The sequence below is a fragment of the Paramylibacter kogurei genome (assembly GCF_002742285.1).
Lineage (GTDB): Bacteria > Pseudomonadota > Alphaproteobacteria > Rhodobacterales > Rhodobacteraceae > Amylibacter > Amylibacter kogurei.
In genome coordinates this window covers 115,343-229,077 of the sequence record NZ_MDGM01000007.1, presented here as the reverse complement: position 1 = coordinate 229,077, position 113,735 = coordinate 115,343, and the positions used below count along the sequence as shown (strand labels likewise).

Annotated in this window: 117 protein-coding genes and 2 tRNA genes (2 of these 119 running past the window's edge); 57 read left to right on the top strand and 62 right to left on the bottom strand. The window is 49.3% G+C overall.

Annotated features, from left to right (window positions below):
* The 4 genes in view from BFP76_RS03230 to BFP76_RS03215 are tightly spaced (at most 9 nt apart) and all read left to right on the top strand, a layout consistent with a single transcriptional unit that may run on beyond the window.
* On the top strand, window positions 1-717 hold the 3' end of the coding sequence (locus BFP76_RS03230; protein WP_099591736.1) for a monovalent cation/H+ antiporter subunit D family protein. The gene continues 813 nt to the left of window position 1, outside the view; only the last 717 of its 1,530 coding nucleotides appear in the window; the start codon falls outside the window, past its left edge; its stop codon occupies window positions 715-717.
* A 4-nt stretch (window positions 718-721) separates the two neighbouring features.
* On the top strand, window positions 722-2,188 hold the full coding sequence (locus tag BFP76_RS03225; RefSeq protein ID WP_099591735.1) for a monovalent cation/H+ antiporter subunit D family protein: 1,467 nt from the start codon (window positions 722-724) through the stop codon (window positions 2,186-2,188).
* A 9-nt stretch (window positions 2,189-2,197) separates the two neighbouring features.
* Window positions 2,198-2,542 (top strand): hypothetical protein, encoded by a 345-nt coding sequence (locus BFP76_RS03220; RefSeq protein ID WP_205661363.1) that lies wholly within the window; start codon window positions 2,198-2,200, stop codon window positions 2,540-2,542.
* Complete coding sequence (locus tag BFP76_RS03215; RefSeq protein ID WP_099591734.1) at window positions 2,535-4,253, top strand: Na(+)/H(+) antiporter subunit D; 1,719 nt, start codon at window positions 2,535-2,537, stop codon at window positions 4,251-4,253. The genes BFP76_RS03220 and BFP76_RS03215 overlap by 8 nt, the downstream gene beginning before the upstream one ends.
* Here the strand turns inward: BFP76_RS03215 and BFP76_RS03210 are convergent.
* Together BFP76_RS03210 and BFP76_RS03205 are read right to left on the bottom strand one after the other, a co-directional pair.
* The gene (locus tag BFP76_RS03210) at window positions 4,246-5,289 is read right to left on the bottom strand and encodes a permease (protein ID WP_099591733.1); all 1,044 of its coding nucleotides are present in this window, start codon (window positions 5,287-5,289) and stop codon (window positions 4,246-4,248) included. The two genes, BFP76_RS03215 and BFP76_RS03210, sit on opposite strands and share 8 nt — an antisense overlap.
* A complete protein-coding gene (locus BFP76_RS03205; RefSeq protein WP_099591732.1) occupies window positions 5,282-5,632 on the bottom strand; it encodes an ArsR/SmtB family transcription factor in 351 nt (116 codons plus the stop codon). The genes BFP76_RS03210 and BFP76_RS03205 overlap by 8 nt, the downstream gene beginning before the upstream one ends.
* A gap of 76 nt (window positions 5,633-5,708) precedes the next feature.
* Between BFP76_RS03205 and BFP76_RS03200 the strand changes: the two genes are divergently transcribed.
* Window positions 5,709-6,290: a uracil-DNA glycosylase family protein gene (locus tag BFP76_RS03200; protein WP_099591731.1), complete on the top strand. Its 582-nt coding sequence runs from the start codon at window positions 5,709-5,711 to the stop codon at window positions 6,288-6,290.
* Window positions 6,287-7,069, top strand: coding sequence for an SseB family protein (locus BFP76_RS03195; RefSeq protein WP_099591730.1), 783 nt, complete (start codon window positions 6,287-6,289; stop codon window positions 7,067-7,069). Before BFP76_RS03200 ends, BFP76_RS03195 begins: the two co-directional genes overlap by 4 nt.
* On the opposite strand, the gene BFP76_RS03190 is transcribed toward BFP76_RS03195, so the two are convergent.
* The 7 genes from BFP76_RS03190 to BFP76_RS03160 form a co-directional block, all read right to left on the bottom strand.
* Window positions 7,066-7,998 (bottom strand): 2-hydroxyacid dehydrogenase, encoded by a 933-nt coding sequence (locus tag BFP76_RS03190; RefSeq protein WP_099591729.1) that lies wholly within the window; start codon window positions 7,996-7,998, stop codon window positions 7,066-7,068. The two genes, BFP76_RS03195 and BFP76_RS03190, sit on opposite strands and share 4 nt — an antisense overlap.
* A complete protein-coding gene (gene rodA / locus BFP76_RS03185; protein ID WP_099591728.1) occupies window positions 7,998-9,137 on the bottom strand; it encodes a rod shape-determining protein RodA in 1,140 nt (379 codons plus the stop codon). Before rodA ends, BFP76_RS03190 begins: the two co-directional genes overlap by 1 nt.
* A complete protein-coding gene (gene mrdA, locus BFP76_RS03180) occupies window positions 9,134-11,017 on the bottom strand; it encodes a penicillin-binding protein 2 (RefSeq protein ID WP_240513968.1) in 1,884 nt (627 codons plus the stop codon). Before mrdA ends, rodA begins: the two co-directional genes overlap by 4 nt.
* Window positions 11,014-11,553 carry a hypothetical protein gene (locus BFP76_RS03175; protein WP_099591727.1) on the bottom strand — a complete coding sequence of 180 codons (540 nt, stop codon included), beginning with the start codon at window positions 11,551-11,553 and terminating at the stop codon, window positions 11,014-11,016. The genes mrdA and BFP76_RS03175 overlap by 4 nt, the downstream gene beginning before the upstream one ends.
* A complete protein-coding gene (mreC, locus tag BFP76_RS03170) occupies window positions 11,540-12,460 on the bottom strand; it encodes a rod shape-determining protein MreC (RefSeq protein ID WP_099591726.1) in 921 nt (306 codons plus the stop codon). The genes BFP76_RS03175 and mreC overlap by 14 nt, the downstream gene beginning before the upstream one ends.
* A 74-nt stretch (window positions 12,461-12,534) precedes the next feature.
* A complete protein-coding gene (locus BFP76_RS03165) occupies window positions 12,535-13,575 on the bottom strand; it encodes a rod shape-determining protein (RefSeq protein WP_165775649.1) in 1,041 nt (346 codons plus the stop codon).
* Between the two features lie 211 nt (window positions 13,576-13,786).
* On the bottom strand, window positions 13,787-15,337 hold the full coding sequence (locus BFP76_RS03160) for a 2-isopropylmalate synthase (RefSeq protein ID WP_099591724.1): 1,551 nt from the start codon (window positions 15,335-15,337) through the stop codon (window positions 13,787-13,789).
* 319 nt (window positions 15,338-15,656) lie between these two features.
* Here BFP76_RS03160 and BFP76_RS14615 point away from each other — a divergent pair, with 319 nt between their 5' ends.
* Both BFP76_RS14615 and BFP76_RS03155 read left to right on the top strand, forming a co-directional pair.
* Window positions 15,657-15,815, top strand: coding sequence for a hypothetical protein (locus tag BFP76_RS14615; RefSeq protein WP_165775648.1), 159 nt, complete (start codon window positions 15,657-15,659; stop codon window positions 15,813-15,815).
* 77 nt (window positions 15,816-15,892) lie between these two features.
* Window positions 15,893-16,552 carry an RraA family protein gene (locus BFP76_RS03155; protein ID WP_205661361.1) on the top strand — a complete coding sequence of 220 codons (660 nt, stop codon included), beginning with the start codon at window positions 15,893-15,895 and terminating at the stop codon, window positions 16,550-16,552.
* 16 nt (window positions 16,553-16,568) lie between these two features.
* On the opposite strand, the gene BFP76_RS03150 is transcribed toward BFP76_RS03155, so the two are convergent.
* Window positions 16,569-18,170, bottom strand: coding sequence for an MORN repeat-containing protein (locus tag BFP76_RS03150; protein WP_165775647.1), 1,602 nt, complete (start codon window positions 18,168-18,170; stop codon window positions 16,569-16,571).
* Window positions 18,171-18,324: 154 nt separating this feature from the next.
* Here BFP76_RS03150 and BFP76_RS03145 point away from each other — a divergent pair, with 154 nt between their 5' ends.
* The 4 genes from BFP76_RS03145 (at window position 18,325) to BFP76_RS03130 (ending at window position 23,458) form a co-directional block, all read left to right on the top strand.
* Window positions 18,325-19,986, top strand: a complete 1,662-nt coding sequence (locus tag BFP76_RS03145) for an NAD+ synthase (RefSeq protein WP_099591721.1) — start codon at window positions 18,325-18,327, stop codon at window positions 19,984-19,986.
* A 246-nt stretch (window positions 19,987-20,232) separates the two neighbouring features.
* Complete coding sequence (locus BFP76_RS03140; protein WP_099591720.1) at window positions 20,233-20,577, top strand: GIY-YIG nuclease family protein; 345 nt, start codon at window positions 20,233-20,235, stop codon at window positions 20,575-20,577.
* A 151-nt stretch (window positions 20,578-20,728) separates the two neighbouring features.
* Window positions 20,729-22,048: a glutamate--tRNA ligase gene (gene gltX, locus BFP76_RS03135; RefSeq protein WP_099591719.1), complete on the top strand. Its 1,320-nt coding sequence runs from the start codon at window positions 20,729-20,731 to the stop codon at window positions 22,046-22,048.
* Window positions 22,049-22,054: 6 nt separating this feature from the next.
* On the top strand, window positions 22,055-23,458 hold the full coding sequence (locus tag BFP76_RS03130; protein ID WP_099591718.1) for an MATE family efflux transporter: 1,404 nt from the start codon (window positions 22,055-22,057) through the stop codon (window positions 23,456-23,458).
* Between the two features lie 12 nt (window positions 23,459-23,470).
* On the opposite strand, the gene BFP76_RS03125 is transcribed toward BFP76_RS03130, so the two are convergent.
* The 5 genes from BFP76_RS03125 to BFP76_RS03105 form a co-directional block, all read right to left on the bottom strand.
* A complete protein-coding gene (locus BFP76_RS03125) occupies window positions 23,471-24,241 on the bottom strand; it encodes a M48 family metalloprotease (RefSeq protein WP_133117380.1) in 771 nt (256 codons plus the stop codon).
* 83 nt (window positions 24,242-24,324) lie between these two features.
* Complete coding sequence (locus tag BFP76_RS03120) at window positions 24,325-25,656, bottom strand: ABC transporter permease (protein WP_099591716.1); 1,332 nt, start codon at window positions 25,654-25,656, stop codon at window positions 24,325-24,327.
* Window positions 25,656-26,459 carry a taurine ABC transporter ATP-binding protein gene (locus tag BFP76_RS03115; protein ID WP_099591715.1) on the bottom strand — a complete coding sequence of 268 codons (804 nt, stop codon included), beginning with the start codon at window positions 26,457-26,459 and terminating at the stop codon, window positions 25,656-25,658. Before BFP76_RS03115 ends, BFP76_RS03120 begins: the two co-directional genes overlap by 1 nt.
* A 75-nt stretch (window positions 26,460-26,534) precedes the next feature.
* Window positions 26,535-27,527 (bottom strand): taurine ABC transporter substrate-binding protein, encoded by a 993-nt coding sequence (locus tag BFP76_RS03110; RefSeq protein WP_099591714.1) that lies wholly within the window; start codon window positions 27,525-27,527, stop codon window positions 26,535-26,537.
* A 198-nt stretch (window positions 27,528-27,725) separates the two neighbouring features.
* Window positions 27,726-28,508 carry a 3-hydroxybutyrate dehydrogenase gene (locus BFP76_RS03105; RefSeq protein ID WP_099591919.1) on the bottom strand — a complete coding sequence of 261 codons (783 nt, stop codon included), beginning with the start codon at window positions 28,506-28,508 and terminating at the stop codon, window positions 27,726-27,728.
* Between the two features lie 94 nt (window positions 28,509-28,602).
* On the opposite strand from BFP76_RS03105, the gene BFP76_RS03100 reads away from it, so the two are divergent.
* On the top strand, window positions 28,603-29,661 hold the full coding sequence (locus tag BFP76_RS03100) for a PQQ-dependent sugar dehydrogenase (protein WP_099591713.1): 1,059 nt from the start codon (window positions 28,603-28,605) through the stop codon (window positions 29,659-29,661).
* A gap of 13 nt (window positions 29,662-29,674) precedes the next feature.
* Here BFP76_RS03100 and BFP76_RS03095 read toward each other — a convergent pair whose 3' ends face one another.
* The gene (locus tag BFP76_RS03095; protein ID WP_099591918.1) at window positions 29,675-30,646 is read right to left on the bottom strand and encodes a GlxA family transcriptional regulator; all 972 of its coding nucleotides are present in this window, start codon (window positions 30,644-30,646) and stop codon (window positions 29,675-29,677) included.
* 158 nt (window positions 30,647-30,804) lie between these two features.
* Between BFP76_RS03095 and BFP76_RS03090 the strand changes: the two genes are divergently transcribed.
* Window positions 30,805-32,175, top strand: coding sequence for a class II 3-deoxy-7-phosphoheptulonate synthase (locus BFP76_RS03090; RefSeq protein WP_099591712.1), 1,371 nt, complete (start codon window positions 30,805-30,807; stop codon window positions 32,173-32,175).
* On the opposite strand, the gene BFP76_RS03085 is transcribed toward BFP76_RS03090, so the two are convergent.
* Window positions 32,176-32,874, bottom strand: a complete 699-nt coding sequence (locus BFP76_RS03085; RefSeq protein WP_099591711.1) for a PAS domain-containing protein — start codon at window positions 32,872-32,874, stop codon at window positions 32,176-32,178.
* Between the two features lie 149 nt (window positions 32,875-33,023).
* Between BFP76_RS03085 and BFP76_RS03080 the strand changes: the two genes are divergently transcribed.
* The 3 genes from BFP76_RS03080 to BFP76_RS03070 are packed head-to-tail and all read left to right on the top strand — an operon-like array spanning window position 33,024 to window position 35,084.
* A complete protein-coding gene (locus tag BFP76_RS03080) occupies window positions 33,024-33,905 on the top strand; it encodes a YicC/YloC family endoribonuclease (RefSeq protein WP_240513967.1) in 882 nt (293 codons plus the stop codon).
* A gap of 4 nt (window positions 33,906-33,909) precedes the next feature.
* A complete protein-coding gene (gmk, locus tag BFP76_RS03075) occupies window positions 33,910-34,557 on the top strand; it encodes a guanylate kinase (protein WP_099591709.1) in 648 nt (215 codons plus the stop codon).
* The gene (locus BFP76_RS03070) at window positions 34,554-35,084 is read left to right on the top strand and encodes a gamma carbonic anhydrase family protein (protein WP_099591708.1); all 531 of its coding nucleotides are present in this window, start codon (window positions 34,554-34,556) and stop codon (window positions 35,082-35,084) included. Before gmk ends, BFP76_RS03070 begins: the two co-directional genes overlap by 4 nt.
* Window positions 35,085-35,086: 2 nt before the next feature.
* Here the strand turns inward: BFP76_RS03070 and BFP76_RS03065 are convergent, their stop codons facing one another.
* The gene (locus tag BFP76_RS03065) at window positions 35,087-35,698 is read right to left on the bottom strand and encodes a histidine phosphotransferase family protein (RefSeq protein WP_099591707.1); all 612 of its coding nucleotides are present in this window, start codon (window positions 35,696-35,698) and stop codon (window positions 35,087-35,089) included.
* Between BFP76_RS03065 and BFP76_RS03060 the strand changes: the two genes are divergently transcribed.
* From BFP76_RS03060 to olsA, 3 genes are all read left to right on the top strand, one after another.
* Entirely contained in the window at window positions 35,671-35,910 is a 240-nt protein-coding gene (locus BFP76_RS03060) for a DUF3553 domain-containing protein (RefSeq protein WP_338064494.1), read from the top strand. The genes BFP76_RS03065 and BFP76_RS03060 overlap by 28 nt on opposite strands.
* A gap of 92 nt (window positions 35,911-36,002) precedes the next feature.
* Complete coding sequence (locus BFP76_RS03055) at window positions 36,003-36,773, top strand: GNAT family N-acetyltransferase (RefSeq protein WP_099591706.1); 771 nt, start codon at window positions 36,003-36,005, stop codon at window positions 36,771-36,773.
* Window position 36,774: 1 nt separating this feature from the next.
* A complete protein-coding gene (gene olsA, locus BFP76_RS03050) occupies window positions 36,775-37,584 on the top strand; it encodes a lyso-ornithine lipid O-acyltransferase (RefSeq protein WP_099591705.1) in 810 nt (269 codons plus the stop codon).
* Here the strand turns inward: olsA and BFP76_RS03045 are convergent.
* The 9 genes from BFP76_RS03045 to mazG form a co-directional block, all read right to left on the bottom strand.
* The gene (locus tag BFP76_RS03045) at window positions 37,568-38,191 is read right to left on the bottom strand and encodes a thiamine phosphate synthase (protein ID WP_099591916.1); all 624 of its coding nucleotides are present in this window, start codon (window positions 38,189-38,191) and stop codon (window positions 37,568-37,570) included. The two genes, olsA and BFP76_RS03045, sit on opposite strands and share 17 nt — an antisense overlap.
* Window positions 38,192-38,305: 114 nt before the next feature.
* A complete protein-coding gene (eno, locus tag BFP76_RS03040) occupies window positions 38,306-39,583 on the bottom strand; it encodes a phosphopyruvate hydratase (protein ID WP_099591704.1) in 1,278 nt (425 codons plus the stop codon).
* Window positions 39,584-39,650: 67 nt separating this feature from the next.
* Window positions 39,651-40,511 (bottom strand): DMT family transporter, encoded by an 861-nt coding sequence (locus BFP76_RS03035; RefSeq protein ID WP_099591703.1) that lies wholly within the window; start codon window positions 40,509-40,511, stop codon window positions 39,651-39,653.
* Window positions 40,508-40,930: a Fur family transcriptional regulator gene (locus BFP76_RS03030; protein ID WP_099591702.1), complete on the bottom strand. Its 423-nt coding sequence runs from the start codon at window positions 40,928-40,930 to the stop codon at window positions 40,508-40,510. The genes BFP76_RS03035 and BFP76_RS03030 overlap by 4 nt, the downstream gene beginning before the upstream one ends.
* 75 nt (window positions 40,931-41,005) lie before the next feature.
* A complete protein-coding gene (locus BFP76_RS03025) occupies window positions 41,006-42,253 on the bottom strand; it encodes a cation:proton antiporter (protein WP_099591701.1) in 1,248 nt (415 codons plus the stop codon).
* 153 nt (window positions 42,254-42,406) lie between these two features.
* Window positions 42,407-43,420, bottom strand: a complete 1,014-nt coding sequence (locus tag BFP76_RS03020) for a Fe(3+) ABC transporter substrate-binding protein (protein WP_099591700.1) — start codon at window positions 43,418-43,420, stop codon at window positions 42,407-42,409.
* An 84-nt stretch (window positions 43,421-43,504) separates the two neighbouring features.
* Entirely contained in the window at window positions 43,505-43,996 is a 492-nt protein-coding gene (locus tag BFP76_RS03015) for an anthrone oxygenase family protein (RefSeq protein ID WP_165775646.1), read from the bottom strand.
* A 4-nt stretch (window positions 43,997-44,000) separates the two neighbouring features.
* Window positions 44,001-44,519 (bottom strand): hypothetical protein, encoded by a 519-nt coding sequence (locus BFP76_RS03010; protein WP_099591698.1) that lies wholly within the window; start codon window positions 44,517-44,519, stop codon window positions 44,001-44,003.
* Window positions 44,512-45,351: a nucleoside triphosphate pyrophosphohydrolase gene (mazG, locus tag BFP76_RS03005; RefSeq protein WP_099591697.1), complete on the bottom strand. Its 840-nt coding sequence runs from the start codon at window positions 45,349-45,351 to the stop codon at window positions 44,512-44,514. The genes BFP76_RS03010 and mazG overlap by 8 nt, the downstream gene beginning before the upstream one ends.
* A gap of 70 nt (window positions 45,352-45,421) precedes the next feature.
* Between mazG and BFP76_RS03000 the strand changes: the two genes are divergently transcribed.
* Window positions 45,422-46,582, top strand: a complete 1,161-nt coding sequence (locus BFP76_RS03000) for a M20 aminoacylase family protein (protein ID WP_099591696.1) — start codon at window positions 45,422-45,424, stop codon at window positions 46,580-46,582.
* On the opposite strand, the gene BFP76_RS02995 is transcribed toward BFP76_RS03000, so the two are convergent.
* From BFP76_RS02995 to fabI, 4 genes are read right to left on the bottom strand one after another with little or no spacing between them, the layout of a single operon-like run.
* Window positions 46,579-46,917, bottom strand: coding sequence for an antibiotic biosynthesis monooxygenase family protein (locus BFP76_RS02995; protein WP_099591695.1), 339 nt, complete (start codon window positions 46,915-46,917; stop codon window positions 46,579-46,581). The two genes, BFP76_RS03000 and BFP76_RS02995, sit on opposite strands and share 4 nt — an antisense overlap.
* Before the next feature lie 2 nt (window positions 46,918-46,919).
* Complete coding sequence (locus tag BFP76_RS02990; RefSeq protein WP_099591694.1) at window positions 46,920-48,071, bottom strand: trans-sulfuration enzyme family protein; 1,152 nt, start codon at window positions 48,069-48,071, stop codon at window positions 46,920-46,922.
* 6 nt (window positions 48,072-48,077) lie between these two features.
* The gene (gpt, locus tag BFP76_RS02985) at window positions 48,078-48,581 is read right to left on the bottom strand and encodes a xanthine phosphoribosyltransferase (RefSeq protein ID WP_099591693.1); all 504 of its coding nucleotides are present in this window, start codon (window positions 48,579-48,581) and stop codon (window positions 48,078-48,080) included.
* Window positions 48,578-49,399 (bottom strand): enoyl-ACP reductase FabI, encoded by an 822-nt coding sequence (gene fabI / locus BFP76_RS02980; protein WP_099591692.1) that lies wholly within the window; start codon window positions 49,397-49,399, stop codon window positions 48,578-48,580. Before fabI ends, gpt begins: the two co-directional genes overlap by 4 nt.
* Window positions 49,400-49,537: 138 nt before the next feature.
* Here fabI and pdxH point away from each other — a divergent pair, with 138 nt between their 5' ends.
* The 5 genes from pdxH (at window position 49,538) to BFP76_RS02950 (ending at window position 55,461) form a co-directional block, all read left to right on the top strand.
* A complete protein-coding gene (gene pdxH / locus BFP76_RS02975; protein ID WP_099591691.1) occupies window positions 49,538-50,143 on the top strand; it encodes a pyridoxamine 5'-phosphate oxidase in 606 nt (201 codons plus the stop codon).
* A 104-nt stretch (window positions 50,144-50,247) separates the two neighbouring features.
* Window positions 50,248-50,745, top strand: coding sequence for a cold-shock protein (locus BFP76_RS02970; protein WP_099591690.1), 498 nt, complete (start codon window positions 50,248-50,250; stop codon window positions 50,743-50,745).
* Window positions 50,705-51,205, top strand: coding sequence for a DUF192 domain-containing protein (locus BFP76_RS02965; RefSeq protein WP_240513966.1), 501 nt, complete (start codon window positions 50,705-50,707; stop codon window positions 51,203-51,205). Before BFP76_RS02970 ends, BFP76_RS02965 begins: the two co-directional genes overlap by 41 nt.
* 54 nt (window positions 51,206-51,259) lie before the next feature.
* Window positions 51,260-51,336 (top strand) — tRNA-Pro (locus tag BFP76_RS02960).
* A 474-nt stretch (window positions 51,337-51,810) separates the two neighbouring features.
* The gene (locus BFP76_RS02950) at window positions 51,811-55,461 is read left to right on the top strand and encodes a vitamin B12-dependent ribonucleotide reductase (protein ID WP_099591687.1); all 3,651 of its coding nucleotides are present in this window, start codon (window positions 51,811-51,813) and stop codon (window positions 55,459-55,461) included.
* 203 nt (window positions 55,462-55,664) lie between these two features.
* Here the strand turns inward: BFP76_RS02950 and blaOXA are convergent, their stop codons facing one another.
* The 3 genes from blaOXA to BFP76_RS02935 all read right to left on the bottom strand — a co-directional run bounded on the left by blaOXA (window position 55,665) and on the right by BFP76_RS02935 (window position 58,088).
* Window positions 55,665-56,459, bottom strand: coding sequence for a class D beta-lactamase (gene blaOXA / locus BFP76_RS02945; RefSeq protein WP_099591686.1), 795 nt, complete (start codon window positions 56,457-56,459; stop codon window positions 55,665-55,667).
* Window positions 56,456-57,670 carry an MFS transporter gene (locus BFP76_RS02940; RefSeq protein ID WP_099591685.1) on the bottom strand — a complete coding sequence of 405 codons (1,215 nt, stop codon included), beginning with the start codon at window positions 57,668-57,670 and terminating at the stop codon, window positions 56,456-56,458. The genes blaOXA and BFP76_RS02940 overlap by 4 nt, the downstream gene beginning before the upstream one ends.
* A gap of 172 nt (window positions 57,671-57,842) precedes the next feature.
* Window positions 57,843-58,088, bottom strand: a complete 246-nt coding sequence (locus BFP76_RS02935; RefSeq protein WP_099591684.1) for a hypothetical protein — start codon at window positions 58,086-58,088, stop codon at window positions 57,843-57,845.
* 254 nt (window positions 58,089-58,342) lie between these two features.
* Between BFP76_RS02935 and BFP76_RS02930 the strand changes: the two genes are divergently transcribed.
* The 3 genes from BFP76_RS02930 to BFP76_RS02920 are packed head-to-tail and all read left to right on the top strand — an operon-like array spanning window position 58,343 to window position 60,209.
* The gene (locus BFP76_RS02930) at window positions 58,343-59,053 is read left to right on the top strand and encodes an energy-coupling factor ABC transporter ATP-binding protein (protein WP_099591915.1); all 711 of its coding nucleotides are present in this window, start codon (window positions 58,343-58,345) and stop codon (window positions 59,051-59,053) included.
* A complete protein-coding gene (locus BFP76_RS02925; protein ID WP_099591683.1) occupies window positions 59,046-59,654 on the top strand; it encodes an energy-coupling factor transporter transmembrane component T family protein in 609 nt (202 codons plus the stop codon). The genes BFP76_RS02930 and BFP76_RS02925 overlap by 8 nt, the downstream gene beginning before the upstream one ends.
* A gap of 9 nt (window positions 59,655-59,663) precedes the next feature.
* Window positions 59,664-60,209: a biotin transporter BioY gene (locus BFP76_RS02920; RefSeq protein WP_099591682.1), complete on the top strand. Its 546-nt coding sequence runs from the start codon at window positions 59,664-59,666 to the stop codon at window positions 60,207-60,209.
* Here BFP76_RS02920 and BFP76_RS02915 read toward each other — a convergent pair.
* Together BFP76_RS02915 and BFP76_RS02910 are read right to left on the bottom strand one after the other, a co-directional pair.
* A complete protein-coding gene (locus tag BFP76_RS02915) occupies window positions 60,198-61,307 on the bottom strand; it encodes a thiolase family protein (protein WP_099591681.1) in 1,110 nt (369 codons plus the stop codon). The genes BFP76_RS02920 and BFP76_RS02915 overlap by 12 nt on opposite strands.
* Window positions 61,304-62,500 carry an AMP-binding protein gene (locus BFP76_RS02910; protein WP_099591680.1) on the bottom strand — a complete coding sequence of 399 codons (1,197 nt, stop codon included), beginning with the start codon at window positions 62,498-62,500 and terminating at the stop codon, window positions 61,304-61,306. The genes BFP76_RS02915 and BFP76_RS02910 overlap by 4 nt, the downstream gene beginning before the upstream one ends.
* Window positions 62,501-62,604: 104 nt before the next feature.
* Here BFP76_RS02910 and BFP76_RS02905 point away from each other — a divergent pair, with 104 nt between their 5' ends.
* A complete protein-coding gene (locus BFP76_RS02905; RefSeq protein WP_099591914.1) occupies window positions 62,605-63,309 on the top strand; it encodes an orotate phosphoribosyltransferase in 705 nt (234 codons plus the stop codon).
* 13 nt (window positions 63,310-63,322) lie between these two features.
* Here the strand turns inward: BFP76_RS02905 and BFP76_RS02900 are convergent, their stop codons facing one another.
* Window positions 63,323-63,715 (bottom strand): helix-turn-helix domain-containing protein, encoded by a 393-nt coding sequence (locus BFP76_RS02900; RefSeq protein ID WP_099591679.1) that lies wholly within the window; start codon window positions 63,713-63,715, stop codon window positions 63,323-63,325.
* 167 nt (window positions 63,716-63,882) lie between these two features.
* On the opposite strand from BFP76_RS02900, the gene BFP76_RS02895 reads away from it, so the two are divergent.
* The gene (locus BFP76_RS02895) at window positions 63,883-64,482 is read left to right on the top strand and encodes a GNAT family N-acetyltransferase (protein ID WP_099591678.1); all 600 of its coding nucleotides are present in this window, start codon (window positions 63,883-63,885) and stop codon (window positions 64,480-64,482) included.
* Window positions 64,483-64,536: 54 nt separating this feature from the next.
* Here BFP76_RS02895 and hpaD read toward each other — a convergent pair whose 3' ends face one another.
* Genes hpaD through BFP76_RS02880 form a run of 3 tightly spaced genes read right to left on the bottom strand, consistent with a single transcriptional unit; the run spans window position 64,537 to window position 67,442 of the window.
* Entirely contained in the window at window positions 64,537-65,517 is a 981-nt protein-coding gene (gene hpaD / locus BFP76_RS02890) for a 3,4-dihydroxyphenylacetate 2,3-dioxygenase (RefSeq protein ID WP_099591677.1), read from the bottom strand.
* A gap of 9 nt (window positions 65,518-65,526) precedes the next feature.
* Entirely contained in the window at window positions 65,527-67,044 is a 1,518-nt protein-coding gene (gene hpaE / locus BFP76_RS02885) for a 5-carboxymethyl-2-hydroxymuconate semialdehyde dehydrogenase (protein ID WP_099591676.1), read from the bottom strand.
* A gap of 11 nt (window positions 67,045-67,055) precedes the next feature.
* On the bottom strand, window positions 67,056-67,442 hold the full coding sequence (locus BFP76_RS02880) for a 5-carboxymethyl-2-hydroxymuconate Delta-isomerase (protein WP_099591913.1): 387 nt from the start codon (window positions 67,440-67,442) through the stop codon (window positions 67,056-67,058).
* Window positions 67,443-67,535: 93 nt separating this feature from the next.
* Between BFP76_RS02880 and BFP76_RS02875 the strand changes: the two genes are divergently transcribed.
* Both BFP76_RS02875 and hpaR read left to right on the top strand, forming a co-directional pair.
* Window positions 67,536-68,393, top strand: a complete 858-nt coding sequence (locus tag BFP76_RS02875; protein ID WP_099591675.1) for a fumarylacetoacetate hydrolase family protein — start codon at window positions 67,536-67,538, stop codon at window positions 68,391-68,393.
* 2 nt (window positions 68,394-68,395) lie between these two features.
* Window positions 68,396-68,839 (top strand): homoprotocatechuate degradation operon regulator HpaR, encoded by a 444-nt coding sequence (hpaR, locus tag BFP76_RS02870; RefSeq protein WP_099591674.1) that lies wholly within the window; start codon window positions 68,396-68,398, stop codon window positions 68,837-68,839.
* On the opposite strand, the gene BFP76_RS02865 is transcribed toward hpaR, so the two are convergent.
* Window positions 68,840-69,628 carry a hypothetical protein gene (locus BFP76_RS02865; protein WP_133117379.1) on the bottom strand — a complete coding sequence of 263 codons (789 nt, stop codon included), beginning with the start codon at window positions 69,626-69,628 and terminating at the stop codon, window positions 68,840-68,842. It abuts the gene before it with no gap.
* Window positions 69,629-69,920: 292 nt separating this feature from the next.
* Between BFP76_RS02865 and BFP76_RS02860 the strand changes: the two genes are divergently transcribed.
* From BFP76_RS02860 to BFP76_RS02845, 4 genes are read left to right on the top strand one after another with little or no spacing between them, the layout of a single operon-like run.
* A complete protein-coding gene (locus BFP76_RS02860) occupies window positions 69,921-72,014 on the top strand; it encodes a hydantoinase/oxoprolinase family protein (protein WP_099591912.1) in 2,094 nt (697 codons plus the stop codon).
* A complete protein-coding gene (locus BFP76_RS02855; RefSeq protein WP_099591672.1) occupies window positions 72,011-73,711 on the top strand; it encodes a hydantoinase B/oxoprolinase family protein in 1,701 nt (566 codons plus the stop codon). Before BFP76_RS02860 ends, BFP76_RS02855 begins: the two co-directional genes overlap by 4 nt.
* Complete coding sequence (locus tag BFP76_RS02850) at window positions 73,711-74,928, top strand: NAD(P)/FAD-dependent oxidoreductase (RefSeq protein ID WP_099591671.1); 1,218 nt, start codon at window positions 73,711-73,713, stop codon at window positions 74,926-74,928. Before BFP76_RS02855 ends, BFP76_RS02850 begins: the two co-directional genes overlap by 1 nt.
* Before the next feature lie 28 nt (window positions 74,929-74,956).
* The gene (locus BFP76_RS02845) at window positions 74,957-76,129 is read left to right on the top strand and encodes a pyridoxal phosphate-dependent aminotransferase (RefSeq protein WP_099591670.1); all 1,173 of its coding nucleotides are present in this window, start codon (window positions 74,957-74,959) and stop codon (window positions 76,127-76,129) included.
* A 5-nt stretch (window positions 76,130-76,134) separates the two neighbouring features.
* On the opposite strand, the gene BFP76_RS02840 is transcribed toward BFP76_RS02845, so the two are convergent.
* Window positions 76,135-77,106, bottom strand: a complete 972-nt coding sequence (locus BFP76_RS02840; protein ID WP_099591669.1) for a DMT family transporter — start codon at window positions 77,104-77,106, stop codon at window positions 76,135-76,137.
* Between the two features lie 94 nt (window positions 77,107-77,200).
* Here BFP76_RS02840 and BFP76_RS02835 point away from each other — a divergent pair, with 94 nt between their 5' ends.
* On the top strand, window positions 77,201-79,201 hold the full coding sequence (locus tag BFP76_RS02835) for a CocE/NonD family hydrolase (RefSeq protein WP_099591668.1): 2,001 nt from the start codon (window positions 77,201-77,203) through the stop codon (window positions 79,199-79,201).
* Here BFP76_RS02835 and BFP76_RS02830 read toward each other — a convergent pair.
* From BFP76_RS02830 to recJ, 3 genes are all read right to left on the bottom strand, one after another.
* On the bottom strand, window positions 79,198-80,130 hold the full coding sequence (locus BFP76_RS02830; protein ID WP_099591911.1) for an alpha/beta hydrolase: 933 nt from the start codon (window positions 80,128-80,130) through the stop codon (window positions 79,198-79,200). The genes BFP76_RS02835 and BFP76_RS02830 overlap by 4 nt on opposite strands.
* Window positions 80,131-80,216: 86 nt before the next feature.
* Window positions 80,217-80,291: transfer RNA gene (locus tag BFP76_RS02825), tRNA-Glu, on the bottom strand.
* A 73-nt stretch (window positions 80,292-80,364) separates the two neighbouring features.
* The gene (gene recJ, locus BFP76_RS02820) at window positions 80,365-82,128 is read right to left on the bottom strand and encodes a single-stranded-DNA-specific exonuclease RecJ (protein ID WP_099591667.1); all 1,764 of its coding nucleotides are present in this window, start codon (window positions 82,126-82,128) and stop codon (window positions 80,365-80,367) included.
* A gap of 107 nt (window positions 82,129-82,235) precedes the next feature.
* Here recJ and BFP76_RS02815 point away from each other — a divergent pair, with 107 nt between their 5' ends.
* A complete protein-coding gene (locus tag BFP76_RS02815) occupies window positions 82,236-82,919 on the top strand; it encodes a cyclic nucleotide-binding domain-containing protein (RefSeq protein WP_165775645.1) in 684 nt (227 codons plus the stop codon).
* Between the two features lie 340 nt (window positions 82,920-83,259).
* On the opposite strand, the gene glpX is transcribed toward BFP76_RS02815, so the two are convergent.
* The 4 genes from glpX to glyA all read right to left on the bottom strand — a co-directional run bounded on the left by glpX (window position 83,260) and on the right by glyA (window position 87,360).
* On the bottom strand, window positions 83,260-84,225 hold the full coding sequence (gene glpX, locus BFP76_RS02805) for a class II fructose-bisphosphatase (RefSeq protein ID WP_099591665.1): 966 nt from the start codon (window positions 84,223-84,225) through the stop codon (window positions 83,260-83,262).
* Between the two features lie 70 nt (window positions 84,226-84,295).
* Window positions 84,296-85,582: a homoserine dehydrogenase gene (locus BFP76_RS02800; RefSeq protein ID WP_099591664.1), complete on the bottom strand. Its 1,287-nt coding sequence runs from the start codon at window positions 85,580-85,582 to the stop codon at window positions 84,296-84,298.
* Between the two features lie 72 nt (window positions 85,583-85,654).
* A complete protein-coding gene (locus BFP76_RS02795; protein WP_099591663.1) occupies window positions 85,655-85,954 on the bottom strand; it encodes a hypothetical protein in 300 nt (99 codons plus the stop codon).
* A gap of 119 nt (window positions 85,955-86,073) precedes the next feature.
* Entirely contained in the window at window positions 86,074-87,360 is a 1,287-nt protein-coding gene (gene glyA, locus BFP76_RS02790) for a serine hydroxymethyltransferase (RefSeq protein ID WP_099591662.1), read from the bottom strand.
* Between the two features lie 244 nt (window positions 87,361-87,604).
* Here glyA and BFP76_RS02785 point away from each other — a divergent pair, with 244 nt between their 5' ends.
* Both BFP76_RS02785 and BFP76_RS02780 read left to right on the top strand, forming a co-directional pair.
* Window positions 87,605-88,366 carry an NAD kinase gene (locus tag BFP76_RS02785; RefSeq protein ID WP_099591661.1) on the top strand — a complete coding sequence of 254 codons (762 nt, stop codon included), beginning with the start codon at window positions 87,605-87,607 and terminating at the stop codon, window positions 88,364-88,366.
* 186 nt (window positions 88,367-88,552) lie between these two features.
* On the top strand, window positions 88,553-88,759 hold the full coding sequence (locus tag BFP76_RS02780; protein WP_099591660.1) for a cold-shock protein: 207 nt from the start codon (window positions 88,553-88,555) through the stop codon (window positions 88,757-88,759).
* 134 nt (window positions 88,760-88,893) lie between these two features.
* Here BFP76_RS02780 and BFP76_RS02775 read toward each other — a convergent pair whose 3' ends face one another.
* The 3 genes from BFP76_RS02775 to BFP76_RS02765 form a co-directional block, all read right to left on the bottom strand.
* On the bottom strand, window positions 88,894-89,145 hold the full coding sequence (locus tag BFP76_RS02775) for a hypothetical protein (RefSeq protein WP_099591659.1): 252 nt from the start codon (window positions 89,143-89,145) through the stop codon (window positions 88,894-88,896).
* 284 nt (window positions 89,146-89,429) lie between these two features.
* On the bottom strand, window positions 89,430-89,801 hold the full coding sequence (locus BFP76_RS02770; RefSeq protein WP_099591658.1) for a Lin0512 family protein: 372 nt from the start codon (window positions 89,799-89,801) through the stop codon (window positions 89,430-89,432).
* On the bottom strand, window positions 89,798-90,145 hold the full coding sequence (locus BFP76_RS02765) for a Lin0512 family protein (RefSeq protein ID WP_099591909.1): 348 nt from the start codon (window positions 90,143-90,145) through the stop codon (window positions 89,798-89,800). The genes BFP76_RS02770 and BFP76_RS02765 overlap by 4 nt, the downstream gene beginning before the upstream one ends.
* 103 nt (window positions 90,146-90,248) lie before the next feature.
* Between BFP76_RS02765 and BFP76_RS02760 the strand changes: the two genes are divergently transcribed.
* The 4 genes from BFP76_RS02760 to BFP76_RS02745 are packed head-to-tail and all read left to right on the top strand — an operon-like array spanning window position 90,249 to window position 95,737.
* Entirely contained in the window at window positions 90,249-91,364 is a 1,116-nt protein-coding gene (locus BFP76_RS02760) for an AI-2E family transporter (protein WP_099591657.1), read from the top strand.
* Window positions 91,357-92,028 carry a P-loop NTPase family protein gene (locus tag BFP76_RS02755; RefSeq protein WP_099591656.1) on the top strand — a complete coding sequence of 224 codons (672 nt, stop codon included), beginning with the start codon at window positions 91,357-91,359 and terminating at the stop codon, window positions 92,026-92,028. The genes BFP76_RS02760 and BFP76_RS02755 overlap by 8 nt, the downstream gene beginning before the upstream one ends.
* An 18-nt stretch (window positions 92,029-92,046) precedes the next feature.
* Window positions 92,047-94,260 (top strand): RNA degradosome polyphosphate kinase, encoded by a 2,214-nt coding sequence (locus BFP76_RS02750; RefSeq protein WP_099591655.1) that lies wholly within the window; start codon window positions 92,047-92,049, stop codon window positions 94,258-94,260.
* Window positions 94,253-95,737 (top strand): Ppx/GppA phosphatase family protein, encoded by a 1,485-nt coding sequence (locus BFP76_RS02745; RefSeq protein ID WP_099591908.1) that lies wholly within the window; start codon window positions 94,253-94,255, stop codon window positions 95,735-95,737. Before BFP76_RS02750 ends, BFP76_RS02745 begins: the two co-directional genes overlap by 8 nt.
* Here BFP76_RS02745 and soxR read toward each other — a convergent pair.
* Complete coding sequence (soxR, locus tag BFP76_RS02740; protein ID WP_099591654.1) at window positions 95,728-96,195, bottom strand: redox-sensitive transcriptional activator SoxR; 468 nt, start codon at window positions 96,193-96,195, stop codon at window positions 95,728-95,730. The genes BFP76_RS02745 and soxR overlap by 10 nt on opposite strands.
* Window positions 96,196-96,283: 88 nt before the next feature.
* On the opposite strand from soxR, the gene BFP76_RS02735 reads away from it, so the two are divergent.
* From BFP76_RS02735 to BFP76_RS02715, 5 genes are all read left to right on the top strand, one after another.
* Window positions 96,284-96,667, top strand: coding sequence for a VOC family protein (locus tag BFP76_RS02735; RefSeq protein WP_205661356.1), 384 nt, complete (start codon window positions 96,284-96,286; stop codon window positions 96,665-96,667).
* A gap of 75 nt (window positions 96,668-96,742) precedes the next feature.
* Window positions 96,743-98,080 (top strand): proline--tRNA ligase, encoded by a 1,338-nt coding sequence (proS, locus tag BFP76_RS02730; protein ID WP_099591652.1) that lies wholly within the window; start codon window positions 96,743-96,745, stop codon window positions 98,078-98,080.
* 1 nt (window position 98,081) lies between these two features.
* The gene (locus BFP76_RS02725) at window positions 98,082-98,579 is read left to right on the top strand and encodes a DUF2937 family protein (RefSeq protein ID WP_099591651.1); all 498 of its coding nucleotides are present in this window, start codon (window positions 98,082-98,084) and stop codon (window positions 98,577-98,579) included.
* A complete protein-coding gene (locus BFP76_RS02720) occupies window positions 98,576-99,868 on the top strand; it encodes a lipoprotein-releasing ABC transporter permease subunit (RefSeq protein WP_099591650.1) in 1,293 nt (430 codons plus the stop codon). The genes BFP76_RS02725 and BFP76_RS02720 overlap by 4 nt, the downstream gene beginning before the upstream one ends.
* Window positions 99,861-100,535: an ABC transporter ATP-binding protein gene (locus BFP76_RS02715; protein WP_099591649.1), complete on the top strand. Its 675-nt coding sequence runs from the start codon at window positions 99,861-99,863 to the stop codon at window positions 100,533-100,535. Before BFP76_RS02720 ends, BFP76_RS02715 begins: the two co-directional genes overlap by 8 nt.
* Here the strand turns inward: BFP76_RS02715 and BFP76_RS02710 are convergent.
* Window positions 100,532-101,530, bottom strand: coding sequence for a hypothetical protein (locus BFP76_RS02710; protein WP_099591648.1), 999 nt, complete (start codon window positions 101,528-101,530; stop codon window positions 100,532-100,534). The two genes, BFP76_RS02715 and BFP76_RS02710, sit on opposite strands and share 4 nt — an antisense overlap.
* A gap of 156 nt (window positions 101,531-101,686) precedes the next feature.
* Here BFP76_RS02710 and BFP76_RS02705 point away from each other — a divergent pair, with 156 nt between their 5' ends.
* On the top strand, window positions 101,687-102,589 hold the full coding sequence (locus tag BFP76_RS02705; protein ID WP_099591647.1) for a DMT family transporter: 903 nt from the start codon (window positions 101,687-101,689) through the stop codon (window positions 102,587-102,589).
* Here the strand turns inward: BFP76_RS02705 and BFP76_RS02700 are convergent, their stop codons facing one another.
* From BFP76_RS02700 to BFP76_RS02690, 3 genes are all read right to left on the bottom strand, one after another.
* On the bottom strand, window positions 102,590-103,231 hold the full coding sequence (locus BFP76_RS02700) for a glutathione S-transferase family protein (protein WP_099591646.1): 642 nt from the start codon (window positions 103,229-103,231) through the stop codon (window positions 102,590-102,592). It lies immediately after the preceding gene.
* A gap of 117 nt (window positions 103,232-103,348) precedes the next feature.
* Window positions 103,349-103,747 carry a MerR family transcriptional regulator gene (locus tag BFP76_RS02695; protein ID WP_205661355.1) on the bottom strand — a complete coding sequence of 133 codons (399 nt, stop codon included), beginning with the start codon at window positions 103,745-103,747 and terminating at the stop codon, window positions 103,349-103,351.
* Window positions 103,748-103,877: 130 nt separating this feature from the next.
* Window positions 103,878-104,255 (bottom strand): MerR family transcriptional regulator, encoded by a 378-nt coding sequence (locus BFP76_RS02690; RefSeq protein WP_099591644.1) that lies wholly within the window; start codon window positions 104,253-104,255, stop codon window positions 103,878-103,880.
* A 112-nt stretch (window positions 104,256-104,367) separates the two neighbouring features.
* On the opposite strand from BFP76_RS02690, the gene BFP76_RS02685 reads away from it, so the two are divergent.
* Window positions 104,368-105,693 carry an MATE family efflux transporter gene (locus tag BFP76_RS02685; protein ID WP_099591643.1) on the top strand — a complete coding sequence of 442 codons (1,326 nt, stop codon included), beginning with the start codon at window positions 104,368-104,370 and terminating at the stop codon, window positions 105,691-105,693.
* On the opposite strand, the gene arsC is transcribed toward BFP76_RS02685, so the two are convergent.
* The 4 genes from arsC to BFP76_RS02665 are packed head-to-tail and all read right to left on the bottom strand — an operon-like array spanning window position 105,694 to window position 107,880.
* Entirely contained in the window at window positions 105,694-106,038 is a 345-nt protein-coding gene (gene arsC / locus BFP76_RS02680) for an arsenate reductase (glutaredoxin) (protein ID WP_099591642.1), read from the bottom strand.
* Window positions 106,035-107,093, bottom strand: coding sequence for a quinone-dependent dihydroorotate dehydrogenase (locus BFP76_RS02675; RefSeq protein ID WP_099591641.1), 1,059 nt, complete (start codon window positions 107,091-107,093; stop codon window positions 106,035-106,037). The genes arsC and BFP76_RS02675 overlap by 4 nt, the downstream gene beginning before the upstream one ends.
* Window positions 107,090-107,428, bottom strand: a complete 339-nt coding sequence (locus BFP76_RS02670; RefSeq protein ID WP_099591640.1) for a DUF952 domain-containing protein — start codon at window positions 107,426-107,428, stop codon at window positions 107,090-107,092. Before BFP76_RS02670 ends, BFP76_RS02675 begins: the two co-directional genes overlap by 4 nt.
* A 38-nt stretch (window positions 107,429-107,466) precedes the next feature.
* The gene (locus BFP76_RS02665) at window positions 107,467-107,880 is read right to left on the bottom strand and encodes a VOC family protein (protein ID WP_099591639.1); all 414 of its coding nucleotides are present in this window, start codon (window positions 107,878-107,880) and stop codon (window positions 107,467-107,469) included.
* Window positions 107,881-108,002: 122 nt separating this feature from the next.
* On the opposite strand from BFP76_RS02665, the gene BFP76_RS02660 reads away from it, so the two are divergent.
* From BFP76_RS02660 to BFP76_RS02645, 4 genes are all read left to right on the top strand, one after another.
* Window positions 108,003-108,887: a LysR family transcriptional regulator gene (locus BFP76_RS02660; RefSeq protein WP_099591638.1), complete on the top strand. Its 885-nt coding sequence runs from the start codon at window positions 108,003-108,005 to the stop codon at window positions 108,885-108,887.
* 95 nt (window positions 108,888-108,982) lie between these two features.
* Window positions 108,983-110,140 (top strand): aromatic ring-hydroxylating oxygenase subunit alpha, encoded by a 1,158-nt coding sequence (locus tag BFP76_RS02655; RefSeq protein WP_099591637.1) that lies wholly within the window; start codon window positions 108,983-108,985, stop codon window positions 110,138-110,140.
* A gap of 2 nt (window positions 110,141-110,142) precedes the next feature.
* Window positions 110,143-110,373, top strand: coding sequence for a hypothetical protein (locus BFP76_RS02650; protein WP_099591636.1), 231 nt, complete (start codon window positions 110,143-110,145; stop codon window positions 110,371-110,373).
* Window positions 110,373-112,793, top strand: coding sequence for a GcvT family protein (locus BFP76_RS02645; protein ID WP_099591635.1), 2,421 nt, complete (start codon window positions 110,373-110,375; stop codon window positions 112,791-112,793). The genes BFP76_RS02650 and BFP76_RS02645 overlap by 1 nt, the downstream gene beginning before the upstream one ends.
* A 63-nt stretch (window positions 112,794-112,856) precedes the next feature.
* Here BFP76_RS02645 and BFP76_RS02640 read toward each other — a convergent pair whose 3' ends face one another.
* Window positions 112,857-113,090 carry a DUF1127 domain-containing protein gene (locus BFP76_RS02640; protein WP_099591634.1) on the bottom strand — a complete coding sequence of 78 codons (234 nt, stop codon included), beginning with the start codon at window positions 113,088-113,090 and terminating at the stop codon, window positions 112,857-112,859.
* A gap of 93 nt (window positions 113,091-113,183) precedes the next feature.
* Here BFP76_RS02640 and BFP76_RS02635 point away from each other — a divergent pair, with 93 nt between their 5' ends.
* On the top strand, window positions 113,184-113,735 hold the beginning of the coding sequence (locus BFP76_RS02635; RefSeq protein WP_099591633.1) for an aminotransferase-like domain-containing protein. Its footprint extends 855 nt past the window's final position; only the first 552 of its 1,407 coding nucleotides appear in the window; the start codon lies at window positions 113,184-113,186; the stop codon falls past the right edge of the window.

The window sequence follows — 113,735 nt, the reverse complement described above, 5'->3', positions numbered from 1 at the left end:
GTATTACTGCGCTTTTTGTTCTCGGTTTATAATCCTGAATTTATTTTCGAGTTGAACGTGATGTTCCTTGTGTTCATGCCGCTGGCGTTGATTGCGATGTTCTCGGCGTCATTTGTTGCGGTGTTTCAGGTGAATTTCAAACGGATGTTGGCCTACAGCTCGATCGCGCAAATCGGATATATGTTGCTGGGTATCGCCATGTTTAACCTGTCTGGTTTGACGGGAACAATGGTGCATATGTTTAACCACGGCATCACCAAGGCGGTTTTGTTCATGGGTGTGGGTGCGTTGGTTTTGCGCACCGGTTCATCATTTTACAATAACCTCAACGGGTTGGGGCGTGTCATGCCATTGACGGTTGCACCGATTGTTATTGGTGGCTTGTCATTGATCGGTGTGCCTGGAACCGCGGGTTTCGTGTCGAAATGGATGTTGGTGCAAGCCGCATTTGAAAACGGCTGGTGGTTTATCGCTATATTGATCGTGCTCTCGTCACTGCTTGCGGTGGTGTACGTTTGGCGCGCGATAGAGGTGTTATACCTGTCTGAACCCGCACAAGGTACCAAAATGGCAGAGGCCCCGATGTCGATGCTTATCCCAATGTGGATTTTGGCGATTGCCTGTATCTGGTTTGGCGTGGCAACCGATTTGCCCCTTGGTGCGGCCAGCACCGCAGCCGAGGTTTTGTTAAGCGGCTCTTTTGGGATGGTGGAATAACGCAATGATTTTTGACACAACAACCGCAATCATCTTGGCGATGTTGATCCCATTGGCCGCAATGGCGGGGAACATGGCATTTAAAAATATGCCAAACCTGCGTGACGGGTTTACGTTTTTATGCGCCGTTTTGACATTCGGCGCGGTGCTGGTGGTTTTGGCTAATGAGGGCAACAGCGTCACATCCGAATTTTCTTTGATCGAGGTTTTCCCAGGTATTGATATTGCGTTTAACGTGGAACCATTGGGTTTGATGTTTGCAATCATCGCATCGGGTCTGTGGATCATCACCCATATTTATGGCGTTGGTTATATGCGTGGGAATGATGAAAAACATCACGCGCGTTTCTTTGCCTGTTTTGCGATTGCGATTTCATCGGTGATGGGAATCGCATTTTCATCCAACATGTTCACGCTATTCCTGTTTTATGAAATCCTCACCGTATCCACATACCCATTGGTCGCCCACAAAGGCACGCCCGATGCGGTCAAGGGTGCGCGCACATATCTTGCAATCCTAATCGGTACATCCATTGCGCTGCAATTGACCGCCGTGATCTGGACATATGCATTGGCTGGCACACTTGATTTCACCCAAGGTGGTATTCTGGTGGGCAAAGTTGCAGGCTGGGTCGTTCCCGTATTGCTCGGCCTTTATGCCTTTGGCATTGGTAAGGCGGCCTTGATGCCGTTTCACAAATGGTTGCCCGCCGCCATGGTTGCCCCCACGCCCGTATCTGCATTGTTGCATGCGGTTGCGGTGGTGAAAGCGGGTGTTTTCACCATGCTCAAGGTTGGCATCTATATTTTTGGGATTGATTTTCTGGCCGAAACGGGTGCGTCTGAATGGTTGATGTGGTTGGCGGCCTATTCGATTATTGCCGCGTCTGTCGTTGCGATGACGCAGGATAATTTGAAAAAGCGTCTGGCCTATTCCACCGTTTCACAATTGTCATACATCACCCTTGGCATGGCGCTTGCCACATCCATGGGTGCACTGGGTGGTGGGATGCATATCGCGATGCACGCAATGGGCAAGATTACATTGTTCATGTGCGCAGGTGCGATTTACGTCGCCTATCACAAAACCGAAATTTCCCAGATGCAAGGTTTGGGCCGTGTGATGCCCATCACATTTGGTGCGTTTCTGATCGGGTCTTTGTCCATTATTGGCCTGCCTCCATTGGGTGGGTCATGGCCAAAATTCTTGTTGATGCTGGGTGCTGCGGACACGGGGCATTTGATCATCATCGGGGTTTTGATGGCCTCCAGCCTGTTAAACGTGGCCTATCTTTTGCCCATTGTCGGGCGCGGATTTTTCCGCCCGCTTGATGATGGCGCCCCGACAAAACGATACGAGGGTCCTGTGCTGGTCTGGTTGCCACCGGCGTTGACGGCGTTGGGCTGTTTTGTGCTGTTCTTTTATGGCGGGGCTTTGCAATCCTTCCTTCTCCCAATTATTGGCCAATAGGAGTCCATCATGGCTAATCACAAAGACGATCCACAATCATACCCCGCATTGGGCCGTTGGTTGATGTTCGTGGATAATCCGCGCAACGTCGATCGCATTTGCTATGCGTTGTATGGGCTGTGCGCCTTTTTGGTGGTGCTGGACTTTTTCTATTACAAAAAGGTCTATACCACCGTGGAAAAAATCCCGGGCTTTTATGCGATCTATGGCTTTGTGATGTGCGCGCTTTTGGTGATCTGTGCCAAGGCAATGCGCAAGGTTTTGATGCGCGATGAAACCTATTATGCACCTTACGATGTGGAATCAGAAGAATTTCCCGAACATGATCTAGATCGGGAGTCTCACGATGTTTGATGTCTTGCCACCCTTTGTTATCTATCTGATTGGTGCGCTGATCCTGCCGTTTATCAAGGCGGGGAATTTGCGCTCGGCATATTCATTGTTGATCCCGTTGATCGGGGCGTGGATCATCTGGAATGCGCCCATCGGCGAACATGCACAGATGGCATTTTTCGGCTTTGATCTGGAATTGATGCGGGTTGATAAATTGTCCCGCATTTTCGGACTGGTGTTTTCATTGGCGGCCTTTATCGGGCTGATCTATGCTTGGCATCTGCGCGACTGGGTGCAGCAAACATCTGCATTGCTTTATGCAGGTTCCGCCATTGGGGCGGTGTTTGTGGGCGATATGATTTCGCTGTTCTTTTTCTGGGAAGGCACAGCAATCGCATCCGTATTCCTGATTTGGGCGCGTGGCACAGAGGGTGCGTATCACACCGGCATGCGCTATTTGATTATCCAAATTGGTTCAGGCGTTATTTTGATTGCAGGCGTTGCGATGCATTATCACGCCAGTGGTTCAATCGCCTTTGATAAAATGACCTTGCCGATGAGCATTTCATCCATTGGTGACATCGCACTTTGGTTGATATTCCTTAGCTTCGGCATCAAATGTGCGTTTCCGTTGCTGCATAACTGGCTCCAAGATGCCTATCCTGCGGCGACCGTTACGGGCACGGTTTTCTTGTCTGCCTTTACCACCAAATTGGCGGTTTATGCCTTGGCGCGGACGTTCCCGGGCACCGAGCTTTTGATTTATATCGGCGCGATTATGACGCTGTTCCCGATTTTTTATGCGGTGATCGAAAATGATCTACGACGCGTATTGGCCTATAGCTTGAACAACCAATTGGGGTTCATGGTTGTGGGGATTGGTGTTGGCACCGAATTGGCGCTAAACGGCACAGCCGCGCATGCATTTGCGCATATCCTTTATAAGGCATTGTTGTTCATGTCTGTCGGCGCGGTGTTGTTCCGCACTGGCACGGCGAAAGGTTCCGAATTGGGTGGCCTGTATAAAACGATGCCATTGACGATGATTTTCTGTGTCATCGGCGCGGCCAGCATTTCCGCATTCCCACTGTTTTCAGGGTTTGTTGCGAAATCGCTGATCCTGTCGGCGGCATCCCATGAACATTACTATGTTGTGTGGGGTATTTTGTTATTTGCCTCTGCGGGTGTGTTTCACCATTCCGGCATCAAAATCCCGTATTTCGCATTCTTTGCTCATGACAGCGGCAAGCGCCCGAAAGAGGCACCAATGCATATGTTGATCGCGATGGGTCTGGCATCATTTGTTTGTATCTATGTCGGTGTGTTTCCAAAACCGCTTTATGATCTGTTGCCATATCCCGTTGATTACGAGGCTTACACAACCACCCACGTGATTACACAATTGCAATTGTTGTTTGCATCCGCATTGGCGTTCACTGTGTTGATGCGCACCAAAATCTATCCGCCAGAGCTAAAATCTGTGAATTTGGATTTTGATGTGACCTATCGCAAATGGTTGCCAAGTTTGATTGGGTATCTGGCGATTGTGGTTTCTGCGATTTTCCATGGGGTGACTGGTTTTATCAATTCATCCGCCGTGAAAATTATCAAGGCGCTGCATCATTCTCACGGCCCAGACGGAAGCCGCGCCGCCAGTTGGCCAACAGGCGCGATGGTTTTAAACATCGCGCTCTTGCTTGGCTTTGCGCTTTTGGTGATTTACGTCAGCTAATCGTATTCAGCGCAGACCAAATCATGCCTGCGCTGAATGCCCCGATGAAACCAAACGTGACATATGCAACGAACACCTTGGGTTTGACCAAGGCCCAAACCGCAATCGCGGCGGGGATACAGGATACCGAACCTGCGATCATAAATGACATCGCCGCACCTTGGCTCATGCCCTGTTCCAACAACCCGCTGATCAATGGCACGGCGGCATATCCGTTTAAATAGGCCGGCGCACCCAGCAATGTGCCCAACAGGATGGGTTGCAAACCTTCGCCGCCCAACACCCCCGCAATCCAATCGGCAGGGACAAAGCGGATCATCACCGCCTCTACCAGATATGCCAATGCCAGCCATTTGAACAGGAATGCTGCGTTTTCAATCGCGGTGTCGCGGAATGTTTTCAGGCGCGCGCCATCGCGCCAAAATGCCCAAGTCACCTCGCCATTGAACGGATCACTGCCGCCACAGCCGCAACTGGATTTATAACTGTTGCGCAACGGATCGGCGAATAGGGTGGATTTCGACAATGCCATCACAACGAACCCGCCAAACATGCCCATGCCAACCCCTGCAATGGTTTTGGCGATGGCAAAATCAATGCCAAGCGCGCTGGATGTAATCACAAACATCGGTGGGTCCATGATGGGGGATGCCAGCCAAAACGCCATCACAGCGGCCAATGGTGTGCCCATGGCCAATAATGCCGCAATAAACGGGATGACTTCACAGCTACAAAACGGGGCAAGCCCGCCAACCATTGCGGCCAATATAACCATGCGAACAGGGTTGCCTTGGAATGCTTTGCCAACAATCGCCTCGGCCCCTGTGGCACGCAGAAATGCGATTAAGAATACGGCAAAGAATATGAATGGCGCGGTGCTGCTCAGGTTCCCCAGCATTGATTTAATGGACGGGATCAAATCCACTGGCGCAAAAATCGCCAATGCGCCAAGGATGGCAAAAAACGCAACCCATGCACCATCAATCCGATTGAAAATCCCGCTTTTTGGCGCGTGTGAATGAATATGTTCAGCCATGTCTGTGCTCGCTATCTGTGTGGTGGCAATCCGCATCGGCGCAACAATTGCGCAGCAAATATTCCGATAATTCGTTGATCATGTCATAGGCAACAGCGGCGCAAACAATGCTGCGCCCGCGCTTGGCCTGTTCCACAAGCCCCGCCGCCGTCAGAAATTTCAGATGATGCGTCAGGGTGGACCCCGTTACATCGGTACGTTCCCCCAATGCACCCATCGACAACCCATCAGGCCCCGCACGCACCAGCGTTTGCAGGATCATCAGACGTTGTTCAGAACCAAGGGCCGCAAATGCGCTGGCGGCTTGGGTCAGGGTGAGCGTTGTATCATCAAAATGTTTCATATTTCGATATTTATAGAAATATAGAAATGAATCAAGTTTTATTTCGACAATTATGAAAATATGTTAAACGACGCTTATGAAACAGCTGTTATCCGAAATCCGCGCTTGCACCATTTGCGCCGATCGTTTTGCCAAAACCAAAACGGCCCATACACCGCGCCCTGTGGTGGTGATGTCCAAAACCGCACGTATCTTGATCGCAGGTCAGGCACCAGGGGCACGGGTGCATGAATCGGGTCGTCCGTTCACCGATCCATCGGGGGATCGGCTACGTGATTGGCTGGGCGTGAATGAAACCACGTTTTATGACGATACCAAATTTGCTATCCTGCCAATGGGGTTTTGTTTTCCAGGCTATAGCGCAGCAGGGTCGGATTTACCGCCCCCCGCGATCTGTGCCAAAACGTGGCGCGCGCGTGCGATGGATGAAATGGCGCAGGTGAATTTAACCCTGCTGATTGGGGGCTATGCCCAAAAATATCATCTGAAATCCACCAATGTAACGGATACGGTGATGGCATGGCGCGACCATGCGCCATCCATTATTCCCTTGCCCCATCCGTCGTGGCGCAATACCTCGTGGATCAAGAAAAACCCTTGGTTTGAAACCGACCTGTTGCCATATCTGCGCCAACGGGTTGCACAGGAATTGACATGACGCCACTTGATACCGCCCACGCCGCAATGGAAGCCTCCCCAGATGACAGCACGGCGCGGCTGCAATTTTACGAACGCTTGGCCGATAGCGAAATGTTTCTGGTGCTGGAACGCGAACCAGAGGGCGATAAAATTTCCCCAGTGATTTTCGATGTCGATGGTGGGCGTTTTGCGCTGGTCTTTGATCGCGAGGAACGCATGGTCGAATTTAGCGAAGGCATCACACCCTATGTCGCCATTTCAGGGCGGATCGTGGCGCAAATGCTGCGCGGTCAGGGGATTGGGCTGGGCGTCAATTTGATGGTTGCACCATCATCAATGTTATTACCTGCGGATGCGGTTGATTGGCTCTGTGATACGGTGTCCAAGGAATTGCAAACGGGCGAGGGTAAACCCACCGCCGCCAATGCCCCTGTCAATGTGCCTGAAATTTTGATCACATCCATTGATACGAAATTGGCCACGATGCAGGGTTTGGCCACATCGGCCTATCTGGCGGAATTTGAATATGAAAGCGGCGAACGCGCCCATGCATTGGCAATTATTGATGCCTTGCCCGACGCCCAAGATTCCATCGCACGCGCCGTATCAGAGGCATTAACATTTAGCGGGATCGAGGCGGGATCACTTGATGTGATTTTCTTGAAAAAATCAGATCCGATATGTGCGGCATTGGCCAAGGTTGCGCTGCGTTTTGACCTGCCCGAACCAATCATGGCCGAACCGTTTCAACCCAGTGCACCGGGGCGTAACCCCGACAAACCGCCCAAGCTGCGTTAATACCCAGCGCTGCGATCAACCAGATGCAAAAACGCTTCGCCATGTTCGCCGCGACGAATGTTTTCAACCACGATTTTTGATGCGCTATCAATACGTGTGCTGGATGCCACATGTGGTGTGACCAGAACATTGGGATGTGTCCAATACCGATGATCCACGGGCAAGGGTTCGGTGCGAAATACATCCAACGTAGCACCTGAAACCTTGCCGCTGTCCAAGGCCGCGAGCAAAGCATCATCATCAATCAGTGGGCCGCGACCCGGGTTGATAATGGCAACGCCGTCTTTCATACGTGCGATCAAATCGGCATTGATAATATTTGTGGTGTGGGGCGTATTTGGCAATAACAGCACGATAATATCGGCCTGTTCCAACACGGTTTGCAACCCATCATCACCTGAAAAACTGGCAATGGTATCGATGGATTTTAATGAACGGCTCCACCCGATGGTGCGAAAACCGTAATCGGCAACCTTTTGTGCGCAATAAGTGCCCAATGCGCCCAACCCCAAAAACGCAACCGTGCGATCAATGGATAGGGGCGGTGGCGACATATCCCAATCGCCAATCTCTGCATGGCTAAATTTGTCGGTGCGCAAATGATGGCGTAACACTTGCCCCATTACATAATCAGACATGCCAATAGACATGCCAATATCAACCATCCGGGCCAAAGGCTGTGTTATGGTTTCATTGGCCAGCGGCACCTCGACCCCCGCCCAAAGGGATTGCACCAATTTCAAATTGGTGAACGGGGTTAAATCCTGTACCGGCCCATTGGGCGCATAGAGCATATATTCCACATTTTTGGGATCTTCATATTGATTGCTAATCAACATATTTAGCCCCGCATTGCGCAATGCTGTTTGCATTTGAATGCGATATTCATCCCATTCGTCTGGATTACCTGCATAAAGAATTTTGGTCATTATCTTGGCCTGTGAATATGTGCACTTTGAATCAACCCGAACGCCCCGAGCAACACCATCATGGCAGACCCACCATAAGACACAAGCGGCAATGGCACACCAACCACAGGGGCAAAGCCCATGACCATCAACATATTGACCGAAAAGTAGAAAAAGAATGTCGCGGCAATGCCAATGGTTAACAATGACGCAAATCGGTTTTTATTGCGCATGGCGGAAATCATGCAAAAGGCAATGATCAACATATACATGCCCAACAACGTAATCCCCCCCAGAAAACCAAATTCTTCGCCCAATGTGGCAAAGATAAAATCGGTGTGTTTTTCAGGCAGGAAATTACCACGGCTTTGCGTGCCTTCCATAAATCCACGCCCTGCATAGCCACCAGAGCCGAGCGAAATTTTGGATTGCGTGATGTGATACCCATCGGCATAGGGTGAAATGGATGGATCAAGGAATGTTTCAATGCGCCGATATTGATAATCATTCAGCAATTCAAATTCGGTGCCGCGTGTATAAAACACCGCCGCCACCAGCCCCACCAATGATGCAAGCAATGCGGCAAAATACCAAAGGCTTACGCCCGCTGCGAAAATCACTACGCCACCACCCGCAACCAACAACATCGCCGTGCCCAAATCGGGTTGTTTCAAAACCAACGCGGTTGGGATCACGATAAGTGCAAGGGGTAACAATAACCATTGCGGCTTGGACACTTGTGATTCATCTAACCAATCGTAATAGCTGGCCAAAACCATCACGAGCGCGATTTTCATCAATTCAGAGGGTTGTAATCGAATAAAGCCCAGATCAATCCAGCGCTGTGCACCCCCGCCAACATCGCCGAAAAATTCCACAACCAACAACAGCGCGATTGCAAATAGATAGGCAAATATTGCCATGCGTTGCCAAAACACAATCGGGATCATCGCAATGATAAACATCATCACAAACCCCACCACAAAGCGATACATCTGTGGCTGTGCCCACGCGAGGATATTCCCCCCCGCCACGGAATAAAGCATCAAAAAACCAACGCCTGAAATCGTTGCGATCAATATCGCCAGCGGCCAGTGGAAATATAAAACCTTGCCCAATCCACGCGGTGTGGATTTTAGGTTGCGTTCAAGATAGCTCATGTTTGTTCGCGCGTGCGGTTGTTTGGCAAATTGCCGTAACCCTTGTCGCCCAGCTTGATCGTGCGCGCCATGATATCGCGTGCAATCGGTGCGGCCACCGCCGACCCGCCGCCGCCATGTTCAACCACAACCGATATCGCATAACGCGGATTTTGGACGGGGGCAAAGGCGACGAACAATGCGTGATCGCGCCGGTTCCATGGTAAATCTTCGTTGCGCACCACACCTTTGCGCCGTTCGGCGGCGGTGATTTGGCGTACTTGGCTGGTTCCGGTTTTGCCAGCCATTGGCCCGCCTTGTTCCGGTTTTAATCGCGCACCATATGCCGTGCCACGGCGGTGGTTTGAAACCTCTGACATGCCGCTGCGAATAATGGCCAGATGATTTGGGTTGATATCCAGCGGTTCCAGACCACGGGTTGGATACACCTCGTTATTATAAAGATTGATCAGACGCGGTTCGATTTTCATCCCCGATGCAATGCGCGCCGTCATTACCGCCAATTGCAAGGGTGATGCCAAAACAAAACCCTGACCAATGCCCGCATTGATGGAATCGCCCAGAACCCAGTCTTTTTTCTTAACCTTGCGTTTCCAATCTTTGGTCGGCATTAAACCTTCTTTGATGGATGGCAATTGAATATTGGGGCGTTCGCCCAATCCCAGTTTATGCGCCATTTGGGTGATTTTTTCGATGCCCACGCGCAGTGCGAGATCGTAAAAATACACATCACAAGAATAACGCAATGCTTCGCGCAAATGCACATGACCATGCCCACCGCGTTTCCAGCAATGAAACTTGCGATTGGCCACTTCCATATGGCCGGGGCAATATACCTCTTCGCTTGAATCGATTAATCCCGCTTCTAACCCTGCAAGGGCGACGACCATTTTGAATGTTGATCCGGGTGGATATGTCCCCGCCACGGCCTTGTTCACCAAGGGGCGGTAATGGGGATCGTTCATTTCTTTCCAATCGGCCTGTGAAATGGGTTTGAGGAATTTATTGGAATCAAACGTGGGGCCCGATGCCAGCGCCAAAATATCACCGTTGGTTACATCCATCACCACGGCGGATGCGCTGTGACCCTTTAATCGGTTCAGGGTATAGGTCTGTAATTCCTGCCCAACGGTCAGTTGAATATCAACGCCCGATGCGCCCTCTTTGCGATCTAGCTCGCGGATCACGCGGCCCAAAGAATTGACCTCGATCCGTTTAATCCCCGCTTCACCGCGCAGGGGTTTTTCCAATGTGGCCTCGATCCCCGTTTTGCCAATTTTAAAACGTGGGATACGCAACAGCGGATCATGGTCATCTGTTTCGTTCAAATCGTAATCGCTAACCGATCCAACGTAACCCACGATATGGCTAAACTCTGGGCCTTTAGGGTATTGGCGGTTCAAACCCAACACTGGTGTCACACCGGGCAGGGCGGGTGCATTGGCGGATACGGCGGCGATATGTTCCCATTCCAAACCGGTGGCAACGGTCACGGGCACAAATGCACGCCGCTTTTTCATATCGGCCAAGGCCTTGTCGATATCTTCTTGTGTTAGAGGCAAAAGCTGCGCCAAACGATTAAGGATCAATTCAGGGTCGCGCGATTGTTCGCGCACCATTTCAATGGCATAAACACGATCATTGATGGTCAACAAATCGCCATCACGATCATAAATCAACCCTCGCGCAGGCGGGAGCAGTTGGATATTAATACGATTTTCTTCGGCCAAAAGGCGATATTGATCGCCTTCTTTCACACCCAACTGATGCATCCGCCACCCGATCACAGCCGCAACAGATGCCTGAATGCCACCCAGCATTAATGCGCGGCGCGACAGACGGCTGCGTTTAACGTCACCTTTGTGGTCAAATTCCATCATAATTTATGCCCAAATGCGTTAAATTCACCGGGTGCGGGTTTGCTGATGCGTAACATCTGCGAGATTACGAAAACCACGATCGGGTAACAAGCAATTGTTGTCGCCAGTTGGATCAAAACACTGTGCACCGGCAAGCGATCCGCCAAGACCAAGGATAATGCCACCTGTTGAGCAAATGCCATAAACGCGAATAATATCGCCATCAAAAACCATTCTGACAGGAAAAACATTTCGCGAAAGCTGAACCGATTGTTGCGCACAATTTCAATGCCAATCACCGCGATTAATGCACCCAGCCCCAATGGGCGGCTTAACATGATATCAGCGATCAAAAACACCACCCCTACCAATACATAAGGGGCGATTGTTGCCTTGCGAATGACAATCGCAGTGGTGATGCATAACATAAAATCGGGCATGCCAATTTTATTGGGTTCTAAATCCAGCGGGATCAGACGCAAAAATATTAAGGCCATGCAAACGCCAAAATAAATCGCGCGATTACGCAGTGATTTATATGGGTTAACCTCGTCCATCGGCGGTTTCCTCAGGGGGGATCACTTCGGTGGGTTTGGGTACGGGCAAGACAGGGCCGATCAAACGGTCGGGTTCTGCAATCGGTGTTGCGGGTGTGTGGCGGATGATGCGCAAGAATTTCAAACGGCGGTAATCGGCGGATAATTTGGTGCGCAAAATCCCATCCGCACCCAGCGCCACTTGTCCTACCAACAATCCCGATGGGAACACGCCGCCATCGCCCGATGTGAATACACGATCCCCCGGTTTCACCTGATTGATGCTTTCGATGAATTGCAATTGGGGCAACAATGTATTGTCGCCAGTCAAAATCGCCTTTTGATCGGATGGCTTGATGATGACGGGAATATTGCTGGCCGTATCGGTCACAAAAATAACCCGCGCGGTATTTTCACCCAAACCCGCGATATGCCCAACAAGCCCCAGCCCATCCATCGCCGCCCAGCCTTCTTTTACGCCATCACGCCGCCCAATATTGATGATGGATGATTGGCGAAAGGGGCTGCCTGAATCGGTGATCAATTCACCCGACAAATAGGTGCGGCGTGGGTTCAATTTCACATTGTTCAAATCCAACAGGCGCGCGTTTTCCTGTTCCAATTGCAATGCCGCCTCGCGCCACGCTTTCATTTGTTGCAACTGGCGGCGCAATTCTTGGTTTTGTTGGTAAATACGTTCATAAGATTGGAAATCTTCGGCCATTTGCGTGGCCTTGGTAATCGGGGTCATCGCCCAATCCATATTGGGCACGACCTTGTCGATCACGGCGCTGCGAAACCGTTCGGCGCGTGAATTATCAATGCGCCACACCAAAAATACCGCCAAGAGCAGAACCAAAAACAAGCCAAATCCGATCCGCCCCAGCGTGCGGCCAAAATTTACCGATTGGTCATTCCTATGCGCCAAGTGTGATCCTCTTGCGCTGATGATTTGATTGTGCTGCTCAGCTTAGCCAATGTATCGCAAGGATGCAAAACAACTTAACTGTCAAAATCAATGACATGCGCCAGTTGTTTTTCAAATTCCAATGCTTTGCCAGTTCCCAGCGCCACACAGTTGAGGCTTTCTTCGGCCACGGAAATGGACAGACCCGTTTGTTCGCGCAATGCCAAATCCAATTCACCCAGCAATGCACCACCACCGGTTAGCATCACACCGCGATCAACGATATCGGCGGCCAAATCTGGCGGGGTTGATTCCAACGCGGTCATCACCGCCTCGCAAATTTGTTGCACAGGCTCGGCCAATGCATCGGCGACATGGGCTTGATTGATTTCGATTTCTTTGGGAACGCCATTTAACAAATCGCGCCCGCGAATGGTGATTGAACGCCCTTTGCCATCGTCAGGCATCCGTGCGGTGCCGATTTCGGTTTTTATGCGTTCTGCCGTGGCAACACCCACCAACAGGTTTTGTTGACGGCGCAGATATGAAATCAACGCTTCATCCATGCGATCACCGCCGACGCGCACAGATGATGCATAAACAATGTCACCCAATGACAAAACGGCCACCTCGGTCGTACCACCACCAATATCGACAACCATGTTGCCCGTGGGATCGGTGATCGGCATGCCTGCACCAATTGCGGCGGCAATCGGTTCGGCGATCAAACCCGCCTTGCGCGCACCCGCAGACAGCACAGATTGGCGAATGGCGCGTTTTTCCACAGGTGTCGCACCGTGGGGCACACAGACAATTACACGTGGTTTTGACAGGCGCGAGCGTTTGTGCACCTTGCGAATGAAATGTTTGATCATTTCTTCGGCCACGTCAAAATCGGCAATCACACCATCGCGCATCGGGCGAATGGCCTCGATGGAACCAGGTGTGCGGCCCAGCATCAATTTGGCATCTTCGCCAACGGCCAAAACCTGTTTGCGCCCGTCTTTGATACTATACGCAACAACCGAGGGTTCGTTTAAAACAATCCCTTTACCTTTGACGTAAACCAATGTGTTGGCTGTACCCAAATCAATCGCCATATCCGCCGAAAATAAACTTGTCAGTTGCCCAAGCATCCGCATTTCCTTTTGTGCGCGTTCAATATACGCGCCTATTGAATCTTCGTGATGTTATAGGGCGTTGATCTGGCTGACGTAAAGGGCATGTAAATGGATTTTATTGGCCTTTTGATTGTTTTTAGCGCAAATTCGCCGATCAATCGGAATATTGACCAAAAAAAGAGCGCCAATTCGCATGGCACCCTTTTAAATTGTATCACTGGCGGGATCAGGCCGCCGACTCTGGTGCGGATTTTTCGCGCCGTACCAACAGTTTATTCAACGCATTCACATAGGCCTTCGCGCTGGCGACAACGGTATCGGTATCCGCCGATTGGCCTGTCACGATTTTTCCGTTTTCTTCCATGCGCACGGTCACGGTTGCTTGGGCATCTGTGCCCTCGGTCACCGCGTGTACTTGGTACAATTGCAGATGTGCGCCATGTGGGAACAGATGTTTCACTGCATTGAACGTGGCATCCACAGGGCCATCACCCGTGGCCTTGTATTGATGTTCGCTCTCGCCAATTTTTAACGTCAGATCGGCGGTTTGCGGCTCAGATGTGCCACAGATCACTTGCAACGATTTCACCTGAATATGATCGTTCGCGGCATTTGTGCCCTCATCATTGACCAAGGCCAACAAATCTTCGTCGTAGACCTCTTTTTTGCGATCCGCCAATTCTTTGAACCGCACAAAGACGTCTTTCAACTGATTGTCTGCCAATTCATAACCCAGATCAGCCAATTTTGAACGCAACGCTGCACGGCCCGAATGTTTGCCCATGACGATATTGGTTTCAGACAGGCCAACGTCTTCGGGGCGCATGATTTCGAATGTATCAGCGGATTTCAACATGCCATCCTGATGGATGCCGCTTTCATGTGCGAATGCGTTTTTGCCCACAATCGCCTTGTTATATTGCACCTGAAAACCAGAAACCGTGGCGACGCGGCGCGACAGGTTCATGATTTTGGTGGTATCAATGCGGGTTTGATAGGGCATGATATCGTTGCGCACGCGCAATGCCATCACCACCTCTTCCAATGCGGTGTTGCCCGCACGTTCGCCCAAACCATTGATTGTGCATTCAATTTGGCGCGCGCCACCCTCGACGGCGGCCAATGCATTTGCTGTCGCCATGCCCAGATCATTGTGACAATGCGTGGCAAAGATGATTTCATCTGCCCCTGGCACACGTTCCAACAACATGCGGATAATATCGGCAGATTCGCGTGGTGCGGTATATCCAACCGTGTCGGGGATATTGATCGTGGTCGCACCCGCTTTGATCGCGGTTTCCACGGTTTGGCACAGATAATCATCTTCTGTGCGGGTGGCATCCATGGGCGACCATTGGATGTTATCGCACAGGTTTCGCGCATGTGTGACCGTTTCGTGGATGCGCTCGATCATCTGTTCTTTGGTCAAATCAGGGATGGCGCGGTGTTGTGGCGATGTGCCGATAAATGTGTGAATGCGCGGTTGGGCTGCGTGTTTCACGGCCTCCCAACAGCGATCAATGTCTTTGAAAACAGCGCGCGACAATCCGCAGATTACGGAATTTTTCGAACGCTGTGCGATTTCGCTGACGGCCTTGAAATCGCCCTCTGATGCGATGGGAAAGCCTGCTTCGATGATATCGACACCCATGTCGTCCAACAGCGTGGCGATTTCCAGCTTTTCGTTATGGCTCATGGTGGCGCCCGGGCTTTGTTCGCCATCGCGCAACGTTGTGTCAAAAATCAAGACGCGGTCTTGTTTGGAAATATCAGTCATTTTGGATTCTCTTGTTTTAACTTAGCATTTTCGGGTTATGGCGCGAATGATACTCCCCTGAGCGCACGCGCCGTTCCCGACACGCTCAGAGGCGGCTAAGTAGGAGTAACGCAGCAGAATTCAGCCCCAAAGAGCTGTTCAATTCGATGCTATGTGCGTTTTTCGTCATGGCCGCATTTATACGCAGATTCGTTTCGAATGAAAGCGTAAAAATGTACCAGCGTTCGCAAGGGTTACGGGATTGAAATTATTCTGCATGTATAACCGTGGTGTCGACACAAAGTGGTTACAGGGTTCATCATTGGCATGGCAGCCATAAATGAATCACCAAAATCGCGAAACACGATGGGAAACCATCCAAGGTGCAGGGTTTTCACCCCTGTCTGGCAAAACCCGCATTTGGCGGCGCCGTCATATCATTACTGCATTATGCTCTACGCAATATGCGACCCTCGTGATCAGATTACACCCCGTGTGATCTGGGCGCGGGGCGTTTTGCGTTGTTTGTCGCGGCCTGCAAACATAGGGTGACATCAAACAACAACAGGTGCCATGATGTCCGTCAAACAATACCCCGTAAATTTTAAAACCATTCCTGCCGCCACGCTCAAGGCATATGCCGATATTCCATCGGCGGTGGCGTCTGATTGTTTGGCGCGGGGGCAAACCATGCAAGGCGCGATCAAACCGCTTGCGCGCAGCATGCGGATTTGTGCCCAAGCCCGCACCGCCGAATGCCCCGTAGGCGACAATTCCGCCATCCGCGCGGCAATTGGTCTGTGTGATGCAGGGCAGGTGATCGTGGTCAACGCCCAAGGATACGAGAGCACTGCCGTATTTGGCGGGTTGATGACATTATATGCACGCGAACGCGGGGTCGCTGGATTGGTCATTGACGGTGCTGTGCGCGACAGCGATGAAATCATCGAAGCAGGATTGCCAATGTTTGCCCGCGCCATCTGCCCTCGTGGCCCACGTAAATACCCCGCAGGTTATATTGATGGCCCTGTGTCCGTGGGTGGTGTTGCGATCAATGCAGGTGATTTGATCTTGGGTGACGCCGATGTTGTGACCGTTGTGCCATTGGCACAGGTTGAAACATGCCTTGCCTCCGCACAGGAGGTATTGCACAAGGAAGAGGCGATTTTGGACACCCTTAAATCTGGCGGATCGCTGGCCGATATTTACGGCGCGGTGGATGTGGAACCTGTTTAACCGCTAAATTGTTGCGCTATTGTTCATCAATCACCGGCGCGGGCGCATCCAGTGCGATGCCTGATAGTGGTGTCACCAACTGGGGATCAACGTCGATGCTTGGCGTTGACTGCACCACGCGCGGCACGCCTTCGACGCCATCTGGAAACATTGAAATGCCTGAATTTTGCGATGCGGCGGCGGCGTCCATGCTCCCGATAAATTGGAACGGATCAGGCAGGGCGGAATCCTCTTTCCCGTCTTTCCAATAGCCATAAAAGGTGGTGCCATCGTGATAAACCATGCGCCCCTTGCCATCGCGCTTGCCCCGTTTGAATGCGCCATCATATTCATCACCATTGGCATAAATTGCGATGCCTTGCCCTTGGATCTGATCATCCTGCCATTCACCGTCATATTGGAACCCGCCGTTCAGGTGCAAAATGCCCTGTCCATGGCGCAACCCATTGGCAAAGTCGCCTTCAAAAATTGACCCATCGGTGAACACCGAGCGTCCTTTGCCGTGTTTTAATCCTTTGACCCATTGGCCCGTGTAAACATGCCCATCGGCATAGGTGATTGTGCCCAATCCGTGGTGCAATCCACTTTGGGTTTCACCCTGATATGTTGCGCCATTTGCAAATGTCACGCTGCCCTTGCCCACGGCGGCACCGTTGATCCAGCTGCCGCTATAGGTGCCGCCATCGGCATAGGTTAACGTACCTTGGCCATTTGGCACACCTTTGGCAAAGCTGCCCTCATATACCGATCCGTTTAAATATTGTGCGCGGCCTTGCCCAACGATTTGGCCATCGACCCAATCACCGATATATTCAAATCCGTCTTCGCGTTTGAAATGGGCACGGCCGGTTTGTTTATGATCAACGAAATCGCCGTCATAAATGCTCCCGTCCGTTAGCCACAATTTACCCTTGCCATGACGTCGGCCTTTTTCCAATCGCCCCTCGTAAATTGTGCCATCAGGTTCGATCATACGGCCAAGCCCAGTGATTTCGCCCTTTTCCCACGCGCCATCGTATTTCAAACCCGATGCAGCAACCAAGGCACCTTGGCCGTGGCGCAATCCGTTTAACATCTCACCTTCATAGCTGCTCTTGTCGGTATAGGTGACGCGCGCCATGCCCGTTTTGGCGCCATCCACCCATGCGCCCTCGTATCGGTATCCTGTGGTTGATACGAATGTGCCGTTGCCGTGGTGCTTTGCGTCGCGAAAACCGCCCGCATAAACCCCGCCCGATGCATATCGCACGGTGCCTTGTCCCGACATTTTGCCGTTTTGCCATTGTCCGGAATATGTGCCGCTATCGGCGAATGTGATCGTGCCCGTGCCATGGGGTTTGCCATCGACAAAATCGCCCTCGTAAACCGAACCATTGGGGAATTTGGCAACACCTTTGCCCGTGATCACACCATCCACCCAATCGCCAAAATATTCGTAACCATTGGGCAAGGTATAGCGCCCCTTGCCATGTTGTTTGCCATCGCGAAACGGGCCTTCGTATATGCCGCCCTGTTCGTATTGTTTGGTCATCACGGACGATTGCGCAGATGCAAATTCACCAGACAGCGCGATGATCATTGCGCACAGGGCCAGACCCCTTGGCCAAAATAGCAACATTGCTTGCAATCCTTTCCCCGCCAATCGGCGTTGGTTCCCCATATTATTAAAGCGTGACCAGAATCCTGACAACGTTTTTTACCCTTCTACCTTTTAAACCCTCAAACATCTGTTAAATATCCAAACAAAGGGTCAATTTCCCAAAGGAACCACAATGGACAATAAATTCAGGTTAACGCTCGCGCAATTAAACCCAACGTTAGGTGATTTAGCGGGAAATATGGCCAAGGCAATGGATGCCCATGCCCAAGCTGCGCAAAATGACGCTGATTTTGTGGTGCTGCCCGAAATGTTTATCTGTGGCTATCAGGTTCAGGATTTAGCGTTGAAAGATGCCTTTGTGCTGGATTGCATGGCACATGTGGAAAAACTGGCGCTTGCAGCGGCGGATGGGCCAAGCGTTGGGATTGGCGGACCATTGTTGGATGATGGACAGCTTTACAACGCTTATTTCGTGCTGAAAGGGGGCAAAATCATTGCCACCATGCGCAAACATGAATTGCCCAACACCCATGTATTTGATGAGCGGCGCATTTATGACAAGGGCCCCTTGGCGGGGCCGATCAATCTGGATGGTATCCGTGTTGGTCTGCCAATTTGCGAGGATGCATGGCATGCGCCCGTGTGTGAAACCATGGCCGAAAGTGGTGCGGAAATTTTGATCGTGCCCAATGGATCACCCTATTATCGTGGCAAATTTGAGCGACGCATCAATCATATGGTGGCGCGGGTTATCGAAAATGATTTACCGCTGGTTTATCTGAATATGGTTGGTGGACAGGACGATCAGATTTTTGACGGCGGTTCATTCGTTTTGAACCGTGGTGGGCATTTGGCCATGCAAATGCCGCTGTTTGATGAATCCATTCAACATGTTGAATTCACCCGCACCGATGACGGCGGCTGGCAGGCAAGCGAGGGCGAAAAAATCGCCCATGTCGATGAATGGGAACAAGATTATCGCGTGATGGTGCAAGGTTTGCGCGATTACATGGGTAAAACCGGATTTAAAAAGGTTCTGTTGGGTCTGTCAGGCGGTGTGGACAGCGCGATTGTCGCCACCATTGCGGTGGATGCGCTGGGCGCAGAAAACGTGCGCTGTGTGATGTTGCCATCGGAATACACATCGCAAAGCTCGCTGGATGATGCCGCCGAAATTGCAACCAATTTGGGTTGTCATTACGACACTGTGCCCATTGCGGCGGGGCGCGCGGCGATTACACAAACATTGGCGCCATTATTTGCAGGGCTGGACGAAGGTTTGACCGAAGAAAATATCCAATCACGCTTGCGCGGTTTGTTACTGATGGCGATGTCGAACAAATTTGGTGAAATGTTACTGACCACGGGCAATAAATCAGAGGTCGCCGTGGGTTATGCCACAATTTATGGGGATATGTCGGGCGGGTATAATCCGTTGAAAGATCTTTATAAAATGCGGGTGTTTGAAAGCTGTCGTTGGCGCAATGCCAATCACCGCGATTGGATGATGGGGCCGGAGGGCGCTGTGATCCCCGTGGCGATAATCGACAAACCCCCAAGTGCCGAATTGCGCGAAGATCAGCGCGATGACGACAGCTTGCCACCCTATGAAATTCTGGATGCGATTTTGGAACGTTTGGTCGATCTGGATCAATCTGTGGCCGAAATTGTCGCCGCTGGATTTGATCGTGATGTGGTGAAACGGGTGGAACATCTGGTTTACATATCAGAATACAAACGGTTCCAATCCGCCCCTGGCCCGCGCTTGACTCACAAGGCATTCTGGCTTGATCGACGCTATCCCATCGTCAATCGCTGGCGCGACAACGGTTAAAAAGAGAATCAGTAGATTATTGAAATTTCAGCCAAAATTCCGCTACGTAACGCGGGATTTGAAAAATGATTAACATGGGCAACTAGTTTACCTGTACAAAAGGACATGTCGTTTTGGCTAGATTGCTGAATTGGGGCAAAATAGTGATAAAAGTTACATTAATTCAGTTCAGAATCGTTGAAATTTTTTTAATAATTATAAGTAAGAGTACAGGAGTAGTGAGTACACAAAGTCTTGGGGGACTTCATGAAAGATTGTTATTATACATATATCGTCACCAACCGACATCGCGGATTATGCGCTGTTGGTGTGACAAGAGATTTGGTTAACCGTCCATTAAAACTCGGCAAAGATAACGGTCCTGCTTCTGCGTGGGATGAAAAAATGTCTCGGCTTGTTTGGTACGAAAAACACGACACATTGGATGCGGCACTGGAACGCGAAGAGCGTATCGCGAATTTGCGCCGTGACTGGGTGTTTTATCTGGTTGAACGCGAAAACCCGGCGTGGCGCGATTTGGCGCAACGTGGTGTTCGCGAAACACACACGCATTTCAACGCGGCCATTGGCGGCGGTGCACGCGCACATTAATTTTTATACCTAAGTTTATTTTAGCGAGTTCAAGCGTGTCTGTTTCAGGCACGCTTTTTTAGTTCTGGCGCGGTTGTGAAATACTCTGCCCTTCACCTTTGTGACGCAGGAATGTAAGAGGAATGAAATCCATTACAAGGTTTCGATTCCAATGACCACCACCACACGTTTTGCACCCAGCCCGACCGGCTTTATCCATGTTGGCAATCTGCGCACTGCGCTGTTTAATTATATGATTGCAAAACAGGCAGGTGGGAAATTTATCCTCCGTCTTGATGATACGGATCCCGAACGTTCCAAACAAGAATATGCCGATGCGATCAAGCAAGATTTGGAGTGGCTGGGCCTGCATTGGGATCGGGTTGAAAAACAATCGGATCGTTTGGATCGTTATCACGCGGCGGCGGATGAATTGCGCGCTGCGGGTCGGTTTTACGAATGTTTTGAAACGCCTGTTGAATTGGACCTGAAGCGTAAAAAACAACTGAACATGGGGAAACCACCGGTTTATGACCGATCCGCACTGGCGTTATCAGACGTTGATCGCGATGAATTGCGCAAAACCCGCGATGGGCACTGGCGGTTTAAATTGAACCAAGAACGCATCAATTGGACCGATGGGATTTTGGGTGATCTGTCCATTGACGCTGCATCCGTATCTGATCCGGTGTTGATCCGTGGCGATGGACAGTTTTTATACACAATGGCATCGGTTTGCGATGATATTGATTTTGGCATCACCCATGTTGTGCGCGGATCGGATCACGTGACAAACACCGCCACACAAATCCAAATTATCGAGGCATTGGGCGGCGTTGTTCCCAGCTTTGCCCATCATTCATTGCTGACTGGGCCTGCGGGAGAGGCATTGTCAAAACGTCTTGGCACATTGTCATTGCGCGATCTGCGTGCGGCGGGTGTTGAACCCATGGCACTGCTGGCACATATGGCGCGCATTGGATCATCTGATCCAGTGGAGCCGATGACCAATCTGGATGAATTGATCGCGGGTTTTGATCTGTCAAAATTTGGCTCTGCACCCACAAAATACGATGTTGCGGATTTAAACCCGCTGACATCCAAAACATTGGCGATGATGCCCGTTGATGCGGTGAAGGGCGATTTGGATGCCTTGGGCGTTCCAAGCGCGGATGCCGATGCGTTTTGGACATTGTCGCGCGAAAACATCGCCACACGCAAAGATATCGCAAAATGGTGGGATTTGGTGAACAATGGTGCCACCCCGTTGATCGACGCCGAAGATGCCGATTTTATTGCCAGCGCCAAGGATTTGTTGCCGCCCCAACCATGGGATGAAAACAGTTGGAAATCATGGACAACCGCCGTCAAAGACGCAACAGGGCGCAAGGGTAAAACCCTGTTCATGCCACTGCGCAAGGCGCTGACAGGAATGGAACATGGGCCTGATATGTCAAAGCTGATGCCGATGTTGAAAAAAACGGGATTATAATTCCGTATGGCAAACGAGCAGGCGAAATTCCTTCAGGGTAGCCTGATCGGCCATATCATTTCCATGTCACTGACCGCATCTGTGGGATTGCTCGCAATTTTTGCCGTCGATGTGGTGGATATGATTTTCATATCCATGTTGGGTATTTCCGAATTGGCCGCGGCCATTGGATTTGCTGGTACGATTATCTTTTTCTCCAGCTCGATGAGCATCGGATTGTCGATTGCAGCGGGTGCGTTGGTGGCCAAATCATTGGGCCAAAATAACCCTGAACGCGCGAAAGAGGCATTTACCCACGCGCTTATGTTTGGTTTTGCCTTTACGGTGCTGGTATCCAGCCTGATCTGGTTCAACCTTCATACCATCACGGGATGGGTGGGGGCTACGGGCCATACCCAAGATATGGCCGTGGGATATTTGCAAATTATCGTGCCCACCATGCCGTTTTTGATGTGCGGGATTGTGGCATCGGCCACATTGCGCAGCCACGGCGCGGCAAAGCTGTCAATGGCGGCGACATTAACCGCCGGGGTGGTGAATGCGGTGTTGGACCCGATATTCATCTTTACGCTTGATATGGGGTTAAACGGGGCGGCATGGGCATCGGCGATATCGCGTGTGGCGATGACGATTGTCGCGCTTTGGCCGATTTTTCGCCGCTATGGTGGGTTATCAAGCCTGAAATTGAAACCTTTGTTCGACGATTTTCGCCCGATTGCCAATATCGCCTTTCCCGCCATGTTGGCCAATGTTGCAATGCCCGTGGGGATTGCTTTTGTTACCCGCATTTCCGCGATTTACGGTGAAGAGGCGGTCGCGGGCATGGCGATTATTGCCCGCCTGACACCCATATCATTTGCGCTGATCTTTGCCATGTCGGGTGCAATTGGCCCGATCATCGGTCAAAATTTCGGGGCGCGTAATTTTGACCGTGTGGAAATGGCATATCGCCAATCGGTGATGCTGGTCGCGATTTACGTCAGCGCGATGGTGTTATTGTTATACCTGCTGCGCAGCCCGATTGCCGATGCGTTTAACGCGGTGGGAACAACGCGCGATTTGATTTACCTGTTTTGCGGGCCGCTGTCGCTGGCGTGGATATTCACGGGCATCATATTTGTATCAAACGCGGCCTATAACAACCTTGGGCATCCTTATTATGCGACATGGGTCAATTGGGGGCGTAACACATTGGGGATTGCGCCGGTTGTGTATGTCACTGCAAAAATTTGGGGGGCAGAGGGCGTTTTAATTGGGCAAATGTTGGGCGGTGTTTTGGTTGCGATTGTGGCGTTTATATTGGCACGCAAAACCATCAGTGATGCGCGTAAACTTGACGCTGCAAGAACACAGGGCCCCGCAATGGGGCCCGATGAACGTAGTTTCAAAGTGATGAACCATCGCCAGTAATGCGCTGGCTTTCTACCATTTGATTGGTGCGGTTTGCCCCTGTGCACGTGCAGCGCGGATTTGCGCCACGGTTTGTTGCACGGTTGCAAAACGATCCGCCCCTGGTGGGTGGGTGGACAACAATGAATTGGAACCACCCGTGCGTTCAAATGATCGCGCTCCCTTGATGGCATCAAAGCCAGCGCGGGTTGCGATATGCGCACCGATGCGATCGGCCTGAAGTTCGAATTTCTTGGAATAGGATTGCGCCCCAATGGCACCGCCCAGATTGGCGCCATCGGTTGGATCACCGCCAAGCCCCGCCATGACCAACGCACCCAACAGCGCACCCGCATTGGCGTTGCTGCGTTTTTTAACCAAATGGCGTGCGATTTGATGCCCTGCCTCATGGCCCATGATGAACGCGACCTCGTCGTCATTTTTGATTGTGCGCAACATGTTGATGTTGAATGTGATCACGGGGCGTCCGTCGCTGCCGACGGATTGATATGCGTTTGGTGCTTTGCGTGTGTCTTGGTCAACGGTGATGCGGAAATCACAGAACGTGCGGGGCATATCACGGCTAAAGCTACGGCAAGCGGCCTCTGCTACGGGTTCAACGCGTTGTGCCACGCGTTTATATGCGCTGACACCGCTGGATGCGCTTCGGGTCACTTGGGGTGCCTTTGGCGCAGTGGCAGTGGTTTTTGGTTTCGTGCTTGGTTTGGTTTCTGTTGTCGGCGTCGTTGTGGGAACGCATGCCGAGAGCAGTAAAATGGTACCGATCGTTAATGCTGATTTCATAATATATCCCTTTGGCTGCAAAAAGAATAGCGCCGCACGTTTCACCGTGCAACGCTGTTTTCAATTTTCCAAAGGGGTGTGGTTTAGGCTTTGCCTTTCCATGGAACCAAACGACGTTCGGCCATGCGCATCAACACATCAATCAGATATCCGATCACACCAATGATAATGATACCGATGATCACGATATCGGTCAGCGAAAATTTCGATGCGGCGATAATCATTTTACCTGCACCTTTTTCCGCCGCAACCAATTCGGCCGCAACAACCGTGCCCCAACACACACCCATGGCAACACGCGCACCGGTGAATATTTCAGGCAAGGAGTTTGGCAAAATCACCTTGGTCAAGATTTGCTTTTTGGTGGCACCAAGGCTGTAGGCGGCGTGTACCTTGGCAATATTCACACCCGATACGCCCGAACGTGCTGCGATGGTCATGATCCAAAGTGCAGCCAAGAACAGCAAGCTGATCTTGCCCTGTTCGCCAATGCCAAACCAGATAATGATCAACGGGATCAATGCCAAGGGTGGCACGGGGCGCATGAATTCCACAATCGGTTCAAACCAACCGCGCAGCCATGAATTTAACCCCATGGCAAAGCCAAGCGGAATGCCAAACAAACAGCCCAGCGCGAAACCAACCACAACGCGGATCAATGACCAGAACACGTTTTCCCACAGGCCAACGCCCAAATATCCCTCTTTGTTCAGTTGTATGAACCGTTGCCAAACCTTTTCGGGTGGGGGCAGGTATAATGCCTCCATCGTCATGCCGGTTGCGGGGCGCACGGACAGGCTGCCTTTGGCGGTCATGAACACATCACCATTGCCAAATGGCACCAGTTGTTCAGGTGCGATGGGTTGTCCGTTGATTGCAGTGATTTTGTATCCATCCTGATCGCCGCCATCATCATTTGATTGCACTTTGATGATCTTTGCACGCCGTTCTGCCACCACCACAACATCGGTTTTGGCAAAGCTGTCGCCAACCACGCTGGCGGGGTCTGGTTTGGATTTGTCGTCGGAATCGGCGGCGTTCACCTGAACCAAAACCGTGCCCGTAGCGGTTTCACCTGCCGCGTTTTCAGCCGTATATTCAAACGAGGTTTCACCCACGAAAGGTTGGGGTAAAATCGGGGGCAATAATTTGGAACCAGTGGCGATGCCCCAGAAAACAAATAACGTTATTACCGCAGCAATCGAAGCCATGCGATTGCCCGTAACCGCGCTTTCATCACCAAAGGTGACGGTTTTCAGGCTGGTGTAACCTTTGGCACGATCGCGTCCTTTGTAATAGGCGCGTTGCACCAGATAACACAGGCCGCTGACTGCAAGATAAAGCGCAAAAATAGCGATGATCCCAAGGATCATCCAAAGTGTCACGCCAAAAACATCAAGAATTTCTTTGCCCATTATGCGTTCTCCGTTCGGCCCATGATTTCTTCTTCCATGTCCCAAATCATATTGAGGATTTCATCACGTGTGGGGCCAAAATCGGGGTGGCGTTTCACCTCTCTCAGATCAGCACCAACACCCAATTCGGCAAATGGCAATTGATATTCTTTGTGCACACGGCCCGGGCGCGGGGCCATTACCAACAGGCGTTCGCCCAATAACAATGCCTCTTCCACGCTGTGGGTAATCAAGATGATGGTTTTGCCGGTTTTTTTCCAAATATCCAAAACCAGCGATTGCATTTTTTCGCGCGTCAACGCATCCAGCGCACCCAGCGGTTCATCCATCAAGATCACGTCAGGGTCATTTGCCAAACAACGGGCAAGGGCAACGCGTTGTTGCATGCCGCCTGACATTTCGTAAATCATTTTTTCGCCGAAATCTTGTAGACCAACGATGTTCAATAATTCATCTACCTTGGCATCAATTTCGACCTGTGGCGTGCCCTTCATCTTGGGGCCAAATCCGATGTTTTTGGAAACATTCATCCATTCAAACAACGCGCCATGTTGAAACACCATTCCCCGTTCGGGATGTGGCCCAGTGATGGTATGGCCGTTCAATGTCATCACACCCGCAGTGGGGGCCAAGAAACCCGCCAGAATGTTCAAAAATGTGGTTTTACCACAGCCAGAAGGACCCAGAACCGACATCAGTTCGCCTTCTTTAATTTTCAAATTGATGTTTTTAAGCGCTTCGACATTGCCGCCATTTGGCAATTCGAAAGTCATGGAAACATCGTCGATTACCAGACCTGTCATCGTTGTTCCAATTGTTAGATATCAAGGGGCAAAGGCCAGCGCGTGCGTGGCCTTTGCCAAGTTTCCCAAAGGGAATTACATTTTTGATGCAGCTTCCAGATAGCTGGTGTTGATCAAAGCGTTGTAATCATCCAGCGCTTGGATTTTTCCGCCTTCTTCCAATGTTTTGGCAGAGCTTGTGAGGTATTCACCAACAAAACCACCCAACCATGCGTCTGACAATTGTTCGTCAATTGTTGGGAATGCAAACACGTCAAGAACGGCTGTTGTGCCCTCAAGATCCATACCGGCCTCTTTGGAGATTGCTTCCATCATTGGGGCGCGGTCGGCGGCGTACATTGCGTTCATTTTTGCCGTAACGGACAAGAATTTCGCCAAGAGTTCTGGGTTTTCTTCGCCAAATGATGTTGGGATTGATGTGACATCAAACACTTTGCCAACAACCGCTTCTTTTTCAGCGCCCGACATCAATACGTTGCCGTATTCTTTCATGGTGCGCAATGAACCACCCCAGCCACATGCCATTGCCAGATCGGTATCTGGTTGTGAAAACGCAGCGGCGGAATCTGAAGGTGCCATGTCAACGATGGTAAGGTCTGCTTCGGCGATTCCAAAATGTTTCATCTGTGCCAAGAAACCAGAATGAGCCGCAGTGCCCAGTGGCACAGCAACCTTTTTGCCCTTCAACTCGGCCACGTTGGATGCATCAATTTCCAATTCAGAACGCACAACACAGTTGTCGTTGTCGGAATAAGACACAGCCACATCAACCACTTGCAAATCTTGACCAGCAGCAGTTGCCACCAAGAATGGTGTCACACCTTGTGAAAATGAAATGTGCACATCGCCAGATGCCATCGCAGCAGACATTGCCGTACCCGCATCAAAAGAAACCCAATTCACAGGGATTCCCAATGCCTCGGAATACATTTTGTTTGCTTGGGCATATTGGTTTGGCGTTGGCCATTCCAAGAAATATCCAACGGTCAATTCATCCAGCGCATGTGCGCCACCCGTTGTCGCCGCCAGTGCCACGGCCATTGCAGTCAGTGTTTTGGTTAGTTTCATCTTGCGTTCTCCCTATTGATTGCAAGCTATCGTTTGATCCTGTTTTGGATCTTGTTGTTCATGTTTGCCACGAATCCATGTCAAATGCTGCAATAATCCCCGAAGCATTGCAAAGAAATTGCAATACGATACGATCAAATCGGCGTTGTTTCGATTTTTCCAAAACCAATTTTATTGTTATCGACGTGCTGCAATTTTCTATTGTGCGGTCCAACCACCATCAATGGAAAGGTTTGCACCCGTGATGCCCTTGGCGGCATCCGAACAAAGATGGGCAACATTTGCAGCGACATCATCAATTTCGACGAATTGTTTTGTGGGCTGTGCACCCAGCAATACATCATTCACAACCTGTTCTTCGCTGATGCCACGCGCCGCGGCCGTATCGGGGATTTGCGCCTGAACCAATGGTGTTAACACATAGCCAGGTGAAATGGCATTCACTGTTATCCCTTGCTGTGCAACCTCTAGTGCCACGGTTTTTGTTAACCCCGCAATCCCATGTTTGGCCGCGACATAGGCCGATTTATAGGGTGATGCCACCAAAGAATGCGCCGAGGCAACGTTGATCACACGCCCCCATTGATTGCGTTTCATATATGGTAGGGCCGATCGCATGGTATGAAAGCTAGACGTAAGATTGATCGCGATGATCTGATCCCATTTTTCGACAGGAAATTCATCAATGGGGGATACGAATTGGATGCCAGCGTTATTGACCAAAATATCGACACTGCCAAATTTGTCACCACAGGTTTGCACCATATCGCTGATCTCTTCTGGTTTTGTCATATCCGCGCCGTGGTGAATGGCATCCGTACCAGAGGCTGTGCGCAATTCGCCAAGTAGCGTTTCAATATCGCCCTGATCGCCAAATCCGTTGATCATGACCTTGCATCCCAATGATGCCAGTTTGATTGCAATGCCCCGCCCGATGCCGCTGGTTGAACCTGTGATAAGCGCGGATTTTCCTGTCAGCATGAAACGACCCTTTGATGAACATGATAATATTGTGATTTTGTTATCGCGACTATCTAAAGGATACTGGCAATAATCAATCTGAAAGGTTCCACCGATGCGTATTTTTTGCACAATTTTATTTTCATGCGTTTTGGCCTTTGGCGCAAATGCCAAGGATTTTAAAACGGATATCGGCACGGTAACAGTCACCAAAATGATCGATGATTTGTATGCGCCTTGGGCAATTGCGTTTTTGCCCAATGGGGATCAGTTGATTACAGAGCGCGATGGCGATTTATATTATTTTGATGATGGCAAACGCCAAAAGGTTTCCGGCGTGCCCGCTGTTTATGCACAGGGGCAGGGCGGATTGTTGGATGTGGTGGTTTCCCGCAATTTTGCAAATACGCGCAGGGTTTATATCACCTATTCCGAACCAAGCGATGCGGGTGGGCACACCGCATTGGCGGTTGCGAAATTATCGCCAAATGGCGATCAGCTAACCAATTTTCAGGTTATGTTTCGCCAAAAATACACCAGCAAATCCACCCATCATTTTGGATCACGCGTGGTCGAGGCACCAAATGGCGATCTGTTTTTAACCATCGGTGATCGCGGCAATGGCAAATTGGCGCAAAGCTTGGATCATTTTAATGGCAAAGTGGTGCGCATATCCCAAAATGGAACGGCGGTTATTCATTCACATGGGCATCGCAACCCACAAGGGGCGGCATTGGATAACACGGGGAATTTGTGGACAGTGGAACATGGTGCAAAGGGTGGTGATGAAATTAACAAACCCGTTGCAGGTAAAAATTACGGCTGGCCGATCATTTCTTATGGGCGCAATTATTCGGGCACGAAAATTGGCGAAGGCCAATCCAAAGCGGGGATGGAACAACCCGCATTATACTGGGACCCATCAATCGCACCGTCGGGAATGATGATTTATTCGGGCAAGCTGTTCCCGAAATGGAAAGATCAGATTTTCGTGGGATCATTGAAATTCGATATGATTTCACGCAGTACCATAACAGGCGCCAAAGCAACAGAGGTTGAACGCCTGTTTCAAAACCAATTCGAGCGTATCCGCGATATCCGCGAGGCCCCCGATGGTTCAATCTGGTTTTTGGCGGTGGGTGATGGCGCGGCCTATCGCATTACGCCACAATAATTAGCAGCGATAATTAACTGTCACCTGACATTTGCGAGCCACGTTCGCGATAAGGCGTGGTGTTATATTGCGCACGGTAACATTTTGAAAAATGCGATGGTGACGCAAACCCACAGGCAAGCGCGACGTTGATCACGGTCATACCCGTTTGCATCAACAAATTGCGTGCCTTTTGTAGGCGCAATTCCATGTAGTATCGTTTGGGGGATCGATCCAGATATCGACGAAACAGCCGTTCCAATTGGCGTGTGGACATGCCAACATCCTTGGCAAGGATGGATGGGGAAATCGGTTCTTCGATGTTTTCCTCCATCATTTTGATCACTTCGGCCAATTTGGGATGGCGCACGCCAATACGTGTGGGGATCGACAACCGCTGTCCGTCTTTTTCGGTGCGCGGGGAATTATAGATCAATTGATCAGATACCCAATTCGCCGCATCTTGGCCGTGATCATCGGCAATGATTTTCAAAAACAGATCAATGGATGATGTGCCACCGGCACAGCTCATGCGGTTACCGTCGATAACATAAACGGTTTTTAATAATTCGACTTCTGGGAAATCTTCTTCGAATGAATCGTGGTTTTCCCAATGGATTGTGCATCGCCGCCCATCCAACAATCCCGCCTTGGCAAGTGTGTAAGACCCCGTAGAAATCCCCGCGATGGCAACACCCTTGCGCGATTCGCGTCGCAGCCAGTTGATAATCGGCTTGGTGGTGTTTTGTGCGATGTTTAACCCGCCACAGACCACGATTGTATCGTCGCGGTTCACCTCGTCCAACCCCATATGAAGCTTCATCTCAATCCCGTTTGACCCAGACATCATATCGCCCCCTTCGGCGGCGATGGCCCATGTATACGCATCATAACCAACCGCACGATTGCCTTGGCGCAATGCTTCCAATGCGCAGGTAAAACAAGCTTGGGAAAATTCGCCGAGCAGTAAAAATACGAAATGGCGCGGCTTGGAGTTTGTGTTCATTGGGGTGCCTTGCTTGGAACGGACTTGGTGCACCATGCAAAAAAAGTGATACTTTGCGCAATAAGATTTCGCAAAATCCGCGTTTTTTTCCTGTGGGTCTGGTTTTCGGCTTTTGACTGGGCTATTACGCAGTTTCACAGACAATATGGAGAACACAAATGTCTACGGCTTGGAAAAAATCAGGATGGCGCAACAAACCGCGGATCCAGATGCCAGAATATACGGATGCAGCAGCGTTGAACGCAGTTGAAAGCCGTCTGGCCTCTTATCCGCCGTTGGTATTTGCAGGCGAGGCCCGCCAGCTCCGCGCAAAGCTGGCTGCGGTTTCCCGTGGCGAAGCATTTTTGCTTCAGGGTGGCGATTGCGCCGAGAGTTTTGCAGAATTCAACGCAGACCTTATTCGCGACACTTACAAGGTAATGTTGCAAATGGCGGTTGTGCTGACATATGGCGCCAAGGTGCCAGTGGTAAAAATTGGTCGCGTTGCGGGACAATTTGCAAAACCACGTTCGGCCGATACGGAAACGCAAAATGGTGTGGAATTGCCAAGCTATCGCGGTGATATCATCAACGAATTGGATTTCACGCCAGAGGCACGGATTCCAAACCCGAACAACATGTTGACCGCATACACCCAATCAGCGGCGTCGCTAAACCTGATCCGCGCGTTCAGCCAAGGTGGTTTCGCAGATATTCACCACGTGCATGAATGGAACCAGGGGTTCGCCAAAACATCAGGGACGGGTGACAAATACCGCAAAATGGCCAACCGCATTTCCGATGCGTTGGATTTCATGAATGCAGCGGGTGTGAATGCCGACAATTCAAACGCATTACAAACCGTGAATTTTTACACATCACACGAAGCATTGTTGCTGGAATACGAAGAAGCATTGTGCCGCGTTGATTCAACATCAGGTTTACCTGTGGCCGGGTCTGGTCACATGATTTGGATCGGTGATCGCACACGTCAACCAGACGGTGCACATGTTGAATTCTGTTCAGGTGTGCAAAACCCAATTGGTTTGAAATGTGGTCCATCCATCACAACGGATGATCTGTTGAAATTGATCGACAAGTTGAACCCACAAAACGAAGCGGGCCGACTAACCTTGATCGCACGTTTTGGTGCGGGCAGCGTTGGTGATCATCTGCCACGCTTGGTCAAGGCAGTGCAGGCCGAAGGGCGCAACGTGGTTTGGACATGTGATCCAATGCATGGCAACACAATCAAATCATCCACGGGTTATAAAACCCGCCAGTTCGATTCAATCCTGCGTGAAGTGCGCGAATTTTTTGGCGTTCACGCGGCAGAGGGCACCGTACCAGGTGGTGTGCATTTCGAAATGACAGGCAAAGACGTTACCGAATGCACAGGTGGCGTGCGCGCCGTAACGGACGAAGATTTGTCCGATCGTTACCACACCGCATGTGATCCGCGCTTGAACGCATCACAATCATTGGAATTGGCATTCTTGGTTGCCGAAGAATTGGAAGATCGCCGCAGTGCGGCACGCAAGGCAGGCTGATCAGTCGTCTTTGACCAAACGTAAATGCGAACGCCCAGCCGATTGGTTGGGCGTTTTGCGTTCACTCCCATCGCCATTGATGCATTTAAATGCACGCAAAGGGCCATGATCAAACCCGACGGACGTTTCGCTAAACCCTTGTTGGGTGGCGGCCGATTGCCCCGCAACGATCCGCGTGGTTTTTACATCTGTGATATCGAACCGAATGGGTGCGCGTTTCAAATTTCCCTGCAATGACAAACAGCCCAACACGCGGGTGATGGCGTTGTTTTTGTCATGCATTGGCAATAACAACATACGTGCGTTAATCTGGCGATCGCCTGAAATTTCACCGCTGAGGTATAATTCCACGATCTTGGGGGCGGCTAAAACCCCGGCCAGTTCAGCGTTGAATTGATCGCGAAATTCAGGTGCAATCACCGCATGCGCAGGCATCCCGCGCAATTCCATCCCCAACAGATCGCACATTTTTATACCCGCCAAACGAAACCGCGTGGCACAGTCATCTGAATGTTCCAAAATGAATGTGTGATCCAATGCGGATTTGATTTCGCGTGGATCAATATCGGATCGCGCAGGCACAATGCGCCCCGCACGCAGGTTTTCCCAGTATGTCAAAAGATCAAGTATGATTTCATCTTGCATCAAGGACCCTTGCACCAATCGTGCATTGCTAAAACTTGGAATAAATTCTGTCATTTGTTAACCATTTTATCAATACTCATTAACCATTTCTCAACAACACAGGTGCAACATTCGCTGCTTGGTTCTGTATTGTTTGCAATTATTGCGTATTGCCATAAAATTGTATCAATTCAAAAGGGCGGATTTAACGTATGGTTAATTCAATGACTGGCTTTGCCAGTGTTACAGGACAGCATGACCACGTCAGTTGGGCTTGGGAAATTCGATCCGTCAATAACAAGGGTTTTGATCTGCGCCAACGATTGCCGGATGGTTGTGATGTGTTGGAAAAAGACGTGAAATCAAAGGTTTCTGCAAAATGTGCGCGTGGCACAATTTTTGTATCACTGAAAATGAAACAAGATGAACTGGGCGCGACACCAATGTTGAATATGGCCGCTTTGGACGCCGTAGTTGCCGCAGAAAAAATCGCCGTGAATGCGGCAAAAATGGCGGGGCTGGGCGTGCGTGAAACCGATGTTTCAACGCTTTTGTCTTTGCCAATGGTGCTGGAACGTCAATCGCAAGCGGGTGAAAACGATGCGGATTGGATCGCGGCGGCAGGGGCACAGTTGGACGAATTGGTTAACAAATTTGCCGAGGCACGCGCCGATGAAGGTGCGGCGTTAACCAAGGTGCTACAATCTCAGATTGCATCCATCGCCAAATTGACCGATGCCGCCGCCACAAGTGCCGATTTGCGCCAAGACGTCATCAAGGCGCGATTGCAATCGCAACTGGCGGCAATCTTGGATGCAAGCGATGGTTTGGATGAAACCCGCTTGGAACAAGAATTGGCGATCATCGCGGTGAAAAATGACATTACCGAAGAATTGGATCGGCTCCGCGCACATGTGGACGCGGCCAAAGCATTGTTAAAAACCAAAGGCGCCATCGGGCGCAAATTTGATTTTTTAATGCAAGAATTCAACCGCGAGGCAAATACGTTATGTTCCAAATCGGGTTCCACGGAATTAACGCGCATAGGGCTTGACCTGAAAACGATCATAGACCAGATGCGTGAACAAGTTCAAAACGTGGAGTAATCAGATGGCACAAACACATCGACGCGGTTTATTGGTGATCCTGTCGTCGCCATCTGGGGCGGGCAAATCGACCTTGTCGCATATGTTGCTGGATTGGGATCCGAACATGCGATTTTCCGTATCCGCCACCACACGCCCCCCACGCCCAGGCGAGGAGAACGGGCGCGATTATTATTTCAAAACCCCCGAAGAATTCCAACAAATCGTGGATGATGGGGGCATGTTGGAACATGCCGAAGTTTTTGGAAACCGATATGGTTCCCCGAAAAAACCAGTGGAAGAGGCGATTGCCGTTGGCAATGATGTGGTGTTTGATGTCGATTGGCAGGGTGGTCAACAAATCCGTGCATCATCCATGAACCACGATGTGGTTTCCATTTTCATCCTGCCCCCGTCGATCATTGAATTGGAACGCCGATTGCAAAGCCGCGGCCAAGACAGCGCCGAAGTGGTGGCGAACCGCATGGCCAAGGCACGTGACGAGATAAGCCATTGGGCAGAATATCAATATCTGATCGTTAATGATGATTTGGACAAGGCGTTTGAAACGCTTAAATCAATCCTGGTCGCCGAACGCACAAAACGCATTCGCCGCAACGATTTGATGGAACACGTCACCAAATTAAACGAAGAATTCGAGGCGTTGAAATGACGATTTATACACTTGATGGCATTATGCCAACAGTTGTTGACAAAGACGATTATTGGATTGCGCCCGGCGCACATGTGATGGGCAAAGTCACCATTCATGGTGGCGTTGGAATTTGGTTTGGCGCGGTGGCACGCGGTGACAATGAAATGATCACCATTGGCACGGGTACAAATATTCAGGAAAATTCTGTTCTTCACACCGACATGGGGTTTCCCCTGACCATCGGTGAAAATTGCACGATTGGGCATAAGGCGATTTTGCACGGCTGCACCATTGGCGACAATAGCCTGATCGGCATGGGCGCATCGGTGATGAACGGTGCGGTGATCGGCAAAAACTGTTTGATCGGTGCGGGCGCAATGGTGACGGAGGGCAAAGTGATCCCCGATGGATCATTGGTGATCGGTGCGCCGGGCAAGGTTGCGCGCCAATTGGATGCGCAAACCATACAGATGCTGACGGCATCGGCACTTAGCTATCAAGAAAACATGCGCCGCTTTCGCGACGGTATGAAAGCGGTTGATTGAATTTAGGCCACTTTGGTTTGAAACTGTAATCGCATGGAATTTGGCATGCGACGCCATTCAGGTGTGATGTCATTCACCGCAAGCGCCATGCGCGCCAATTCGAAATGAACCGTTGCGGATGATAATGCGATATCCTGTCCTGTGATCATCCCGTCCCATTGCGGGGAATCAAATGCGGCGCGTTCATCGTTGGCACTTACCGCCCAATTTGAATCCGCCTTGCGCACCAAAATTTCCCCGCCATAAGGCAGGCCAGTTTCAAAGCACATCAACAACAACAGCAAGATTTTAATCTGTGGGCGGGGTTGATCACGCGCCACTTGCCAATCAACCTGCACACGTTTGTTTTTATAATAATTGTCGATAATTGCGATGATTTCGGTTTGCGATAACATCGATCCAGCCCCCGCATCACCAAAGGCGATGCGTAAAAATGACAGGCGTGCGTTGGCGTTTAGTGCGCTTTGATTGATTAAATCCAATTCAATGCTGGGCGCGATGCCAGACATTTCAAGCAATTCCAAACCGTTGCGAATTGCGCCAACGGGGCTGACCATATCATGACAGATGCGCGAACTGATTAAGGATGAAATGGTTTCAATATCTTTGTACATTAGCGAAAGCTCTGAATCATAAGGACGATGTTGTGAATGAATTTTTGACACCTGGCCAATTGGTAAAACACCCCGATCAAAGCGATTGGGGGGTTGGACAGGTACAATCTGTGGTTGGGCATAAAATCACCGTTAATTTTGAACAAGCGGGAAAAGTCGTCATTAATGGCGCTTTGATTTCCCTAGAGTTAATTAGCCAAAGCAATAGGTGAATTTTTAGACAACTTAAAGGCGATTTAGTGTCGTTGGGAGAGGTTTTATGATTTTGGGTGCAGTTTGGTGACGAAGATATTATAGAACGCCCATGATTATTGATGAATCAAAATATCTGGTGAAAATCGCACAAACCGATTCCGAAATTTTGGCGGCACAGCGTTTGCGTTATCGGGTGTTTGTCACGGAAATGGGGGCAACGGTTAGCGATGAATGCCACCGTGCAAAACGCGAATACGATCGTTTTGATCCCTATTTCGACCATCTGATTTTAATTGATCGTGAAATTGATGATCCTGATGAAAATGTTGTCGGGGTGTATCGTCTGTTACCCAGCGATACCGCCGCACAGGGTTTGGGATTTTATGGTGACTGTGAATATGATTTTTCACCATTTACAAACAGCCAACGCAGATCGGTTGAATTGGGGCGGTCATGTTTGGCCCAAGGGCATCGCGGGGGTGGTGCACTGCATTTGTTATGGCAGGGTTTGGGCGATTATGTTGCACAAAATCAGATTGAAATCTTGTTTGGTGTGGCGTCATTTGCCGGGATTGATGCGCAAATCTATGCCCATGCATTATCGCATTTGCATCACAATCATCTGGCCCCTGAATGCATGCGCCCTGTGGCGCGTGGGAACAGCGTCGTTGACATGAATATTTTGCCACGTGATCAGGTGGATCGCCTTGCCGCCATGCGCCAAATGCCCAGTTTGATAAAATCATACCTGCGTTTGGGTGGTGTTGTTGGGGCGGGCGCCTTTGTTGATCATGCGTTCAATACGATTGATGTGTGCATGATTATGGATACGCAAAAAATGCCACAGACCCAACGTCTGCGCTACGCAAAGGGGGCATAGCATGTTTTTGTGGCATGGCCTGCCGGAACCCGCATTGACGCGGCCTACAATGGTGGGCTGGGTGTTGGTGATCCTGCGCACAACGGCGCTGGCGATTGTGATTTTTGGGTTGATGGTGCCGCTGATAATATTGCGCCTGATTGGGTTTCATCACGCAGGGCAACGGATTGTGCAATGCGCCTGTCGGATCAGTTTGCGCATTTTGGGAATACGTTTGAATGTGCATGGCACACCGATGAAACATCACGGCGGGGTGGTGGCAAATCATGCATCATGGTTGGATATTTTTTCGCTAAACGCCGCGCAACGGGTTTATTTTGTATCCAAGGCCGATGTATCAGGCTGGCCCGTGTTGGGGCCGATTGCACGCAGCACAGGCACGGTATTTATCGAACGCAAAACCACCCAAGCACATCGTCATAAATCACAGTTCAATGAACGTATCGCGATGGGGCACAAGCTTTTGTTTTTTCCAGAAGGGACAAGCACCGACGGGCGGCGTGTATTGCCATTTCGATCATCCCTGTTTGCCGCGTTTTTTGATGCGGCGCAAACGCAGGATATGTGGATACAACCCGTTTCTGTGATGTATCATGCACCAGATGGCGAACGCGCAGATTTTTATGGCTGGTGGGGTGATATGAGCTTTGGCGCGCATTTTGGCATGGTGTTGTCACATTGGAGACAGGGACAGATCACACTGACCTTTCACGACCCATTGCATTTAAACGCGTTTAATGATCGCAAAGAACTGGCACGTGTTGCCGAGGCGGCAGTGAAATCCAGCTTGGATTTTAGCCAAGGCGTTTGATAAACGCGCCCAACTGTGCCGCGGCCCCATCGGGTGCATCCCAAATCTCGCTACCAAAGGCGAACCAATCCACCACGGGTGCTAGACGTTCCACCGTGTCCAGATCAAGCGATCCTTCGGCAACCACGGGAATTTCGACCATTTGTGACCACCATTCAAATGTTTCAAACGCAGCCAATTCGCCGCTGCCAAGTGCGGATTGGCCAACAGGGCCAAAACAGACGTAATCGGCACCGATTTCGCCCGCGGTCATGCCCGCATGTTTTGATGTGCCACAATGCGCGCCGATGATGGCGTCTTGGCCCAGATCCTTGCGAATATCGCGCAGGTTACGACCACCATCGGACAGGTGCACACCATCAAGCCCAAGAGGTGTCACCAATCGGTGATGCGTGTCGATCACGCATGCGACCTCGCTTTTGTGACAGGTTTCGCGCACGGCATCGGCGGTACGGCTGATGGTGGATTCATCATTGCTGGCCAATGCAATGCGCACACATGCAATATCAAATTCGTTCAACAGGCCCGCCAATTGTTTGGGGTATGTTTCCAGATCAACACTGGGCGGTGTGATCAGGTAAATTTGCGGTGTGTCTTGGTCGGCCATGATAATTCTTTCACTGTTTGTGCGTGGTTTAAACGTGCCGTGCGCATTGGTCAAAGATAAACGAAAAACGCCCGCCTGTTGGTACAGACGGGCGTTTCACTGGATTTGTTTGGATTAGCTGCGCAGAATTGAACGCCCAGCGTATTGTGCGGATGCGCCCAACAATTCTTCGATACGGATCAATTGGTTGTATTTTGCGAGCCGATCAGAACGTGCCAATGAACCAGTTTTGATTTGGCCACAGTTGGTCGCAACAGCCAGATCAGCAATGGTTGCATCCTCGGTTTCACCAGAACGGTGTGACATCACAGATGTATATCCCGCACGATGCGCCATTTCCACGGCTTCCAATGTTTCGGTCAATGTGCCGATTTGGTTCACCTTGACCAAAATGGAATTGGCCGCGCCACGTTCAATACCTGTGGACAGTCGTTTGGAGTTGGTTACGAATAAATCGTCACCCACCAATTGGCATTTGTCGCCAACCAGATCGGTCAATGCTTCCCAGCCCAACCAATCGTCTTCGTCCATGCCATCTTCAATGCTGATGATCGGATAGTTGGCAACCAGATTGGCAAGGTATTTTGCGTTATCTTCAGATGACAATTTTTTGCCTTCACCCTTGAGGTTATAAACACCGTCTTTGAAATATTCAGACGCGGCGCAATCCAGTGCCAAATGCACCTCGTCACCGGGTTTGTAGCCTGCTTTTTCGATGGACTGCATGATGAAATCAAGCGCATCTGTTGTGCTATTCAAATTGGGGGCAAAGCCACCTTCATCGCCCACACCCGTGTTATGACCAGCGGCGGATAATTCACCCTTGAGCGTGTGAAAAATTTCCGCACCAATGCGCACGGCGTCGCGGATGTTTTCAGCGGCGACAGGCATGATCATGAATTCTTGGATATCAATGGGGTTGTCGGCATGTTCGCCGCCATTGATGATGTTCATCATTGGCACGGGCAGGATGCGTGCAGATGTGCCACCCACGTAACGATAAAGTGGCTGTGCGGAATATTCCGCCGCCGCCTTGGCCGCCGCCAATGATACGCCCAAAATCGCGTTTGCACCCAAACGCGCCTTGTTTTCTGTGCCGTCCAGTTCGATCATCGCCATGTCGATTTCGACCTGTTCCATCACATCAGAGCCAACCAAGGCCTCTGCGATTTCGCCGTTCACGGCATCCACGGCCTTGAGCACGCCTTTGCCTTTGTAACGGTTTTTATCGCCATCGCGCAGTTCCACCGCCTCGTGTGCGCCAGTGGATGCACCAGATGGTACGGCCGCACGCCCCAATGTGCCGTCTTCTAGCATCACGTCAACCTCGACAGTTGGGTTGCCGCGGCTGTCCAAGATTTCTCGGCCGATAATGTCGATAATTGTGCTCATGGGGGGGATTCCTTTGCAGAGTTTCGTTCACGCATTCTTTAGCGTGCGAAATGCCGTTAGGGAAGGTTTAAGAGCGTTTTTCACGCCATAACAGCACCAAACCAGACATGATGATGCCAAATGACCCCAGATAGGTTTGCCAATCGGGGCGTTCGCCAAAAAACACAATCCCAAAGAAGAGCGCGAACAACAGCCGCGAATAGCGAAATGGTGCCACATCGGATAGGGGGGCGATGCGCATCGACATGGTGACGGTCACGTAACCAATGGCGGAAAAGAGCAAGATCACCGCCGCATGGCCCAAAGTGTGAAGCGGGGGCAAAATCGCACCACCAGTGATCAAGCTGACCGCGATGCCTGTCGGGATCAACACCAGATAACCGTATACAGAAAGCTGCATCGTTGAAACGCTGTCTTTGACAGGGCGGGTTGCCAAATCGCGGATCGACAGACCAAACATCCCCAACAGTGCAAAGAGTGCGTAGGGGTTAAACCCATCCAGCCCTGGGCGGATGATCAACAAAACACAGAAAAAACCAACAGTGATTGCAAGCCAACGCCGCCAGCCCACGGATTCTTTAAAAAACAAAACCGCGCCCAGTGTCACCACCAATGGCGTGGCCTGTTGAATGGCGGAAACGGTGGAAATCGGGATCAAGGTGATGGATGTGATAATCCCCATGGACCCAAAAGATTCCCCCAGATTGCGGATAATCACCGCACGATCAAAGAATGATTTGGAAAATGGTTTTTGTCCCTTTGCGATACAAATGGTGGCAAATAAAATTGTACCACCAATGCCAAGTGCGAGAACGATTTGCCCCGATGTCATCACGCCAGAGGATGCTTTGATAAATGCATCCGACAGGGCAAAGCCCAGCATGGACAGGATCATTAATAAGATACCCTTGCGGGTATTGGGATTCATGATTTATCCGATTTTTTGATTGGCACACCATAAAGTTCAAGCCGATGTCCGCGTAATTCATAGCCAAGTTTTTGGGCGATTTTTTCTTGTAATGCTTCGATGTCGGGATCGACAAATTCGATCACATCACCCGAATGCATATCAATCAGATGATCGTGATGATCGCGGGTTGCATCCTCGTAACGGGCGCGGCCATCGCCAAATTCGTGACGTTCCAAAATGCCCGCTTCTTCGAAGAGTTTGACGGTGCGATAAACGGTTGCGATGGAAATAGCGGCATCAATTGCAACGGCGCGGTTAAACAATTCATCCACATCAGGGTGATCGCGCGCATCTTCCAGCACACGTGCGATGATGCGGCGCTGTTCGGTCATGCGCAGACCCGATGCCTCGCAGCGTTGGATGATGGTGTCAGCCATATGAATGCTCGTCTTTACATTTTTGCCAGCGTAGCAATGCCAGCAATGAGGTTAAACCAAAATCTGTTGTGTTCATCACAACAGATCAGGTTCACGTCCCAATTTGTTTGCCAATGGTGCGATGGTCAGGCCCTGAATGATGATCGAAAAAATCACCACAACATATGTTGCCGTCAGGATCGCAGGTTTCCATTCGCTGTCGGGCAATGACAGTGCCAGCGCAACCGAAATACCACCCTTTAACCCACCCCATGTCATGATCGGGATCACGTCGGATGGGAATGTGCGAAATGGTTTGAGCATGATGATCGGCACAGCCACCGCCATCAGGCGTGCAAACAGTGCCAGTGCGATGACGATCACGCCGCTTAACATTGCATCCATGCTGAATGCGACTGCGAAGACTTCGATCCCGATTAACAGGAATAAGATTGCATTGAGGATTTCATCAACCAATTCCCAGAACCCATCAAGATAGCGCCGTGTTTGTTCTGTCATGCCGTATTTGACGCCAACATCACCAATGAACAACCCTGCGACCACGGCCATAATTGGCCCTGACATATGAAGATATACCGCCAGTTGATAGCCACCAAAGGCGAGGCCAAGCGACAGTAGAACCTCTAGCGCGTAATCATCAATGCGGCGCATCACTTGGAACACGAGATAGCCAAGTACCGCACCCAAAATGGCACCGCCAAGGGCCTCTTGCACAAATAATTTTGCGGCACCTTCCAAACCTTCGCCATGGGCATCACCGGTGGGGAATGCGATGCCAACCAACACCAAAAACACGACATAGCCAACGCCATCGTTAAACAGGCTTTCGCCCGCGATTTTTGTTTCCAGTTCTTTGCGAAGGTTTGCTTCGCGTAGCACACCCAGAACCGCCACAGGATCAGTTGGTGAAATCAATGCGCCAAACACCAGTGCAATCAAGATGGGTGCGCCCATGAGCCAGCTAAACCCATATCCAACGATCACGGTGGAAATACCGATGCCAATGGTCGCCATCAGCGCCACAACCCAGCCCTGTTGGCGCAGATCGCCCATTTTCACATGCAATGCACCCGCGAAAAGCAATAATCCAAGCATGCCCTCGAGCAGGGCTTCGGAAAATTCGATTTCATTGACCACGCTGCGAATTTCGCTGGTCATGCCAAGGGCGGGAAATGCCAGATCAAGCCCCATCACCACAAGTGATGCCAGCAAGGCCACAACCAAGATACCGATAGATGAGGGGAGCCGCAGGAAAAGATAATTGATGGCGCCAAACGCCCCTGCCAATACGATCAACAAAGAGGCGACTTGTAAAATGGTCATGAAATGCATCCGTTATATCTGTTTGATTTGGGTTTAACACCGCGCAGGGATTCAAGTAAACAGACAAGCGTCAATCATTGCCAGTTGAAGAAATAAAAAAGGCGCCACCAAAAAGGTGACGCCAGCATTGGGTAAATGCGTGTGTTCCCAATACTATTCGTCGAAATTAACTTGCTCGACGAGTTTCAAAGATGCAGGGCGCAGATTTGCGATATCAATCAATGGGGTCGCATCTGGTGTGAATTCACCCCAGCTTGCCACCAATTCAGATGGTTTCGCACCTGGCTTTAATGGGAATTCGCCGTTCACTTCTGCATAAAGCTCTTGGGCAGGTGCAGAGGACAAGAATTCGATCAATTTCATTGCGGATTCTTTGTTTGGCGCCGCCTTTGTCATCGCAACGCCTGACAGGTTCATATGTGTGCCTGCGTTTTCAAATGTTGGATAGATAATGCGAACAGAATTTGCCCATTCTTTTTGTTCTTCGTCCGCCAGCATTTTGGCCATGTAATATGTGTTACCTACGGAGATATCACATTCGCCGGCGTAAATCGCCTTGACCTGTGCGCGATCATTCCCTTGTGGTTTGCGTGCAAGGTTTGATTTCAAACCTTCAAGCCAAGTTTTTGCACCTTCTTCGCCGTGATGTGCAATTACCGCAGATGTCAGGGCAAGGTTATAGGCATTCAAGCCAGAGCGGATACAAATGCGCCCTTTCCATTTTGGATCGGCCAAGTCTTCGTATGTTGTCACTTCGCCATCGGCAACGCGATCTTTGGATGCGTAAACGATACGTGCGCGTGATGTCAGACCAAACCAATGGCCGTTTGGATCACGAAATTCCGCGGGGATGTTTGCGTTGATGGTTTCTGACACAACGGGTTGTGTTACACCTGCATTTGCCACTTCTGACAGGCGGGAAATATCAACGGTCATCACCAAATCAGCAGGAGAGCGATCGCCCTCTGCCACAAGACGTTCAACCAAACCTTTGTTCAAAAAGGCCACGTTGACCTTGATGCCCGTTTCTTTGGTAAAGGCATCAAACAATGGTGTAACCAATTCAGGTTGGCGATATGAATAAACATTCACTTCATCCGCGATCAGGGGGGTGGAAATTGTCGCGGTCACAGTCGCGAGCAAAGCATTGCGCAGGGTTTTGAACATGTCGAATCCTTGTGGTTAAATTTGCCCTTCTTTAACCTGACAAAAACACTTGGACAATACCTGATTAAAATAATCGGAAAAAAATTATGCGCGAAATAACGCATTTCCAACGCACAAAAGCGCAAATCCAGAACATATCGTGCGCACCACATTCCAAAAATACCAATCACGTGCATAAGCGCCCCAAATTTCATCACCCTGTGCGGCATTGATTGTGGCGGTATCCACCAGCATCAAGGATTGGTTCATTGGAACATTGATCAGCATGGTAATCAAAATCCCACCGCCCAGATAAATCATCCCCGCAACGGCCAGCCAAATCGCGCTGGTTGGGCGCATATTGGCACGCGCAAGGGCACAAGCGATAAAACAGGCAATCGGAGGCAGAAAGAAAAACGGGAAAAAGATTGGGTTTCGGATGGCGCCATTAATGGCGTTCATTGCATTGATTGCATCAATACCAGCCATCGTATTTAACCCATTGATGCCAGAGGCAACATAGGCATAGAAAAACCCAAATATCCCCCCGACCAAGATCAATGAAATTGACAATGACAGGCGAAACATAAGGGCCATTTGATTATCCTGTGGTTTTTTCCGTTGCGGTTTGAATGGTGTTATATTGTGATGCGATGGTGCCTTTGCCATTTGATGGTGCTGCAATTAACGACCACGCGGCAATGACAAATGCAATCAGTATCGCCCCAAATGATGCAGCGGTTTTTAATGTTGTTGTTTCACGCCCCAATAAAAATACCGCACCAAGCAATGCGCAAATATGTGCAGTAATACGCAAAATCGTATCTGCATTTTGACCATTTATCATCACGCTCAGCGCAACGGCCAAGCCGCCAAAGACCACAATCATCACGGCCAAGGTTTGAAATAACAAATCAGGCAGACGAAACCGCGTGACTTGTAACAACAGGATTGAAATAAGCGGTGCGACAACAGACAGATCCGCACCAAATGCGATGACCGATTGAATGATGCTGACGCGTTCACCCGATATGCTGTTGATGAACTGGCTTTGGCTTGGCATCAGGCCAAACAGAATGACCACTGCCATCAGCCCCAATATAATAGTGCGTTTATCCATTGCGTTCCCCCGCTTTGACCGCATCCCACATTGCGTCCATTTCCTCTAGATAAGATTGGTCTGGCGTTTTTCCAAGGGCGGCAAGTTTATCTTCGACACCTTCGAAACGACGGGTAAATTTTGCATTGGCGCTGCGCAAGGCCTCTTCGGGATCGATTTTCAAATGACGCGCCAAATTGGCCATGACAAACATCAGATCACCAAATTCTTCGACCTGTTTGTCATGGGGCAGGGATTGCACCGCCTCGACCAATTCGCCCGCCTCTTCGGTGATTTTATCCAAGACTTCTGTCGTGCTGGGCCAATCAAACCCAACGCGTGCAGCACGTTTTTGCAATTTCGTGGCGCGGGTTAATGCGGGTAGGTTGATCGCAACACCATCCAATGTGCGTGCGGGTGCGTCCCCTTTGGCCGCGCGTTCTGCGGCCTTGATCTTTTCCCAATCGGCGGTTTGTTGGGCGGCGGATTTATCGCGGCTTTCATCGCCAAACACATGGGGGTGGCGATGGATCATTTTATCGGCGATGGATTTGGTCACACTGGCAAAATCAAAATGCCCGTCCTCGGCCCCCATTTGGGTGAAATAGACGACCTGTAATAATAAATCGCCAAGCTCGCCTTCCAGATCATCCATATCGCCCTGTTGGATTGCATCGGCAACTTCGTAAGCCTCTTCAATCGTGTAGGGGGCGATGGTGTCATAGGTTTGTTCAATATCCCATGGACAGCCATTTTCAGGGTCACGCAATCGCGCCATGATTTCCAATAATCGGGGCAAGCCGCCATCGGGATTAAGACAAAGTTCTTGGCTGGCTGAATAATCTTTTGTCATCGAATGTCTTTTCTGCAAATGATAATGCTTGCCCCTATGGTATCGCAAATTTGAACGGAGTCGACACCCCATGCCAGTAATCAACCGCATCGCAGATTATTTTGACGAAATGAAAGGGTGGCGCCAGCATATCCATACCAATCCAGAGGTCGGGTTTGAATGCCATGAAACGGCGGCATTCGTGGCGGATCGTTTGCGCGAATTTGGGGTGGATGATATTTCGACGGGCTGGGCAAAAACCGGTGTGGTGGCCGTGATCAATGGCAAAGGTGATGGTGGCACGATTGCGCTTCGCGCCGATATGGACGCATTGCCAATGCCAGAAGAAACGGGGCTGGAATACGCATCGCAAAACGCGGGGAAAATGCATGCCTGTGGCCATGATGGGCATACGACCATGTTATTGGGTGCGGCGAAATATTTGGCGGAAACCCGTAATTTTTCAGGCCGCGTTGTGTTGATTTTCCAACCCGCAGAAGAAGGCGGCGGGGGTGCAGGTGTGATGGTCGATGAAGGGTTGGTTGAAAAATACGAGATCGATCAGACCTATGCGTTGCATAACCTGCCCAATTTGCCGATTGGGCAATTTGAAACCACACGTGGGCCGATTATGGCGGCGGCGGATGATTTTTCCATTGAAATAAGCGGGCGCGGTGGGCATGCGGCGTACCCCCATGGCACGATTGATCCGATCATCGTGGCCACCCAAATGGTGCAAGCATTTCAATCCATTGTCAGCCGAAATGTTGATCCGATTGACACCGCCGTTTTGACCATCACCCAGATCCACGCAGGCACAACCACAAATGTGATCCCCGAAACCGCGCGATTGGTTGGCACGGTGCGCACGTTTAAATCCGAAGTGAAGGACATGATAAAATCGCGCATGGAAACCATCATGCACAATACTGCCGATGCGTTTGGCGCAAGCGTTTCGATGAAATACAATGATGGCTATCCTGCCACGGTGAACCACGCCGAAGAGGCGGATTTTGCCGCATCGGTTGCGGCGGGTATTGTTGGCGATGATAAGGTCACATCAGATGTGCCACCCAGCATGGGTGCAGAAGATTTCGCCTATTTTTTACAAAAATCAAAGGGTGCGTATTTGTTTGTCGGAAATGGGCCAAGCGCCGGGCTTCACCACACCAAATACAATTTCAATGACGAGGCGGCACCCTATGGCGCGACATTCTTTGCCCGTTTGGTGGAAACCGCACAGCCAGTTTAAGGCGTTTGGCGTTTGCGTGCATTGGGTGTGATATGCGCAAACGCATCGTCGCCATATGATTTGACGACTTCTGTAATCACAACGTGAAAACCGCCATACCATTCGATGTAACGTTTCTTTGCCTCGATATGGGATGGGTGGCGCGAAAACTGTTTCAGCGCGGCCATGTTATCCCAATAATAAATCGAGTTGCGTTTTTTGCCATCTTGGCTGACCCAATTTTCTTTGCCCAGATACCCATCTGTATCTTCTGCCGCTTGCAAGATCAGCGCATCAAGGCGAAAGAATTCATCGTCCAAATTGGTTTCGGTAAAGATGAAATTGGCGGTAAACATGATTATGCCAACGCTGATTTCAACGCCTGTTCCAGATCAGCAATCAAATCATCGGCGTTTTCAATGCCAACGGACAGACGCAACAGGTTGGGCGGCGTGCCGTAATCGGGGCCCTCAACGGTAAAGCGATGCTCGATCAAGCTTTCAACCCCGCCAAGCGATGTGGCGGGCAGGAATAGGTTTGTGCTGGCCGCAACATTTCGGGCTTGGTCCTCTGATCCATTCACACGAATTGATAACATCCCGCCAAATCCACGGGTCATTTGGCGTTTTGCAACATCGTGACCTGGATCATTGGGCAGGCCGGGATATTGAACAGCCTCGATCAGTGGGTGGTTTTCAAAATGTGTGGCGATTTTCAGGGCATTGGCACAGGCCGCATCCCAGCGCACATATAATGTGCGCAAACCGCGCATCAACAACCATGATTCAAAACCGGGCAGGGCGGTGCCCTGTAATTTGCGCACCTCGCGCATGTCTTCCCAACGTGGGTTTTGATCGTTGGTGCATAATACACCCGCCGTCACATCCGAATGACCATTGAGGTATTTTGTCGCCGAATGGAAAACGATATCCGCGCCCAGTTCCAAGGCGCGTGTTGTGGGTGGGGGTGCGGTTGTGGAATCCACCACCAATATCGCACCGTGCGTATGTGCAATACCCGCTACAGCAGCGATGTCTGTTACCGCCCATGTCGGGTTGGTGGGCGTTTCAACCCAGACCATTGCCGTATCATCGCGCATCACATCGCGCAGGCTATCCAAATCTGCGGGTGTGTATTTCGACAGGGTTAAATAACCTTTGTCCTCTTGGCGTTGCATCCAAACCAATACGCCAAAATACATGTTTTCGGGCACCACGATATGTGCCCCCGCTGGCAATGATTCCAAAACTGCACAGGCGGCGGACAGACCAGAATTGAACAGCATCGCATCACCAGCACGTTCAATTTCGGCCAAAACCGTTTCACATTGTAAACATGTTGGCGTGCCATAGCGCGAATAGATATAGCCGCGCGTTTCATAATCATCATCACGCGCATAGGTGGCGGCGGTGTGAATGGGGGCAATGACCGCGCCCGTTACAGGATCAATCTGCCCTGCGGCCTGTGCCGCGATGGTTTCGGGTGACAGGCGGTCATTGCGTTTTTTCATATTGGTTTAACGTCCGCGATAAGGTTCGACATATTGCAATGCCATATCCCAAGGAAAGAAGATCCACGTATCTTGGGATACTTCGGTGATAAAGCTTTGCACCTGTGGGCGTCCCTTTGGTTTGGCGTAAACAGTGGCGAAATGCGCGTTTGGCAACATTTCACGCACCACTTCCAGTGTTTTGCCACTGTCGACCAGATCGTCGATCACCAACACACCTGTACCATCGCCAACCAATTCGGCATCTGGTGATTTTAACACGGTTGCCTTGGATGATTGATCTTGGTGGTCGTATGATTTCACGCTGATGGTATCAACAGTGCGGATATCCAATTCACGCGCCACAATCATTGCAGGGGCCATGCCACCACGTGTGATGGCAACAACTGCTTTCCATTCGCCATCATTGGGACCTTTGCCATCCAGTCGCCATGCCAATGCGCGGCTGTCGCGGTGAAGTTGATCCCAGCTTACGTGGAAACCTTTTTCATGGGGGAGCTGTGTTGTCATTCTTTACGTCCTGTAACGACGTCAATGTCGGGGGCATCTTCGGCCTTCATGCCCACCACGTGATAACCCGCATCAACGTGCAGGTTTTCGCCCGTCACGCCAGATGACAGATCTGACAACAGATACATCGCAGATTTACCAACATCCGCGGTGGATACATTGCGGCGCAGTGGTGAATTCAATTCGTTCCATTTCAGGATATAGCGGAAATCACCAATGCCAGATGCAGCCAATGTTTTAATCGGCCCCGCAGACAGCGCATTCACGCGAATGTTTTTCGGACCCAAATCCATCGCCATATATTTAACGGATGCTTCCAATCCGGCCTTAGCAATGCCCATGACATTATAATGCGGCATCACCATTTCCGCACCGTAATAGGTGAGGGTGAGCAATGAGCCACCATCAGGCATCATTTTTTCGGCGCGCTGGGCAATGGCGGTGAATGAATAAACAGAAATATCCATGGTCATGCGGAAATTTTCCGCACTGGTGTCGACATAGCGCCCGCGCAATTCGTTTTTGTCGGAAAAGCCAATGGCGTGAACGACAAAGTCCAACTTGCCCCATTTTTTCTCTAATGCGGCGAATAATGCGTCGATGGATTCCGCATTGGTAACGTCACATTCTAAAACGGTGTCACAGCCGATGCTTTCTGCCAATGGCAGTACGCGTTTGCCCAATGCTTCGCCCTGATATGAAAACGCCATTTCGGCACCTTGTTCGTGACAAGCCTGTGCAATGCCCCATGCGATGGACTGTTTGTTGGCGACGCCCATAATCAAGCCGCGTTTGCCATCCATTATGCCTTTGCTCATATTTTGACCTTTTCGTTTGTGTTTGCACTGGTTTAATTCATGCGACCCGCTGCATCAAGCATTCTAGTGTCAATTTTGCACTTGTCGCATTGTGGTAACAAACCTAAAGCTATAATCGCGAAAAGATGGAGATCATGCATGTCGGACAGAGCTGGGATTTTTGCGGGCGAAAATCCGTTCGAATTGGTCAAGGATTGGCTGGCAGAGGCGCGCGATGTGGAGCCCAACGATCCCAACGCAATGGCGCTGTCGACGGTGGACAGCACGGGCATGCCAAATGTGCGTGTGGTTTTGTTGAAAGACATCACCGATGATGGATTCGTATTTTACACAAATTACGAAAGCGCAAAGGCGCAAGAGCTGGAATCAGCGGGCAAAGCTGCATTTGTTATCCACTGGAAATCACTGCGTCGCCAAATCCGCGTGCGTGGCACAATTGAAAAATTTGATAACGCAGCGGCGGATGCATATTATGAATCGCGATCCGTGGCCAGCCGCATCGGCGCCTGGGCCAGCGCGCAATCGCGCCCCTTGGAAAGCCGCGAAACATTGCAAAAACGTGTCGATGCGATGCGCCGCGAACATGGTGGCGACCCCAAACGCCCACCACATTGGGGTGGGTATTGTATTACCCCGCAAGAAATTGAATTTTGGGCCGATGGTGCGAACCGTTTGCATGACCGTTTTTTATGGAAACGAGGCAATGTCAAAGACGAATGGAACATTCAACGCCTCAACCCATAGGCGTCAATTCTTTGATATTCTAATAAATTTAAGTAAATTCAAAAAAATTCCGTGCACTTTGACTGGTTTTAGTCTTAAAACGGGCGCAAGGGGATTTCGGTGAAATGATACAGAAGACTGGTAAGATAAAGTGGTTCGACACCGCCAAAGGGTTTGGCTTTGTTGTTGATGACCAAGGTGGGGCGGACATCTTGTTACACGCAAATGTGCTGCGTGATTTCGGGTTAAGCTCGGTTGTAGAAAATTCGGTGATTGTTGCACAGACCGTTGAAACGGAACGTGGGCAACAGGTGACCAAGATCATCTCGCTGGATTTGCCTGATGCGCAATCTGTGCAGAGCGATATGCAAATCCCGCAAGGTGATTTTTCCGCACTGCCATTATTGGCCGCCCGTGCAAAATGGTTTGATAAAACCAAAGGTTTCGGATTTGTGAATGTCTTTGGTTCATCTGATGATATATTCTTACATGTAGAAGTGCTACGCGCTTATGGCATGGCAGAGTTACAACAAGGTGAAGCAATTGCGATTAAAATTTCGGATGGCCCTCGGGGCAAAATGGTTGTCGAAGTCCGCCCTTGGGATTTTGCCGCCCCTCGCTAGCATCTTTATCGCGCTGTGTTTAACCAGCGCGGCATTTGCAAAAACATGTACAGTTGATGTTGTAAACCTGCGTTGGGATGGGGGCGCAGTGCGTTTTCAATCCGAAGTGGTGGATACAGTCGAAGAACGCGCACAAGGGTTGATGCATCGTGAATCGATGGCGCGATATTCTGGTATGTTATTTGTATATGATCGCCCACAACCCGTGGCATTTTGGATGGAAAACACATTGATCCCTCTCGACATGTTGTTTTTTGATTCCGCAGGGCGTTTGCAACATATCCATGAAAATGCCGTGCCATTGGATCGCACCAGCATTTATGGAGGTGAATCGATTCAATATGTTTTGGAAATTAATGGTGGTATGGCGGCGAAATTACGTATTCCTGAGGGCGCAGAAATCCAGCACCCGTCAATTTTAAATGAATTTGCCGCCTGGCCATGCAAGGAAATGCAATAAGGCGCGTTTTAGGGCTTTTCAATCCTGCAGGAGTTTTGTAAACGCTGCATCAGTCGGGGCGTGGCGCAGTCTGGTAGCGCACTTGTTTTGGGTACAAGGGGTCGTTGGTTCGAATCCAGCCGTCCCGACCATTTTCAAAAATCACAGTTGAACCGTTGCATCACGCAATATGTTCACTGTGATTTTTTGCTTTTGGAATGACTTTTGCGCCAATGAATTGTCATCAAAGTGTTACGGTTTGCGGATATTCTAAAAAACTGTGATTCAACCACAACATGTTGATAACTGTTGTCGGTTTTGCCCATCAAATTGCTATCCCTGCTAAAACATTCACTAAATTTTAACTGACGTTTACGTCCCGTTGCTAATTCGTTCACCGCATCTTGTGGATAGGTTTCTGTCAATAACAAAATCTTGAAAAAATCTGAATATTTCCGTTGACCGATTCAACGTGATCGTACACTTTGTGCAGGCAGCAAACGCAAACACAACATCTGGTGTATCACAACAAGTGGTGCGCAATTATTTGAAACCGCCAAGGGGGCTAAGACGTCGGTTAACGACGCTGGAGTCGCGGGCAATATTAGTGACCAATAGGGGCAGCAATGAAAATTGAACGTCGTTTTACGCAAGAAAACAAAGACGCATACGCAGATATCGCATTTCACAAAACTACGTCTGAAATCCGCAACCCTGACGGGTCTGTGGTTTTTTCTTTGGACGATGTAGAAGTTCCAGAATCATGGAGCCAGGTCGCCGCTGATGTGATTGCACAGAAATATTTCCGCAAAGCGGGCGTATCCGCGGATTTGGTGAAAATCAAAGAAGACGACGTTCCAGAATTTTTGTGGCGCTCTGCACCAGCGGACGGCAAGCAAGTTAAATCAGGCGATGTGTATTCTGGTGAAACATCATCCAAACAAGTGTTCGATCGTCTTGCAGGTGCTTGGGCATATTGGGGTTGGAAAGGTGGCATGTTTGATTCTGAATCAGATGCGCGTGCCTATTACGATGAAATGCGTTTCATGTTGGCCAACCAAATGGCCGCACCAAACAGCCCACAGTGGTTTAACACAGGTTTGCACTGGGCATATGGCATTGATGGCCCATCACAAGGGCACCATTACGTTGACTACAAAACAGGCGAGCTGACAAAATCGACCAGCTCTTATGAACATCCACAGCCACACGCGTGTTTCATCCAATCTGTTGGTGATGATTTGGTGAACGACGGTGGCATCATGGATTTGTGGGTGCGCGAAGCACGTCTGTTTAAATACGGCTCGGGCACTGGCACCAACTTTTCCTCCCTGCGTGGTGCGAACGAGTCGCTTGGCGGCGGCGGTAAATCATCTGGCTTGATGTCCTTCCTGAAAATTGGGGACAGGGCCGCCGGCGCCATCAAGTCGGGTGGCACAACACGCCGCGCTGCAAAAATGGTGATCTGTGATATGGACCACCCAGATGTAGAAGAATTCATCAGCTGGAAAGTGAAAGAAGAGCAAAAGGTTGCATCCCTTGTTGCCGGTTCAAAATTGCACGAAGTGAAATTGAACGAAATTTTTGAAGCGATCCGCACATGGGATGGTGCAGAGGACGGCGCATTTGATCCTAAATCAAACGCAGCATTGAAAGCGGCAATTAAATCCGCGAAAAAATCAATGATCCCGGAAACATATGTAAACCGAGTGTTGCAATACGCACGCCAAGGTTATTCATCCATTGAATTCCCAACATATGACACCGATTGGGATTCAGAGGCATACGTGACCGTTGCTGGGCAAAATTCAAACAACTCTGTGCGCGTCACAGATGCGTTTTTGAAAGCAGTCAAAGCAGACGCCGATTGGGAATTGATCCGCCGCACCGATGGCAAAGTTGCCAAAACGGTCAAAGCACGCGATCTGTGGGAAGAAGTTGGCCACGCGGCATGGGCATGTGCCGATCCGGGTGTGCAATATCACGACACAATCAACGCGTGGCACACATGCCCAGAAGACGGCGCGATCCGTGGTTCGAACCCGTGTTCTGAATATATGTTCCTTGATGATACGGCCTGTAACCTTGCATCCATGAACCTGTTGAAATTCTATCAAAACGACACGTTCATGGCCGACGATTACATGCACGCCTGTCGTTTGTGGACAATGACATTGGAAGTGTCTGTTTTGATGGCACAATTCCCATCACCTGAAATTGCAGAGCGTTCATATAAATTCCGTACATTGGGTCTGGGTTACGCCAATATCGGTGGCTTGTTGATGAACATGGGCTTTTCATACGACAGTGATGAAGGGCGTGCATTATGTGGTGCGTTGACCGCTGTCATGACAGGTGTGTCATATGCAACATCCGCCGAAATGGCCAAAGAGTTGGGGCCATTCCCAGGATATGCGAAAAACGCACAGCATATGTTGCGTGTTATGCGTAACCACAAACGTGCGGCATTTGGCAAAAAAGCAGGCTACGAGGGGTTGGAGGTGAAACCAGTTGCACTGGATCACAAAAACTGTCCTGATAAAATCTTGTCCGAATTATCCAAAACCGTCTGGGAGGAAGCAGTCGCGCTGGGCGAACAGCATGGCTATCGCAACGCACAGGTGTCTGTTATCGCGCCAACAGGTACAATCGGTCTGGTTATGGATTGTGACACCACAGGGATCGAGCCAGATTTTGCATTGGTGAAATTCAAAAAATTGGCCGGTGGTGGTTATTTCAAAATCATCAACCAATCGGTTCCTGCGGCATTGGCAAAACTTGGCTATGGCACGGCACATTCCGAGGAAATCGTTTCATATGCGGTGGGTCATGGTTCCATGGGCAATGCGCCTGACATTAACCACACCACGCTGACAGGCCATGGTTTTGGCAAGGCGGAATTGGATAAAATCGAAGCGGCATTGCCAACAGCATTTGATATTCGTTTCGTGTTCAACCAATGGACATTGGGCGAAGATTTCTGCAAAGGCACATTGGGCATTCCAACGGCATTGTTGAACGACCCATCATTTGATTTGCTGACACATCTTGGGTTTAGCAAAAAACAAGTTGAGGCCGCGAATAATCACATTTGTGGTACGATGACACTGGAAGGTGCTCCGCATCTGAAAGAAGAGCATTACGGTGTGTTTGATTGCGCCAATGCATGTGGCAAAATCGGGACACGCTATTTGTCCGTGGACAGCCACATCACCATGATGGCAGCGGCCCAATCGTTTATCTCTGGTGCGATTTCAAAAACCATCAACATGCCAAATGATGCAACAATCGAAGAATGCCAAGCGGCATATGAATTGTCTTGGTCATTGGGGGTAAAGGCAAACGCGCTTTATCGTGATGGATCGAAATTGTCACAACCATTGTCTGGTGCATTGATCGAAGATGATGATGACGACATCGAAGAAGCGTTGATGGACGCACCTGCAGGGGATCGCGCACAAATCTTGGCTGAAAAGATTGTCGAGAAAATCGTGATCAAAGAGGTGCAAAAACGCAGCCGTGAAAAACTGCCAGAGCGCCGCAAGGGTTACACCCAAAAGGCCATCGTTGGTGGGCACAAGGTTTACTTGCGCACTGGTGAATATGAAGACGGCAAAATCGGTGAGATTTTCATTGATATGCACAAAGAGGGTGCGGGTTTCCGCGCCATGATGAACAACTTTGCCATCGCGGTTTCTGTTGGGCTTCAATACGGTGTGCCATTGGAAGAATTCGTTGATGCGTTCACATTCACACGTTTCGATCCCGCTGGCATGGTTCAGGGCAACGACAGCATCAAAAATGCGACATCCGTTTTGGATTACATTTTCCGCGAATTGGCCGTGTCATATTTGGATCGCACAGACCTTGCGCATGTGAAGCCAGAAGGCGAGAGCTTTGACACATTGGGTCGTGGTGTGGAAGAGGGTGCATCAAATGTGCAAAACCCGTCCGAAGAAAACCTGGCAGTGATCAAACAAGTGTCATCATCGGGTTATCTGCGCAAGCGTTTGCCACAAGAATTGATGGTGCTGCAAGGTGGACAATCACAATTGTTCACAGGTGACACAGGCGTTGCCACCGAGTCCGTCGCAACAGAAGCCGTTGCCGCCGCCGTTGTGGAAACAGCAGCCATGCCAAAATTGGACGAACGTGCCAAAGCAAAAATGCAAGGCTATGAAGGGGACGCATGTGGCGATTGTGGGAATTACACTTTGGTGCGCAATGGCACCTGTATGAAGTGTAACACCTGCGGCGCGACAAGCGGTTGTAGCTAAGCATCAGCATGCCCCGATCTAATGGCGGGGCATGCGACGAATACGCGGTGAATATCACCGTGAAACAAGGTTCGGGGCGGGTGCGCTCGCCCCAGCGTTTTCAGGCCGCAGGCATAGATCGGTACCGAGCAGTACAACGATGAGCCTGAAAATCTAACTAGGGGGATTTCGATCCCCCTATTTTTTTGTCTGAATTTTGGGTGTCAGCGGGGCAGCGATTCAATCGCTTTTATCATCGCCGCACGTGTGCGTTTGGCCACGGACACGTTTTGGCGTTTTTCATCCTGTGTCAGATGCGCAAAGACAAGTGTGGTTTCACCGCGTTTTGCCCAGCCAACAAACCAGCCCCAGCCGCGATCATAATCAAACCCACCCGATGATTTGCGCGGATATGCAGAACCAGTTTTACCCCAGACCTGCCAGCCGTGATTGGCGGGAAATTCAGTGACGATTGCCAAGGTTTTTTCAATCGCGCCCCGATCCACGGGGAGATCATAGGCAATCAGTTTTGATAAAAACTGTACCTGTTCACGCGGAGATATTTGCAATGATGAATTGATCCAACCCCGTTCCAACCCGTTGTTTTTGTCCACGTCGCCAGACAGATCAGCGTTGCCAAATCCAAAATCGCGGGCGTATTGTTCGATGCGTGCTTGTCCCAATGATTTAGCGATTTTCTGGGAATACCAGACCACGGAATATTGCAACCAACGCGCAGGCGTTGTGTTGGTTTTCCAATTGGCACCACCCCAGGCAACATATCCATCGCGATATGGGATGCTGGGCGTTTGTGCATCAATCAAAAACCCGGCATCAAACCCCATCACGGCAAGTGGTATTTTGAATGTGGATGCGGGCGTATATCGTTGATCACAACCACCGGTTTCGCGGATAACCTCACCCGTATTATGGTTGGCTATCAATTGACAAAGCGTATCGCCCATCGCCGCTTTCGTGGTTGATAGTGCAATCAAAATTGTTGCTGTGACCATTTTCATGAGGCGATTTTCTTGCGCTTTGCGCGATAATAAAACAACGCGATGGCAATTAAGGCGAAAATGCCAAATCCCCCGTTTATTGTTGCCGTTGTTGAAAGTGATGAAATTTCTGCAATCGCGCCCAGAACAACCGCACCCAATGCGGTGACAGACATGGCAACAACGACCCAAATGCTCATGACGCGCCCACGCATATTATCGGGCAGATCGGTTTGAATTGACGCTTGCAGTGTTACACCCATATGCGTTGCGCAAAACCCCAAGATCGACACCGCGATAATCGCAACGCCCCACGATTGGGTATTGCCCAAAATGGCCACAAATATCATTGCGACAAGGGCGATGGCCATTGTGATGGGATTGATAACGGTAATGGGCTTGGCGTTTCCCAACCCTTTGAGCAAAGCAGAGATCAGCGACCCCGCACCAATTGCGGATGTCATCTGTCCAAAACCAACCGCGCCGCGCGCAAACATGCCATCGGCAATCACGGGCAGCAGTTCCATCGTACCGCGCACAGAAAATGACATAACCGAAATCAATACCAGCGCGGATATGATGCTGGGACGGTTTGCAATGTATTTCAATCCTGTTTGAAATGCGGTGAAGAAACTTTCTGGTGCGGATTGTGGAGCATTGCGCGGTTGTAGTCGGTGAATGATTGCAAGGCTTGGTAGGTATAGAACCAGCGTCACCATAAGGGTGATCGGAATGCCCACCAGTTCGATTAAAATACCACCAATGGCAGGGCCGATTAACCGCGCGACGTTAAAATTAATTGCGGCCAGCGCCACAACAGAGCTTACGTCATGGCGTTCCACCAATCGTGGCGCCATCGACAAACGCACAGGATGATGCGCTGATGCCACGATCCCAACCGCAAGCGCCACCGCGCCAAGCAATATTGGTGTGGCAAATCCAAACAGGCTGGCCAATAACAGCGCAAGGGTACAGCACATCATGCCAATATTGGTTAGGTAATTTGCAACCTTAATATTGGCGCGATCCACCCAGACGCCAAAAAATGGGCCGCTGAACAATGTTGGAAACATGGATAGGCTGGCGATGACACCAACAAAACCAGCGGAATGGGTCAGATCCCATGCAAGCCAGCCGATGACCACGCGCAAAATCCACATGCCATTCACCGCACATGCGCCGCCCAAAAAATATAGGCGAAAATCAGAATGTCGTAATGCGGCTAGGTTCATGATTCTGGTCTAGGGGAAATCGCGTCAAAGACCAATGCTGATTTTATCCCTGCCAAAAGAAACGCCCAGAGAAACGACACTAGGATATCGTAGTCTCTGGGCGTTGCCAGGTCCCAGCTCTTGAGCGAACAACCGTTTGGGGGGGGTAAACGGTTGAAAGAGCGAAAGAACCTTAACTGTTCTGCGCTTTCGCGCGATCCTTTGAAGCCTTGGTGATTTGAGCAATCAAATCACTGTGCTGAATTTGATGATATACTAATGTTAATGCAAGCCCCACCGCCATAAACCCTGAAATTGCCATCATGCTGGCCAAGGTATTGTCATTAATAACAACGAAAGGCACCAATACAACCATCAAAACGGATGCGGCGAAAATCGGCAAAAGTGCTCTGATTGTGGTGAATGAAATTCGACCCATACTTGTTACTCCTAAAATAATAAAATCACCCCTTGTGTAGTTTCCATATGGAAATTTAATTTCATTTTTAAAGGCGGTTTTTGTTAATTTGTTTTAAAATTTCAGTGTTGTGAATATTAAATGCCTTAACTTCGCTTTTAGATTGTTTTGAATGGGTTGTCAGTACCTTAACACGATTTAAATACGCGAAACTTTTGCACTGTATTTTCGATGCAATGGTGATAATTGCAAAGACAAAAGGTTTGGGTGCGAGAATGGAAACGAGTGGGCTAGCGCTTGAAAATGTGGTTTTGTCGGTGCACGGCAAAGCGGTATTGAATAATGTTTCATTTCACGCGGATGAAAAACGTATCGGTCTGATCGGAGCGAATGGTTCAGGTAAATCCACGCTTGCACGGGTGATTTTGGGTCTGTTGCAGATCAATTCGGGTGAATTGCGTGTGCATGGTGTTGATATTTGGAAGGATCGCAAGGCGGCGTTAAAAACCGTTGGGATGTTGTTTCAAAACCCGGATCACCAAATCATTTTCCCCACCTGCGAAGAAGAAATTGCATTTGGGTTAACCCAACTGGGCCAATCCAAGGAAAAAGCACGCCGCGCAGCACTTGAAATTTTAGCGCGATTTGGGCGCGCCGATTGGGCCAGCCGTTCTACCCATGATTTATCCCAAGGTCAGCGCCATTTTCTGTGCCTGTTATCGGTCTTGGTGATGCAGCCTAAATTGTTGGTATTCGATGAACCCTATGCCGGGTTGGATTTGCCAACATCCATCCAATTGCATCGCAGCATCGATGCGTTGGAACAGCAGGTGGTGTTGATCACCCATGATATGGATGTTTTGGCGGATTTTGATCGTGTGATCTGGTTGGATCACGGCGAAATTGCAGGTGATGGGAAACCGTCAGATATCATTCCCAAATATATCGCCGAGATGACAACGCGTGCAGGGGAAACGGATGCTTAGCCTGACTTTACCCGTGATAAGTTGGGCGCATCGTATCCCTGCATGGATAAAGCTCGCGTTTTTGGTTGTGATTTCGTTTGCGATGTTTCCTGTGCGCGATATCACGATATTGCTGTCGATTGTGGGCATCGTAAGCTCTTTATACCTTACACTTGGCGCGATGGCCTGTGCGCAGGGTTTAAAAATGCTAAAACCTTTGGCGTGGATGATGGCGATTTTGCTGATCTATCATGTGTTGACGGGGCAAACAGGCGAAGGTGTGCGCATCACATTAAAAATGTTTGCGCTGGTCGGGTTGGCAAATTTTGTGACCATGACAACGCGGCTGGACGATATGATTGGGGTTGTGATGGTGTTGTTGTCGCCGCTAAAAATGCTGGGGATTAATACGCGATCCATTGCGTTGGCCTTTGCGATGGTCATCCGCTTTACCCCTGTTTTATTTCAAAAAAGTTCTGATATTGCCATGTCTTGGCGTGCACGCAGCCCCAAACGTGTTGGATGGCGGGTTGTGCTCCCGCTATGTTTTGTGGCAATTGACGACGCAGAACATATATCAGAGGCTTTGCGCGCACGTGGCGGCGTGACATCGCACCATTAAGGGACAAAAATGGAACGGAATCTTACTTTTATTGCGCTATTCGCGGCACTGATTGCGGTGCTGGGTTTGTTACCAAAACTTACGCTTGGATTTGGCGTGCCAATCACGGCGCAATCATTGGGTGTGATGTTGGCGGGTACCGTTTTGGGTGCAAAACGTGGATTTTTGGCGGCGTTGTTATTTGTCGGGCTTGCCATCGTTGGCTTGCCAATTTTGGCAGGCGGTCGCAATGGGTTAGAAGCAATTCAATCACCATCGGTTGGATTTTTCCTTGGCTTTCCGATTGCGGCATTTGTGACAGGACTGGTCGTCGAACGCGCCAAAGATATGAATATCATGATCGTTGGTGTGATTGGATCAATCATCGGTGGCGTGGTTGTTTTGTATATTTTGGGTGTTTTGGGATTGGCATGGAAGCTGGAAAAAACATTTGCAGAAGCTTTGCTTCTGGTCACAGCGTTCATTCCAGGCGATGCGGTGAAGGCACTGCTGGCAGGCATTGCGACACAGGCGATATACAAAGCACGCCCGAATGCGGTGATGTCAAGAACCTAACACCAACGCGGTACCCAATCCGCCAGCGGCGGCAATGGCGGCCAATCCTGTGCCGCTATTTTTTTGTGTCAAATCGTGAAATAATCGCACTGCCAAAATTGCGCCTGATGCCCCGATTGGATGTCCACGCGCCAATGCGCCCCCTTTGATATTTACCGTATCTGGGTTTAATCCCGCGCCATCAACACAGGCAATTGTTTGCGCGGCGTAAGCCTCCATAATTTCAGATTGGGTAATGTCTTGTGGCGATAGGCCAATGGATGCAAGCGTTGCGTTAATCGCATCAATGGGGACCAGTGCAGGTTGGGATGAATCACCGCCCAATGTGACACCACCAATGATGTTCAATGCGCGTGGATTGCCCAGCGATTTTAGCATCTGTTCGGATACAACCAAAACAAACGCCGCTGCATCTGCATTGATTGCGGTATTGGCGGCGGTCACATCACCCACGATCGGTTTTGCACGTTGGCACAGGGTTTGGGACAATGCGCGGGTAAACCCATCATCAATTTGGGTCGTTTGTCCGATGGGTACAATTTCACGTCGTAATTCTGTGCGGTTTGCCATTGCCTTTGCATGGCTGTTCATTGCCCAGTTATCTTGGCGCATACGCGAAATATTCAATGCGTTTGCTGCCACATGCAGATCTGGGTCCTGGTCTGAAAAGGGGCTAAACGCGGGGCGATCATATGGGATGGGTGGCGCACCGTTTTTACCTTGTACCATACGAATGGGGCGCATGGATGCACTTTCAGCGCCACCGGCGATAATTGCGTTGGCGTGGCCCGATTGGATCATCCGGGCTGCGAGCAATATTGCATCCAAACCACCAACGCATTGGCGATCAATTGTTAAACCGGCCACCGCATTTGGCAAACCGGCCGCTTGGGCCGCCATACGTGCAGGATTACCCCCACCATAAAGCGCATTGGACAGAATGATTTCATCAATCTGGTTGGATTCAATCGGCGTTTCATGCAAACAAGCACGGATCACTGGTGCAGCCAAATCATGCAATGCGATATCGGCAAAGGCACCATTTTGCGCCATAACCGCGCTTCGCTTTGCCGCGATGATATAGGCGTTTTTGCTCATGTCATTCGATCCTTGATCATCGCAGTGATGCGGCGATAATCGGTTTTCCCCGATGGCAAGATTGGCCAATCGTTCAGCGTGAATATACATCGTGCAGACAGATGTTTTACACCCCGCACCCGCCCATTCCCCATAATCGCACAGGCAAGTTGATGCCCACGCAACACATCGGGCAGGGCGACAACAGCAACATGTTCGATGCTGCCAATCGCCAAAATGGCACGTTCAATGTCATCAAGATGTACAAGTTGATCTGCGATATTCACGGCGCGATCACGCCGCCCTGTGATAAACAAATTTCCCGCGTCATCAAAATGGCCAAGCTCGCCAACATCAACAAAACCATCACTGCCAGCGATTATTTGATCTGATGAAAGATAACGTTCACCGATCATCGGGCTGTGTACGAAGATGCCACCGTCGCGGATTTGCACCGTGACGCCAGCATAAGGTTTGCCAACCGATCCAAGGGGCGTGTTGGCGTCACTGATGGTGATAAAACTGGTTTCCGCCGCGCCATAAAAAACGCGTATTTTCGCATTTGGAAAATGACGGGTGATCAATTCATGACCGGTTGCATTTAACGCACCACCACCAATGAAAATGGATGTGACATTGGGGTGTGTTTCGATGTGTTTGCACAGAAGTTTAAGCTGTGTCGGGGTGGCGTAAATGACGTTGATATCGTATTTTGAAAGATCGCTGCGCGGTGTCAGGAATGCGATTTGAGCGCCAATATTCGCAGCCTCTGTCGCGCCATAAAACGCAAGCGAATGTGAAAGATCACCCAATACCGCCACGCGATCCGATGTTGTGATACCTTGGCGTTCAAAGCTGTAAATCCAGCTTTTGGTGCGGCGTAAAATGGCCTTGGGCGTGCCTGTAGTACCACCGCTAAATGTGATGAAATGCGTTGATTCATGTTCGGGCAGCGGAGTAGAAGAGGGAGCACAGGGCGTATCCAATATCACGAATTCATCGGATAGGTTTTGCGCAATCTCAACACTGGCAACGCCACACATACGCCCAGTGGACAAAACCCCAAAGAATGCAGCCATCGCATGTATGGGATCGCGCAAGCAAATCACCACATACACTTCCCGCGCCAGTGCATTCGCCCACAAAGCATACCCCGATTGAAGCGGTATATTCTGTGCCCATCGCATCGGTTTTGTGGTCAAATTAATTGTCATGGTGATAAATGTCTAAACCGCGCGGCAATCAGGTGCAATCACAGCCTTGGCAGCGCGGGCGAATCTGGCTAAACCCTGTGGAGCGCAAACAGCAGGACAATCCGATGACATTTCCAAACACGTTCCCCGAAAAAACCGTAATGGCCGAATTGGCGGCATCGATGTTGCTTGAAATTGATGCAGTCAAGTTTCGACCAGAAGAGCCTTATAAATTTGCCTCTGGTTTGGCATCACCCGTTTATATTGATTGTCGCAAATTGATCAGCTATCCGCGTATCCGGTCCGCGTTGATGGATTTTGCGGTGGCAACATTGTATCGCGATGTTGGATTTGAACAATTTGATGCCGCCGCAGGTGGTGAAACAGCGGGTATTCCTTTTGCCGCGTGGATTTCCGAGCGGATGGGGTTGCCCATGCAATATGTGCGCAAAAAACCCAAAGGTTATGGCCGCGATGCACAGATTGAGGGTGATATTTCCGAAGATCAGCGTGTATTGTTGGTGGAAGACTTGACCACCGATGGCGGGTCAAAATTAATGTTTGCCGAGGCTATCCGCAAAGCGGGTGCGAAATGTGACCATACATTGGTTGTGTTTTATTACGATATTTTCAAGAACACCCATGAAATGCTGGCCGAAAATGGGTTGAAGCTGCATTATTTGGTTACGTGGTGGGATGTTTTGAAGGTTGCGCGCGATCAGGGCAAATTCAGTGCCGATAAATTGGATCAGGTGGAGGCATTTTTGAATGCGCCGCTGGAATGGTCAGCGGCACATGGCGGTGTTTCTGAATTACCTGTTTCGAAATAATCGGCACGCGCGGTTAATTGAGATCGCGCAGCCGTGTTTCAAGGTTATCTAAACGTTCAAGCGCATGGGTTAGCGTGGATTTTAGGCTGGCAATTTCACCAAGCGTATCATTCACACCTTCTGGTCGATCAAAGCTTTGCGCGACATTTTCGGTTCCGTTTGCTTCGCCATTGATCAGCCAAATAATGGAAACGTTCAACAGACCCGCCAGCATTTGAATACGGTTCGCACGCGGTTCGACAGTGTCGTTTTCCCATGCCTTCACGGTTTTCTTCTTCACGCCCAACTTTTCGGCCAGCGCAGTGGTGGTCAGCCCCTTGGCATTGCGCGCCGCTTCGAGACGATCACCGAATGTGGCGACATCTTCGTTGAAAAATTCCGTGCTGTCTGGTTTTTGATTGGTCAAGGGGGACTCCGATAATGTGTATTTCGTTTGTCTTGGGCACAGACCTAACGTGACAGTGGTTGGTTTGTAAACCGTAGCTATTTTTAACTTTGCCAAATCTGTGAAAAAATGCTGGATGATAGGCGTCAGGTTTGGTTGAATTTGCGTAACCAATTGGAGAATTTCAAATGACAGTATGGCCAGATGATGTGGTGCTTGAGGGTAAGCTTGTAAAGTTAGAGCCGCTTTGCATGGCGCATTGTGACGATTTGAAAGCAGCGTCTGCGGATGGGGAGTTACATAAATTGTGGTACACATGGGTGCCTGCCCCCGATGGCGTCGCAGATGAAATTGATCGCAGGCGGGCATTGCGCAAAATGGGTTCAATGCAACCATTTGCGATCATTGATCAATCCAGCGGGCATGCCGTTGGCATGACGACATTTATGAATATTGACGCCCAGAACAAACGAGTGGAAATCGGATCGACATGGTATCGCAAAGCGGTGCAACGATCAGGCATCAATACGGAATGTAAACTGTTAATGTTGACCCATGCATTCGAGACGCTTGACTGCATCGCGGTTGAATTTCGCACCCATGTTGTGAATTTGCAAAGCCGCCGTGCGATTAAGCGATTGGGCGCAAAACCAGATGGGATTTTGCGCAATCATATGAAGATGGCGAATGGTACGCTACGCGACACGGCCGTTTATTCCATCATCAACAGTGAATGGCCAACGGTAAAAGCGCATTTGGAATGGCAATTGGCCAAGCCGCGCGCGTAGTAATTTGGATATTTAAAACATTTGGAGTTGGGGGCGTTATGCCCCCAAGCAAAGTTATGGTGCGATAATGGGTTGCGCTGCCAACGTGGATTTTTTCAGGGGAACGTCTTTGAACGTTGATCCGTGGTTGAACCAGCTTTTGGGGGCAGGAGCCCCCCAGAGTGTTTGGCGTTGAGGATCCTTGAGATCCCATTTGATCGGTTCAAGGTCTGGATCAACGGTTTGATAATCAGAGCAATAGATTTCTGTGCGATGCCCATCTGGGCAAAGAATATATAGGAAAAACGCGTTGGAAATTCCGTGGCGACCTGGGCCGCGCTCGATATTCGCCACATAGCCCGTTGTTGACATCAGATCGAGCAGATCGATGATGTTAAGCGGTGTAGGAACCCAGAAAGCCAGATGATGCAGGCGCGGCCCTGTACCATTGGTAAAGGCCACATCATGAACGCCACCTTTGCGATGCATCCATGCGGCCCATTTGCGCCCTGTTTCTTCGTCCGCTGTGTATTCCGTGGTGCGAAAGCCAAGGTTATTCCACCAATCCACCGATGCATCCACGTCTGGTGAAAAATAATTGAAATGATCAATGCGCAATGGTTTTACGCCGTGATAGAGTTTGTATTTCTGATGGATTGGATCAAGGCGATCCATGTGGTGATAAAATTCGATTGGCATGCCCATGTTATCATGGGTGCGCAATGTGCGGCCCTGATGTGGGCGGGTGATCCATTCAACCTTATGACCAATTTTTTGGAAATATTTTTCGGCCTCGTCCAGATCGGATTCAGAGAATACTTTGAAGCCGCAAACATTCACGCAAGGTGTTTCACCTTTCATCAGTATCACACAGTGATGACCGCGTTCTTCCATTGCGCGCAGATAGATATGGGTGCTGTCTTGGTGGGTGATTTGCAATCCTAAAGTATCAGCATAAAACGCCGAAGACGCAGCAAGGTCAGTGACAACCAATTCAATATGCGAGAGGCGGATTGTATTGAACGGGGGATAAAGTACGGGTGCTGGTAGTGACATGTTTTCTCCTTAGCCGCCCAATTTAGGGATGCGATGTTCTGTCATTGCGAATGCAATATTTTTTGTTTCCATGTAAAAATCAAACGACCAATCGCCACCATCGCGCCCAATGCCGGATGCCTTGGTACCACCAAACGGGGCCGGAAGGTGGCGGGTGTTTTCAGAGTTAACCCAGATCATGCCTGCTTCGAGCGCATCTGAAAAACGCAATGCGCGTGTAACATCGGATGTCCACAAATAACCTGTCAGCCCGTATTCCGTGTCATTGGCGATTTCCAATGCCTCTGCTTCGTCTTTGAAGGGAATTGCTGTAAGCACGGGGCCAAAGATTTCTTCGCGTGCGATGCGCATGTTGTTGTTTGCATTGGTAAATAGAGTTGGCGCCACATAACAGCCAGTGGTGTAATTATCGGGGCGTCCACCGCCTGCAGCAACGGTTGCGCCTTCGTCCTTGCCGATTTGCAGATATTCCAGCACCTTTTGTTCGTGTTCTGGGTGAATCAGCGGGCCAACCGTGGTGTTTGGATCAAGGGGATGACCGACGGTGATGTTTTTTGCCTTTTTTGCGACCATCTGAGTGAATTTGTCATAGATTGTATCTTGGACCAGCAGGCGTGACGATGATGTGCATCGCTCGCCATTTAGCGAATAAATCATAAAGACGGCTGCATCCGCTGCGCGTTCCAAATCGGCATCATCAAACACCACAACGGGGTTTTTACCGCCGAGTTCAAAATGAAACCGTTTCAACGTTTCGGATGCTTGTTGCATGATATATGTGCCAGTGCGGCTCTCGCCGACAAAACCGATGGCCTTGATATCGGGATGTTCGGTGAGCGCACGACCCGCATCTTCGCCCATCCCATTTACAAGGTTCCAAACACCTGCTGGCAGGCCGGATTCCTCGGCGATTTCAAGAAGGATACGTGCCGTTATTGGTGAAAATTCAGCGGGTTTATGCACCACGGTGCACCCTGCGGCCAATGCAGGTGCAATTTTCCAAGTGGACAACATGAACGGTGTATTCCAAGGCGTAATAATTCCAACGGGGCCTATGGGTTTGCGGTTGGTGACGTTTAATTGCCCAGGTGCATAAAGGGATTGCCCATCACGAGCGGTTAAACATTTATCGGCGAAAAATCGAAAATTGGCCGCACCGCGCAATGCGGCCTTGGACATAAATCGCAATGATTGACCGGTGTCGATACATTCCATGAATGCAATTTCTTCGGCGCGTGCCTCGATCCCATCTGCAATTTCATGAAGGATTTTTGCGCGATCTTTGGCGGGGAAATCCGCCCATTCTTTGAACGCAGCCATTGCGGTTTTCGCCGCCAAGTCGATATCACCAACAGTTCCGCGTGCAACATTGCAAAGCGGTTTAAGATCAACAGGTGAAATGGTTTCGAATGTTTCGCCATCACCGCCATCCATATCTTTGCCACCGATACGGTTTTGGATACCCGTGTCGCGAAAACGCTGAAGGTATTTTTCGGCCTTTTGAAGATTTGTTGCCAAGTCGGACATAGCGGAACCTTTTATTTGGATTTCAGACGAGGATGAATTGTGTTTCTTTTCCACGTTGTTGTGGGATCGATTTCGCGCATTTCCATCGACAGGGCGAAATAGGGTTCGTTGATTTCAATCGCTAGATATTTTTCCACGGCCGCAAAAATATGATCGCCTGCGCGTTTGCGGGTTTCAGTATCGCGCCCCGATCCCACGCTGACGGTAAGATGGATAAATGCATTTTGAGGATGCAAATCGGCAATGGCGAAGTGATCGCAACGATGTGTGCGCACTCGCACGCCCCCAAGGGGAAAAACATCAGTTTCGAGTGCGGCGATCCGTGTGATTTCGCACAGGCCTTGCAGGTTGATGCGGCTCTCTAGATTGGCGGAATATTCTAGCGAAAAATGAGGCAAGATATCACCATTGATAGTTTGATTCTGGCTTGACTGTATTTTATTTAACATGTTAAGTAAATGGAGAAAATACCAAATATGATGGAGCAATAGATGCGGCTAATTTCGTTTTTCAAAAATGGTGAAAGCCGTGCAGGCGCAGTTATTGATGATCGTGTTGTCGATTTGACCGTGCAATTTGGTGTGAAATCTGTGCGTGATTTATTGGATATCGGAACACTGGAAGATGTTTCAAAATCGGCTGCACAGGCAGCAACAGATTATGATCTTGATGATGTTGATCTGGATATTCCCGTGCCAAACGCGCGTAAAATTTATTGTGTTGGCGTGAACTATATGAATCGCAATGCCGAATACAAAGACAATTCCGATGCTCCCAAATATCCCAGTTTATTTGTGCGAAATCCGATGTCTTTTTCCGCGCATGGACGGGATATTTTGATCCCGCCAGAATCCGAACAATTGGATTACGAAGGGGAAATTGTTTTGGTGATTGGCAAAAAGGGCCGGCGTATATCACAAGACGCTGCGATGGATCATGTGGCTGGATTGACGATTATGAACGAGGGTTCAATTCGCGATTGGATTCGTCATGGCAAGTTCAACGTAACACCCGGGAAAAACTGGGATCGTTCAGGGGGGATGGGACCTTGGATCGAAACAGACTTGTCTGAAATTGATATCGAAAACTTGATGGTTGAAACCCGTGTGAATGGTGAAATTCGCCAAAAAGATACCACCGCGAGCATGGCGTTCCCATTTAAACGGATTATTGAATATGTATCCAATTTTGGCACGTTATTGCCGGGCGATATTATCGCGACTGGGACACCAACTGGTTCTGGTGCAAGGTTTGATCCACCGATTTGGCTACGAGAGGGTGATGTGGTTGAAGTATCGGTCGAAGGTGTTGGAACCCTGTCTAATACCGTTGCAAAAGAGGTGATATAATCATGTCTGATGCGGGGATGCGATCCATCAAACAATCGGTTCCGATCGCGTTGTTGCGCGCACGTGAAGCGGTGATGGCCCATTTTCGCCCCCTTTTGGCAGCGCGCGGTTATACCGAACAACAATGGCGCGTGATGCGCGTTCTGGATGAATTTGGCAGTATTGATGCAAGTCAGTTGGCCGACAAATCAGCGTTATTATTGCCAAGCCTGACCCGTATATTGCAAACCTTAGAAGAAGAAGGTGCAATCGCGCGGATCAAAGATGCCCAAGACAAACGCCGCACATTGATTTCACTGACTGATAAATCACGAGATGCAATTGCAAAGGCAGCGGAATCCACACAAGCTGCCTATCGCGAAATTGAGGATCAATTTGGCGCTGAAAACATGAATCAACTGCTCGATTTGTTGGATAAATTGGCACAAGTCAAATTGCGCAAATAGTTACTGCCAAGATTTAACCATATCAATGACGCGGGTTTCATGGGCACGCCATGCCTCTGGGTTAAAAAACGTGGTGCCGTCATAGCGATAGAACATTCGGCCAAGTTGCGTTTGCGAAACGATATCGCAGCCTGATTTTCCACTGCGCGGACAACTCGCGAACAAGATTAAATTATCATCGCTATCCAAAATAAAATGGTTGATATCCTTGCGTCGATAAATCGTGCGAAAGTTTATGCATGATACGGTGTCGCCAATAATTGTCTGTTCGCAAAATTCAATCCAGTCTCGTTTATTGGCAACGCGATTGTCGGATGCGGATTGTTTTAACACTTCACGCAAAAAACGTGCAGGTTGAAATGCGCTTGTCAACGGTTGTTGATCAAATATCGTTTCTTGCTCGTCACAATATTGCGAACCTTGATAAATGCCACGCAGAGTGTTCTTGCAATATGTGATGGTCATTTTTGCATCGTTTTGCGCAGTATTTTCACCTGTTTGCGTATAAACACGCGGCACTTTGTATGCGGTGTTGCCAATGTGTTGCGTCAAAAACTGTGGTTGAGATTGCACCATGAATGGTAGCAAAAATTGAATGATCAGCGAAACGATCGCCGTAATCCCAAAATATTTGGTGTATTTTTTATCGTAAACTTTAATGCGTAATGTGGCCCAAGCGGCGATTGCGCCAAAGGCGAATGTGCTGATGCCAAGAAAGGTGAAAAACCAAGGCAAATAATTTGGATTGCAAAAATTTGTGTTTTCTAATGCACCACATCCAGCGGCCACTCCCAATCCTAAAAACAGAAAGATGAAAGCACATATGCAAAAAACGGCCCACATGGACATCACAATAAATAACGCAGATAAATTTTTCATTTCAAAGGTATACCGTTCTTTTTCGTCATTCTCAGTGTGAAGTGTTCATTTGCATTTAATGCAAGCGCTGTGTGATCAAGGCCATTTTCACTAAAATTCAGGCGAAAAGATGATGGGTTTGGGAAATTTTTGCAAACACTGAAATAATGATGGATTAAATGCTGTGATGCTGATTAGTTTTGGCAAAACAAAGGTGCGAGTGATGGGGAAATCTTCTGTACGGTTGGGCGTCGATATTGGTGGAACTTTCACCGATGTGGTTTTGGAAACGCAAAATAGTCGGTTTTCAACCAAGGTTTTAACAACCAATGACGCACCTGAAAATGCGATTATTGATGGTATGCATCAAGTTTGTCGCAAAGCAGAGTTAAACCCCAGTGATATCAGCCAGATCATTCATGGCACAACCTTGGCAACCAATGCATTGATCGAACGGCGCGGCGCGAAAACCGCACTGATCACGACCGAAGGGTTTCGTGATGTCATTGAAATGCGCACCGAAAGTCGGTTCGAGCAATATGACTTGAACCTTAATCTGCCCGAACCATTATTGCCGCGACAAATGCGATATACGGTTGCTGGGCGTATTGATGCACGCGGTCAGGTTCTTGTCCCAATGAAACGAGCAGAAGTAGAGGCCGTTGTCGATCAGATCATTACCGCAGGTTATGAAACGGTCGCGGTGGGGTTGATCCATTCGTATTTAAACCCAGTGCATGAACAAATGGTGCGTGATGTTTTGGCGCAAAAGGCGCCTGATATCATGGTGTCATTGTCGTGCGAAGTAAGCCCGCAAATGCGTGAATACGAACGGTTTAATACCGTTGTTGCAAATGCATATATCAAGCCATTGATGAAATCTTACCTAGGGCGCTTGGCGGATCGTTTGGCGGGTGAAGGTGTTTCATGCAACATCTTTTTGATGCATTCTGGTGGGGGAATTATATCCATTGAAAATGCCGCTGAATTTCCCGTGCGATTGGTTGAATCTGGCCCCGCCGGAGGCGCGGTTTTTGCCGCGAATATCGCGTCGCGTTATGGTCTGGACAAGGTGCTTAGCTTTGACATGGGCGGGACTACTGCCAAGATTTGTTTGATCAAAAATCAAACCCCAAAAACCAGCCGCGTGTTTGAGGTTGCGCGAACCTATCGTTTCAAAAAGGGATCAGGCATGCCGATATCAATTCCCGTTATTGATATGGTGGAAATTGGCGCGGGCGGTGGATCACTTGCGCATGTGGACGCGATGCGTCAAATCCGCGTTGGCCCCGAAAGTGCGGGATCAGAACCGGGCCCTGCGTGTTATGGGCGGGGTGGTGAACGCCCAGCGGTTACCGATGCGGATTTAGTTTTGGGAAAACTTGATCCAGACAATTTTGCGGGCGGTTCAATCAAATTACACACCCAAAACTCAGTGAAAGCATTACAATCATTTTTGGGCGATGCGTTGGACATGGATGCCCCCACTGCCGCGTTTGGTTTGGCAGAAGTGGTCGATGAAAATATGGCAAATGCGGCGCGGGTTCATGCGGTGGAAAATGGTGAAGACCTGTCTGAATATACCATGATCGCATTTGGTGGGGCGGCACCGCTTCATGCTGGTCGTTTGTGTGAAAAATTAGGTGTCGATCGGTTGCTGGTGCCATCGGGTGCTGGTGTTGGATCGGCAATAGGTTTTTTGCGCGCACCGTTTAGTTTTGAAGCAAATCGATCTGTTTATATGAAACTTTCGGAATTTGATCCCGACAAAATTAAAACGTTGTTGAGCGAGCTTCAATCAGAGGCAACTGGTTTTGTGCGCAATTGTGATTCAACATCACCGATTTTGTCAGAGTTCAAAGTTTATATGCGTTATGCGGGGCAGGGTTGGGAAATTCCAATTGTCATCAGCGAAGATCAAGCAATGAACCCCAACGCAGATGAATTTTTAGCGCTGTTTGAGGCAGAATATATCAAGCTATTCGCACGATCAGTGGCCGGTATGGATGTGGAAATTACGGTTTGGGCAGTAAATGCGACAACACCACCCGAACCAGTGGAACCGGTTACACTCACGTCAAATATGGGCGAAGCAAAAATCGCAACGGTGCGTGATGTTTTTGATCCGGCGCAATCAAAATTCCTGACATCGCATATTGTGGATCGCGAAACCATGATGGATGGGCAATCCATTGCGGGCCCTGCGGTAATTGTTGAAACGGAAACGTCAATTATCGTTCCATCAAGCCGTATGGCAACACGCCAATCCGATGGCTGTATTGATATCACCCGCATCGACGAAGGAGCAGCGCAATGACCCATTCCAATGTCGCATATCAGGTCATGTGGAACCGATTAATTTCGGTGGTCGAAGAACAGGCGCAAGCGTTGGTGCGAACTGCATTTTCCACATCAGTTCGCGAAGCAGGCGATTTATCCGCCGGAGTTTATGATATCGATGGGCGCATGTTGGCACAGGCGATCACGGGCACACCTGGGCATGTTAATGCAATGGCTGATGCCGTCGCTCACTTCATCCGTCGCATAGGGCCAGCGAATATTTTTGAAGGCGATGTCTATCTAACCAATGACCCATGGGAGGGTACTGGGCATCTGCATGATTTCACGATGGTCACGCCCTCGTTTCATAATGGTAAATTGGTTGGGTTTTTCGCCTGCACCGCACATGTGGTTGATGTCGGTGGGCGCGGTTTTGGTGCGGATGCGGCAAGCGTTTACGAAGAAGGATTATATATCCCCATCATGAAATTTGCGGTGCGTGGTGAGGTCGATGAAACCTTGGTGCGGATCGTGCGTGGCAATGTGCGTGAACCCGATCAATTGATTGGCGACCTATATGCATTATCAACATGCAATGAAATTGGGCATCGTCGGCTGATTGAAATGATGGGTGAATTTGATCTGGATGATCTTTCGGGAATTGCTGAATTTATCTTGGAAAATTCACGTCGCGCCACGTTGGAACGGATCAACGCTCTTCCAAAGAAATCGGCGTTTGGGGAAATGACGGTGGATGGGTTTGATCAACCCATCAAGCTGTGTGTAACGCTGTCAATTGAACAGGATCGTATCGTTTGCGATTTTACGGGTACATCGGGCGTAGACCAAAAAGGCATTAATTGCCCCAAAGTGTACGCCAAGGCATATGCTTGTTATGCGTTGAAATGTGCAATCGCACCTGAAATCCCCAATAATGCGGCATCACTCGCACCATTCGAAATGGAAGCCCCCGTCGATACGATTGTGAATGCGGTTCATCCCGCGCCCGTGGCGCTGCGCCATATCGTGGGGCATTTTGTGCCCGATACCGTTTATAATGCGTTGGATAAAATCTTGCCAGATGTTGTCCCCGCAGAGGGCGCTGGATGTTTGTGCAATTTCCAAGTTTCATTGCGCCCAAGTAGGCACGCAAAACTACAAGGTGATATACGATCCGAAGTGCTAACATTTAATTCAGGTGGTGCAGGGGCGCGCCCAAATCATGATGGATTAAACGCCACAGCATTCCCATCAGGTGTGATGACCATGCCGATCGAGGCCACCGAACATGCCGGTCCTGTTATCATATGGCGCAAAGAGTTGCGCCCAGATTCAGGTGGCATTGGCAAACAGCGTGGTGGGCTTGGTCAATATATGGAAGTGGGTGCGCAAGCAGGGTATGAATTCGATTTTCAAGCAATGTTTGATCGTGTGGATCACCCCGCCAATGGGCGGCGCGGTGGTGGGGCTGGTGCGCCGACATCCATTGCCCAAGATGACGGCACCACGATGCGCGGCAAAGGAAAACAATTTGTTGCATCCGGGCGCAAGGTTATGTTGGCGCTGCCGGGTGGGGGTGGTTATGGCGATGCCCGTTTACGAGATGTCGAATTGGTGAAACGGGATTTATTGCGCGGGTTTATCAGCGCACAAACCGCCATGGATGATTATGGATTAAGCCAAGCAGATGTAAATGACATCGTTAGAAAAATCAAAAATGGGGGTGATTTATAATGGCCAAGCAAATGCAAATTCCCCAACATCAATCCTATGACATCGTCATTATTGGCGGTGGGATCATGGGTTCGTCTGCGGCGTGGTTTTTAAGTCAGGACAAATCCTTTGATGGGCGCGTATTGGTTGTTGAACGCGATACCACATATGAGTTCGCATCAACCACTCACACAAACAGTTGCATGCGCCAACAGTTTTCAACCAGATTGAACGTGCGCATTTCCCAATTTGCGGCGGATTATGTGAAAAATCTGCGCGAACATATGGGCGGTGATGAACGCATTCCTCAATTGTCGATCCGCAGTTTTGGTTACATGTATCTTGCGGATACCGAAGCGTTTGCGCAGGTGCTTCGACGCAATCAAAAATTGCAAATTGCCGAAGGTGCAGCAACCCAATTAATGGATGCGGCGGCAATCAAAAAAGCATATCCGTTTTATAACGTGGACGATATTTTGTTAGGCTCGATCAATTTGGTGGACGAGGGGTACTGGGATGGATCCACCGTATTTGATTGGTGGCGCCGCAAAGCCCAAGAGGCAGGTGTTGAATATATTCAAAACGAAGTTGTTGCGATGTCCCAAAATGAGGCGAAAAACCGTGTGGAAACTGTGACACTTGCATCGGGTGAAAAAATCACATGTGGCAAAGTGTTAAACGCATCTGGTCCGCGCGCTGTACGCACGTCACAAATGGTTGGAATTGACATGCCTGTAGAACCTCGCAAACGGTTTTCGTGGGTTTTTAGCGCAGAAAAACCACTGGATCGCGATTTGCCGTTAACGATTGATCCATCAGGTGTTCATGTCCGCGAAAATGGCGGCGGCACCTATCAATGTGGTGGGCATAGCGGATTTGACCCAGCCGTGGATTATGATGACTTCGATATGGATCACGATATTTGGCAAGACCATGTTTGGCCGATCCTTGCCACGCGTATTCCACAATTTGATGCAATCAAAATACAAAGCGAATGGGTGGGGCATTACGCCTATAACACCTTGGATCAAAATGCGATTTTGGGCCCACATCCCATTGTTTCTAATTTCTATTTCGTGAACGGATTTTCGGGGCATGGATTGCAACAATCCCCTGCGATGGGGCGCGGTATTTCCGAAATCATGGTGCATGGGGCATATCAAACATTGGATATGTCTCCGTTTCATTTTGATCGCGTGACAGCGAACGAACCCATTGTTGAAACCGCAGTGATCTAGCACCGAATATTCAAAACAAAGGCATAAAATGCGTTACAGTAATACATCCACGCGGTTGGCAAGTTTAGGTTCGGATAAATGGGCGGTGCATCTGCGTGCCAAGGAAATGATCGCGGCGGGGCATGATGTGGTTATTGCGTCAATAGGGGAGCCAGAAATACCCGCGAGTGGCGTGTTAACCAATGGAATTGTCAAATCTTTGAATGATGGGCGCACTGCGTATTCAAATGGCCAGGGCGAAGCGAACTTGCTTGTCGCAATCGCCAATCATTATTCGCGCAGACGCAAGCAATCAATTTCTGCGAAAAATGTCATGTGTGTGCCAGGGACGCAAACCGCACTATTTATTGCAATGGCTGCATTGGTTGATCATGGGGATCAGGTCTTGGTTGGTGATCCGTATTATGCCACCTATGATGGATTGATTGCGGCACAGGGTGGCACGCTAACCCCCGTGCCATTGTCACCCGAAAATGGGTTTCGCATGCGTGCATCAGATATTGAAACGCGCGTGACTGATGCAACCCGTGCAATATTATTGACGACACCACATAATCCAACGGGTGCGGTGTTAACGCATGACGATATCCGCGCTATTGGTGATGTTGCGAAAAAACATGATCTGTGGATTATTTCGGACGAGGTATACGAAGAATTGGTTTTTAACGGGGACTTCACATCGCCAATGGAATTTGATGATCTATTGGAGCGCACGGTGGTTGTGTCATCCGTTTCAAAGTCACATGCAGCACCAGGTGTGCGTAGCGGTTGGATCATCGCACCAGAAGAGTTTGTCAAAAAGGCCCTGCCAATTTCGGAAACAGTTCTGTTTGGCAACCAACCCTTTATTGCCGATGCCACCGCGATGGCGTTGATTGAACCAAATCCAACCGCAAACATTATGCGCAAGAACTACAAACGTCGCGCGGCGATGTTGGTCAATGCATTGCGCGTGGTTCCAAATGTGGAAGTGGCAATGCCAGATGCGGGAATGTTCGCCATGGTTGATATTCGACCCACAGGATTGACGGGTGATGAATTTGCGTGGCGATTGCTGGAAAACCACAATATCGCGGTCATGCCTGGTGAAGCATTTGGAAAACAAAGCGCTGGATTTATCCGTGTTGGCCTCACACTTTCCGACCAAGACATGATCCGCGTGATTGATGGGATCAAAGGGTTATTACAATCCCTGAGCTAAGTGCATTATTGCAATCGGTGCAATCCTTTGTCGCGAATTCGCGCACGCTTTTTCTGAACGCTTTCACGCCATAACATCAACAAACCACTAGACAATATCAACGCCATGCCAAGCCATGCGATATAGTCTGGCCATTCATCAAATATGGCGATGCCCCAGATGATGGCGAGTAACAGTCCAACATATTCAAATGGTGCAACCAATGCCGCCTCGCTTGTGCGATATGCTTGGCTTATGAAATATCCGCCTACTGCGCTAGCAACGCCGACACCTGCCATGACCGCAAAATCAAACGGAGTTGGCATCACCCATGCGCGTAGCAAGAATTGAATTGTGATATTTTCGCTGCCAGCGGTGGCGCCATCGTGAAATGTTAATCCCATCGCTGCACTCACCAATACAAACGTTAATTGTATGTAAAATGATAATGTGGATGCGCTTTCAGTGCCGCCCATCTTGCGCGACAGAATATGTAGTGTTGCGTAACAAACAGCCGCAAACATTGGCAACAGTGATGCGATTTGAAAGCTCGCAGGATTGGGGCGCAACATGATAAGCGCACCTAACAATCCAGCACCCACCGCAAACCAACGCCATACACCCACCGTTTCGCCCAAGAATATGACAGAGAATATTGTGATTATCACGGGTGCGATAAAAAATATGGCTGTTGCCTCTGACAATGGAATGGATGCAAGGCCAAGAAAAAACAACAAATTCGCCATGACCACAAACACCCCGCGCACCATATGAAGACCAAGCCGTTTTGTGCGCAAATTGTGATATCCCCCTTCAAGGGGCATGAAAATTGCAAGCGTGATCGAAAGCGCGATCAGGGCGCGAATTAATACCACTTCGTGGAGTGGATAATCACCGCTCAAAAACTTGATGCCAACATCGTTGAGCGTAAAGAAAAAAGCAGCGATCAGCGCACAGGTTATTCCCAGCGCAATCGGGTTTGAAAATATGCGATTCATAGGGCGACTGTTTCAAAGAAATGATCGGCATACCAGATATTTCGACCTAGACATGTAAATTAATTCAGCGCAGCCTAATGCGCAGAGGTGAGCGATGAAAACAGTGACAGATTTCCCCCACGCAGTCGTTGAATATCCCGATATGGGGATTGAAATGCCCGACGGTACACGATTGTCCGCGCGTGTGTGGATGCCCGTTGATGCACCGCTTCAACCGGCACCCGTTATTTTGGAACATCTGCCGTATCGCAAACGCGATGGCACGATTGTGCGCGATCAGTATACACATCCATGGCTGGCGGGGCATGGGTATGTCTGTATCCGCACCGACATGCGCGGCAATGGTGACAGTGATGGATTGATGGACGATGAATACACAGCCCAAGAATTGGCCGATGCGGAGTATATAATCAACTGGGCCGCCGCACAGGAATGGTGCAATGGCAATGTTGGTATGATGGGAATTTCATGGGGTGGTTTTAACGGGTTACAGGTTGCAGCGCTTGCGCCAAAACCGCTTAAGGCGGTGATAACCATTTGTTCCACCACAGATCGATATGCCGACGATATCCATTACAAGGGCGGGTGTTTGTTGGGCGAGAATTTTGGCTGGTCTTGTAATATGTTGTCGTATTCATCACGCCCGCCTGATCCCGCTCTGGTGGGTGATCGTTGGCGCGATATGTGGCGACATCGATTGGAAAACATGGATGTGAGCCTTTCAACGTGGTTACGCCATCAGCATCGCGATGAATATTGGCAGCATGGTTCCGTTTGCGAAGATTACAGCGCGATAAAAGCAGCCGTATTGGCGATTGGTGGTTGGCATGACGGGTATCGCAATACACCGTCCCATTTGGTTGAAAACCTGTCATCGCCGTGCAAGGCAATCGTTGGTCCGTGGAACCATAAATACCCCCATTACGCAGGACCTGCCCCTGCGATTGGCTTTTTACAAGAGGCTAAGCGTTGGTTCGATCAATGGTTAAAGGCTATCGATACCGGTGTTGCGGATGATCCAGAATACCGCGCCTATTTAATGGATAGCGTTATGCCAAAACGTTGGCTTGATGAACGTGCGGGGCGCTGGATTGCAGAGCAAAACTGGCCAAGCAGCGATATATCAAATATCACGTTAAACCTTGGCGCGGGTGGGCAACTTGGTGGGGATGGTGCGCCAAATGTTTGTATCAAATCACCAGCCGATTGTGGGGCAAGTGGCGGTGAGTATTTTCCCTTTGCCTTTGGTGATGAATTGCCTGATCGTCAAAATGAGGATGATGCAAAATCGCTTTGCTTTGATGGTGCGGTCAGCGTTTCAGACATGGATATCGTTGGTGCACCAAGCATAAAGTTAACCCTGTCTGCCGATCAGACAGAAGGACAAATAGCCGTGCGGCTATGTGATCTGCACCCCGATGGCACATCAGCATTGATCAGTTATGGTGTTTTAAATCTAACCCATGCGAATGGTCATATATTACCCGCACCACTGGTGGCGGGGCAGGAATTTAATCTTGCGTTTGATCTGGATCATATCGCCTATCGGTTGCCAGCGGGTCATCGATTGCGGGTGGCGATTTCGACCAACTACTTTCCTATGATATGGCCCGCCGCTGTGGATGCAGAAATAACCATTCATTCGGGCGAAATTTCATTGCCAATCCGAAAAACCGCAACTGATAGTGAATGGACATTCGAACCACCAGAAGCGGCAGCGCCATGGCGCGCAGAAAATTTACGCCCCACGCAATATTCACGTCAGTTAGAGACAGAACAATCCACAGGTGAAACCAGCACGAAAATATTCTGTGACTTTGGAGAAAATCGTGATTTGGAACACGGATTGATTTCGGGGGGCTGGATGCGTGAAGATTGGCGTGTGCATCCCGATGATCCATTATCCGCACGTGTTTCGATCGAATGGGAACAGACAGGTGGACGTGAAGATGCAATGTGGCGAACATATGTGGATGCGAAAATGCATTGCGATGCCACGCATTTTTATTTCACCGCAAAACTGTGTGCTTGGGAAAACGATACGCTTTTCTTTGAGCGTGAATTTGACGACAAGGTAAAACGCGAATTGGTTTAGCCATATGGCCATTCTTGGTTTGCCAATGATTGTGCCGCGTGAATGATGCGCTCAAAACTTTCATTTGCGCGATCAACACTATTTCGTGCACGTAAATATCCATGTACCAATCCGGCTTCACAGATCCAATGTGCCTTGTTTCCATCCGATTTTAATTTGTCGCAATAATTACGCCCATCATCACACAGTGGATCACATTCGGCGCTGATAACGACACTTGGCGGTAAGTTTGAAAAATTATCGGCCTTTAAGGGTGCGAATGTGGGGTCAGTTTCATGCGTTGCACCACGGATTTTATGGTAAAATTCCACGTCTTCGCGTGACAACATCGGTGCATTTGCATGGGTCAAATATGATCCCTGATCCATATCACCACCCAATGCAGGATATATTAAAACCTGTCCGATGATTGCGATATCATCGCCGCGAAGAGCCCCACTTGCCGCCGCACCCAGATTTGCGCCCGCACTATCACCAATCAAGACGAGCGGTGTTTGATATCGTGCAGCGATGCTGTTGATTGCGGTGACGACATCATCGAACGCTGCGGGGTGTTTATGTTCGGGGGATAGACGATAATCAATCGCCAACACGCGTCGTTTTGTATGATGTGAAATTTCGGCGCAAATGTCATCGTGGCTATCTAATCCGCCCACAACGAATCCACCCCCGTGGATGTAAACAATGGTGACGCCCGATTCATGATGTGCAGAATCACAAGCGGTATATATGCGCACGGGCACGCCATTCATGTTTGTGGTTTCAACATCCAACCCATCGGGACGACCTGCATAAAATGATTTGCACATGTCATCATAGATGCGGCGCTGTTCAGCAATTGGAAAACCAGCGGTTTCGGGGGGATAAAATTGTGCGGTTTTTTCGATGAATGCCCAAGTTTGCGCATCAATCTTGGTTTTGTAATCCATGCCAGCCATCCTGTGGGAATGCCACAAGCCTAGCCCATGTGAAAACACATTTGCAATTGGTAATGATTTTGGGTGGATCGACGAACTGGCAGTCCCTAGGGGAATCGAACCCCTCTTTCCAGGTTGAAAACCTGGCGTCCTAACCGATAGACGAAGGGACCGCTTGTTCGTGAGGGGTATTTAGGGAAAGCGTGCATCCCTTGCAAGCGCTTTTTTCACATTATTGAAATGTTTTTATGTGATCAGTGCCGCATCGTCCAATCGAAGCTTGGCGCGGCGCCTTCCGCCCCAATCGTCGATCTCTAATCGGCCTGCACAGTGGAATTTTCGACCACGATGATCATCCAACAGGGCCCCAAGTTCAGAATCATATGCACCAAATGCAATCGCATCGATGCGCCCACCGTTTTCATCGGCGAGCGTAAGACGCAAATGATTCTGGCCCGCACGTTTTGCAAATGCGATGGATACAGATGGGAGCGCAAATCGCGGGGCAGGTGCACCAGCACCAAAGGGGCCACAGGTTTCCAACTGTTCGATCAATTCAGGTGTTATTGCGCTGGGCGCGATAACGCCATCAAGATGCAAATCACGCGGACCAATATTTCCCGCGCCCTGTTTTTCCAATAATTGAGACAATCGCGCCATTGCGACATCCAATTGTTCGCGTGCAACCGAAAGCCCCGCCGCCATTTTATGGCCCCCACCTTTGATCAAAACGCCTTCGCGTGCGCAGGTGGCAATGGCCGCACCTAGATCAATACCGCTTACCGATCGCCCTGATCCTTTGCCTTCATCCCCGTCAAGCCCGATAACAACGCTGGGGCGGTTGGTGGATTCTTTTAATCGCGATGCCACAATGCCAACAACACCGGGGTGCCAACCTTCGCCAGCTGCCCAAACAAGGGGGGCATCAAGCCCGCGTTCCTCTGCCTGCGCCATTGCTTTCAGTTGGACTTCGGCCTCTATTTCACGGCGTTCGTCATTGAGCTGATGTAAACGATCGGCGATTGCCTCTGCTTCGTGCGGATCGGTGGTGGTGAGCAATCGTGCACCCAAATCCGCCTTGCCAATGCGCCCACCGGCATTGATGCGCGGCCCCAACATGAACCCCAGATGATATGATGTGGGTGCGGATTTCAGCCCCGCAATATCGCCAAGTTTTGCTAAGCCAACGCGTTCACGTTTGGCCATGATTTTTAAACCTTGGCGCACCAATGCACGGTTGAACCCAATCAAAGGTGCGACATCGGCCACTGTGCCAAGTGCGGCCAAATCCAACAATGACATCAAATCAGGACAATGTGCACCAGCGCCGCGGCGAATGCGGTTGATAGCAACAAGGGTTAAAAACACCACACCAGCGGCACAAAGATAACCCAGATCCCCCGTTTCATCTTGGCGATTGGGATTTACCACCGCCACAGCATCAGGCAGCGTTTCACCGCCCAAGTGATGATCCAGCACAATCACATCCGTGCCGGACACTGCCGCAATCGGACCGTGAGATAATGTGCCACAATCAACGCAAATAATCAGATCATGATTGGCGGCCAGTTCCAACATCGCAGCATCATTTGGGCCGTAACCTTCGTCGATGCGATCAGGTACGTATATTGTTGCCACATGGCCAAGCGCTGCAAACCAATTAAAGAGTAGTGCAGCGGATGTTGCGCCATCCACATCGTAATCCGCAAAAATTGCGATCCGTTGTTTTTTTGTAACCGCCAAATCTATCCGCGCCGCTGCCGTTTCCATATCGCGCAGCTTGGACGGATCGGGCATCAATTCGCGCAGACTTGGCGAAAGGTAATTCACCGCGTCTTGTTCATTCACGCCCAATCGCGCCAACGTTCGCGCCACCGCATTTGGCAAACCCGTTTGCTGAGCAATCAATTGTGATTGGCGATCCGTTTCAACCGAAAGCCCACACCAGCGCCGCCCCGTTGCGGATTGGGATACACCAAGAAATGCAGTGTCATTGGAAGTTTGCGTCATGTGTGGCCTTTTCTTTGGGCAAACTTAGCATGCCAAACAGTGATATAATACACCGATTAACAGGGTTTGTTCCGCTAATGTCGCGTCGATACTGGGAGTGGGACAACATGTATGATTATATCTTTTCAGCTGCGATTTTAGTGCATTTTGCACTGTTGTTTTTTTCATTGGGTTTTTTAGCACGCGATCAATTGATCCTGCGCGTGTTGGTGTTGATCGGGTCTGCTTTTTATATCCTGTATTATTTTAACATCAACGACACACCGCTTTGGGATGCGATTTTTGCATCTGGTACTATGGCGTTGATTAATTTTTGTATGATTTGCAGTTTGATTTTGGAGCGCACCACATTTGCAATGAACACAGATCAAAGTTCAATTTACCGCTGTTTTCCAACCCTGACACCGGGTCAATTTCGCAAAGTAATGCGCGATAGTGAAACAACCACGGCTACCGCCCATACGGTTCTGTGTGAAACGGGACATTTGAATGAACGGCTTTATCTGTTGGTTGCTGGGCGTGCGGTGATGCACAAAGGGGGCGTGGAATATAATGTTCCATTGAATAGTTTCATTGGTGAGGTTGGATTTTTAAATCAATCCGCAGCTTCCGCAACCGTAACGGCGCAACCTGGTGCTGTTTTTGTGTACTGGCAGGTATCCGATCTTCGTAAAATGATGCGCCGTTCCGCGCCATTAAACAATGCGTTGATCGCGCTTTTCAGTACGGATTTGGCGCATAAGGTTGGGCGATCACAACCCATGGCAGATACAGCGCAATATGTAACCTAGCGGTTGCCGCCGCTTGGGTCGATATCCTTTGATTTGTTGAAAATCAGCGTGAATAATATGAAGACCACAAAGCACCAGCCAATCAAAGCAGCAATAAGCCAAACGTAAAGGAAAACACCCCCTTCACCACGGATTATCACATTGAAAACAAAATAAATTGCTGTCGACCAACCGATTAACCAAACGCTGAGGAATATCAGCGTAAACAGACGACTGGATTGTGGCTCATCGTTTTCGTGTTGAGGTTTAGGCGGATCATTGGCGGTGTTTTTATATACGCCGCGCTTTCGCCGTGCCTCTTTATCTGGTTCGCTGAAACCTACGCGGCGTACCATGTGGATTAGTTGTTATTCTGGCGATATTGAATGCGACGCACAGAACCAGTACGCGAGCGCATCAAAATGGTTTCTGTTTCCATGAAATCCCCATCACGTCGTGCACCTGACACGATGGAACCATCTGTTACACCAGTTGCTGCAAAAATCACATCATCGGTGACCAATTCATCACGGGTGTAGATTTTATCAAAATCGGTGATGCCAGCCTTGGTCGCACGACCGCGTTCGTCATCATTGCGAAATGTCAGGCGGCCATACATTTGCCCGCCCATGCATTTCAAAGCGGCCGCACCTAAAACACCCTCGGGTGCGCCACCTGAACCCATATACATGTCGATACCCGTTTTTTCAGCCTCTGCGGTGTGCATCACACCCGCCACATCACCATCCGTGATCAAGCGAAGCGCACATCCCGTGTCGCGCAATTCTGCGATCATATCTTCGTGGCGAGGGCGTTCCAAAACGCAAACGGTGATTTGTTCCGTTCTGCAATCTTTGGCCTTGGCCAATGCTTCAACACGTTCTTTGGGCGACATATCCATTGTGACGGTATCCACAGGATAACCCGGACCAATCGCCAATTTATCCATATAAACGTCGGGTGCATGCAACATGGTACCACGTGGTGCCATCGCAATTACGGTCAATGCGTTTGGCATATCCTTGGCGGTTAATGTTGTACCTTCTAGCGGGTCAAGCGCGATATCCACACCTGGACCATCACCTGAACCGACTTCTTCACCGATGTATAACATCGGGGCTTCGTCGCGTTCACCTTCGCCAATGACAACAACGCCTTTTATGTCCAACAAGTTAAGCTGTTCACGCATAGCATTTACCGCCGCCTGATCCGCCGCTTTTTCATCCCCGCGCCCAACCCATTTTGCGGATGCGATTGCAGCGGCTTCGGAAACGCGTGCCAGACCAAGTGATAACATGCGATCCTGAAATACTTGTTTATCAGCCATTTTATTGTCCTATTCTTTGCGCACCACCATGTGGTTTTGGGCGATTTTATACGTGGTTTGTGAAATTTAATTAAACGGTTTCGATTTTTAGCACGACAGGGGGCAATTCCAAAACACCAGTGTTTTCGATTGCTTGCGCAGCCTTTGATGCGGTTTCACCTGTTGTTGGATGGGTGACGATCAACACGCGTGCAACATTGTCATCGCTACTGTGTTGGGTCATTTTATCAATGGAAATGCCCGCATCGGCCAAAGCGCTGGATGCGCTGGCCATGGCGCCTGCTTTGTCTTTCAAGTTGAGGCGCATGTAATACGCACTTTCACCTGATGAATCAGCAGGTGTTGATTTTGTAAGCTGTGCCGCTGGAATACCAAACACTGGGATATTGATGCCGCGCGCGATATCCATCACATCGCCAAATACCGCACTCGCGGTTGGGCCTTCACCGGCACCTGCACCGCGCAATACGATTTGCCCAACGCTGTCGCCTTCGACAATTACCATGTTTGTGCCACCTTCCAACAGGCCAAGCGGTGATAACGCAGGCACCAAACAGGGGCGCATGGTTTGGATTAAACCTGCATCCGTCATTTGCGATACGCCCAACAATTTAATGCGATAGCCCATTTCGGCAGCGTGTTTGATATCCACGATCGAAATGCGTTGGATACCTTGCAATTGCGCCGATGCAAAATCCACTTGTGTGCCATACGCGATGGATGACAACAGCACCAATTTGTGTGCCGCATCAATGCCACCCACATCCAAATTTGGGTCCGCTTCGAGATAGCCAAGCTGGTTTGCCTCTTCAAACACCTCATCATATGGCAAACCCGCGGTTTCCATACGTGTGAGGATATAGTTGCAGGTGCCGTTCATCACGCCCATAACGCGGGTGATTTTATTGCCAGCCAAGCTTTCGGTCAGGGATTTTATAATCGGAATGCCACCGGCAACGGCGGCTTCGAATCGTAAATTCACACCTTTGAATTCGGCCAGTTCGGCCAATTCTTGACCGTGAATGGCCAGCATTGCTTTGTTCGCAGTAACAACATGTTTGCCCGCGTTTAATGCGGCCTTTACGGATGCCAACGCGGGGCCGTCTTCGCCACCCATCAATTCAACGTAAACATCCACATCATCGCGTGTGGCCAATGCAACGGGATCATCTTCCCAATCGAAATTTGAGAGATCAACGCCGCGATCCTTGGATTTGGAGCGTGCGGAAACAGCGCTGATCGTAATGTCGCGCCCAGAACGTGCACGCAACATATCCCCATGTTGCATAACGATTTTGATGACACCGACACCTACGGTGCCAAGACCCGCGATACCAAGACGCAAAGGGTGAGACATATGCGATTGCTCCGTTCGTTTATTTCCACTGTCTGTTATCGGAAAGGGGCGGTTGGGGCAATGTCGATTCGCTTAAAATTCGGCCGCAAGCAGAGCAGCGGCACGCGCGCGCAAATTTGCAACGCGAGCAGATGTGACAGGTGCCGCCCGCAATCCAGCCGCGCGTTGACGCAAGGCAGATGCACGTGATGCTACGGAGTTTAACGCTTGGATGTTTTTAGGATCAACTGGCACGGATTTGCTCGCCAAATCATCCGTGGGTACCAATTCGGGCCATGTCTGATTTTGCACATCACCCTGTGGTAGATATTCCAAATCGGGCACATGCGATTCAATGGAACAGGCACCCAATGTACCCATCGCAATTATCATTATCCCAGTCTGGAAATTCATCTGCATATATCCCGCAATTATATGCAGTAATGTAAAGATCAGCGCGCCTTGTCACAAGGGCGCTGATCTTTGAATGTTAAATCGGCATCAAATGGCGATTAAAGGTCAGAATAGATCGGGAATTTTGCACAGAGTGCTTCGACCTTGGCCTTGACGGCTTGTTCAACGGCGGCGTTGCCATCTTCGCCATTGGCGGCCAAACCATCGACAACTTCGATGATCATATCGCCGATTGCGCGAAATTCTTCTTCGCCAAACCCACGTGTTGTGCCCGCAGGCGTTCCCAAACGCACACCAGATGTCACCATTGGTTTCTCAGGATCAAACGGAATTCCGTTTTTGTTGCAGGTAATATGTGCACGGCCCAATGCGGCCTCTGTTGCGTTGCCTTTCACACCTTTGGGGCGCAAATCGACCAGCATCAAATGTGTATCGGTACCGCCAGAAACAATGTCCAAGCCGCCCTTCATCAATTGATCTGCAAGTGCAACGGCATTGGCGCGCACCTGTTTTTGATAGGCTTTGAATTCGGGTTGCAACGCTTCGCCAAATGCAACCGCCTTGGCTGCGATCACATGCATCAACGGGCCGCCCTGAATACCTGGGAAAATGGCAGAGTTTACCTTTTTCGCAATATCTGGATTGTTTGTTAGGATCATACCACCGCGGGGCCCGCGCAATGTTTTATGCGTGGTTGTTGTTGCCACATCTGCATATGGGAATGGTGATGGGTGTTCACCCGCGGCAACCAAGCCCGCAAAATGCGCCATGTCAACAAACAGATAAGCACCAACGCTATCAGCGATTTCGCGCATTTTTGCAAAATCAACTTGGCGAGGAATCGCAGAACCACCCGCGATAATCATTTTTGGTTTGTGCTCATCTGCCAATGCCTGAACTTGATCATAATCCAACAGGCTGTCTTGTTTACGCACGCCATATTGAATGGCATTAAACCATTTACCAGATTGGTTTGGTTTTGCACCGTGGGTCAAGTGACCACCAGCATCCAATGACATGCCAAGGATCGTGTCACCTGGTTGTAGCAATGCCTGAAACACACCTTGGTTGGCCTGTGAACCCGAATTGGGCTGAACATTGGCAAAGTCACAGCCAAACAATTGTTTCGCGCGATCAATGGCAAGGTTTTCGGCAACATCAACGTGTTGGCAACCGCCATAATAACGGCGACCTGGATAACCTTCGGCGTATTTGTTGGTTAAAACCGACCCCTGTGCTTGCATCACGGCCTTGGATACGATGTTTTCGGATGCGATCAGTTCGATTTCATCACGTTGACGGCCAAGCTCTGCTGTGATCGCGCCAAACAATTCTGCGTCGCGCTCGGCGATATCTTGGGTGAAAAATCCGTTGTCTTTTGTCATGGCGCGTCTCCTGTTGGCCGTGCATTGTCAAAAGTTTCCTATCGGAAACATCGGGCCAGTCAAAGCATAAATGCGACATGTATTCCCGTTAAGGCGGTGAAATACCCAAACCGAGGCGGCAATGAAATAGCCAACCACGTGAAAAAATCTCATAAACAATATTATTCTGCGCTGATAGGCGCATGGTGTTTCCGATGCGAACATCGCATGGTACAAGCAGATAAATTGAAAAGGTGATTTGCACATGGCATTAAAATTGAATTTTGTCGCCAGCCGCGCAGATGTGGCGCAAAAATCATTGGGGATGATGGTTGATCGGTATGGCAACGCACCTGCCGAATCCGCTGATGCGATAATTGCACTGGGTGGAGATGGTTTCATGTTGGAAACCCTACATAGCACACAGCATTTACCGACACCTGTTTTTGGCCTTAACCGCGGGTCGGTTGGTTTTTTGATGAATGAATATGCCGAAGATAATTTGGAAAAGCGGATCAAAGACGCAGAAATGGCGGTGATCCATCCACTGGCCATGACCGCATATTGTGCGGATGGCAGCGAGCAAAAAGCGTTAGCAATCAACGAGGTATCATTGTTACGCGCTGGGCCGCAGGCCGCAAAATTGAAAATTTCCGTCGATGATAAGGTGCGATTGTCCGAATTGGTATGTGATGGCGCATTATTGGCGACACCTGCGGGATCAACCGCATATAACTATTCTGCACATGGGCCGATATTGCCGATTGGTGCTGAGATTTTGGCGTTAACCGCGATGTCCGCGTTTCGCCCGCGCCGTTGGCGCGGTGCGTTGTTACCCATTGGTGCCAAGGTGCGATTTGATGTCTTGGAACCCCAAAAGCGCCCCGTCACGGCCGCCGCCGACAGCACAGAAGCACGCGATGTATTGGCCGTTGAAATCATCAGCGCCCCCGATGTGGAACATCGCATTTTGTTCGATCCAGGCCATGGATTGGAAGAGAGACTAATCCGCGAACAGTTCGCTTAAAACCGCTTAAATAAAAGGGAATATCAAAGAAACCTTGCAATTCTATTGGCGCAAGCCTAGATGGGTTTTGTGAAGTACTCTTTCACAAAAATTCTCCGAAAGCCTATGCAGACGGTTTGTTTCTTGAGATCGCACTGCACCACAGCCATCGCATAACGCGGATGGCGATATTTTAGGAGAATACTGATGGCTAACGGCACAGTAAAATGGTTTAACGCAACTAAAGGCTACGGCTTTATCGCACCTGATGATGGTGGAAACGACGTGTTTGTACACATCACAGCGGTACAAGCGGCTGGTTTGCAAGGCTTGAACGACGATCAAAAAGTGACTTATGAGCTTGAAGATGGTCGTAACGGCAAACAATCTGCGATCAATCTGGAAGCTGTATAATTACAGCGCCGATTATCGGTTTGATTTAAACGGTGGTTTGGATATCCAAGCCACCGTTTTTTTGTACAAAAAGACCCCCCGCATTTCTGCGAGGGGGCAACCAGCGTAAGGGGGATGGCTGGTCTAGGGAAGTTTTATTGTTGTGTTGATAAAGACGCTGCGTTTGTCAGGTGCAGCGCACATGTTTCAGCATCATTTTCAGCCATTTTTTCTTTGGCCATGGTCAATTCGGACATGGCAGCCTCTTTCGTGGCTTCTGGTGATGCTTCGACTGCTGACGCAACCGCTGCAATTGTTTCTTCGTCGCACGCCAATGTGTCTTGTGCGAAAGAAGCGCCAGCAAAGCTGGTGATAACTGCGGCTGTGATAAGTGTCGTTTTCATCATTTTATTCTCCTAATGGTTAAACGGCTTGTTTGCCGTGAACTACAGGTACGAAACCACTTGAACGATCACAATCACCTAAATCAAAGCTTTGAAAACCAAGCATTAAATTGCCTTTTTGGGTGATTTGAATCAGCAATAATTTGCGCGAAAAATCACCCTGAAGTGATGTTGTTAAATCCCGCAATTTATCGCTGGTCGATGGGTGTCATTTTCGCAAATATTCGCGCAAAAAATACGCCTCGGACGCGGTGGCGAGTCTTTGCGCAACAAGTTTTAGGATTCGTTTAATCCTGTTTTGGATGACTTAACCGCCATTCATCGGGGGAAATTGGATAATACGCCTCAATCGCAGCGATTGCGATGGCATGTTCGGTGCCATTTTCAGCATCACTTACATTTTGCCCACCTTTTTGTGCGATAACGGATGCCCGACCACGGGGCAGGGTGGCGGCAATGGCGGTTGTGTCTATCTTTTCGGGTTCTTGCACACCGATGGTGACGCGGACTTCCATTTTATCAACATCAAGATCGAGGCTACGAAACAAAATCAAAGACGAATGGCGCAATGCGTCCTGAACGGCGCGATTGGCAGCCTTGGTATAATCCAAGCCATATAAATCCGCACCCATCCCCATTTCCAAGATAAGACGTTTCATTGCGCTGCCTCCATATCAAAGGATACAATGACCGCGGCATTGGCGATCACCGTATGATCGCCATTGGGTTTTGCGATGTCTAACCCCCCATGTTCCACGCGAAAACTTGGCTGCCCATAAGGGAGGATTTTGGCCAATTCACCAATATCAACCTGATCGGGTTGTTGTACGGCAATTTCCACATCAACCAACATTGCCGATTTATCAAAGCCAAACGCATCCGCCATTGTCAGCGAATTGTGCCACAAAGCATCGCGCAACGCACGACAGGCCGCTTGGGTATAATCCATGCGGCGCAATGATGTGCCCATTCCAAATTCTACCGCTACACGTTTTTTCGCCATCTTGATATCCCCGTCTTTCCTGATCATATCAGTATTTATATTAACTGATGCTTGCAATCTGAACTTCGCTTTGGGAGTAAGGGGAAAGCTAAAGGGAATTGAAATGGCGCTCAGCGTATCACAACAGGCAAAATACTGGGGCATCGGCATGGTTGTGGCCGTTTTTGCGCTCTGGCTTTTGGGTGGGGTTTTGTTGCCCTTTATTGCGGGTATGGCCATCGCTTATTTTCTGGACCCCACGGCGGATCGATTAGAGGCAATGGGATTTTCTCGAATTTGGGCAACGGTGACAATCACTGTGATTGCCTTGTTTGTTTGTGCATTACTGGTGGTGATCCTGATTCCACAACTGGTGCAACAAACCGCGGCACTTGCCACGGCTGCACCAGAATATATTCAACAACTACAAAAATTTCTGACCGGAAAGTTCCCATCGTTGATGGATGAAAGTTCGGTCATTCGCCAAGGAATTGAAAGTTTTGTCGAAGGGTTTAAAGGGCGCGCAGGTGAATTTGCCAGTGCCATTTTAGCATCCGCATTCAGCATTGTTGACGCGCTGGTATTCATCGTGGTTGCCCCGGTGGTTGCGTTTTATATGCTTCTTGATTGGGACCGTATGGTCGCAACGGTGGACAGCTGGCTTCCCCGTGATCATTTGGAAACGTTACGCGGTTTGGCGCGGGACGTTGATCGTGTCTTGGCGGGATTTGTACGCGGACAACTTACGGTATGTGCAATTTTGGGAACATTTTATGCAATCGCATTGATGGCGGTGGGATTACAATTTGGCCTGATAGTTGGATTAATTGCGGGGTTATTGACGTTTATTCCATATGTCGGATCGGTAATTGGGGGCGTGTTGGCGATTGGGCTGGCGCTATTCCAATTTTGGGGTTCGCCCGAATGGATCATTGTTGTGGCGGTAATATTCGTGGCGGGCCAAATGGTTGAGGGTAATGTATTAACCCCAAAACTGGTCGGTGGCTCTGTGGGGTTGCACCCTGTTTGGTTGATGTTCGCATTGTCTGCATTTGGATCATTGATGGGCTTTACCGGAATGTTGGTGGCTGTTCCTGTTGCCGCTTGTTTGGGTGTGTTTTTCCGCTTTGGTATCAGCCAATATTTGGATGGTCGTCTTTACACTGGCTTGGTTGGCAAACAGGTCGAGCATCAAGGCGAAGATGTAATCTTGAGCGAAGAATCCGACGCGAATGGCTGAACAACTAATATTGGATTTACCCGTGCGTCAGGCATTGGGGCGCGAAGATTTTTTTGTATCACCCAGCAATCAAGCAGCGGTGAACGCATTGGATGCGTGGCAAAACTGGACACAAAACAAGCTGATATTATTGGGGCCAAAAGGTGCCGGTAAATCCCATCTTGCACAGATTTGGGCGCAAAATGCGGGTGCGATAATTGTCCCCGCAGATGAGTTAATCGATGCGGATATTCCATCCTTGGCCACACAAAATGTGTGTATCGAAGACGTCGCTGATTTAGCGCAAACAGATGGCGAAGAGGCGTTGTTTCATTTGCACAATGTGATGTTGGATACGGGAAATAAGTTATTGTTTACGGGGCGCGATACACCCAGAGATTGGCAATTGTTGTTGCCAGATTTGAACAGCCGTATCGCTGCGTTGTCGCGTGTCGAACTTGATGCACCTGATGATATGCTATTGATGGCGGTGATGATCAAACAGTTCGAAGATCGCCAGATCGCAATTGATCCTGGGGTGGTGAATTATTTAATGCCTCGTATGGAACGATCATTTGATTTTGTTGCAAAATTGGTGGCCACGCTTGATGAAACAGCGCTCGCAGCGCGAAAACCGATTTCACGAAAACTAGCGCGGATCGTACTAGACTCTTTCGCTGACTAGATGGCATAATTGTTGTTGATGAATATTCCTTTGACAACACCCGAAGTCGATGCGGATTTTTTGAATTCGCACCCATCTGCACCTGTTGAACATTCTGATGTTTCAATGGAAAGCGACGCACGTTTTGTGAACCGTGAAATGTCATGGCTTGCATTTAATTGGCGCGTGCTGGGAGAGGCCGCGAATGATGAAATTCCGCTGTTGGAACGCGTGCGCATGTTATCCATTTCCAACACCAATTTGGATGAATTTTACACGGTGCGTGTTGCGGGTTTGCGCGAATTATATCGTGGCGGGATTGATGCACCGTCATATGATGGATTAACCCCCAAACAACAGCTTGATTTGATTGATGCGGATGCGTCGCGTTTGATGGAACGCCAGCAAGAAATCTGGAGCGATTTGATCGACGAACTGGCGGTGGCGAACATTGTCATTTTGGAGCGTGAAGATCTGTCCAAAGATGATTTGTCGTTTTTGCGCGATGTTTTCAAATCTAAAATCTTTCCAGTACTTAGCCCAATGGCCGTGGACCCTGCACACCCATTCCCGTTTATCCCAAGCGAAGGATTGGCACTTGCGCTAAATCTTTCGCGTAAAAAAGATGGACGACCGCTTACCGCGCTATTGCCGATTCCTAATCAGGTTGATCGCTTTATTGAATTGCCGCGCAGCGATGACAATGGGCATCGAATGGTGCTGTTGGAAACTGTGATTTTGTCATTTCTGGGTGATTTATTCCCGGGCTATGAATTGCTGGGCGATTGCATATTTCGTGTGTTGCGTGACAGTGACTTAGAAATCGAAGACGAAGCCGAAGATTTAGTACGCGAATTTGAAACAGCATTGAAACGGCGGCGACGAGGGCATGCGGTGCGACTGAAACTGTCTGCAGATGCGCCATCTGATTTGCGCCGATTGATTTTGCGTGAATTGGATGTGGATGAAAACGAAGTGTTTGAGCTGTCCGGCCTATTGGGCATGTCGGATGTATCGGAATTAATCGTATCTGATCGCCCCGATTTGCAATGGCCACAGTTTAAGCCGCGTGTTCCAGAGCGTGTTCAAGATTATATGGGGAATATTTTTGCCGCGATTCAGCAAAAAGATATGTTGCTCCATCATCCCTATGAATCCTTTGATATCGTCGTGCAATTTTTACAACAAGCAGCGCGTGATCCAAATGTTGTGGCGATAAAACAGACATTGTATCGCACATCGAACCAATCCCCCATTGTCGAGGCATTATGTGAAGCAGCGGAAAACGGTAAATCCGTTACTGCGCTGGTGGAATTGAAGGCACGATTTGACGAGGCTGCAAATATCCGCCAATCGCGTCGCTTGGAACGCGCGGGCGCACATGTCGTTTATGGGTTTATCGATCTGAAAACACACGCCAAAATTTCAACCGTTGTACGTCGTGAAGGCGATTCATTGGCAACGTATACCCATTTTGGCACAGGGAATTACCATCCAATTACGGCAAATATTTATACAGATTTATCGTTTTTTACCTGTTCAAAAACACTTGGGCGCGATGCCGCCAAAGTGTTCAATTATTTGTCAGGTTACGCACGTCCTGAGCGGTTAAAAAAACTGTCAATTTCACCGGATGATTTGAAATCGGATTTGTTGGAAAAGATCGAACAAGAATCCGCACATGCGCGCGCTGGCAAAAAGGGTGCGATTTGGGCCAAGATGAATGCGTTGGTGGATCCCGAAATTATCGATGCGCTTTATCGGGCCAGCAATGATGGCGTTCAGATTGATTTGGTCGTGCGTGGCATTTGTTGTTTGCGTGCCAACGTAAAAGGATTGTCTGAAAATATCCGTGTCAAATCCATTGTTGGGCGTTTCTTGGAGCATTCGCGAATTGTGTGTTTTGCCAACGGCAATGGGCTGCCACATAAAAAAGCGTCGGTATATATGTCATCTGCGGATTGGATGGGGCGCAATTTGCATCGCCGTGTTGAAACGCTGGTTTCGATTACAAATAAAACAGTGCACGCCCAAATCATGAGCCAGATCATGGCGGCAAATATGGCAGATGTGCAAAATTCTTGGGTCATGCAATCGGATGGATCATATTTGCGCCATAATGCTCCGATTAAAGAGGGTAAATTTAATTGCCACAGGTTTTTCATGGAAAACCCGTCGCTTTCGGGCCGTGGCAAAGCAGGAGTGGTTGACGTACCAAAATTAACGCATTCTTATGATGATCAAGATGAATAAAACCAATATTGAAATTTCAGAGCTTGGGCGCGTCGGTGTAATTGACGTTGGATCAAACTCTGTTCGGATGGTGGTGTTTGATGGCGCTGCGCGATCACCCGCATATTTTTACAACGAAAAGGTATTGTGTGGGCTTGGCAAGGGCTTGGTACGATCACATAAACTAAACCCAGATGGCAAAACCCGCGCGCTCAGCGCATTGCGCCGTTTCAAGGTTTTGGCCGATCAAATGGAATTAAATAGCCTTGGCGCCGTTGCCACCGCCGCTGTACGAGAGGCCGAAGATGGCCCCGCATTTTGTCGTCAGGTTCAAGACGAAATCGGCATCGATTTGGTCAGCATTTCCGGTGAAGAAGAGGCGCGATTATCCGCGAATGGAGTCTTGCTTGGTTGGCCAGATGCAAATGGGTTGGTGTGTGATTTGGGTGGTTCATCACTTGAATTTGCTGAAATCAACAATGGTAAGATCGGCAATATCGTGACCACGGCATTGGGGCCGCTGAGCATTATCGATGTATCCGATGATATCAAAGTGCAAGACGGTGTGATCAAAAACGAACTGGCCGAAATCGCACCGCTTTTTAAGCGACGTCAAGATAACATTTATCTGGTGGGTGGATCACTACGAGCAATCGCGAAGTTTCACATGGAGCGGAATAACTATCCTCTGCGCGTATTGCATAACTATCATTTGCCTGTGGACGAAGTTCTGGAAACCATCGCGATTATTGGCGATAGTGACCAAGATGAATTGACTCGCATGGTGAACGCATCACCTGCGCGTATCGAATTGTTACCCACTGCGATCCGCGTTTTGAAACAGATATTGACCCAATTCAAAACCGAAGAAGTGACATTTTCCAGTTATGGACTGCGTGAAGGATTGTTATTTGAACGGATGCCAGCGGGCCTGCAAACACGAGACCCGTTATTGGAAGCGTGTCGATCCGTCGAAGATGCACAAGCGCGTTTCCCAGGATTTGGCGATCAGTTATGTGATTGGCTGCTTCCATTGTTTCCAGAAGAGAACGAAGAGCGTAAACGCTTGATCCGTGCGGCCTGTATTTTGCATGACGTCTATTGGGCATCACACCCTGACTATCGCTCGGAAATTTGTTTTTATGGTGCAACACATGCAAATTTCGGTGGTATTGGTCATCAGGGCCGTGTCTTTATCGCATGGGCGCTGTTGAACCGATACAAAACCAAGGCGATGTCGCTGGGATATCACCGTTTGCGTGATTTGTTATCGGCAGAGGAACGCCAGTTGGCGGAATCCGTTGGCCGCGCAATGCGGCTGGGTGCGATGATGACAGGGGCGGAAATAAGTGATCTGGGCAAAATTCGCAAAACCAAGGTTGCAATTGAATTGTCTTTGGACAGCAACGGTACGGATGTGTTCGGTGAAGTTGTCAAAAAACGCTTTGACGCATTGGCCGATTCCTTGGGGCGCAAAGGTGTGGTTACCTACGCCTGATCCGGTTGATCTGGGCGGTCGCCCAACAGATATCGCGGACCTGTTCCCAAACGTGCGGCGCGATCTTGTGCATTATAAAGTGCACAGCGATCCAGTGATAAACAGCCACAACCGATACAACTTGTTAGTTTTTCGCGCAAAGTTTGCAGCGCATTGATCCGTTGATCTAAAACTATTTCAAATTGCCCTGCTAATTTTTCCCAATCTTTCAACGTTGGTGCGCGGTTGTCAGGCAAGCGAGATAACGCATGTGAAATTTCCCGCAAGCTAAAGCCAAGGTTTTGAGCGATCATTACAAATGATAATTTGCGAATGTCCGATTGTTGAAAAACACGCTGGCCCGTTGCGTTGCGTTCGGATTGAACCAAACCCTGTTCTTCGTAAAACCGAATGGCGGAAATGGACAGCCCTGTACGCTGTGCAATACGTCCAATGCGCAAACCTTTTTTGAATATCATTGATTTTCCTTAAATAATTCAGCTTGTGCTCAGGTTAACTTGAGGTTGCATAACATGTCCATATCAATTGGAAATGAAAGGAAACTCGATGGAAAATTATCTGGAACATGCAAATATCACCGTAAGTGATCGCAAGAAAACCGCGCGCTTGTTGTGTGATCTGTTTGATTGGAAAATCCGCTGGGAAGGGGATTCACTCAGTGGTGGCAAGACCATTCATGTGGGCGGTGAAAACTCATATGTGGCGGTGTACGAATTGGGCACGCCAGAACGCATTGCAACGCCGCGCAACAAATATCTGTTAGGATTGAATCATATTGCGGTGGTTGTGTCCGATTTGGATGCGGTCGAAAAACGAGTGCAAAACGCGGGTTACACCGCGCATAGCCATGGCGACTACGAACCTGGGCGACGGTTTTATTTCGAAGACGACGATGGGTTGGAAATAGAGGTTGTAAGCTACGCACAATAACACAAGCGATATTGCACGTGCGCGGGCAATCGCCTAGACACAAATGAAACACTTTGTGCAAAGCGAGCCGAGATTATGCGCCTATCGAAATATTTTTTACCAACCCTCAAGGAAAACCCTGCCGACGCGCAAATCGTCAGCCATCGTTTGATGCTGCGCGCCGGCATGATCCGCCAAGCGGCATCGGGCATTTATTCGTGGTTGCCGATGGGGTTCAAGGTTCTGCGTAAATTGGAAAATATTGTGCACGAAGAACAAATTCGTGCTGGTCATAATCCAATGCTGATGCCCACATTACAATCCGCTGACTTATGGCGTGAATCGGGGCGTTACGATGATTATGGCAAGGAAATGTTGCGTATCACAGATCGTCATGGTCGTGATATGCTTTATGGTCCAACGAACGAAGAATTGATCACCGATATTTTCCGCGACTCTGTGCAATCACACAAAGATTTGCCGCTGACACTTTATCACATCCAATGGAAGTTTCGCGACGAGGTACGTCCACGTTTTGGCGTGATGCGCGGGCGCGAATTTTTCATGAAGGATGGTTATAATTTCGACGTGGATAAACCATCTGCGATGCATGCTTACAACCGCCATTTGGTAAGCTATCTGCGCACATATGAACGCATGGGGCTAAAGGCGATCCCAATGCGTGCGGACAGTGGCCCGATTGGTGGCGATGACACGCATGAATTTTTGGTGCTTGCTGATACGGGCGAAAGCGAGGTGTTTTACGACAAAAACATTCTTGATCTGCATCTGGGTGATCGCGAAATCGACTATGATGATTGGGATCAATGTGCTGGGATCATGAAAGAATGGACAACGCCATATGCACGCACCGACGAAACCCATGATGAAGCGAAATTTAACGAAATCCCTGAGGATCGCCGCATGTCATCGCGCGGGATTGAAGTGGGGCAAATATTTTATTTTGGCACCAAATATTCCGATGCAATGAACGCCAAAGTGGTGAATTCCGAAAACAAAGAAGTGCCCGTACACATGGGGTCACACGGCATTGGTGTGTCGCGCCTGATCGGTGCGATTATCGAGGCAAGCCATGATGACAACGGTATTATCTGGCCAGAGGCAGTCACGCCATTTGGTGTCGGCATTGTGAACCTAAAACAGGGTGACGAGGGAACAGATGGCGCATGCGAGGCATTGTATAAATCTGCAACGGTGCTTGGCCTTGATCCGCTGTATGATGATCGCAACGAACGTGCCGGTGCAAAATTCGCATCGATGGATTTGATCGGTTTGCCTTGGCGCATTACGGTTGGACCACGCGGATTGAAAAATGGGGTGGTGGAATTAACCAACCGTAAATCGGGTGAAAGCGAAGAAATGACCGCAGAATTGGCGCTGGAAAAACTGACCAAAATCTACGCAGGAAGTTGATATGGGAAAGGTTGTGAATATTTTGGGTGGATTGGGGATTGGCGTATGCCTGTCCCAGTTCCCTGAATATTCACAACAATATGTGCAACGTCTTGGCGGCGCGGTAGAGGAATTGAATGTGGTGGTTGCGGATTTTGATAATTCAGCCAGCCAAACAAACCAAACCCGCGCACAGGCATTATCGGTAATGACTGGCACGGAATTTTTAGACCGTCGCCAATCCGACATGACCCGAACAATCAAACGCCAAGAAGATTTAGCGCAAAGCTATGCAGCGCTGAAAGATGCAAGTGCATTTCAGCGCCTTGGCTATATTCACAAATTTGCTGATCCTAAAGTTAGCCAAGGTGCATGGAACGATTTTCAACCTGCAATTCCATTGTCATTGGAATCTTTCCTGTTACTGTTTGGCGGATATTGCGCAGGCTATGGCGGCACTTCCATTTTCGGGCGTATGTTGCGCCGATTGCGTGGCGGTAAGAAACGGAAAATCGCATGATTAATTCGGGTAGAACATCACCCTTTGCCCCACATGAATGGATGATTGCTTGGCGGTATTTGCGCGCGCGCAAATCCGAGGGTGGCGTAAGCGTGATGACATGGATTTCGCTGATCGGGATTGCGCTGGCGGTGTTTGCGCTGATTGCAACACTTGCGGTGCGATCTGGGTTTCGCACAGATTTCACGGCGACCATTCTTGGTGCGAATGCACATGTTTCCGTTTATCGACCCCCGTTCGAGGATGCTGATGGGCGCATTGTGCGCACCTTTGATAATTACGAAGACATCGCCCAGCGGTTGTTACAAGTAGAGGGTGTTAATCGTGTTGCTCCAATCGTCAAAGGTCAGGTGATGGCCACGGCAAATGGGCGCAACAACGGTGTCGAAGTTTACGGTGAAACATTGGCGGATTTGCAGAATTTGCCGTTGATCGCAAACCCAGAACGCCAAATTGGCAAGCTTGAAAATTTCAACAAAGGTGTCGCCATCGGTACGGGTGTGGCGCGTGAATTGGGATTGTCAGTTGGTGATAAAATAACCTTGATTTCACCTGATGGATTGCAAACCGCATTTGGCACCAGTCCGCGCATCAATGCCTATGATGTTGTGTATATATTCGAAGTTGGGCGATACGATATTGATCGCACACGTTTATATATGCCCCTGTCTGAGGCTCAGATTTATTTCAATCGCGAAGGCGTGGTTGATGAATTTGAAATCATGGTTGATGACCCTGATAATGTGCAACAGCTTGACCCAATGTTATTGGCCGCCAGCGATTCAAACAGTGCAACATGGACCTGGAAAAATGCAAGCGGTGGATTTTTACGTGCGCTTCAAATGGAGGATAACGTGATGTTCATCCTGATGTCGATCTTGGTTTTGGTCGCATCGATGAATATCGTTTCTGGCCTGATTATGTTGGTAAAAAACAAGGGGCGCGATATCGGGATTTTGCGTACGATGGGATTGTCCGAAGGGTCGATCATGCGAATCTTTTTCATCTGTGGATCATCTATCGGTGTGATTGGCACCATTGCGGGTGTGATCTTGGGGTGCTTGTTCGTGATTTATATCGATCCGATATTTAACGTCATTAATGGTTTGATGGGTGGTGGCGTATGGGACCCATCCCAACGCTTGTTGTCGCAATTACCTGCGGAATTGAACCTGCGTGATGTCATGAAGGCGGTTTGCCTCTCGCTTGGGTTGTCATTCATCATCACTATATTCCCAGCGCGCCGCGCAGCAAAAATGAACCCTGTCGAGGCGCTTCGATATGAATAATATTTTGGAACTGCAGGGCGTCAGTAAGGCATATAACAAGGGTAAACCAACAGAGATTTCCATTCTGAATGATCTGGATTTCACGCTTGCCACGGGCGAGGTGGTAGGGCTGGTCGCACCGTCGGGCGCGGGTAAATCAACATTGCTGCATATTGCGGGTCTATTGGACACAGCGGATGCGGGGCACATTGCCATTGCGGGCGTTGATCAATCGGGACTGTCGGAACGAAAACGCACACGCACACGGCGCCAGGACGTTGGTTTTATCTATCAATTCCACCACCTGTTGCCCGAATTTTCAGCGCTTGAAAATATCATTCTGCCCCAAATGGCAAATGGTGTGGCCAAGGGTGCGGCAACCGATCGTGCGCGTGATTTGTTGAACCGTGTTGGGTTGGAACCACGTGGCACACATCGCCCCGCAGAATTGTCGGGAGGTGAACAACAACGCGTTGCGTTTTGTCGTGCACTGGCAAATGCCCCCAAATTGTTATTGGCAGATGAACCAACGGGCAATCTTGACCCCGAAACATCGGACACGGTGTTTGCGGCACTTTTGGATTTGGTCAAGGAAACGGGATTGTCTGCATTGATCGCCACGCATAACATTGATTTGGCGGGACGTATGGATCGCATGGTGCGGCTTGAACGCGGTCATCTGTCTTAATCACAAATCTCTTGAAGCGCTAACCAATCCTCATCCGACAACAACGGTATAGATTGTTTGGCGTAATTGTCGATTGCTGCCAAATCACCATAGCGTAAATCGGATTTGGCAAATGGCGTGCTGGTGATTTGAGCAACATTGAATAATTCGTGCAAATTATCAGGGCGTGGATTGGATGGATTACCCATGATTTTGCTTTCGGCGAATTGATCTAGTTTTGCTTTGTTAATCGTTCCCGTGGCCAAGAAACGCAATGTTGTGTTTAAACCAGCGGTCAGAAATAAATCATAAAGTTGCGGCCGTTCATCCTGCATTGCACGTTCCATCAACACATAACCCGCCATGAGTTCAGGCCCGTTTTGATCCGACAACAAGGATTTGTTGATCAGAATATTTCCATTTGGAAGCAATGCAGATTGGCGTTGGTCCATATCAACAATCAAAATACGATTGGATGTGGTGCCGATCAATCGATCCTCTAACAGGCGCAGTGCACGTTCACCATAGGGTGACGAACAGGGTGTACCCGTTAGCTTGTTAACTTGCGCCAATGCGCGGCGTCCGATGTCCTCTAACTTTGCATCGGGTACAATACCCGTTGCGTATCGCGCGGTAGCCTCAGGCAACCAAACAACGCCAGCAATTACAAACGCACATAGTGTTATCGCGCTGATCCACACCCGCAAACGCCCGGGTTTTGGGCGCGCACGTTGAATACGATTGCGCACGCGTTCAATCGCCTTGATCATCGTTTTATCGTCAATTTCCAAGGTTTCGTGCCCATCGGGATCAACCGTGTAAATCGCAGGGCGTTGGTTGGAATTGGTGCGTTCAATCGCGGCCATAGACCAGTGGGTTAAGGGGCGGTCGTTGCTATCGCGTAAAACCAATGATGCATCGCCGAATGCCACGACAACTTCTTTGCGTTGGCCATCTGGGGTTTCGCGCCACAGACCAATGCTTTCTAATCGTTCGTACTCTTTTAATGCAGTCATTGCTCGACGGGCCCTTTATTGGCCTTCTATTCATTACAGTATAATCATTTTGCAGCGGAATTTCCAGTATGTCATGGCAATTGCGTCGCAATCACGCTTGCCGTATTTGCGAAATCTTTGCAATGTCAAATCAAGCATTAATACAAGGGCAGGCCAATGCATTCCCAAAATCCGATTCTACGCGGTGCGATGTTGATCGCATTGTGCATGTTGATCCTTGGCGTGATAGATAATTTCGTAAAATTCATCGCACAAGATATTGGGCTATGGCAATTCCAAGCGATGAAATGCATTTTGATCGCTTCGGGTACTTGGGTTGCGGCGCGTCAAATGAATATCCCTTTGCGCCCATTGCGATCAATCAATGTATTTGTACGATCAATAATGTATGCGGTTGCGATGTTGTTCTATTTTGGCGCGTTGGGAACTGTGCCAGTGTCCATCGCCGCAGCAGGTTTGTTTTTAGCACCCATTTTTGTTGTGATCCTGAGCGTGGTTTTATTTAAGGCACGCATTGGCCCCTATCGGATATTTGCGGTTATCCTTGGGTTTGCGGGTGTATTGGTGATTTTGCGCCCGTTTGGTCAACATCTTGATCCAATGGCAATTTTGCCTGTGGTGGGGGCGTTGTTCTATGCGCTTGCGATGATGTTTACTGGCCGCTACTGCGCCCAAGAACAATCGATGTCGTTGTTGTTTTGGTATTTCCTGACGCTTGGAACATGTGGTGTGATCGGCATGGTCGTGATTCAAGGGATTGATGTTGGGCAATTGGGCGAACCCAGTTTTCTGAACCGCCCTTTTGTGTGGCCAACACTCGCAGTTTTTGGTTGGATAATCGTGCAATCAATCGGATCTGGTTACGCTATTTTATTACAAACCCGTGCGTATCAAATCGCGGATGCATCAATCGTAAGTGTTTTTGAATATAGCTTGTTGGTATTCGCGGGGTTTTGGGGATGGTTGTTATGGGGCGAAAACCTCATCTTGTGGGATTTGATTGGCATGGCGATGATTGCCATCGCTGGCATTTGCATCGCGTTTCGCAACAAAGATTGATCAGGATTTTTGAGGCGGATACGCTGGTTTCATCAAATCATAAGGGTGTTTCCACCCTGGTGTAGCGGCGATACGATCCAACCATGCATCAATTTCGGGCCAATCCGCGCGGTTAAATCCGAATTCTTCGGGGTAGTATAAATATCCGCAACAGGAAATATCAGCCACTGAAAGTGCATCGCCAACCATCCATTCACGCCCCGTCAAATGGTTATTGAGCGTTTTATATGCGCTCTGCAAACGTGCCTGTAAAAATGCGATTGCTTCGGTGGGGCGTTTATCTTCGGGGATGAAGTTCATCAAAAAACGGGTAACTCCCGCTTGTGACGATAATTTGTGGTTATCAAATAAAACCCAACGCCAAATTTCGCGCCGCTCTTTGGGGGATGTTCCCCCGAACTTGCCGGTTTGTTCGATAAGATAATCTTGGATTACACCTGATTGCGACAGGGTGGTATCGCCATGAACCATGACGGGAACTTCGCCCATTTCATTGATTTGATGAAAGGCTTCGCTACGCGCTTCGCCATTAAAATAATCCACAAAAATTGGATCCCAATCACAGCCTGACAATTCAAGTGTCAGCGCGGCTTTGTAAGCATTTCCAGATTCACCAAAACAATAAAGTTGATATTCAGCCATGACAGGTCCCCTTGCGTATGCACACATGGTTACACATTGTCAGGAATGGTCAAGGAAAATGGGTGGAACACCGCGAGTATTTGCACCTTCGCGCGGGTTCCACCCCGTTGCACCCATTTAGGCGGCTTGTTTCAGCACCGCACAATTTTTCAAGTCGCGTAGCCCCGTATCAAGTTCGTGGCGCAGACTTTCAATCGCACGATTTAATTCAGTCTGTTGTTTTTCCAATGCAGCAAGTTGTTTTTGTGCAATATCCGCAATGGCAGTAAGTTTATTATATTCAAGATTATCGCTGTGATAAATTTCGAGCAGCTGTGATATTTCTTCGAGTGAGAAGCCATAAAATTTGGCACGTAGTATTAATTTCAACTTTGCGCAGTCTGTATTGGAATACAAACGTCGCGATCCATCCCGCAATGGGTTAAGCAAACCTTTGCTTTCATAAAATCGCAAAGCTCTTGCCGTTACTTCAAAGCGTTCACACATTTCACGTATTGTAAGAATTGGATAAGACATCAATCACCCCGTGGTTGTTGTGATTGTCATGTGGAGACGCTTGTTTATATTTTCAATATGTGTTGGGCGCGTCAACTTGCTTGACTTTGCGTCACGAAATATGGCTATTTTTTGCGCATATTGTGCTGGATTAGTCTTTGTCCAAGCTTTCGCTCGCAATTTTAATAAGATCTTGCAGCTCTGAAATGGCTTCTTCCAGCTCTTTTTTGCGATTGCGAAGATCTTTCATGCGCACCTTGCTGCGTTCGAGCAAAGATTCCATTTGAACCCGTTGCGATGGGTCTTGATCGTATAGTTCAAGCCATTGGCGCACTTCTTCCAATGAAAAACCAAAACGACGCCCGCGCATGATTAATTTCATGCGTGCACGTTCCTTGGCACCATAAAGACGCGTGCGCCCCTGTTTTTCAGGTGACAACAATTCAATGTATTCGTAATAACGAAGCGTGCGCGGCGTGACATCGAATTCTTCGCACATTTCTTTAAGAGTTTTAATACTTTGCGTCATTTCTGGTTCCACGTTAATTCCCGCGATTTTACGGTTATTTTTCCATTTTTCAAGCGGTACAATTACCCTAGTCATGGAATTTGGTCAGTTTTTGGTAAATGAAAGAAAGATTATGGTTGCCACGCGATCAACACCCTTGACACATAAACGTGTTTTAACAATTGCACTTCCGATTGTGTTGTCCAATGCAACAGTGCCGATTTTAGGTGCCGTTGATACAGGTGTGGTTGGGCAAATGGGGTTGGCTGCACCGATTGGCGCCGTTGGCATTGGTGCGATTATCCTAACCGCAATTTATTGGGTGTTTGGATTTTTACGCATGGGTACAACTGGGCTCACCGCACAGGCAATTGGTGCGGATGACCACGGCGAAGTCAGCGCAATGTTAACACGCGCAATGATCATCGGCATTGGTGCAGGGTTGGTGTTTGTGGTTTTACAAGCGCCACTGTTTTGGCTCGCGTTCAAGGCAGCACCCGCCTCGCCAGAGGTGGAAAACCTCGCAAGGCAATATTTACACATCCGTATTTTCAGTGCACCTGCCGCGATTGCACTGTTTGGGATTACCGGTTGGTTAATCGCAAAGGAACAAACACGGTCTGTCTTGGTGCTTCAACTCTGGATGAACGGGTTGAATATCCTGTTGGATTTGTTGTTTGTATTGCAATTTGATTGGGGCGTTCAAGGTGTGGCCTTTGCAACCTTCATCGCGGAATGGTCTGGCTTGGCACTTGGCCTATGGCTTGCTCGGGCTGGGTTTTCGGGTGGTTATTGGCGTGACAAAGCGCGGGTGTTTGATCATGTGAAAATGGCACGTATGGCGTCGGTTAACGGGGATATTATGATCCGTTCGATCTTATTAGAAATCGCATTTGTCAGCTTTCTGTTCTTGGGTTCATCATTTGATGATGTGACCTTGGCGGCAAATCAGGTGCTTTTGCAATTTCTGAATATCACTGCCTATGCATTGGATGGTTTTGCATTCAGTGCCGAGGCATTGGTTGGCAATGCACTGGGTGCAAGAAATCGCACTCGATTGCGCCGCGCGGTATATTTAACCAGCATTTGGGGCGTTTTGATTTGTATCGTGCTCAGCATTGCATTTTGGTTTGGCGGTGGTTTCTTGATCGCATTAATGGCGAAATCTGAACCCGTGCAGATGGCAGCGCAACATTATCTGCCGTGGATGGTGATTGCCCCGATGATCGGTGTGGGTGCGTGGATGTTGGATGGGGTATTTATCGGTGCCACACGCACGGCCGATATGCGCAATATGATGCTGATATCATTTGCGTTTTACGTTGTTTCCATTCTGATCTTGTTGCCAGCCTATGGCAATCACGGGCTTTGGGCCAGTTTGATGATATTGAATATTGTGCGCACAATCACATTGGCGTGGAAATATCCCGCACTCGAAGCATCAGCCGATACGGCCTGATTAAAGGATATCCAAAACGTTTTCAGGTGGGCGGCCAATCGCAGCCTTGCCATTGGCAATCACAATTGGGCGTTCGATTAAAATCGGGTTTTCCACCATCGCCTTGATCAATACATCGTCCGCATCGGTTTTGGACAGGCCCAATTCCTTGAATAATCGTTCACCTGTACGCATCAATTCAATCGCGGGAATATCCAACAACCTTAACACATCCGCGATTTGATCCGCTGTTGGGATTTGTTTTGTGTAAGGAAAAATCTTCACAGGAACGCGTTGTGCATCGATCAATGCCAATGTTTGGCGAGATTTGGAACAGCGTGGGTTATGCCAAATTGTGGCGCTCATAAATAGGCTCCGATATCCGTGCCAATCGCATCTGCGACATTGGCGTAATTCTTTTCTTGCAACAATTGATCCAAACCTTGGACAATTTCATTCGCCAGCGAAAATCCATGGTAAACCAGCGCGGTATAAAGCTGTACCGCCGATGCGCCCGCCTGAATTTTCGCAAATGCCTGCGCAGCGGATGATACACCGCCAACCCCGATCAAGGGAATAGCCCCTTCGGTTTCACGTGCCAATTGCGCCAAAACCCGCGTAGATTTTTCAAACAATGGCGCACCAGACAGGCCGCCACCTTCATTTGCATGTTTGCTTTGCAATCCTTCACGATCCAACGTGGTGTTGGTTGCAATGATCGCATCAATACGATTGTGTTTCGCCACTTGGGCAATTTGTGCGATTTCTTCACCATTTAAATCGGGTGCGATTTTTAGGAAAATGGGAATGGGCCGTGCCAAATTTTCACGTGTTTCCATCACTCCTGATAACAATGCATTCAACGCACGTTCACCTTGTAGGTCACGTAGTTTTTCCGTGTTGGGCGACGACACATTTACAGTGGCAAAATCAACATATGGGCCGCAGTGTTCCAACACTTTCACATAATCAATTGCACGGTGGCTGCTTGATTTATTTGCGCCAAGGTTGATGCCAACCACACCATTTTTTGGTCTTTCGGCCAAACGGGTTGCGATTGTTTGCATGCCCTCGTTGTTAAATCCGAACCGATTGATCGATGCCTGATCTTCGCGCAGACGAAACAGGCGTGGTTTGGCATTGCCTGGTTGTGCCAATGGTGTTGCGGCCCCCACTTCGATGAAGCCAAAACCTGTTTTTAACAGAGGCGCGATTACTTCTGCGTTTTTGTCAAACCCCGCTGCCAAACCAATGGGGTTTGGTAATTCCAACCCCGCAATACGTGTTGAAAGTCGATCATTGCTTATGGCGCCACCTGTGGGTGCAAGCCCCATTTTTAATGCTTTGATCGCAATGCCATGCCCCAATTCGGGATCAAGCTGGTAAAGGGCCGCCAGCCCCATTTTTTCTATTAGATTCATCGCATTTCTTCTGGAAAGACATGGCCAGTTTCGGTTAATCGCAATGGTTTCACCCACACCGCATCAGACAGCGACAAAGGCGCATATAAATGTGGAAATAAATCATCGTTGCGCGATGTTTCCCATTTCAATTTATCGCCCATTTGATCGCTGTCAAAGGCCAGCAATAACAATTCTTCTTCGCCTGCAAAATGTTTCGCTGCCGTTTCACTGGCCTGCTTTGCCGTCGAAAAATGAATATACCCATCAGTAATGTCGATGGGTGCGCCCTTACTGGTGCCGTTAGATTGCAAATCAGCCCATTCTGGCGTGCGAAGAATTTTGTAGATTAACATGGATTACAGATGCAGGGCGGCGCGGCGTTGGTCAAGCCCTAGCTTGCGAATACCTTGTCAAAATCGGCAAAACCCTTTGCTTCGATCGGGTTTCCAGAAGGATCGCGAAAAAACATGATACGTTGTTCGCCTGCTTGGCCCTCGAACCGCACTTGCGGAGGAATTTCAAATTTCACTTTTGCGCTTTGCAATCGCGCTGAAAGCGCCAACCAATCCTGAAGCGAAAGCACGATACCCATATGGGGCATCGGCACCATGTGTTCCCCAACGTGCCCTGTGTTTTCTGTGACAAATGGCTTGCCTAGATGCAGCGAAATTTGATGACCAAAGAAATCAAAATCGACCCAGCTATCGGTGCTGCGCCCTTCTTTGCATCCTAAAACATCGCCATAAAATCTTCGCGTGGCTTCCAGATCGGTGACGTTATAGGCAAGATGGAATAATGATTTCATACGGCGAGAATACCGCAGTTTCGCCATTGGGCAAGGCTGATTTTCATGCAAGTTGTGATTCAATAGACCAAGTCGAAAAAATCGAATAAACTGAATTAAATTGAACTTAACTTGGATACCATATGTCGCGCAATCCATATGATTTACCATCGTTAAAAATGCTCAAAAGTTTTGAATGCGCTGCGCGTTGTGGGTCAATCAAGGATGCCGCGACAGAATTGTTCGTCACCCCAGGTGCCGTGAGCCATCAGGTGAAAGCGTTGGAACAAGAACTCGGCGTGCAGTTATTCACCCGTCGCCACCGCGCGATCGAGCTCACCCCCGAAGGTTGGATGTTAAAAGACGCGTTGTCGCGTGGTTTTTTTGATATGTCACGTGCCATTAAATCGGTTCAACTGCGCGCAGATCCCAACAGCGTCACAATTGGTGCAACGACTGCTGTATCGTCGTTGTGGTTAACCCCACGTATCAGCAAATTTTGGCGAGACCACGGTGAAATCACAATAAATCAACAAGTACGCGATCGCCCGTTCACACGCCCGGTTTCACTGGATTTGATCATCGAATACCGTGTTTCAACGCCCGACGAACCCCATGATGTGTTGTTTAATGATGTGCTTTTACCGCTTTGTTCGCCCGGCTTTAATCATTCGCCTGAACCGCAATTAAATAACCTCGCTGCGATGCCATTGATCCATTTGGATGCAAAAGAAACCAATTGGACAAGTTGGCGAAATTGGTTCGATTCCCTGCAATATGATGGTGATCTATCAACGCGTCATCGCGTAAACAATTATACCATTGCATTGCAATTGGCCAAGGATGGACAAGGCGTTGTGTTGGGTTGGCAACGTTTGGTTGCACCGTTACTGGATGCGGGGGAACTTGTTGTACTTGGTCGTTATAAAAGCGCTGCACCGGGGCGGTTTTACCTGATCCACTCTGGTGATGAAAACACCGTTCAAACCGCATTGGTGCGCGAATGGTTGTTGCGCAATTTGAATTGAATCCTTCTCAACTATTACTGCAATAAAACTCATTTGCGGGAAATTGAAATGCTGCGCTAAATTGCGTTTATCGTCAATTTGCAAAGGATACGCCCATGACCGTATCGGATTTATCCGCCGTAAAACAACCTGTACAAGTGGCGCGCGGTCTTCCCAATGAACATTACATCGACCAATCCGTTTTTGAAGAAGAACGCGACGCAGTTTTATTCGCAAATTGGTCCGCCATTGGATTTGGCAAAGATATCCCGAACGAAGGGGATGCAAACCCTGTGGATTTTTTGGGCATGCCTTTGTTGATCCTACGCGACCATGCGGGGCAAATACGTGTGTATCAAAACACCTGTCGCCATCGCGGAATGATCCTTGTTTCGGAAAAATCCAACATTCGCGGCACGATCCGCTGTCCGTATCATTCATGGTGTTATGCGCTTGATGGACGATTGCGTTCCACGCCTCATGTGGGCGGGCCGGGGCAAAATTTACATGACAATATAAACCGCAAGGAATTGGGTCTGATCGAAATTCCATCACATGTTTATATGGATGTGGTTTTTGTGAATATTTCAGGTAATGCCGAACCGTTTGAAATCGCGAATGCGGCCGTATTGGAACGCTGGCAGGAATTTGACAAACCGATTTACAGTGCGGGTGAAGATAGTTGTTTTAACCTGACCGTCAAAAGCAATTGGAAATTGGCCGTCGAAAATTATTGCGAAAGCTATCATTTGCCTTGGGTTCACCCCGGATTGAATGTGGTTTCAAAACTTGAAGATCACTATCACTTGGAAGAACGCCAAAAATTTTCAGGGCAGGGTTCCGTTGTTTACACCCAATTAAAGGATAATAACGGACGTTGTTTCAAAGATTTTGACGATTTATCGGCCAAATGGGACACTGGTTCTGAATATATTTCATTTTTCCCGAATGTTTTATTCGGCGTCCATCGTGATCACACATATGCAATAATTTTGGAACCTGTCAGTCTTGATCGCACGGTTGAACATGTTTCCATCTATTACGCAAAACCGGAATGCACGGGCGACGATTATGCGGATTTGCGCACTACAAACACCGCGTTTTGGAAAGAAGTATTTGAAGAAGACATTTTTGTCGTTGAAGGGATGCAAAAAGGGCGCCACGGGCGGTTTTTTGATGGGGGTAAATTCGCGCCAGCAATGGATGGTCCCACGCATTTGTTCCACGAATGGGTGGCGACACAGGTTGATAATCATCGCGAAAATCGAGCCTAGGCGTGGTTGATCTTGTGGCATTGAACCGTGAATTGCTGGCTGCACATGCGGCCAAGGATGGTGCGAAAATCGCGCATATTTACAAACAAGCGGGTGAAAATGCGTTGGAGGCTGGGCAGGTTGACACGGCCTGTTTTTATTTTACCCATGCCTATGTTTTTGCGTTGGAATCCAATTGCGAAGAGCTTGGCCAAATTCACGCAATACTAAAGAAATATGGAAGAGAAGAATAATGCGCACACATGCACAGGCGGTGGTGATCGGTGGCGGTTTGGTTGGATGTTCCATTTTGTACCATCTGGCAAAATTGGGTTGGCGGGATGTTGTTTTATTAGAACGCGATGAATTGACTTCTGGGTCTACATGGCACGCAGCGGCCAATTTGCATGGGCTGCATGACAATAACAATATATCCAAGCTGCAATATTACACGATGAACCTGTATAAAGAGCTGGAACTGGAAACGGGTCAGGGATGCGGAGTGTTCCAACCCGGATCGCTTTATCTGGCGCAAACCGAACAACGCGAACACCAATTGCGTATTCAGGCCGCCAAGGCGCGGTATTTCAACGCTGATTTTTATGAACTGTCGATTGACGAAGCACAGCAAAAGAACCCTTTGGTGAATTTTGACGGTGTGCGTTGCGTGATGTTTGAACCAGATGGTGGCAATGTGGATCCAAGCGGTGTCACCCATGCATATGCCGCGGGTGCGCGTAATATGGGCGCTGAAATCCATCGCTTCACCCCTGTAACCGCTACAACGCAACGTGGCGATGGGACATGGGATGTGGTAACGCCCAAGGGTTCCATTCACACACCATGGGTGGTGAATGTCGCTGGATTGTGGGGGCGCGAGGTCGCCGCGATGGCGGGGATCAATTTGCCATTACAACCAACAGAGCACCAATATTTGGTCACCGAAACCATCCCAGAGATCGCCGCAATGTCGCGCCGATTACCATCGGTCGCAGATCGCGATGGCGAATATTACATGCGACAAGAGGGCAACGGATTGCTGATCGGTGCTTATGAAAAAGATATGCGGTTCTGGGCCGAAAATGGTACGCCCGCGGGATTTGGTCATGAATTATTCGCAGATGATTTGGATCGGATTATGGATAATGTAATGCGCGCAATGGATCGCGTGCCCGCAGCCGCACAAGTGGGCATAAAACGCGTCATTAACGGCCCGATGATCTGGTCGCCAGACAGCGCAGCACTTTATGGTCCAGTGCCAGAGAAAAAAGGATACTTTTGTTGCAATGGTATCATTCCAGGGTTTAGCCAATCGGGCGGGCTTGGGTTGATGACCGCACAATGGATTGTCGAGGGTGAACCAGAATTTGATATGTTCCCTTGGGATGTCGCGCGATTTGGCGCTTGGGCAGACAAGGGTTTCACCCGCGCGCGTGTCGCGGATCAATATGCCAACCGCTTTAAAATTCATTTTCCATATGAGGAGCGCACGGCGGGTCGCCCGATGCGAATGCGCCCCGTTTATGAAAAACAAAAATCACTTGGGGCGGTGTTTGGGTTGAATTATGGCTGGGAACATCCGCTTTGGTTTGCGGGAGAGGGCGCTGAAAATGGCGAAGAATATGGTTTTGATCGCCAGAATTGGTTTGAACCTGTGGGCGAAGAATGTCGTTCATTGCGCAATGGTGTTGGCGTAATTGATATTTCCAATTTTGCCAAATACGAGATTGTCGGATCAGGTGCACGTGATTGGTTGAACCGTATTGTCGCCAATTATGTACCAACGGAAATAGGGCGATCTTGCCTAACCCCCTTGATCGGGGTGCGTGGTGGTATTGCGGGTGATTTCACCATTACAATGCTGGGTGAAGATCATTATTGGATGGTGGGTTCTGGAATGGCGGAACGCTATCATCAACGTTATTTTAATGAAATACCGCGCCCTGAAACCGTGGCATTCAACAGCCGAACAGATGAATATTGCGGGTTCAATGTTGCGGGTCCTCAATCGCGAGAATTATTATCGCGATTGACCCAGGAAAACCTGTCCAATGATGATTGGAAATTCATGCGCTCGCGCCAAATTTCAATTGCGGGTTTGGATGCGATTGCCATGCGTGTGTCATTCACGGGCGATTTGGGTTGGGAGCTTTATATAAAATCTGAGGATCAGCTTTCGCTTTATAACACGTTGTTGGGTACGGGTGTTGATCTTGGTGTGCACCCCGTGGGTAGTCGTGCGCTGGGCAGTTTGCGTATTGAAAAAGGGTATGGTTCTTGGGGGCGTGAATATAGCCCTGAATATTGGCCACAAGAAGTGGGGCTTGATCGCTTAATCAAAATGGAAAAGCCTGAATTTTTGGGCAAATCGGCCTATGCGAAATTGGCGCAAAATTCGCCCCGTGAGAAACTGGTAATATTGGAAGTGAATGTGAAAAACGCCGATGCATCGGGGGGGGAGCCTGTGTTTTTACCCGATGGTGCGCCCGTTGGTCGGGTTAGTTCGGGTGCTTATGGCTATACCGTTGAAAAATCGCTCGCGCTTTGTTTTATCAAGGCTGAACATGTGGTTGCTGGGGCACAGTTTGATGTTGCGATTTTGGGTCAGCCGCATCGCGCCACATTATTGGATCAGCCACCATTTGACCCAACAGGGGAAAAGCTACGCAGTTGATGCGCGCGCCAAGGGGAGCAAAAGCGCGCGCCTATTGTTACAACTTGCAACAATAGTATTGGGTTAAGCGTGCCAGAAACGTTTCTGGCATTCTTGCCCCGCTTGCGACGGGGTGATGCCAATATCGGCGAGGCGTTCGGGTGACATATTGCGCAAAACCTTTCGAGCCTTGGCGCGGTCATTCCAAACGACAATCACATGGGCAACATTGATGGCCAGTGTCGCAAACGCAGGAAGCGTTGAGCGTGTTGCCAAATCATGAGCGAAATATGCGGTTTTGGTTTGTGAATGTGTCATTGTCCTAACTTTCTGATTGTATTGATACAATCTATATTGTATCTGTATTTATAGATACAAAGAATCGGATTGTATGGCTAGGAAAATATTGTAATGGATACAATTTGGGCGCCAAAGGCGCTTTCGTCTGATGGACCTAAGTACAAAGCACTGCTGGATACGTTGCAAAGCGACATTGATACAGGTGTTTTGGTTGCTGGGGATAAATTGCCACCAGTGCGCGATCTGGCGTGGAAATTAGGTGTGACACCCGGAACCGTTGCGCGTGCCTATCAAGAGGGCATTAAGGCAGGAACATTAACCGCACAGGTTGGACGCGGAACATTCGTTTCCGCGCCGCGCCCATCGCAAGATGCAGAACATTATATGCAATCGGCGATGGATGATATTTATCCGCTACCTGTGAATGGTCAAATAAATTTGCGCAATACCAATACCACCAATGTTGGGCAAAGCGCTGCGTTGCGCCGTGCGATGATAAAAGTGGCGGAAACCAAGGCGGATCAATATATTTATTACCCCGATCAACAATATGTATCTGACATTTACCAACCCCTTTGTGAGTGGATGGAATATGCTGGTGTTTATACCAGCCCAGAAAAATTGATCGTTACCAATGGTGGACAGAACGCGGTTTCGTTGGCG

Excerpts from the sequence above, each read along its gene's own strand:
- BFP76_RS02655 (WP_099591637.1), top strand. The coding sequence starts at position 108,983 with ATGACCGTATCGGATTTATCCGCCGTAAAACAACCTGTACAAGTGGCG.
- BFP76_RS02950 (WP_099591687.1), top strand. The coding sequence starts at position 51,811 with ATGAAAATTGAACGTCGTTTTACGCAAGAAAACAAAGACGCATACGCA.
- BFP76_RS02715 (WP_099591649.1), top strand. The coding sequence starts at position 99,861 with ATGAATAATATTTTGGAACTGCAGGGCGTCAGTAAGGCATATAACAAG.
- glyA (WP_099591662.1), bottom strand. The coding sequence starts at position 87,360 with ATGACAAAAGACAACGGATTTTTCACCCAAGATATCGCCGAGCGCGAC.
- BFP76_RS03065 (WP_099591707.1), bottom strand. The coding sequence starts at position 35,698 with ATGTACAAAGATATTGAAACCATTTCATCCTTAATCAGTTCGCGCATC.
- BFP76_RS02875 (WP_099591675.1), top strand. The coding sequence starts at position 67,536 with ATGCGGCTAATTTCGTTTTTCAAAAATGGTGAAAGCCGTGCAGGCGCA.
- BFP76_RS03145 (WP_099591721.1), top strand. The coding sequence starts at position 18,325 with ATGGACAATAAATTCAGGTTAACGCTCGCGCAATTAAACCCAACGTTA.
- BFP76_RS03035 (WP_099591703.1), bottom strand. The coding sequence starts at position 40,511 with ATGAATCCCAATACCCGCAAGGGTATCTTATTAATGATCCTGTCCATG.
- BFP76_RS02940 (WP_099591685.1), bottom strand. The coding sequence starts at position 57,670 with ATGAACCTAGCCGCATTACGACATTCTGATTTTCGCCTATATTTTTTG.
- hpaR (WP_099591674.1), top strand. The coding sequence starts at position 68,396 with ATGTCTGATGCGGGGATGCGATCCATCAAACAATCGGTTCCGATCGCG.
- BFP76_RS02860 (WP_099591912.1), top strand. The coding sequence starts at position 69,921 with ATGGGGAAATCTTCTGTACGGTTGGGCGTCGATATTGGTGGAACTTTC.
- pdxH (WP_099591691.1), top strand. The coding sequence starts at position 49,538 with ATGTCGGACAGAGCTGGGATTTTTGCGGGCGAAAATCCGTTCGAATTG.
- BFP76_RS03200 (WP_099591731.1), top strand. The coding sequence starts at position 5,709 with ATGAAACAGCTGTTATCCGAAATCCGCGCTTGCACCATTTGCGCCGAT.
- BFP76_RS03225 (WP_099591735.1), top strand. The coding sequence starts at position 722 with ATGATTTTTGACACAACAACCGCAATCATCTTGGCGATGTTGATCCCA.
- BFP76_RS02660 (WP_099591638.1), top strand. The coding sequence starts at position 108,003 with ATGTCGCGCAATCCATATGATTTACCATCGTTAAAAATGCTCAAAAGT.
- hpaD (WP_099591677.1), bottom strand. The coding sequence starts at position 65,517 with ATGTCACTACCAGCACCCGTACTTTATCCCCCGTTCAATACAATCCGC.
- BFP76_RS02990 (WP_099591694.1), bottom strand. The coding sequence starts at position 48,071 with ATGAAAAAACGCAATGACCGCCTGTCACCCGAAACCATCGCGGCACAG.
- BFP76_RS03205 (WP_099591732.1), bottom strand. The coding sequence starts at position 5,632 with ATGAAACATTTTGATGATACAACGCTCACCCTGACCCAAGCCGCCAGC.
- gpt (WP_099591693.1), bottom strand. The coding sequence starts at position 48,581 with ATGACAACACAGCTCCCCCATGAAAAAGGTTTCCACGTAAGCTGGGAT.
- BFP76_RS03210 (WP_099591733.1), bottom strand. The coding sequence starts at position 5,289 with ATGGCTGAACATATTCATTCACACGCGCCAAAAAGCGGGATTTTCAAT.
- BFP76_RS02930 (WP_099591915.1), top strand. The coding sequence starts at position 58,343 with ATGGAAACGAGTGGGCTAGCGCTTGAAAATGTGGTTTTGTCGGTGCAC.
- BFP76_RS02895 (WP_099591678.1), top strand. The coding sequence starts at position 63,883 with ATGACAGTATGGCCAGATGATGTGGTGCTTGAGGGTAAGCTTGTAAAG.
- BFP76_RS02640 (WP_099591634.1), bottom strand. The coding sequence starts at position 113,090 with ATGACACATTCACAAACCAAAACCGCATATTTCGCTCATGATTTGGCA.
- BFP76_RS03195 (WP_099591730.1), top strand. The coding sequence starts at position 6,287 with ATGACGCCACTTGATACCGCCCACGCCGCAATGGAAGCCTCCCCAGAT.
- glpX (WP_099591665.1), bottom strand. The coding sequence starts at position 84,225 with ATGGCTGATAAACAAGTATTTCAGGATCGCATGTTATCACTTGGTCTG.
- soxR (WP_099591654.1), bottom strand. The coding sequence starts at position 96,195 with ATGATATTCAAAAAAGGTTTGCGCATTGGACGTATTGCACAGCGTACA.
- olsA (WP_099591705.1), top strand. The coding sequence starts at position 36,775 with ATGTTTTTGTGGCATGGCCTGCCGGAACCCGCATTGACGCGGCCTACA.
- BFP76_RS02755 (WP_099591656.1), top strand. The coding sequence starts at position 91,357 with ATGGCTGAACAACTAATATTGGATTTACCCGTGCGTCAGGCATTGGGG.
- BFP76_RS02760 (WP_099591657.1), top strand. The coding sequence starts at position 90,249 with ATGGCGCTCAGCGTATCACAACAGGCAAAATACTGGGGCATCGGCATG.
- BFP76_RS02920 (WP_099591682.1), top strand. The coding sequence starts at position 59,664 with ATGGAACGGAATCTTACTTTTATTGCGCTATTCGCGGCACTGATTGCG.
- BFP76_RS03105 (WP_099591919.1), bottom strand. The coding sequence starts at position 28,508 with ATGCTGACAGGAAAATCCGCGCTTATCACAGGTTCAACCAGCGGCATC.
- blaOXA (WP_099591686.1), bottom strand. The coding sequence starts at position 56,459 with ATGAAAATGGTCACAGCAACAATTTTGATTGCACTATCAACCACGAAA.
- mrdA (WP_240513968.1), bottom strand. The coding sequence starts at position 11,017 with ATGATGGAATTTGACCACAAAGGTGACGTTAAACGCAGCCGTCTGTCG.
- BFP76_RS02905 (WP_099591914.1), top strand. The coding sequence starts at position 62,605 with ATGACATTTCCAAACACGTTCCCCGAAAAAACCGTAATGGCCGAATTG.
- BFP76_RS03015 (WP_165775646.1), bottom strand. The coding sequence starts at position 43,996 with ATGGCCCTTATGTTTCGCCTGTCATTGTCAATTTCATTGATCTTGGTC.
- BFP76_RS02850 (WP_099591671.1), top strand. The coding sequence starts at position 73,711 with ATGGCCAAGCAAATGCAAATTCCCCAACATCAATCCTATGACATCGTC.
- gmk (WP_099591709.1), top strand. The coding sequence starts at position 33,910 with ATGGCACAAACACATCGACGCGGTTTATTGGTGATCCTGTCGTCGCCA.
- BFP76_RS03160 (WP_099591724.1), bottom strand. The coding sequence starts at position 15,337 with ATGACTGATATTTCCAAACAAGACCGCGTCTTGATTTTTGACACAACG.
- BFP76_RS03190 (WP_099591729.1), bottom strand. The coding sequence starts at position 7,998 with ATGACCAAAATTCTTTATGCAGGTAATCCAGACGAATGGGATGAATAT.
- hpaE (WP_099591676.1), bottom strand. The coding sequence starts at position 67,044 with ATGTCCGACTTGGCAACAAATCTTCAAAAGGCCGAAAAATACCTTCAG.
- BFP76_RS02735 (WP_205661356.1), top strand. The coding sequence starts at position 96,284 with ATGGAAAATTATCTGGAACATGCAAATATCACCGTAAGTGATCGCAAG.
- BFP76_RS02925 (WP_099591683.1), top strand. The coding sequence starts at position 59,046 with ATGCTTAGCCTGACTTTACCCGTGATAAGTTGGGCGCATCGTATCCCT.
- rodA (WP_099591728.1), bottom strand. The coding sequence starts at position 9,137 with ATGAGCTATCTTGAACGCAACCTAAAATCCACACCGCGTGGATTGGGC.
- BFP76_RS03070 (WP_099591708.1), top strand. The coding sequence starts at position 34,554 with ATGACGATTTATACACTTGATGGCATTATGCCAACAGTTGTTGACAAA.
- BFP76_RS03100 (WP_099591713.1), top strand. The coding sequence starts at position 28,603 with ATGCGTATTTTTTGCACAATTTTATTTTCATGCGTTTTGGCCTTTGGC.
- proS (WP_099591652.1), top strand. The coding sequence starts at position 96,743 with ATGCGCCTATCGAAATATTTTTTACCAACCCTCAAGGAAAACCCTGCC.
- BFP76_RS02720 (WP_099591650.1), top strand. The coding sequence starts at position 98,576 with ATGATTAATTCGGGTAGAACATCACCCTTTGCCCCACATGAATGGATG.
- BFP76_RS02685 (WP_099591643.1), top strand. The coding sequence starts at position 104,368 with ATGGTTGCCACGCGATCAACACCCTTGACACATAAACGTGTTTTAACA.
- BFP76_RS03010 (WP_099591698.1), bottom strand. The coding sequence starts at position 44,519 with ATGGATAAACGCACTATTATATTGGGGCTGATGGCAGTGGTCATTCTG.
- BFP76_RS02845 (WP_099591670.1), top strand. The coding sequence starts at position 74,957 with ATGCGTTACAGTAATACATCCACGCGGTTGGCAAGTTTAGGTTCGGAT.
- BFP76_RS02795 (WP_099591663.1), bottom strand. The coding sequence starts at position 85,954 with ATGATAATTGCGATGGGTACATTGGGTGCCTGTTCCATTGAATCGCAT.
- BFP76_RS03020 (WP_099591700.1), bottom strand. The coding sequence starts at position 43,420 with ATGTTCAAAACCCTGCGCAATGCTTTGCTCGCGACTGTGACCGCGACA.
- eno (WP_099591704.1), bottom strand. The coding sequence starts at position 39,583 with ATGAGCACAATTATCGACATTATCGGCCGAGAAATCTTGGACAGCCGC.
- BFP76_RS03000 (WP_099591696.1), top strand. The coding sequence starts at position 45,422 with ATGCCAGTAATCAACCGCATCGCAGATTATTTTGACGAAATGAAAGGG.
- BFP76_RS02770 (WP_099591658.1), bottom strand. The coding sequence starts at position 89,801 with ATGAAACGTCTTATCTTGGAAATGGGGATGGGTGCGGATTTATATGGC.
- BFP76_RS14615 (WP_165775648.1), top strand. The coding sequence starts at position 15,657 with ATGAATCACCAAAATCGCGAAACACGATGGGAAACCATCCAAGGTGCA.
- BFP76_RS02785 (WP_099591661.1), top strand. The coding sequence starts at position 87,605 with ATGGCATTAAAATTGAATTTTGTCGCCAGCCGCGCAGATGTGGCGCAA.
- BFP76_RS02855 (WP_099591672.1), top strand. The coding sequence starts at position 72,011 with ATGACCCATTCCAATGTCGCATATCAGGTCATGTGGAACCGATTAATT.
- gltX (WP_099591719.1), top strand. The coding sequence starts at position 20,729 with ATGACCACCACCACACGTTTTGCACCCAGCCCGACCGGCTTTATCCAT.
- BFP76_RS03060 (WP_338064494.1), top strand. The coding sequence starts at position 35,671 with ATGAAATGGTTTCAATATCTTTGTACATTAGCGAAAGCTCTGAATCAT.
- BFP76_RS02970 (WP_099591690.1), top strand. The coding sequence starts at position 50,248 with ATGATACAGAAGACTGGTAAGATAAAGTGGTTCGACACCGCCAAAGGG.
- BFP76_RS02800 (WP_099591664.1), bottom strand. The coding sequence starts at position 85,582 with ATGTCTCACCCTTTGCGTCTTGGTATCGCGGGTCTTGGCACCGTAGGT.
- BFP76_RS02780 (WP_099591660.1), top strand. The coding sequence starts at position 88,553 with ATGGCTAACGGCACAGTAAAATGGTTTAACGCAACTAAAGGCTACGGC.
- BFP76_RS02775 (WP_099591659.1), bottom strand. The coding sequence starts at position 89,145 with ATGATGAAAACGACACTTATCACAGCCGCAGTTATCACCAGCTTTGCT.
- BFP76_RS02840 (WP_099591669.1), bottom strand. The coding sequence starts at position 77,106 with ATGAATCGCATATTTTCAAACCCGATTGCGCTGGGAATAACCTGTGCG.
- BFP76_RS02935 (WP_099591684.1), bottom strand. The coding sequence starts at position 58,088 with ATGGGTCGAATTTCATTCACCACAATCAGAGCACTTTTGCCGATTTTC.
- BFP76_RS03090 (WP_099591712.1), top strand. The coding sequence starts at position 30,805 with ATGTCTACGGCTTGGAAAAAATCAGGATGGCGCAACAAACCGCGGATC.
- recJ (WP_099591667.1), bottom strand. The coding sequence starts at position 82,128 with ATGACGCAAACTTCCAATGACACTGCATTTCTTGGTGTATCCCAATCC.
- BFP76_RS03080 (WP_240513967.1), top strand. The coding sequence starts at position 33,024 with ATGACTGGCTTTGCCAGTGTTACAGGACAGCATGACCACGTCAGTTGG.
- BFP76_RS03120 (WP_099591716.1), bottom strand. The coding sequence starts at position 25,656 with ATGGGCAAAGAAATTCTTGATGTTTTTGGCGTGACACTTTGGATGATC.
- BFP76_RS03025 (WP_099591701.1), bottom strand. The coding sequence starts at position 42,253 with ATGACCATTTTACAAGTCGCCTCTTTGTTGATCGTATTGGCAGGGGCG.
- BFP76_RS03130 (WP_099591718.1), top strand. The coding sequence starts at position 22,055 with ATGGCAAACGAGCAGGCGAAATTCCTTCAGGGTAGCCTGATCGGCCAT.
- BFP76_RS03165 (WP_165775649.1), bottom strand. The coding sequence starts at position 13,575 with ATGCTTGGGCAACTGACAAGTTTATTTTCGGCGGATATGGCGATTGAT.
- BFP76_RS02665 (WP_099591639.1), bottom strand. The coding sequence starts at position 107,880 with ATGAAATCATTATTCCATCTTGCCTATAACGTCACCGATCTGGAAGCC.
- BFP76_RS03115 (WP_099591715.1), bottom strand. The coding sequence starts at position 26,459 with ATGACAGGTCTGGTAATCGACGATGTTTCCATGACTTTCGAATTGCCA.
- BFP76_RS02670 (WP_099591640.1), bottom strand. The coding sequence starts at position 107,428 with ATGTTAATCTACAAAATTCTTCGCACGCCAGAATGGGCTGATTTGCAA.
- BFP76_RS02815 (WP_165775645.1), top strand. The coding sequence starts at position 82,236 with ATGTATGATTATATCTTTTCAGCTGCGATTTTAGTGCATTTTGCACTG.
- BFP76_RS02750 (WP_099591655.1), top strand. The coding sequence starts at position 92,047 with ATGAATATTCCTTTGACAACACCCGAAGTCGATGCGGATTTTTTGAAT.
- BFP76_RS02830 (WP_099591911.1), bottom strand. The coding sequence starts at position 80,130 with ATGGATTACAAAACCAAGATTGATGCGCAAACTTGGGCATTCATCGAA.
- BFP76_RS03150 (WP_165775647.1), bottom strand. The coding sequence starts at position 18,170 with ATGTTGCTATTTTGGCCAAGGGGTCTGGCCCTGTGCGCAATGATCATC.
- BFP76_RS02690 (WP_099591644.1), bottom strand. The coding sequence starts at position 104,255 with ATGACGCAAAGTATTAAAACTCTTAAAGAAATGTGCGAAGAATTCGAT.
- mazG (WP_099591697.1), bottom strand. The coding sequence starts at position 45,351 with ATGACAAAAGATTATTCAGCCAGCCAAGAACTTTGTCTTAATCCCGAT.
- BFP76_RS03220 (WP_205661363.1), top strand. The coding sequence starts at position 2,198 with ATGGCTAATCACAAAGACGATCCACAATCATACCCCGCATTGGGCCGT.
- BFP76_RS03175 (WP_099591727.1), bottom strand. The coding sequence starts at position 11,553 with ATGGACGAGGTTAACCCATATAAATCACTGCGTAATCGCGCGATTTAT.
- BFP76_RS02745 (WP_099591908.1), top strand. The coding sequence starts at position 94,253 with ATGAATAAAACCAATATTGAAATTTCAGAGCTTGGGCGCGTCGGTGTA.
- BFP76_RS03085 (WP_099591711.1), bottom strand. The coding sequence starts at position 32,874 with ATGACAGAATTTATTCCAAGTTTTAGCAATGCACGATTGGTGCAAGGG.
- BFP76_RS02695 (WP_205661355.1), bottom strand. The coding sequence starts at position 103,747 with ATGTCTTATCCAATTCTTACAATACGTGAAATGTGTGAACGCTTTGAA.
- BFP76_RS03110 (WP_099591714.1), bottom strand. The coding sequence starts at position 27,527 with ATGAAACTAACCAAAACACTGACTGCAATGGCCGTGGCACTGGCGGCG.
- BFP76_RS03030 (WP_099591702.1), bottom strand. The coding sequence starts at position 40,930 with ATGGCTGACACCATCATCCAACGCTGCGAGGCATCGGGTCTGCGCATG.
- BFP76_RS03155 (WP_205661361.1), top strand. The coding sequence starts at position 15,893 with ATGTCCGTCAAACAATACCCCGTAAATTTTAAAACCATTCCTGCCGCC.
- BFP76_RS02675 (WP_099591641.1), bottom strand. The coding sequence starts at position 107,093 with ATGAATCTAATAGAAAAAATGGGGCTGGCGGCCCTTTACCAGCTTGAT.
- BFP76_RS02700 (WP_099591646.1), bottom strand. The coding sequence starts at position 103,231 with ATGGCTGAATATCAACTTTATTGTTTTGGTGAATCTGGAAATGCTTAC.
- BFP76_RS02725 (WP_099591651.1), top strand. The coding sequence starts at position 98,082 with ATGGGAAAGGTTGTGAATATTTTGGGTGGATTGGGGATTGGCGTATGC.
- BFP76_RS03045 (WP_099591916.1), bottom strand. The coding sequence starts at position 38,191 with ATGGCCGACCAAGACACACCGCAAATTTACCTGATCACACCGCCCAGT.
- arsC (WP_099591642.1), bottom strand. The coding sequence starts at position 106,038 with ATGAGCGCCACAATTTGGCATAACCCACGCTGTTCCAAATCTCGCCAA.
- BFP76_RS02705 (WP_099591647.1), top strand. The coding sequence starts at position 101,687 with ATGCATTCCCAAAATCCGATTCTACGCGGTGCGATGTTGATCGCATTG.
- BFP76_RS02910 (WP_099591680.1), bottom strand. The coding sequence starts at position 62,500 with ATGACAATTAATTTGACCACAAAACCGATGCGATGGGCACAGAATATA.
- BFP76_RS02995 (WP_099591695.1), bottom strand. The coding sequence starts at position 46,917 with ATGTTTACCGCCAATTTCATCTTTACCGAAACCAATTTGGACGATGAA.
- BFP76_RS03055 (WP_099591706.1), top strand. The coding sequence starts at position 36,003 with ATGATTATTGATGAATCAAAATATCTGGTGAAAATCGCACAAACCGAT.
- BFP76_RS02710 (WP_099591648.1), bottom strand. The coding sequence starts at position 101,530 with ATGACTGCATTAAAAGAGTACGAACGATTAGAAAGCATTGGTCTGTGG.
- BFP76_RS02765 (WP_099591909.1), bottom strand. The coding sequence starts at position 90,145 with ATGGCGAAAAAACGTGTAGCGGTAGAATTTGGAATGGGCACATCATTG.
- fabI (WP_099591692.1), bottom strand. The coding sequence starts at position 49,399 with ATGAGCAAAGGCATAATGGATGGCAAACGCGGCTTGATTATGGGCGTC.
- BFP76_RS03215 (WP_099591734.1), top strand. The coding sequence starts at position 2,535 with ATGTTTGATGTCTTGCCACCCTTTGTTATCTATCTGATTGGTGCGCTG.
- BFP76_RS03125 (WP_133117380.1), bottom strand. The coding sequence starts at position 24,241 with ATGAAATCAGCATTAACGATCGGTACCATTTTACTGCTCTCGGCATGC.
- BFP76_RS02915 (WP_099591681.1), bottom strand. The coding sequence starts at position 61,307 with ATGAGCAAAAACGCCTATATCATCGCGGCAAAGCGAAGCGCGGTTATG.
- BFP76_RS03140 (WP_099591720.1), top strand. The coding sequence starts at position 20,233 with ATGAAAGATTGTTATTATACATATATCGTCACCAACCGACATCGCGGA.
- BFP76_RS02645 (WP_099591635.1), top strand. The coding sequence starts at position 110,373 with ATGCGCACACATGCACAGGCGGTGGTGATCGGTGGCGGTTTGGTTGGA.
- BFP76_RS03095 (WP_099591918.1), bottom strand. The coding sequence starts at position 30,646 with ATGAACACAAACTCCAAGCCGCGCCATTTCGTATTTTTACTGCTCGGC.
- BFP76_RS02835 (WP_099591668.1), top strand. The coding sequence starts at position 77,201 with ATGAAAACAGTGACAGATTTCCCCCACGCAGTCGTTGAATATCCCGAT.